This window comes from Marivita geojedonensis (assembly GCF_002115805.1).
In the GTDB taxonomy this organism is placed as follows: domain Bacteria; phylum Pseudomonadota; class Alphaproteobacteria; order Rhodobacterales; family Rhodobacteraceae; genus Marivita; species Marivita geojedonensis.
Genome location: NZ_JFKC01000012.1, coordinates 1 through 106382 on the forward strand (window position 1 = coordinate 1; position 106382 = coordinate 106382).

A 106382-nucleotide genomic window follows, 5' to 3' on the forward strand; every position below is an offset into this window, starting at 1 on the left:
TCCTGACCCTAGTAGGGCCAGATCATTCCACACTGCTGACCGTAGACTGCGAGACCATGCTACGCATGAACGGTTCGGGGAAGCGGCGCTATGGCGATGACTATCCTGGCGAATGTCCGGAGAGGGTCCAATTTGCACAAAGATGGCCACTCACCTGCAACTTATGAAACCCATTGGGCAAAAAACTTAACTATGTTTCTTTAGGGGATATGTCGAAGAAGGTGGTGCCGGTGATAGGACTCGAACCTACGACCCCATCATTACGAATGACGTGCTCTACCAGCTGAGCTACACCGGCCAATCCCAGACGAACGTGCGGGGATTGGCCGGGCTGTTAGCATCGGTTTAATGCCGAGAAAAGTCTTATTTCACCTTTTCCGGCTCCGGAGCGTCGGACGGCTCATCGACCGGAGATGCCGTGTCTTCTACCGTTGCTTCTGTGGGGGCTTCAGGGGTCGATACCGGCTCCGGGTCGATCACCTCAGCTTCTTCGGTTTCATTCGATTTGTCTTCGAGTGAACCGACAATCAGAGGCAGCATCTCCGCACCCGCAGGCAGCACGGTTTCGCTTTGCGGAGGGGTCGTCCAGCTCAGAGTGTCGAAGCTTTCACATGTTGAGCAGACTGGGGTCCACTCACTGTGGATCGTTTTGCAGTTGTCACAAACCCATTGCGGTCCGCGCGGTGCAGTGAGTGCCCGGGCCAGCCAGCCACGTACAACGGCATCGGATGCGCCTTCGCCGCGCTCAATGGCCGCCGCGATGGCCAGAACCCGAGTATCAGGTTCGTTCTCGGCAAGATCTCCAAGCGACCGACGTGCTTCGGGGAAATCCTCAGCAGCGAGATTCAATTCGGCCAGAAGCAGCTTTGTTTCCCGGTGGTCAGGGCACAGGGCTGTCAGCTGTCTGAACCGTTTCAAACGCGCATCTGCGCTTTCGTTCGGTTCAATTTCGGCAAAGGCCGCAGCAAGGTCGGGATGCGGGTGCACCTGCCACGCTTTCTTGAGGATCCGCACCGCATATTTCTGCCTGCCCTGCGCAATGTAGCTGCGCGCGGCCATGGCTGCCGCCGGGATCAGATCAGGTGAGGACTTGTTGGCAGCAATCGCGGCTTCCTGCGCCTCGATCGTCTTGCCTTCATCAAGGATTTCTTTTGCCTCGGACAGAGCCAGGACGGCATCCCGCCGCTTGTGAACATCACGCGGCAACGCGCCATGCTTTAGCTTGGCATTGAGCGTCTTGCGCGCGCCGGTCCAATCCGCCGACTTTGCCTGAAGTCGAAGCAATGTGTCCTGCACTTCTTCGTGCTTCGGCTTGATTGCAAACGCCCGCTCCGCAAGCTTGAGTGCCGTGTCGGTATCACCGGCGTCAAGCTTTTGCTTCATCAGACCGCGCACACCAACAAAACGTGTCGTGTCGTTCTGGACGAGCCGCTTGTAGACCTCTTCCGCTTTTTTCCGATCACCCGTCATCTCTGCGGCTTGTGCCGTGATCAGATCGGTCAATTCCGGTTTGTGAAGGTATTTCTCGGCTTTCGAAGCTTTGGCCATCGCCAAACGGCCTTCGCCCGAAGCCAGAGCCATAAGACCCTCACTCAAAGCTTGGTATCCTTTGCGTTCGCGGTTTCGATCAAAGTAGCGCGAAATCGCCGTTTCATCACCGTTGATGAATTTCAGCGTCGCAATGAGGAGTGAAAACAGTTTCAGGAAGATCCACACCGCCAGAATTGCCACAAGGGCCGCAATCACCGATTGAAGCGGGCCGAGGGTAAATTCAGTTCCTCCTGCCGTAATCTGGATACCGCCGTTGCTCTCCATGAGATACCCGGCACCAAGGGTCAGGGCTGCGACGATGACGACAAAAAGAACGATCTTGAAAAGAGACCAAAGCATCAGACGCCCCCCTTATTCCTGAAGAAGCTGCTGGACGAGACCGTCCGCTGCCGTTTTCGCCTCGAGGCGAGTTTGAGCCTGCATCTGCCAGGCAGCAATCGCGCTCTGCGCGACATCCGGAAGTGCCGACAACTCGGACAGGGCGGTGCCCAGATCACCCGACTTCACCGAAGCCTCGACTCGCGACAGCACCGCGTCCGGATCATCTCCGTCCCGCGGTGCGACGGACCGCGCACCGAGCTGATTGGCGAAGAACGTGGCGATCCGATTTGTGCCTTCCGCACTGTCAGTTTCCACGCTGCGCGCTTCACGCAAAGCTGCGCGGGCTGCATCGGGAAAGCCTTCGATCAATCCACTCAATGTCGGAATCCCGCTTTCAGCATGTGCCGACAGAGCCTCGGGCAGTGTCACACCATTATTGGAAAGCACCGACACTGCGTTCGTGAATCCAGCCCCGGTTTCAAGTGCCGTCGTAATTTCCGCGAGCGCAGCACGCGACGCGGCAAGTTGGGCCTGCTCTTCTGCGTTACCCTCGGCCTGAATGGCTTCCTGAGCCATTTGTGCAACTTCGGCACGTTGCGCTTCAACTTCAGCCTGCAGATCGGCCAAGGCCCGCTCATAGGCAGCGATCGCTTCCTCCGACACTGCCTGCTCCATCGGCTGGCGCTCAAGCGTATCGATCCGCGCCGCAAGCTCATCGAGCCGCGTGGCAAGATCGGAACTGACCGCCTGCACGGATGCGACCTGTTCTTCGATCGGCCCGAGATCAACAGTCGGAGCTTCAACACCCTCCAGCTCTGTAATTCGCGCGCCGAGATCTGACAAAGACCCGTCCTGTGTCGCAAGGGCGTCCCGGACCTCATCTTCGAAACCTGTGTCAGACGACGCTTCGAAAGGCCAAACGGCCTGTGAGGAATAGGCAGCAACACCGTAACCAAGAACGGCCGCCGCAGCGCCACCCAAGAGCATCGGGACAAAGCCACCCTTCCGCTCGATCGTGGTCTCTTTCACGACCTGCGGAGCGACTGGCATCTGATCCGGTTCGGTCACAGCTTGATAATCCGCGGCGTGCCCTTCGACCGTTTCGGCCTCTTCGATCAGCTTTTCGGCCTCTTCCTCGGTCAAATGGTCATCGGCGACGAAAGAGTCCTCTGCTTCCTGATTTTGATCCGACTCGATGTCCGAGGATTCGTCCGCAGAAACCGCGTCTTCGTCGGGCGAAACCCGATCCTCCTCGGTCGGCTCGGCCTGCTCGATCACTCCATCGGCAGCAGAGTCCCCAGTTTCGGTTCCGTCATCAGTTGGAGGAGCCTCGCTGCCCGCTGGCGTTTCGTCGACAGGGGCATAAACCTCAACCGCTTCAATGGCTTCAGCCGCTGTCTCCAGATCCTTGGAGACGTCTTCCGAGTTGTCAGACGCATCGTTTGCCTGATCCGCTTCGGCCATCTTTTCGGTTTCTTCGTTTGAGGTCGTGTCCGTGCTTTTGCGTTTCGCCACCGGTATTTCCTTCGAATCTGTCAAGTCTCCGCGACATGACTGTCAACTTTACCTTACAAGTCTCGCTGCCGCCGCTCAAGCGTCAGGTCATCCGAGATCATTTCACTCACCAACTGCACCATGCCGTCCCTGTTTGGCATCTTTGCAATTCGAACTCTGTCTGCGACCGCATCTGGCAAGGCATCCGCTACAGCCCGACTGATTGCGGCAAACCGGATATGCGTCGCGCCGTCCGATTCGCGACCCAGTTGCTGAGCCGTCCTCGGTGAGAATACCGGTGCGAGGATGTGTCTGTCTTGCGACAAAGCTTCCCGCGTCCTCTCCGAAAAAGGCTCAAGTTTCTGCTGATATAGGATGGCTTCCGCGGTCGGCACTCCGTTTTCCGACAGTCGCCGGGCGACATCTCCAATTGCCACCTCCCCCCTCACATGCAGCAGGCCGCCGGGATAGCCCCGATCCAGAATGTGCTGAACCAACTGATCAGCAGTCCCACCGGCTACATCCGTATCAAAACCAAACGACCGAACAGCCTTCGCAGTTCCTTCTCCAACCGCAATTGCAGGCAGATCAAGATTAGCACCGCCCAGCGCCTTGTAGGCATGTAGACCGTTCGCCGACGTGAAGATCAAGCCAGTGACCCCATCAAGTGAGGGCAGCGGGCCAGTGACATGTATGCTCATCAACGGATTGATTAAACATTCGGCATTTTCACGGGTCTCACGCGGCAGAGCGGCCCAAAACGCCTCGGAGGCGGCTTGGGGGCGGGTCAGCAGCAGAAGCGGGCGTCGGTCAGCCATACCGTCCGTCTTGTTGTGAGCAGCAGACAAGGGTGGTAACTGCTCGACCTCAAGGGTGCAACGGAAAGTCTGATGAACCACGACATCACTGTTCTCGGGCTGGAAAGCAGCTGCGACGATACCGCCGCAGCGGTACTCCGCGGACGCACGATACTGTCTTCGGTGGTCGCGGACCAAACCGCGCTGCATGCCGCTTTCGGCGGGGTTGTGCCTGAAATCGCTGCGCGCGCGCATGCCGAGAAGCTCGACATCTGCATCGAAACGGCACTTAACAAGGCTGGAACCCCATTATCGGAAATCGACGCCATTGCGGTGACCGCAGGCCCCGGCCTGATCGGTGGTGTCCTTTCAGGAGTGATGATGGCCAAAGGCCTGAGTGCCGCCACAGGCAAGCCTCTGATTGGAGTCAATCACCTTGCCGGGCATGCGCTGACTCCGCGTCTGACGGATGGTTTGGAATACCCGTATCTCATTCTGCTGGTGTCCGGCGGGCATTGCCAGTTTCTGCGTGTGGATGGACCTAACCGGTTTTCACGCCTTGGCAGCACAATTGACGATGCCCCCGGTGAAGCCTTTGACAAGACCGCCCGCCTTCTGGGTCTGCCACAACCGGGCGGACCCTCGGTTGAACAGCATGCCAAGGATGGGGACGAAACGCGCTTCAAGTTTCCCCGGCCTCTCCTTGATCGCGCCGGGTGTGATCTGTCGTTTTCGGGGCTCAAGACCGCTCTGCTCAGGCAGCGCGACCAGCTCGTTTCCGATCAGGGGGGTCTTCATCCGAAAGATGTCAACGATCTTTGCGCGGGGTTTCAAGCCGCGATCCGGGATGTCCTTGTCGAGAAATCGCGCCGCGCGTTAGAGGTATCCAATGACATCACGGGCTTCGCCGTCGCCGGCGGTGTCGCCGCCAACAAGTCACTTCGTGCTTCACTAGAGACACTTTCCGACGCACGGGATATCCCCTTTGTCGCGCCACCGTTGGCCCTCTGCACAGACAATGCGGCAATGATCGCCTTCGCCGGAGCCGAAAAGTTCGCATCGGAGGGCGCCGACGATCTGAGTCTTTCCGCACGCCCAAGATGGCCGCTCGACAAACAGGCGCCCGCAGCTTTGGGCAGCGGAAAGAAAGGGGCCAAGGCATGATCGGGGTCATGGGAGCAGGAGCGTTTGGGACCGCCCTTGCAATCGCCTTGGGCAAAGCCGGTCACACGGTCAATCTTTGGTGCCGCAATGCGGATCAAGCGCGCGATATGGCCGAGTTGCGCTGCAACAGAGCCTACCTTCCGAACGCGCCTTTCCCCGAGAGCCTGCACGTGACGCAGGACTTGGCACTCGCTGCCAAAGGCACCGCTCTTCTGATTGCGGTTCCGTTGCAGTCAATGCGCGCTGCCATTGCAGACCTTGGGGCACCCTCCGCAGCACTCGTTGCGTGTTGCAAGGGGATCGAATTGCACAGCGGGCTGGGTCCGACCCGCGTTCTCGAAGACACCCTGCCGGGTATCACATCGGCTGTTCTGACAGGACCGAGCTTTGCAGCAGATATCGCTATCGGACGGCCCACAGCACTGACGCTGGCCTGCGCCGACAACGTTACCGGCGCGGTTCTGCAACAGGCTCTGACCACACCGACGCTCAGGCTCTACCGCACGTCCGACACGGTTGGTGCGGAACTGGGCGGCGCATTGAAAAATGTGATGGCAATTGCCTGCGGTGCGGTCATCGGCGCCGGTCTGGGCGATAGCGCACGTGCCGCGACAATGACCCGAGGCTTTGCAGAGATGCAGCGGATTGGTGCTGCTTTGGGCGCACGCCCTGAAACCCTCTCCGGCCTGTCCGGCCTTGGAGATCTTGCGCTTACCTGTACGTCGGATCTGTCGAGAAACTATCGGCTTGGTCTATCGCTCGGAACAGGCGAAAAATTCGATCCCTCCATCACCGTCGAAGGCGCCGCAACAGCGCATGCAATGCTTCGGATTGCGAACGAAAAAGGATTGGATGTTCCAATCACACGAACGGTGACCGAGCTTCTTGACGGATCGACGACGATCACAGATGCCATAGACGCCCTGATGACCCGCCCATTGAAGGAAGAATGAATGCTGATTGCCCTGATCGCCCGAGACAAACCCGGTGCCCTGGAAACCCGCAAAGCCAACCGTGACGCCCATCTTGGCTACATTGAGGCAACAGGCGTTGTCGAACAGGCTGGACCGCTGCTGGATGCAAAGGACCAGATGATCGGATCGCTGGTCATTCTCGATGTACCCGACATGGCGGCGGCTCAAGCCTGGGCAGACAATGACCCGTATGCGCAAGCCGGATTGTTTCAGAGCGTCGATCTGATCCCTTGGAAGCGCGTGATTCAACGATGAGGTACTGGCTCTTCAAATCGGAACCCTCGACCTGGTCGTGGGAGGATCAGGTCGCCAAAGGCGACGCTGGCGAAGAATGGGACGGCGTTCGAAACTACCAGGCACGCAACTTCATGCGTGAAATGGCGGTCGGCGACAGGGGATTCTTCTATCATTCCCAAAAGGAAAAGGCCGTTGTCGGCACCGTTGAGGTCATTGCCGAAGCACATCCAGACAGCACTACCGATGATGAACGATGGGAGTGCGTGGACATAAAAGCGCTGGAACCGGCGAAAACGCCGGCCACTCTTGAGCAGATCAAATCGGATGAGCGGCTGTCCAAGATGGTCCTCGTGAACAATTCCCGTCTGTCCGTTCAGCCTGTCACTCCGGATGAATGGCAGATTATCTGTGAATGGGCCGGGTTGAACCGTTAAGACGCTTTTTCATTAAGAGGAACACGGCTTTGGCGATATGCTGCCAGCATATCAAAGGAGGGTTCCATGGGACTTGTGTCAGTTATTGCCGCCGCAGCGGCATCTTGGGTGTTTGGGGCAGTTTGGTACATGATTCTGTCCAAGCCTTGGATCACGGCGTCCGGCGTGGAATGCGATTCCAGCGGCAAACCTGCAAACACCAGCCCGCTTCCTTTCATTCTCTCAGCGATTTGCATGCTGTTGGTCGCCGGCATGATGCGCCACATCTTTGCAATGAGCGGGATCGAGACTGTGAGCAAAGGCGCATTGACGGGTTTGGGAATTGGTTTGTTCTTTATTGCGCCGTGGACGATGATCAATAACGCCTACGCAGGAAGGCCCTTTGCACTGACTATGATCGACGGTGGCTATGCTGTCTTTGGATGCACGATCATTGGCGCGGTTTTGACCCTTCTTTAATTCACGGAGGGTCCGGCCTGCGCCGAAACCCTCCGTTCCCGCGCTCCCAAGTCACCACGCGCGTCAACTGAATATGGTTTCGGTCGTCCTGACCGTCCCTCCGGTTATACCCGTGTGGCGCGCAGATACCAAACGCCAAGTCCACGGCATTTTCTTCAATTGAAATAGAAAAAGGCGCCCCGTTGGGGACGCCCTTCGATAAACGAAAGAGCTTTGCCCTCAGCCGTAAACCGACTCTTTGCCGAAATGCTTGGTGAGCATGTAGTAAACCACAGCGCGGTATTTGTTGCGCTCCGACTTGCCGTAGGTTTCGATCACCGAGTTGATGCCATCCATCAGCTCCGGACCATCGCTCAAACCAAGTTTCTTGATGAGGAAATTGTTTTTGACCGTTTCCAGTTCGGACTCTTGCGAACCAGCGACGGTCGAGGCGTCATCATTGTAGATGGCAGGTCCACAGCCAATCGTCACTTTGGTCAGCAAGTCCATATCCGGAGTCATGCCGCACTTGTTTTTCAGGTCATCCGCATACTTTGCGATCAAGTCGTCTCGTTTACCCATCACTGTCTCCCTGTGAAGTCTTGGTTCCCCGGAGGACCGGCCCCCAACTTGCGCAAAGGTGGCAAAATCCCATGGCTCGGGCAACGAAAAATGCACTTTTGCGGAACAGGAGTGAGTTTTCCCTCTGGTACTGGCGGGAAAGTCACTCAATGCTAGGGCTGTATCATTGTCAGGAGGAACTAATGGGTCTTTGGAATTTCATGAAATCGGCCGGTCGTAAACTTGTCGGCGCGGATGATGTGCCGACAGCGGCGGTCTTGCAGAAAGAGGTCGCTGACCTCGGGCTCGACACCAAGGGCGCCGAGATCAAGGTAGAGGGCGACAAGGTGGTCGTGTCCGGCGGGGACATGACACAGGAAGAGCGTGAAAAAGTGATCCTAGCGGTCGGCAACGTCGAAGGTGTCTCCTCGGTTGAAGCTGACACTTCGGACGAGCCGATGTTCCACGAGGTCAAGAAAGGTGACACGCTCTGGGCGATCGCCGAAAAGACCTTGGGCAACGGCGCTCGGTACAAAGAGATATTCGAGGCCAATCGTCCGATGCTGAGCGATCCGGACAAGATCTACCCAGGTCAGACGCTTCGGATACCGAAAGACGCCTGATTGCGAATGTGAAGGCCCGCCAGTCATTGGCGGGCCTTTGAATTGATCAGTACCGGTAGTGCTCGGGTTTGAACGGACCTTCCGGAGTGACACCGATATAGGCGGCCTGTTCCGGAGAGAGCTGCGTCAGTTTCACGCCGATCCGGCCCAGATGCAGGCGGGCGACCTTTTCGTCCAGATGCTTGGGCAGGATGTAGACCTTGTTCTCATACTGGTCGCCGTTTTTCCAAAGTTCGATCTGCGCCAGCACCTGATTGGTGAAGGACGCGGACATCACGAAGGACGGGTGGCCCGTGGCGTTGCCAAGGTTCAGCAGACGGCCCTCCGACAACAGGATGATGCGGTTGCCCGAGGGCATCTCGATCATGTCCACCTGTTCCTTGATGTTGGTCCACTTGTGATTGCGCAGGGACGCCACCTGAATTTCATTGTCGAAGTGGCCGATGTTGCCGACTATGGCCATGTCCTTCATCTCGCGCATATGCTCGATGCGGATGACGTCCTTGTTGCCGGTGGTTGTGATGAAGATGTCGGCCGTGCCCACCACGTCCTCAAGCAGCACAACTTCGAACCCGTCCATCGCTGCCTGAAGCGCGCAGATCGGGTCGGCTTCGGTCACTTTCACACGGGCACCAGCACCGGCGAGAGACGCGGCAGAGCCTTTGCCCACGTCGCCGTAGCCGCACACGACAGCAACCTTACCGGCCATCATCGTGTCGGTGGCGCGGCGGATGCCATCAACCAGCGATTCCTTGCAGCCGTACTTGTTGTCGAACTTCGACTTGGTGACGCTGTCGTTCACGTTGATCGCCGGGAAAGGCAGACGGCCTTCGCGCATCAGTTGGTAAAGGCGGTTGACACCGGTGGTGGTTTCTTCGGACACACCCTTGATCGCGTCACGGGTCTTGGTGAACCAGCCCGGGCTTTCTGCCATGCGCTTGGCGATCTGCTTTTTGATCACTTCCTCTTCTTCGGAATGCGGAACAGGGATGATCTCTTCACCCGCTTCCGCCCGTGCGCCGAGCAGCACATACAGCGTCGCGTCGCCGCCATCGTCGAGGATCATGTTCGCGCCTTCGGGGAACATGAACGACTTGTCGAGGTAATCCCAATGCTCTTCCAGCGTCTGGCCCTTGATCGCAAAAACCGGAACGCCTGCTTCGGCAATCGCCGCCGCCGCGTGATCCTGCGTCGAGAAGATGTTGCACGACGCCCAGCGCACATCTGCGCCCAGCGCGACAAGCGTCTCGATCAGAACCGCGGTCTGAATCGTCATGTGCAGAGACCCGACAATCCGCGCGCCGGCCAGCGGTTTCTCCGCGCCATATTCTTCGCGCAGCGCCATAAGCCCCGGCATTTCGGTTTCGGCAATGTCCAGTTCCTTGCGGCCAAATCCGGCCAGTGCGATGTCCTTGACGATATAATCCTTGGCCATTCCCGGCACTCCACATGTCATACTTGGTTGAAAGGGCAGTTAGCACGGGGTCACCACGCGGGCAATGCGCGGCAGTTTACAACCTGCGATTGGCGCACTACCGAAGTTGAAAACGAGGAAAACAATGGCGAAACCCCCGCGCGCATGGCAACGGATGTTATCCGGTCGGCGGTTGGATCTGCTGGATCCGACACCCGTGGATATCGAGATCGAAGATATCGCTCATGGCCTGGCCTTTGTCGCCCGTTGGAACGGTCAGACATTTGGGGACTATGCCTATTCGGTGGCTGAACACTCACTTTTGGTCGAGACGCTTTTTTCGCGGCTCTGTCCCAAGGCCACGGCCGCCGAAAGACTGACTGCTCTTCTGCATGATGCACCGGAATACGTAATCGGCGACATGATCTCTCCGGTTAAGGCGGCTGTCGGACCGGGCTATGGCGATCTGGACGACAGGTTGTCGGCAGCCATACACATTCGCTTCGGCTTGCCGGCGGTGACGCCCGCAAAACTCAAACGGCAGATCAAAAAGGCAGACCGCATCAGTGCATGGATGGAAGCAACACAGATCGCCGGATTCACACGCGCTGAGGCGGACAGGTTCTTTGGCGCCCCGGATCTCGATCTGATTGCAGACCTGTCTATCGTTCTTCGCCCCCCAGTGGCGGTGCGCTCCGAGTTCACTGAACGTCATGCCAGTTTGCTGCAGGCGATGTTGTGATCACAGTTCGACGCGCGGGCGAGTTTGATGCCCGGGAGATGGCCGGACTGCTTGACGCCATTATCCGCAAAGGTGGCACGACTGCGCATACCAAACCTGTATCACGCGATTCTCTTCTGGAGTGGATGCATCGCGCGCCAACCCGTTCAGCATGGTTCGTAGCAGAAACAGACGCCGGTGAAATCAAAGGCTTCCAGTTTATTGAACCGCATCATGAACTTGGTCCCGATGTTGGCGACATCGCAACATTCGTAGCGATAGGAGAGACCGGTTTCGGGATTGGATCAAAGCTGTTCGAAAAGACCAAATCTGCGGCGCAGGCGTTGGGGTATCGCTGGATCAACGCTACAATCCGAGCCGACAACGCCGGTGGTTTGGCATATTATCAAAGCCGCGGGTTCGAAGATTACGCCTTTCATCCAGACGTTCCGCTTGCAAACGGACAAATCGTCGACCGGATCAGCAAACGCTTCGACCTAACCTGACCCGATTGTGTAATCAGCCCTATCTGGGGCTTCGTTTCGCAAGAATTCGCTGCAAGGTGCGGCGGTGCATGTTCAACCGGCGGGCAGTCTCTGACACGTTGCGATCACAAAGCTCGTAAACGCGCTGGATATGCTCCCAACGGACACGATCTGCGCTCATCGGGTTCTCTGGCGGCGGCGGAAGGTCGTCTCCTTTGGCCAGCAGAGCGTTGGTAATGTCTGTCGCATCCGCAGGTTTCGAGAGGTAGTCCGTTGCGCCGATTTTGACCGCCGCAACAGCAGTCGCGATGGCTCCGTATCCCGTAAGAACCACGACCCGGCTGTCGGGGCGCTTCTCGCGGATCACTTCCACAACGTCGAGCCCATTGCCATCTTCAAGTCGTAGATCGACAACCGCATAAGCAGGGGGACGGGCGGTTGCGATGGCAGATCCGGATGTCACTGACGGAGCGGTTTCAACTTCGAACCCGCGCTTCTCCATGGCTTTGGCTAGCCTGCGCAGAAACGGCTCGTCGTCGTCCACAAGCAAGAGGCTTTTGTCCTCGCCCAGATCGTCCAGTGTCCGCTCGCTCACAGTGGTTCCCTCCCGTCGCGTTTGCGTTATCCGCCAGTATTACCGGCGAATTTTTCAACATCAACGGGCAAATGGCCCTCTATTGCACAACTTCAAGAAAGCAGGCAGCGCGCTCGGCAAGTTGATCCGGGCTGAGCTCGCGCCGGAAGAACTCCACAAAACCATCCTCCGGCATCACCAGATAGGTGAAGGTCGAGTGATCCACGAGGTAGTAGTCGTCATCCCCGGGCTGTCGGCGAAAATAGGTCCGATAGGCCTGGCTCGCGGCCTGCACCTGTTCCTCGCTTCCGGTCAGCCCGATCATATCTTCGTGCAGATTGGCGGCAAAATCACCAACCACTTCCGGGGTATCGCGGTTCGGGTCGATTGAGATGAAAACCGGGGTAATATCGTATCCCCGCTCACGCAGAATATCGACCGATTCAGCGTTTCGAACAGTATCGAGCGGGCAGACATCGGGGCAGAACGTATACCCGAAGTAAATCAGCGACGGCTCTGTGATCACATCCTTGTCCGTCACTGTCTCACCGGCAGAATTGACGAGCGTGAACGGCCCGCCAATGGTGTCAGCACCACCGGCAACTTTCGTGTTCCGGCACTGGGCATATTTGTCATCCCCCTCGCCACCGGGCATGGTGGCGTACCAGATGCCACCAAGAAGTGCGACAAGTGCCACTCCTGCCGAGATTGCCGCCAAACGTACCATATCGTCCTCTTGGTTCTCCCGCGAACAAAGCTCTTCTCTTCGGAAGTGCCTTGCTTATGCTTCGTTTCTGCCGACGTAAGGATTTTCCCTGCCGGAGCAAGTGACGAAAGGGCGCAGATGACGCAATCCGAATTCGGACTCTTCCAGGAACGCCAGCGGGGCAGCTTCATTCGCCTCCGGACAATGATCTGGTTGAGATGGTTCGCCATTGTGGGCCAGCTGACCGCAATCACACTTGCGCAGAAATTCTACAACCTGCAGCTCGAACTGGGCCTTTGCTATCTGGCCATCGGGGTCTCCATTGTCGGAAACCTCATCGCCATCTTCGTATTTCCCGAAAACAAGCGCCTGAATGAAGCCGAAAACTTCTTGATGGTGCTGTTCGATCTGCTTCAGCTCTCGTTCCTGCTCTACCTGACGGGTGGACTCCATAATCCATTCACGATCCTCATCCTTGGTCCGGTGATCGTTTCGGCCACGATCATGACCCTGAGATCGACAATCATAATTGGAGCGACGGCCCTTGCTCTTGTCACTCTGATGATGTTTTTCCACCTGCCGCTGCGGACAGAGCAGGGTTTCATCCTGCGGATCGCAGACGTTTTCGTCTTTGGGCAATGGGTCGCGATCACGATCGCAGTCATCTTCCTGTCGCTGTACGCGCGCCAGATCACAGAAGAGATGAATTCAATGAGCGACGCCGTCGTTGCCACGCAAATGGCGCTCAGCCGAACGCAGATGCTCAACAATCTCGGCGGTGTCGTCGCAGCGGCAGCGCATGAGCTTGGCACACCGCTGGCGACGATCAAACTGACCAGTGCTGAATTGATCGAAGACCTGGACGATCATCCGGATCTTCAGGAAGACGCTCGCCTGATCCGGAACCAGGCAGACCGATGCCGCGATATTCTGCAATCCATGGGCCGGGCCGGCAAAGAAGACCTGCAGATCCGCTCAGCGCCATTGCTCGAAGTCATCCGCGAGGCGGCGGAACCCCATGTGAACAGAGGGAAGGATGTTCTGATCGACGGGTTGGGCGACGAAAACGAGATCACCCATGATCAACCTCTTGTTCTGCGCCGGCCCGAAGTCATTCACGGCCTCCGCAATCTGATTCAGAACGCAGTGGATTTTGCCCGTGCAACGGTCTGGGTCGAAGCCAGATGGGACGAAAAGACCGTTTCGATGCGCATTTTGGACGATGGTCCAGGCTATCCGACGAACTTGCTGGGTCGGATCGGTGATCCGTTCGTTCGCAACCGGCGCACCGAACGCGACCGTACAACGCGGCCCGAATATGAGGGAATGGGGCTTGGACTGTTCATCGCCAAAACGCTTCTTGAGCGATCCGGTGCGGAACTCAGTTTTGCCAATGGCAGCGACCGCATGAATGGCACAAGCAAACGTCGCGGAGCGGTTGTCGAGGTGATCTGGCCAAGAGAAGCAATCGTTCCGCCCACGCTCCCGAAAGGTGAGGGTATCGGCGAGAACCCGTCTTTCGATCTTTGACGGTTCCTGCGTCAGACTTAACGATCCATTAACCATCTCCGCGTTGACTCCAGCCTGCGCACAAACGCGGAGGTCCGGGCAGAAATGGTTTTTTGGCCACCCATTATCGTTGGTCTGGTATGTGCCGGTGCGGTCGCTGCATGGATTTTCCAACGAAACCGCCCAGTCCCGTACTCACCTGATACGACATTTGAACAGAGTCTGTCTCTGCTCTTCCAAGATGGCGTTCTTGTCGATGCCGATGATGAAGTCTGGCCATTGCTCGCAGACATCCCCACACCAATCACATGGGAAAGCACACGCAAGGCTTTAATCCACATCGTGCCATCTCTGCCCCTAACCCTGACGGAATTCGAGCCTAACAAAGCCCAATCACCTGTTTCTGTCTCACTCCGTAAGGTTGCAGGAGGATATCGGGTAACCTTTCTTCCAACGCAGAAAAAAACTTCCAAACAGTGGTTTCTTGATCGCCAGAACGAAGTGGCTGTCTCCCAAATCCGACCAGCGCTCTTATATGCGCCCGATCCAATCTGGTGCGTGGATGCCCGAACTGAAGTGATCTGGGGAAACGAAGCCTTTTGCGACCTTTCAGGCCAGCACGGCGGAAAGACCGCTTTTGCAACCCAAATTGCAGAACAGATTTTCGACGGCGAAATCCTGTGTTCGAAGCGTATAAAGCTGGAAGGCTCCGGTTCCGTTGGCCCAAAATGGCTCGAAGTGACACGCAAGGAAACCGAAACCGGAATTCTCTTTTATGCGAATGGCGCTGACGCAGTTGTGCATGCCGAGGAAGCACAGCGAAATTTTGTGCAGACCCTCTCCAAGACCTTTGCAAATCTCACCACCGGACTCGCGATTTTTGACCGCGAACGGCGCTTGGCCCTGTTCAACCCGGCCCTGATCGATCTGAGCGGTATATCGGTCGAATTTCTCAGCAATCGACCACCATTGTTTGAATTCTTCGACAAGCTGCGCGAACGCCGCGTGATGCCTGAGCCGAAAAACTATGACAATTGGCGAGAGAAGATGGCCAAGCTTGTCGCCGCTGCCAGCGATGACAGATACCGTGAGACCTGGAACCTGGCCGGCGGTCAAACCTTCGATGTGACCGGGCGTCCTTATCCTGATGGGGCCATCGCATTTCTGTTCAACGACATTACAGCCGAAGTGTCTCTGACGCGGGGATTTCGCGCTGAACTGGAGACCATGCAGTCGATGATCGACGCGATGGAAGATGCCGTCGCGGCGTTCACGCAGCAGGGTGTCCTGACCGTGTGCAATACAGCCTACAAGCTGATGTGGAAAGTTGATCCGGACACCCGCATCACCGAATTCACCATCATGGAAGCGACGCAGGAATGGAAAACAGCATTTCACCCAAGCCCGGTCTGGCCCGAACTTAGGGACTTCGTGACCACCAGTACCGAAAGGGCGAGTTGGGACAGTGACCTGCGCGCAAAAGATGGGCGTAGGATCGTCTGTCGGGTCGATCCGATCTGCTACGGCGCGACGCTGGTTCGCTTCTGTCACCAGCCCAAGGTGCAAGAAGGCGCAAACGAACAGGACGGGCTTCAGATCGTTTCCGCCTGAGCGAGGGTTTCCAATCTTGCAGCCCACATCAGGGAAGGTAAACATGCCGCATGACCAAAAGCAGAGCGGCCTTCACCTCACACTCTCCCGATGAGACCGCACAGCTGGCAAGGCGCGTGGGGGCGCAGCTTGGTGCCGGAGACACTTTGCTTCTGGAAGGAGGAATTGGAGCCGGAAAAAGCCATTTCGCGCGCGCGCTGATCCTGTCGCGGCTGGCCGAAGCCGAAGATGTTCCATCTCCAACCTTCACGCTTGTTCAGACCTACGATTTGCCGGACTGCGAGTTATGGCACGCCGACCTGTACCGCTTGGGCGATCCGGATCAGATTGTTGAATTGGGCCTCTTGGACGCATTTCAGGCAGCGATTTGTCTGATCGAATGGCCCGACAGGCTTGCCGAACTGACGCCTGAGACCGCCCTCACCGTCCGTTTTGACGACATGCTTCAGAACGACACCCGACAGATCGAGTTCACATGGACCGCGCCGCACTGGACCAGTTGTGTCAAAGAGGCTCTGGCATGAATGTCGATGCGTTCCTGAAAAGCGCAGGCTGGGAAGGCGCAATGCGTGAACCTCTTGCGGGTGATGCGTCCTCTCGACGGTATATCAGGCTCTGTTACGGCGAAAAACGGGCCATCCTCATGGTCGATCCGCAGGACGACACAGCTCGCTTTGAGCGCATCGCAAACCACCTTCGGAGCATCGGTCTCTCTGCTCCGGCAGTCTTGAAGCGGGACAAAGGGCTGATGCTGCTCGAGGATTTTGGTGATGCGCAATTCGCGCGTGTCATTGCGCAAACTCCAGAGACGGAAGTTCCGCTCTATTTGGCCGCGACGGATGTTCTCGTTCACCTCGAAAACCTGCCTGCCCCGGATGGCCTCACGACAGCATCGCCCGAGGTCCTGGGTCAAATGATTGAACCTGCCTTTACGCATTACCTGCCCCTTTTGGGTCGGAGCGCTGGTCGGGAGGCGGATCGCATAACCTCCCTTTTGACCGACCACTTGGACAAGCATCTGCCTAAGACCTCAGTTCTGGTGCTGAGGGATTTTCATGCCGAGAATATGATCTGGCTTCCCGAACGTTCGGGCGTTGAACGGGTTGGGCTTCTTGATTTTCAGGATGCACTTGCGGGTCCGCCGATCTACGATCTGGTTTCCATGCTGCAGGACGCACGCCGGGATGTGTCTGATGCAGCCCACAACGCAGTGCTTGCTCACTATCTCGGCGGAACCGGCCGATCTGAGTCAGAATTCATGCCGGCGTTTCATCTGATTGGCCTGCAGCGCAATCTCCGGATTTTGGGGATATTCGCGCGGTTGGCGACAGAAATGGGCAAACCCGGATACCTGAACCTTATTCCCCGGGTGTGGCGACATATCGAAACGAGCCTCGCCTCTCCGGTCTCGAAAGAAATCGCGCCACTGGTTCACCGCCTTTTTCCCGAACCCACACCAAGCCGTCTGAAGGAAGGTACGAACTGATGCCCGGATCGGTGATGCTGTTTGCCGCTGGGTTTGGCACTCGTATGGGCCACCTGACGAAGGATCGGCCGAAACCGTTGGTGGAAGTCGCTGGCAAACCGCTGATCGAACATGCCATGGATCTGGTCCGGGCTGTTCACCCCGATCGCATTGTCGCGAACGCGCATTACAAGGCAGACCAAATCGTTAAACATTTCGCCGGAACAGAGGTTCGGGTGAATGTCGAGTTGCCCGACATACTCGATACTGGCGGCGGACTCAAAGCTGCGTTGCCAATGCTTGAATCGGATGTGGTATTTACAATGAACACCGACGCGGTTTGGGACGGCCCAAACCCCCTCTCGCTGCTGCAATCCGTCTGGACCGATGACATGCAGGCGCTCTTGCTGTGCGTCCCCAAATCACAGGTGATTGGACACACCGGGTCCGGAGACCTTGATGTGTCAAAAGACGGTTATGGGTCCTGGGGGACGGAGACAATTTACTCAGGGGTACAGCTCATCCACACCGATTGTGTCTCTGATACACCTGAAAATGCCTTTTCACTGAAGTCAGTCTGGGAAAAACTGGAGTCCCAGGACGCCCTTCGAGCGATTACCTATCCCGGACGCTGGTGCGATGTGGGCCATCCCGGTGGCATCGCGCTTGCTGAGAAGATGTTGGGATTTGACCATGTTTGACCCAAGCGACAGGCCGCGTCTCTTTTCGCTTCCGCCCGGGGCGGATTTCGCGACTGAGCTGGTTAGGGGACTTAAGGACCGAACCAAGGACCAACCGCCGGAAGCGATGGCGCGGGTCGAACTGTTTCTGAACACGCGCCGCATGCAGCGCCGTGTAGAAGCGGTTTTCGACCAAATGGGCGCAGGATTTCTTCCGCGTATTCGTTTGATCACCGACCTTGCTGACCCGATTGAACGTATACGCCTGCCGCGTCCAATTCCCGCGCTTCGCAGACAGCTTGAACTGGCCGAACTCGTGGGGCGGCTGATCGATTCCGATCCGAGCCTTGCCCCGCGCTCTGCGATTTATGACCTTGCCCAGAGCCTTGGCGCGCTTCTTGATGAAATGCAGGCTGAAGGTGTAACGCCCAAGGACATTGCCGCGCTCGACGTGACGGACCAGTCAGGACACTGGGAGCGCGCTCAACGGTTTCTGAATATTGTCACCCAGTATTTCGACCCTTCGAACGACTTGCCGGATTCTGCGGCCGTCAACAGAATGGCGTTGGCGAACCGTCTGAACCTATGGCGCGACACACCACCGGATCATCCGGTGATTATCGCAGGATCTACCGGGTCACGCGGGACGGCGTTTCAGTTGATGACCACTGCCGCACAGCTGCCTCAGGGGGCGGTAATTCTCCCGGGATTCGACACTGATCTGCCTGAACAGGTGTGGGACGTGTTGCGCAGCGATGTCCGCAACACAGAGGCAATGCAGGGTGAAGACCATCCACAATTCCGCTTTGCCCGGCTGATGGAGAAATTGAACCTCCAGCCCGATGCGGTACGCGCATGGACAATGACACCTCCACCAAGCCCGTCGCGCAACGCTCTGGTCTCACTGGCGCTGCGTCCGGCGCCTGTCACGGATCAGTGGCTGTCTGACGGACCGAAGCTGCCGTCGCTGGACCAAGCCACTCAGTCTCTAACTCTGCTCGAAGCGCCCTCCCCAAGAGACGAGGCCCGCGCGATTGCGATACGGTTGAGGCAGGCCGCCGAAGATGGAACCACCGCTGCCCTGATCACGCCGGACAGGATGCTCACGCGTCGGGTCTCAGCCATATTGGACCGGTGGGGCATTCTGCCAGATGACAGCGCGGGTACACCGGCGCAACTCTCTGCTCCAGGACGGTTATTGCGCCACATCGCACAATTGCGCGTGAACGGGCCGACTGCAGACGCCCTGCTGACCATCCTCAAGCATCCGCTTTGCCACACCGGAGCAGATCGGGGGCAACACCGGCTTTGGACGTCAGAACTGGAACTTTTTATCCGGGACAAGGGCGTGCCTTACCCTGATCTTGAGCAGTTGATGTCGTGGAAGCGCGCCGACGAGGCCAAAAACTGGCTCGCCTGGATTGACAGATGCCTGTTGCAACCCGGCCTGCAGGGCAAGCAATCACTCAGCGATCATGTTGGCCAGCATGTGGCACAGGCCGAAGAGATCTGTGCGGGGTCAGCGAGCGATGATGCGGCGGAACTGTGGAACAAGAAAGCGGGCGAGACGTGCCGTGCGCAGTTCGAGGACCTTATCGAGAACGCTGGCTTCGGTGGGGCGATGTCCGCGCGCGACTATGCCGGTCTGATAGACGGAATCCTGCGGTCCGCCGAAGTGCGGGATCGCGATGCACCGCACCCCCATATCCTCATCTGGGGTACCATCGAAGCGCGCGTGATGGGCGCGGACCTTGTCATCCTTGGAGGTCTGAACGAACATTCATGGCCGGATGTGCCTCCACCAGACCCCTGGCTGAATCGCAGAATGCGCCAGCAGGTCGGCTTGCTTCTGCCCGAACGGCGTATCGGCCTGTCGGCGCATGATTTTCAGCAGGCCATTGGCGCTCGTGAGGTCTGGCTGACACGGGCTGAGCGCTCGGAAGATGCGGAAACCGTGCCTTCCCGCTGGCTCAACCGGTTGACCAATCTGATGACGGGTCTGCCCCAGACCGGTGGACCTCAGGCTTTGCAAGCCATGCAAGATCGGGGAAGATCATGGTTGGCTTTTGGACAGGCTCTCGAAACACCCATCTATGCGCCTCAGGCACCACGGCCCTCACCCGCACCGCCGGTCACCGCGCGGCCAGATGAGCTTTCGGTTACAAACATCGAAAGGCTGATCCGTGACCCCTACGCGATCTATGGGTCCAAGGTCCTGCGGCTGCGTCAACTGAACCCAATCCAGCATGCACCCAATCCGATGCACCGAGGTACCGTGATCCACCGCGTTTTCGAGAAATTCGTCTCTGATACGGTGCAAAATGCGCTTCCTTTGACTGAGACGCATTTGATCAAGGTGGCTCAGGACATCCTGAGTTCCGACGTTCCATGGCCAACGGATCGCATTCAGTGGCGCGTTCGCATTGAGAAAATCGCGCGTTGGTTCGTCGAGGCGGAGCGTGCAAGGCAATCGGCGGCTCGACCGGTTCTGTTCGAAAAGAAAGGGCAAATGCAGGTCGCCGATCCACCGTTCACCGTATCTGCCAAGGCCGACAGGATCGACTTGAATGACCGTGGCGAAGCGCTGGTGTACGACTACAAAACTGGAACAGCGCCCACAAAAGATCAGCAACTGCAGTTCGACGTACAGCTTCTGGTTACGGTCGCGCTGATCTGTGAGGGTGGCTTTTCCGACTTCCACCCACGCGGCGTGGCCGATGCGCGGTATATTTCATTCTCCGGGGATGGTCGCGAGGTGCCCGCACCGTTGCAGGACTGTCCACCTGAAAAGACTTACGCGATGCTCGTCAAACTGATCGATGCTTACCGTGACCCGAACATGGGCTTCACCGCGCGCAACCGGATGCACAGGGACATTTTCGGCTCTGATTATGATCAGCTGTCTCGCTTTGGAGAGTGGGATGCATCCGATACGGCAGTCAGGATACCTGTGACATGAGCCGCGACGACGCCACCGAAGCGCAGGTCCGCGCGGCCAATCCCACCGCGTCCACGTGGCTGGGTGCCAATGCTGGATCGGGCAAGACACGGGTTCTGACGGACCGCGTGGCGAGACTTCTGCTGGGTGGCTCGCGGCCGGAACACATTCTGTGCCTGACATTCACCAATGCGGCCGCAAGCGAAATGCAGAACCGCCTGTTCAAGCGTCTCGGCGAATGGGCCATGCTGGATGACGACAAGCTTCGGCAAGAACTGACCGAGCTCGGCGAAAGTGACGATCAACTGAGCGACGATTTTCTTGCCCGCGCGCGGACATTGTTCGCCCGCGCGATCGAAACACCGGGCGGTCTTCGTATTCAGACGATCCACGCATTCTGTGCCTCGATCCTCCGCCGATTTCCTCTGGAAGCCGGGGTCAGCCCTCAGTTTCAGGAAATCGACGATCGTGCCGCGCAACTGCTCCGCGAACAGATCCTGGACGAAATGGCGGAAGGCAGAGGGGCTGATCTGATTGCCGAACTTGCCCATATCGCACCAAACGGTCCGCTCCATGAACTTGCGGATCGTATTGTCGGGCAGCGGGAGGCCTTTTCCCCCGCAATGACCAGCGATGACCTCAGAAAGCGTTATGGGCTGACCGATGGAGACACGATGCCAATGGTCCTGGCTCAGGTCTTTCCAGCCGGTGAGACTGCATTTTTAGCTGAGTTAGTGACTGAACTGCGAACCGGCGGAAAGAGCGACAACGACCTTGCAGATGCCATTGATGCGGCGCAAGGAGCGGATCAGGACGGTTTGCTTGCCCTCGAAAACATCGTGTTCACACAGAAAGGCGAAGTGCGGAAAACCTTTCCCCCGACGGCCAAGCTGCGCAAAGGGTCGCTGGCAGCAAGCATCAATCGACTGGAAGATCTGTTCGGGCGCATCGAAGCTGCACGGGAAACCCGATTGGCCTTGGATGCCGTTTCGCGGGATACGGTTCTACACCGGTTCGCTGCCGCATTCCTGAACCGGTACGAGGAAACCAAGCAGGCGCGGGGGTGGCTTGACTTCGACGACCTCATCACGCGGACACGTACTCTGCTGACCGACAGGCTGCAGGCGGAATGGGTGCTGTACCGACTGGATGGCGGGATCGACCATATTCTTGTGGACGAGGCCCAGGACACCAGCCCCGCGCAATGGGATGTCATCAACAGATTGGCCCAGGAATTCACGTCTGGCGAAGGCGCGCGCAGCGCAACACGTCGCACGATCTTTGTGGTCGGGGACAAGAAGCAGTCAATCTATTCCTTTCAAGGCGCCGACCCGAGAGAATTCGATCACATGCGCGCCGCGTTCCGAGATCAGATGCAGATGACCGACGCTCCGCTGCAGGATGGGCAGCTCAGCTATTCGTTCCGGTCTTCCGTTCCCATCCTGCGCTTGGTCGATGAACTGTTCAAAGGGCGGGACAAAGCCGGTTTCCTGCCTGATCAGACTCACATTTCCTTTCATGACCAACTGCCGGGGCGCGTCGATCTGTGGCCACTGATCGAACCGGCCATTGATGATGGTGACGACTTGCCATGGGACACTCCAGTGGACCGGGTCAGTCCAACACATCACAACGTCATGCTGGCCCAGCGCATCGCGCGGTTCATCAACAAGACGCTGACCGACGGAACGACCATTCCGACAGCCATAAAAAACGGGAAGGTCGAATCCAGGTCGGTCCACGCCGGGGACTTCCTGATCCTCGTGCGCAGTCGCGGTCAGTTGTTCAGGGAAATCCTTCGGGCCTGTAAGGCGCTTGGCTTGCCTATTGCCGGTGCGGACAAGCTCAAGGTGATGGACGAACTTGCTGTCAAAGACCTGCGCGCGCTGCTGTCCTTCCTCGCAACACCAGAAGACAGTTTGTCGTTGGCGTCCGCTCTTCGATCACCCCTGTTCGGTCTGGATGAACAGGCGATATTTGACCTCGCGCATCGTCGCAAGTCTCCGCATCTCTGGGAAGAGTTGCGCCGGCGCAGAGACGACTTTCCGGAAGTCCTCGAGGTTCTGGACGACCTCAGGGAACAAGTGGACTTTCTGCGCCCCTACGACTTGCTTGAACGGGTTTTGATCCGGCACCGAGGCCGACAGAAACTGATCGGTCGGCTGGGCACAGAAGCAGAAGACGGGATAGACGCGCTACTCAACCAGGCGTTGGCGTATGAGCGAACGGACATTCCAAGCCTGACCGGTTTCCTCCACTGGATGGAAACCGACGATATTGAGATCAAGCGCACGGTCGACAGCGCAGGCGCGCGGATCCGGGTGATGACGATTCACGGTGCGAAGGGCTTGGAAGCGCCTATCGTCATACTTCCGGACACGCACAAGAAAGCGTCTCAGGCGGGCAGGGACTCCTTCGTCGTCGGTGACGGTGTCGCACACTGGCGCGGCGCCGACAAAACGCGGGCTGCGTATCAAAAGGCGTTGGTTGAACAGGTTCGACTGTCTGAAGAGGAAGAAAAAGACCGGCTTCTCTATGTTGCGCTGACCCGCGCCGAACGCTGGCTGGTCGTCGCCGGAGCGGGCACTCCGGACCCCAATGCGGAAAGCTGGCATGACCGGATTTCAGCCAGCTTAGAGACTGTTGGCGGACATCCACACACATTCGGGTTCTACGATGATGGGCCGTCAAAAGGACTTCGGCTGGAACACATGACCTGGCCGGACATGTGCGCACAACCTGTCCCGCAGGAAACACCGGAACAAACGGCCCTTCCCGACATCTTTCTTTGCGATGCGCCTGCGATCCAGAAGAATGCTGAGGTGCTGAGTCCATCTGACCTTGGCGGCGCAAAGGCACTTGCGGGTGCGGATGGAGACCTTTCGGACATTGCAAAAGACCGCGGAACGCTTATCCACCTGTTGCTGGAAACGTTGCCGTCCATGGCTTCTGCTGACAGGCCAGACGCCGCGCGTCTGCTCTTGGATGATCACCCTTTGGCGGACGAAATGGCTGAAGAAGCGATACGCGTTCTCGACACCCCATCGCTTCAACAGTTCTTCGCACCCACCACTCTGGCAGAGGTTCCGATAACAGCGAAAATCGATGCGTTTCCCGACACGCAACTGCATGGCGTGATCGATCGGCTGATCATCGACGAAGACCGGATCATTGCCGTGGATTTCAAAACCAACCGCACCGTGCCGACGACAGAGTCACAGACACCCGAAGGTCTGCTCAGGCAGATGGGCGCGTATCATCAGATGTTGGCTGCCATTTACCCTGACAGGCAGATCGAAACAGGAATCCTCTGGACGAGGACCGCCACCTACATGCCGTTGTCAAAAGAAACCGTGACACAAGCTCTCGTGAGAGCAAGGCACCTTGACGGCCTTACGGAGGCTACCTAGTCTCCTGCTCCGACTGAAACATGCGCCTGAGCCGCAAGGAGACCTTTCCATGTCCACCGTCGCCGTGACCGATGATACTTTTGACGCCGAAGTGAAGAATTCCAGCGTGCCCGTAGTGGTCGATTTCTGGGCCGAGTGGTGTGGGCCCTGCAAACAGATCGGGCCCGCACTGGAAGAACTGGCCGCCGAATATGGCGATGCCGTAAAGATTGCCAAAGTCGATGTAGACCACAACCCGAACTCTGCCGCCGCAATGGGTGTGCGCGGGATTCCCTCACTGTTCATCTTCAAGGACGGTCAGGTGGTTTCGAACAAGACCGGCGCTGCTCCGAAAGCGGCGCTGAAAAGCTGGATCGACGAAAGCATCTGATCCGATTGAGGATTTTTCCAAACGCCCGGCCGCTGTGCCGGGCGTTTTGCGTTGCAGGGCTTGTGTGGGATCACGGTTCGGCCCATATCGTCACTGATGTTAAAGGGGGTTTTCATGGCTGAGAACGACTTTCCAGGCTGGCACGGCACCACGATCATCGGCGTTCGCAAGGGCGGAAAAGTGGTGATCGCAGGGGACGGTCAGGTCAGTCTTGGCCAGACCGTGATCAAGGGCACAGCCCGCAAAGTGCGCCGGATTTCACCCGGCGGCTATGATGTGGTGGCGGGTTTCGCCGGATCGACGGCAGATGCGTTTACCTTGCTCGAGCGCCTGGAAGCCAAGCTCGAAGCGACTCCCGGACAATTGCAACGCGCCAGTGTCGAACTGGCGAAAGACTGGCGTACGGACAAATACCTGCAAAAACTCGAAGCGATGCTGATCGTGTCCGATGGCAAGGAACTCTATGTAATCACGGGAGCAGGTGACGTGCTTGAACCCGAGCATGACGTGACTGCAATCGGATCTGGCGGGAACTACGCTTTGGCCGCCGGACGCGCGCTGATGGACACCGACAAAGACGCCGAACAGATTGCCCGAGAGGCAATGGCGATTGCGGCGGATATCTGCGTCTATACCAACGGCAACCTGACGGTCGAAACCATCAGCGGCTGAACCGCTGTGGCACGTCTGACGCCGAAGAGGATTTACCATGACTGACCTGACCCCCCGCGAGATCGTCTCCGAGCTTGACCGGTTCATCATCGGCCAAAAGGATGCCAAGCGTGCCGTGGCGGTCGCCTTGCGCAACCGGTGGCGCCGAAAGCAGCTGAGCGACGACCTGCGGGAAGAGGTTTACCCCAAGAACATCCTGATGATCGGGCCAACGGGTGTCGGCAAAACCGAGATCAGCCGACGTCTTGCGAAACTCGCAAAGGCACCGTTCATCAAGGTCGAAGCGACAAAATTCACAGAAGTGGGATATGTCGGCCGGGACGTCGAACAGATTATCCGTGATCTGGTTGATGCCGCCATCGCAATGACCCGCGATCAGATGCGTGAAGACGTCAAAGCCAAGGCCCACGAAGCCGCAGAAAACCGGGTGATCGAAGCTATTGCAGGCGAGGGTGCGCGCGATGCCACGCGTGAGATGTTCCGCAAAAAGCTCAAGGACGGTCTTCTGGATGACACCATGATCGAACTGGAGCTTCAGGACACGTCAAGCCCGTTCCCGATGATGGATATTCCGGGTCAGCCCGGAATGGGCGGCGGCGCTGGCATGATGAACCTTGGCGACCTTTTCGGCAAAGCCTTCGCAGGCCGGACCACGCGCAAGCGGATGACCGTGGCAGAGAGCTATGAGGTTCTGATCGCGGAAGAGGCTGACAAGCTCTTGGATGACGAGCAGGTCAAGGTCCAGGCGCTTGAAGCGGTCGAACAGAACGGAATCGTATTTCTGGACGAGATCGATAAGGTCGCCGCGCGGCAGGAGACCCGAGGCGGGGATGTCAGCCGCGAGGGTGTGCAGCGGGACCTGCTCCCGCTGATTGAAGGCACCACCGTGAGCACAAAACACGGTCCGGTCAAAACCGACCACATCCTTTTCATTGCGTCAGGCGCCTTTCACATCGCAAAACCGTCGGATCTGCTTCCAGAGCTTCAGGGGCGGCTTCCGATCCGGGTGAATCTGCGGGCGCTGACCGAAGAAGACTTTGTACGCATCCTCACCGAGACGGACAACGCTCTGACCCTTCAATACACTGCGCTGATGGCCACCGAAGACGTGACCGTATCCTTCACCGAGGACGGTATCGCGGCGCTGGCCAAGATCGCGGCGGATGTAAATCAGTCGGTCGAAAACATCGGCGCGCGTCGTCTCTATACGGTGATGGAACGGGTGTTCGAAGATCTGAGCTTTGATGCACCGGACAAGTCCGGACAGTCCTTTACAGTGGACGCCGGATTCGTTGACCAGCATCTGGGAGAACTGACCAAATCCGCGGATCTGAGCCGCTACGTTCTGTAAGACATGCGTTTTCTGGACCGGGTTGGCTGAAGCTGAAGACGGGTGCCTGAGCGTGCCCGTCAGGTATCCGAGAACAGTTTCGTTCGGTCAGTTTACCACGAGCGATTAAGCGACAGACTCTGCGGCGGCTTTTCAGCGTCAGTATGCATCGCTATGTTAGCGCCAACACTGGCAGCGAGGCCCAAATGAAACGATCCCGCATCAACGAAATCCTCCGCGAGGGCGATTCCTTTATCCGGTCATTCGGATATACGTTACCGCCTTTCGCCTATCTTTCTCCGGAAGACCTGAGATCCAGCGATCACGCAGAGATCAAGACCCGGCGCATGGGCTGGGACATTACCGATTATGGCAAAGAAAACTTCGACGAAATGGGGCTGTTCCTGTTCACGACCCGTAACGGGCTGAACAGCGACCTCGGCAAGAAGAGCGCCATGCTCTACGCCGAAAAGATCATGATTTCCCGAGATCGACAGTTGAGCCCGATGCACCGCCATGACCTCAAGGTCGAAGACATCATCAACCGGGGTGGAGGCACTTTGGTGATCGAGCTTTTCATGGCCGATGCGCAGGGCGAGATCGATCGCACTTCGGACGTGTCGGTCATGGTTGACGGCACGATCCGAACACTGGCCGCTGGTGGTCATCTGAAGCTTGATCCCGGTGAGTCAGTGACGCTCTTCCCCAATAACTGGCACGCCTTCTGGGGAGAGGGTGGGGATGTCCTGATCGGTGAGGTTTCAACCGTGAACGACGATTTGACGGACAACATCTTCGAACAGCCGATCGGCCGGTTCTCCAACATCGAGGAGGACGAGGCACCGCTTCATCTGCTCGTATCGGATTACGACACTCATCTCTGACAAACGCCGCCCTGAAACAAAAAATGCCCCATCCGAAGATGGGGCATTTTCTTTGGCGTCTTGGTGAAATTACGCGAACCACCAACGCTCGATCATGCGCGAGCTGTCCATCTGGAATACGTTGCCGATGGTGCCCGAGTTGGTGAGCTTGTTGGAATGCGCATCTACGAAGTTCGCGTACATCGGGATGACAGTGCCACCCTCCTTGGAAACGAGCATCTGCATCTCGCGGTACTGCTCCCGGCGCTTGTCGCTGTCGAGCTCGGCACGGGCGGTCAGCAGAAGCTCCTGGAAGCGGGCGTTTTCCCAGCCCGTGTCGTTCCACGGAACACCGGATTCATACGCCGTCGAGAACATCCAGTCCTCAGTCGCGCGGCCGGACCAGTAGCAGGCGCACCATGCCTTTTTCAGCCAGACGTTAGACCAGTAACCATCATCCGGTTCCTGCACGACGTTGATGTTGATTCCCGCCGCCTTGGCGCTCGCCTGGTAGAGCTGAGCAGCATCGACCGCGCCCGGGAAGGCCGCGTTGGCCGCCGAAAGATCGATGGACAGACCGTCGAGACCCGCTTCCTTGAGCAGCGATGCCGCCTTGTCGGGATCGTAGTCGTTCATCTCGATATCGCCGGCAAAATACTGGTTTGCCGGACCAATCGGGTTGTCGTTGGCAACCGCACCGTGACCAAGCAGGATCTTGTCGACCATCTCCTGACGGTTGACCGCATGCTTGAGAGCCTGACGCACCTTCAGGTTGGTGTACGGATCGACATTGGTCAGCATCGGGAAGGTGAAGTGCTGGTTGCCCGTCACTTCGAAGATGTTGATCATCGGGTTCGCGCGCATCAGCGGCTCGGTCTTGAAATCAACGCGGTTCACCGCGTCCACCTGACCGGTCATCAGCGCGTTCATACGGGCCGACGAATCGTTGATCGCGATCATCTCAACGCTGTCGAACCAACCTGCCTTGCCATCCTTGTAGTGGCTGTCGACACGGCTGAGCAGCGTGCGCACGCCCGGATCGAAGCTTTCGACCTTGTAGAGGCCGGTACCGATGCCTTGTGCGATCGCTTCTTCGATCTGACCCGACGGGTAGATACAGATGTGGTAATCCGACAGCAGGAACGGGAAGTCCGCATTGCCGGCCTTGAGCGTGAACTCGACTTCGTGATCGTTGATCTTCTTCATCTCGGCGATGTTTTCGACGATCGGCTTGGCAGCCGATTTCGCACCTTCCGCCGTGTGCATCTGCAGCGAGTCGAGAACGTCGTCAGCTCCGAACGCTTTGCCGTTGTGGAAAGTCACGCCCTGGCGCAGCTTGAATGTCCAGGTTACCGCGTCTGCCGAGGCTTCCCAGCTTTCTGCAAGTTCGCCAACCAGTTCGCCGTTTGCCGCCACTTCGGTGAGGCAGTCGAACACCGCGCCGTGCGCCGCCATGATCATGTAGCTGTCCGAGTGAGTCCGGCTGTCCCAGCTGTCGGAGGTGTTGGCGCCGGCCAGACCAAGGCGCAGCGTGCCGCCGCGCTGCTGCGCGCGCAGCGGAAGGCCACTGGCCGCAAGAACACCGGCGGCTGCACCGGTCTTCAATAGTCCACGTCTTGAAATACGAGTCATCATCGTCTCCCTGTGTTTTTGGGCGGTCTTCAGCCGCCTGTTGGTCCGGTCATGGACCGATTCTCATGACATCTTATCAACAGCTGCATCGCCAATGTTATCAACTCCGCGTTCGTTGAGCAGATTGGTGAGCCAGTCCGGGTCCATTTCGGGAACAGAACTGAGCAAAAGGTCTGTGTAAGGGTGGTGCGGCGGCACGAACATATCGTGCTTCGGACCCTGCTCCACCACTTTACCTTCTTTCATCACCACAACTTCGTCGGCGATCGCTTTGACCGTCGCAAGATCGTGCGTGATGAACATGTAGCTTAGCTTGAGGTCATCCTGCAGCCGGGCCAGCAACTTGAGAATTCCTTCGGCCACCAACTGGTCCAGCGCGCTCGTGACCTCATCGCAGATGATGAACTTCGGCTCGGCAGCCAGCGCACGGGCAATACCGATGCGCTGCTTCTGACCGCCGGACAGTTCTGATGGCAAGCGGTCGAAATACTGGGCTGCGGGGAGTTCGATCTCATCCAGAAGCTCTTCCACGCGGCGCCGCTTCTGCTTGCCCGTAAGGCCCATGTAGAACTGGACCGGACGACCGATGATCTCGCCGATGGACTTGCGCGGGTTCAAAGCGGTGTCCGCCATCTGATAGATCATTTGCGCCTGGCGAAGCTGGTCTTTGTTTCGGCTTTTGTAATTTGCAGGAAGCGGCTGTCCGTCAAATTCGATGACACCCTTGGTCGGCGGCAAAAGCCCGGTGATGCAGCGGGCCGTGGTGGATTTTCCCGACCCCGATTCACCGACGACAGCAACGGTACGCCCCTCGTGAATGTCAAAACTGACATCATGGAGCACAGGAATCTTTCCGTACGCAGCCGACACGTTCTGGACAGAGACAACCGGGGTCGCGCCGGTGTAAACAGCGGGTTTCTGCGGGCGCTCAAATGCGCGCACGGCCCAGAGGCTCTTGGTGTAGTCCTCTTTCGGATGCGCAAGCATCGTTCTTGTGTCAGCCTCTTCGACTTCATCCCCTTTGAGGAGGACTTTGATCTTGTCGGCCATTTGCGCGACGACCGCGAGATCGTGCGTGATGTATATCGCAGCGGTGTTGAACTGTTCGACAATATCACGGATCGACGCCAGAACTTCGATCTGCGTGGTCACATCAAGCGCCGTGGTCGGTTCGTCGAAGATGATCAGGTCGGGACGGCAGGACATTGCCATCGCCGTCATCGCGCGCTGAAGCTGGCCACCGGAAACCTGGTGCGGATAGCGGAAACCGATTTCCTCGGGGTTCGGCAAACGCAGGCGGCGATACAGCTCGATTCCGTCCTTCATGCTTTCGGCACGGGACATGACACCATGCTGCACCGGGCCTTCGGTGTGCTGGTCGATCAGCTTGTGCGCCGGGTTGAAGCTGGCCGCAGCTGACTGCGCGACATAGGCGATGCGCTTGCCCAGAAGCTCGCGCTTTTTCGCGGCCGAGGCGGCAATCAGGTCGATCCCGTCAAAGGTGACGGACCCTTTGGAGATGCGAACACCGTCCCGGGTAAAGCCCATCGCAGCCAGACCAAGGGTCGACTTGCCCGCGCCCGATTCCCCGATGAGGCCCAGCACCTCGCCCTTGTTCAGCGTCAGGCTGGCACCGTTGATGATCGGCGACCACGTCTCGTCGCTGCGCCCTTCGATCCAGAGATCGCGGATTTCAACGAGCGTGCTCATTCCTTCAACCCCGAACTTCTGTGAAGCATCCAGTCCACAACGAAGTTCACCCCGACAGTCAGAAGCGCAATCGCACCGGCTGCAAGCAACGGCAGCGCTGCGGTCAAGGGCGAGAACGCCGCGAAGTTGATGAACTGCGCACTGTCACGCACCATGGTACCCCAGTCGGCCAATGGAGGCTGAATGCCCACGCCAAGGAACGACAACGACGCGATGGTGAGGAACACGAAACAGAACCGCAGACCGAATTCCGCCAGCAGCGGCGCAGTCGCGTTGGGCAGGATTTCCTTGAAGATCAGGTATCCCAGGCCCTCGCCCCGCAGCTTCGCGGCTTCGATGTAATCCATCACGACGATGTTCAGACCCACCGCACGTGCGAGACGGAACACGCGCGTGCTGTCGATCACCGCGATGATGATGATCATGTAAATCGTCAGCAACCACCGCTCTGACCCGGCCCAGGCGCTGGCGATGGTCATCAGAAGTAGTGCAAAGATCAGCGACGGGATCGCCATCAGCACATCGACCGCGCGGCTGAGGATCTGGTCCAGCCAACCTTGAAGGGTAGCCGCAAGAAATCCGAGTGATCCACCGAGGAAGAACGCCAGACAGGTCGTGACAAAGGCAATGCCCACCGTGTTCTGCGCGCCGTAGATCAGGCGGCTGAGCAGGTCACGTCCGATCTGGTCGGTTCCCAACGGATGCAGAGGATCACCTCCTGTTGCAGCGTTTCCGCCCGGCAATACGTTGACCTTGGCAAAAATCTCTTCCTGCCCATGAGGCGCGATCCACGCCGCGAAAATTGCAGTAAATGCGTAGAGGATGACCACCAGAACGCCAAAACTTGCCGTCAGCGGCATCTGACGGAACAGCTTTCGGCTTCCAGCGGTGCCAACCGTCCGCCCAAGCAGACGGAATAGAAATGCGGCGATCGCTGCGATGATGAAGAACTGAACCGCCCATCGGAAAAAGACGACACCGGCATTCGGAACGCCTGCTTCTGTTGTGGTGGGCTGGAAGAAGTACCAGATCGAAAAAAGAAGCAGACACGCGCCAAGCACATATCCGAAGGCGACGGCAAAGGGCATGTCGCGGAATGCAGGTGCATTGCCGGTCACCTTCTGCCCGGCAAAACGAAACACCCAACCGCCTGCCGCGACCATCACAAGGATCAGAACCAATGTCAGAAGCGTATTCATTTCGGATGCCTCAGACGTGGGTTGGACAGGATCGACAGGATGTCGGCCAGAAGGTTCAGCAGGATATAGGCAGCGGCGAAGATGAGGCAGCAGGCCTGCACAACCGGAATGTCCCGGATCTTCACGCTGTCGACGAAAAGCTGGCCGATGCCGGGATAGACGAACACCACCTCGACAACGACCACCCCGGTGATGAGATAGGCAAGGTTGAGAGCGATCACGTTGATGATCGGCGCCAGCGCGTTCGGCAGGGCGTGTTTCACGATGACCCGCATCGGCGACATGCCCTTGAGCCGCGCCATCTCGATATAGGGCGAGGCCAGAAGGTTGATGATTGCCGCACGGGTCATCCGCATCATATGCGCCGTCACGACCAACGTCAGCGTCAGCGCAGGCAGCAGGGTTTTTTCCAGCCGTTCGCCGAATGACATACCCTCAAAGATGTTGGACAGTGACGGCAGAAGCGGGTTCAGCACGGCAAGGAACAGGATCAGCACGTAGGCCAGAAAGAACTCGGGCGACGAAATCGAAGTCAGCGTGGTGACGTTTGTTGCCCGGTCAAAAACCGAATTTCGAAACAGCGCAGCAAGAATACCCAGAACAAGCGATACCGGGACCGCGATACAGGCCGTTACAGCCGCAAGGAACATGGTGTTGGCAAAGCGCGGCGCGATCTGTTGCGCCACAGTGGTGCGCACTCCGCTGTCCGCACCGACAAAGCTGGCGAAATTCGCCTGTGCAAACGAATTGCCGAGATCGCCCTGGATGGCCCCGCCCAGCCATTGGAAGTACCGTGTGATGGGCGGCTGATCGAGCCCAAGATCCTTGCGGATGGCCTCGACGGCTTCGGGTGTCGCTCCTTGCCCGAGAATCGCCTGCGCGAAATCTCCGGGCAACATGTTCACGGCTGTGAAAATGACAACGGAAACGACAAAGAGCGTTAGCAATCCAAGCGCAAGACGCTGAAGAATGATGCGAATGACCGAATGCAACGTCTTTGCTTAACCTTGGTGTCCCTCAGATGCATACGTTAACAACAGGGCGCGATGTGTAAACATCAAATCGCTGACAAAAACTAAGATGTTGAAATTCCGTCCATAATTCGGATCAATTCCGCGCTGATCCCGGGCTCGGACAAGGCGTGACCCGCGTTGCGGACCATACGGAGGTCGCACTCCGGCCAGGCGCGCGCGAGCTCCCAGGCACGGACCGGTGGACAGATCATGTCATACCGGCCCTGAACGATCGCTCCGGGAATACCCGACAGTCGATCCATGTTGTTCAGGATCCAGCCGTCCTCTTCAAGGAACCCATTGTTAATGAAATAGTGGTTCTCAAGGCGGGCAAAGGCTCTTGCATAATCGCCGGGCGACTCTCCTCCCGAACCGCTGGAATGGACTGACGCAAGCGCATTTTCCCAAGAGGACCAAGCCCGCGCAAAGCGCGTTTCGGTTCGCAGGTCGCCGCAGAACAACCGTCGGTTATACGCACCGATCAGATCGTGGCGTTCATCCTCGGGGATCATGTCAACAAAACGCGCCCAGGTTTCCGGCCAGAATTGGCCGGCACCCCCGGCATAGAACCAATCCAGTTCGGCTTTGGTCATCGTGAAGACGCCGCGCAGAACTAGATGGCGAACCCGGTCCGGGTGGCTGATTCCGTAGATCAGGGCCAGTGTTGCCCCCCAGCTGCCACCAAAAACGATAAACCGGTCAATACCCAGCGTTTCACGGATCAATTCGATATCCGCCACCAGATCCCAGGTTGTGTTATTGGTAACGCTGGCATGAGGGCGTGACCGACCGCAGCCGCGTTGATCGAACAGAACCACCCGGAAAACGCGCGGATCGAAATAGCGGCGCATCGACGGGCTGCATCCGCCGCCGGGCCCACCATGCAGCACGATTACGGGAATTCCATTTTCCGCCCCGCATTGCTCGACATAAACACTATGCCCATCCCCAACCGACAGCATCCGCTGGTCGTAGGGATCAATAGGGGGATAAAGGTACTGCACTGCGCGCTTTTGGCTCGGGTATTTATCCATACCCAATCTATATTGGCAGTGAGCACGAAAAGACCATGGTGAAATCTCTCATGACCGCCCAGACGACCGTCGATCCGTCAGAAATCGCCAAGTTCGAGGCGATGGCCGCCGAATGGTGGGATCCGAATGGTAAGTTCAAACCGCTGCACATGCTGAACCCCTGCCGGTTGGATTACATCACGACACAGATCGCGGCAGAGTACGACAGAGACTTGGATCAACCAGAGCCGTTCAAAGGTCTGCGCATCCTCGACATCGGGTGCGGCGGCGGGCTTCTGTGCGAACCCATGGCACGTTTGGGTGCTACGGTGGTTGGAGTGGATGCCGCCGGCGGAAACATCCCCGTTGCACAGGCCCATGCCCGACACTCGGGACTCGAGATCGACTACCGTCATACAACTGCCGAAGCGCTGGCTGATGCTGGCGAGTCGTTCGATGTGGTCCTGAACATGGAGGTGGTCGAGCATGTCGCCGACCCACTGGCCTACCTGACCGCCTGCCAGCGCCTTCTGAGGGCCGGGGGCTTGCACCTCTGTTCGACGATCAACCGCAACGCCAAAAGCTTTGCGGCAGCTATTGTCGGCGCGGAATACATCATGCGCTGGTTGCCCAAAGGCACACATGACTGGGCCAAGTTCATAACTCCTGACGAACTGTACGATCTGCTGCGCAAAGCGGGGCTGGAACCGGTGGACAGAAAAGGCTTTCAGTTCAATCCGGTGTCGTGGCGGTGGAGTCTCTCGGACCGCGACTTGAGCGTGAACTACGTAACAGCGTCCCTTAAGCCTTAAGGGCTTCAACTCTGCGGCCGGAAAAGGGACACCTAACTCCGGCTCTCAGGCTCTTCCAACTTCACCCTCAGTTCCCGAAGCACCGGGATCGCCGCGCGCACCTTTGTGTCGCCCAACTCTTCGACCATCTCGTTGATCAGTGGCGTGATCGCCGCGATCGCTGCGTCCCGCGCCGACAAACCCGCTGGGCTGATTGACACCTGTTTGCGGCGTGCATCATCCCAATCGGGGCGGATATGCACATACCCTGCCGCCTCCAGCTTGCCCAAAGTGTTCGTCATTGCGCCACGGGTGACATGAAACGCCTTGGCGAGTTGCGCCGGCGTTTTCTCGGAACCGCCCCGTGCCAATTGATTCAGAACCGAGAAGTGCGAAATCTCCATCTTGTTCGGCAAGACTCTGGTCAACCGGTTCCGCAGCAGCTGATCCGCTGTCAGCAATTCACTGAAGAGTGAAATGGCAAGGGGGCTGCTGTCGTTCATGCGGGGCCGATGAAATCTCTATCATGCTGTAAAGATGGGATTTTATGACGCGCTTTTGCCACGTTGGACAGGTCCAGGTCAACCAGATGGACCCCGAATTCCGATCCTGCATCAAGGATCACCTCGCCCCAGGGCGAAACGGCAAGCGAATGCCCATACGTTGTGCGACTGCGACCCCGCGAAGCGGGATGCTGTCCACCCTGGGCCGGGGCCAGCACGTAGCATCCGGTTTCGATTGCCCGCGCGCGCAGCAGAGGTTCCCAGTGCATCGGGCCCGTTGCCGGAGAAAACGCTGCAGGCACCGTCAGAATTTCCGCCCCGGCCTGTGCGAGTTTGCGATAAAGATAGGCAAATCGAACGTCATAACAGACCGACATTCCGATCGCACCAAACGGAGAGGGTGCAACCACGGCCCGGCTGCCCGGCGCGAATCCTGCGGATTCCTTGTACGTCTCCGTCTCCGTCACCTGCACATCGAACATGTGCAGTTTGTCATAATACGCCGCGATCGATCCATCTGGCGCGATCAGGAAAGATCGGTTCAAGAACCTCTCTTCCGGCGGATCAGCCTTGAGCGCGAGCGACCCTATCAAAAGCCAGACACCCAGACGCGCAGCATCCTCGCGCAGGCCTTCGAGAGTCGGGTCATCAGACTGATGACGCAGAACGGTCTGCTGGTGTGTTCGGCTGCTGCTGACGCAGTTGGTCACTTCAGGCGTGAGAATCAGTCCTGCACCGTCTGACGCCGCACGACGTATCAGTTCTGATGTGACCCGCAGGTTCGTCTGCGGATCATCCGACGACGTGAGCTGAAGCAACGCCGCCCGCATAACGCTCACGCAGCAAGAAGCGGATCGAGCTTGCCCGCACGATCAAGCGCATAGAGGTCGTCACATCCGCCGATATGGGTATTGCCAATGAAAATCTGCGGCACGGTCCGACCACCGTTTGCACGCTGGATCATCTCGGGTTTGCGGCTGGGATCGGCCCAAACGTCGATCTCGGTGAACGTGACGCCTTTCTGGGTCAGCAGACGCTTGGCAGCATGGCAGAAACCGCAGAGAGGTGAGGTGTAGATTTCAATTGTTTGCATGGCATGTCCCCTGAAGGTGATTGTCGGGGATTTAAGCAGCCTTTGCAACGCGCGCCAGAACGGTGACATAAATCTCTCGGCACTGTGCGGTGTGACACGCCTGCGCTGCCGCAGAAAGCGTCGCGCCCGAGGTCATGACATCATCGATAAGCAGGACAGACCGGCCGTCAAGGACCTCAGACCGTTTCGGGTGAGCGATAATCGCATCCGACAGTTCCGAAAATCGCGCGTCTCGCGACTTGCCTTCAAGGGGGAGTGTTCTCCTTTGCCGGATCAGGGCATCAGGACAGAATTCCATCTCCAGTCGCAACGCGATGGCCTGAGCCAGCAGCGCAGACTGGTTGTACCGACGCTGCAGAAGGCGGGTCACGTGAAGCGGAACCGGCACCACGCAACACTCGGACGGCAGATCTTCGGGCAGCGCCCTTATCATCCAATCCGCCGCCGTACGCACAATGTCATGCCGATCCCCGTGTTTGAGACCCAACACCAGCCTGCGGGCCACGCCCTCATAGCGCAACGGTGCGCGCCCGCGTGACCATGGCCGCCCGATGCGCAGGCAGTCATCGCACTGGACAGGCCCTTCGGAAGAACCGGGTAGAGGCACCCCACAAAGATCGCAGACCAGCCCGGTGATGAAAGGCGTCTGTGCAAAACACTCGGCACAAAGACCGTTGTCCTGCTCGACCAGACCACCGCACGCGAGGCACCGCGGCGGGTACAGCATCCGCATCGCCGTTTGCAATCCTGTCCGCAGCATCCTATCTGCCGCTCATGTCCGATACTCCGATCCTGACCGACCGTTCTGCGCTGACCCGAAATCGGGCGCGCGCGCTTCGGAATCCGGCCCTGTTCCTGCACGACGAAGCCGTTGCGGATGTTCAGGATCGCCTGTCGCTGGTTAACAAAACCTTTCAGTCGCCCGCGATTGTGACACCATTTCCCGATGCGTGGCGAACGGCGTTTCCGGACGCAAATCTGCTGGCAGACGACGAAGTGCTGGACCTTGGCGTATCAGCCCATGATCTGGTCATTCACGCGATGGCGCTTCACTGGGCAAACGACCCGGTCGGCCAGCTTATTCAGTGTCGCAGAGCACTTAGACCTGACGGCTTGCTTCTCGTGGTGACACCAGGAGGGCAAACACTTCAGGAGCTTCGCGCCGCGCTTGGGCAGGCCGAAATCGAGATCACAGGCGGATTGTCTCCACGCGTTGCACCGATGGGAGAGATCCGCGATCTGGGAGCCTTGCTGCAACGCGCAGGGCTGGCGCTTCCTGTTGCGGACAGTGCCGTTCTCACCACAAGTTACCAAAGCCCGCTGCACCTGATGCACGATCTGCGTGCCATGGGCGAAACCAACGCGCTTTCCGCCCGGATGCGAACCACAACGCGCCGGGACGTCTTGATGCGGGCAATGCAGCTGTACGCAGACGCCTATTCCGATGAGAGCGGCAGAGTGGTTGCGACGTTCGAACTGATCACACTGACGGGCTGGGCACCGGATGCCTCCCAACCGCAGCCCCTGCGGCCTGGATCAGCCGCTCAGCGGCTCGCTGATGCACTGAACACGGTGGAAACGCCGCTGAAAGATTGACCTGACCCAGATAGAGGTTAGTTAGCCCGCTAAATGACTTTAAGGATGCAGGCCCGATGTTGGACGCGACCAAAACAGCTCAACGCCCGACCCACGCCCCGACGGATCACCCGAAGATCCCGGCAGAGCGTGTTGGGATTCTTCTGGCCAATCTTGGCACGCCCGATCACTACAGCTACTGGCCAATGCGCCGGTACCTCAACGAGTTTCTGTCCGACCGCCGGGTGATCGACTACAGCCCATGGCTCTGGCAGCCTTTGTTGCAGTTGATCATCCTGACCAAACGCCCATTCAGCTCGGGCGAGGCGTACAAGTCGATCTGGAACGAGGATCAGGGCGAAAGCCCGTTGATGACGATCACCAAGGATCAGACGGCAAAGATCACCAAGACAATGCAGGATCGTTATGGCGATCAGGTCATGGTCGATTTCTGCATGCGCTACGGCAATCCATCGACCAAATCCAAGGTCCGCGAGATGGTCGAGGCCGGATGCCGCAAGATCCTCTTCTTTCCGCTGTATCCGCATTACGCGGGCGCGACATCGGCCACGGCCAATGATCAGTTCTTCCGCGCGCTGATGGATGAAAAGTGGCAACCGACGGTGCGCACGGTCGACCCATACTACCAGCACCCGCTTTACATCGAGGCATTGGCCCAGTCGATCGAACGCGCCTATGCCAAGCTGGAAACCCGGCCCGATATCCTTGTCTGTTCCTATCACGGTGTGCCCAAGCGCTACCTGATGGAGGGCGACCCCTATCACTGCCAGTGTCAGAAGACGACGCGTCTGCTGAAGGAGCGGCTCGGATGGGAAGACACCGAGATCACCACCACCTTCCAGTCGAAATTCGGCCCCGAAGAATGGTTGAAGCCCTACACCGTTGAAGAGGTCGCGCGTCTGGCCGAGGAAGACGGCAAGAAGAACATCGCGGTCTGCGCACCCGCGTTCTCAGCCGACTGCATCGAGACGCTGGAAGAGATCAACGAAGAGATCAAGGAAAGCTTTGAAGAGGCGGGGGGTGAGCACTTCACCTACATCCCCTGCCTCAACGACGACGACGCGCATATCGCGGCTTTGTCGGCGGTGATCGAAGAGAACATGAACGGCTGGCTCGACTGATCGCAGTTGGGCCGTGTACCGAATACAAAAAAGGCGGTGCATCGGCACCGCCTTTTTCGTTTAGATAATCCGCTGTGGATTAGTCCGAAGCAGCAGCAGCCAGCAGGGCGATAACGACCAGCGGGATGATGAGACCAGCGGACGAGGAGCTTGCTGCGGCTTCTTCAACCACAACGACCGGCTCCATGACCACGTCGTCTTTTGCATAGGAACCAGCCATTGCTGTCGAAGCAGCACCTGCAAACGCAGCGGCGAGAACGAGTTTCTTCATGTTAACCTCCAGATAGTTCGCTAGTCGGTGCTCACAGATGTGACACGCGACAAGCACCCAAGACTTACCTCGTATGACTCTCTAAGCAGCTTATCGTGGCAATTGCAAACCTATCTTATCGCACAACTTTCCTGCTTGAGCGCCATGTCGTCAAATTAGCAACACCTGCGTGCCGACTTTCGCCAGCTCGTAAAGTTCTTCAATGTGCTCGTTGTAAAGACCGATGCACCCATTGGAGGAACGACGCCCGATCTTGCGCGTGTCGTGCGTTCCGTGAATGCGGTAGTAGGTCCAGCTGAGGTGCAGCGCACGTGTGCCAAGAGGGTTATCCGGACCCGGCGGAACGTAGTCCGGCCATTCAGGGTTTCTGATCTTCATCGACGGAGTCGGACGCCAGTCCGGCTCAGGGTCCTTGAGCACGACGCTGGTGCGACCGCGGCGGGTAAGATCCTCAGTCAGCGGCACAGAAGAGGGATACAGCCGATAGTTGCCGTTCTCTTCCCAGTAATGCAGAGCCCGCGAATCGATATCGACAAGGATCGCCCCATTGCTCAGGTTGCTGAAATACGGCTGCCAGTCCAACGTCCGGAAGCTCGAAATGTTGCGTCGCACGATCTGAGACAGATCACGTTCGATTTCGACGGTCGAACCATCATTGACGTCCTGCGCAACGGCGGGAGTCGCGATCAGCGCAGCGGATCCTGCAAGAAAACGACGCCGGTTCACGGGAAAACGCGGAGTGTTTGCCATGGCGATGGCCTCTTTATCAGCTTATTCCAGAAATTCTGCGCTTATCTATATTGCCTCAATGCCTCAGTCGCAATTCAAAGGAATGTCATATCGGCAAATCTCGGCTTTGTGTGTTTGAACCTTCGCATGACTGCGGCTAATGCCTATGAGGATGAAACTGGGGTGACCGATCATGAAGCGTTCGACTTTCCTTCTGGGTGCAGCTGCCATGGTGCTCACCGCCTGCGCCAGCGCGCCATCGCAATCTGCGCTTGGCCCGGACGGAAAACCCCTGCCGCGCGTTTATCGTATCCGGGCAGGAGATACCGGTCGTATCCAGTTCCGCATGCTCGACGCGATCAACGCATTGCGTCAGGCCTCAGGCGCTCCGGCTCTTGAACTGAATGCACGGCTGAACGCTGCCGCCGCCACCCATGCGCGCGACATGAGCGTTCAGAACCGGCCCTGGCATTTCGGTTCTGACGGGTCGTCTCCCATCACCCGGATTCAACGGGCGGGCTACAGTGGAAAACTCGTCGGTGAAGCCATTTCCGAGACATATGAAACTGAACTCGAAACGCTTGGCGCCTGGATGGAAGCACCGAACACGCGGACGGTGATCCTTGATCCGTCCGCGCGTGAAATGGGCTTCTCCTGGTATCAGGAATCAAACGGCAAGATCTGGTGGAACCTGATCCTCGGCTCTCCGGGCGAAACAGGGTTCATCCCGGTAAACGCACCGTCCTGATCTCCTCGCCATCACACGTTGCGACGCAACATACACTTTGATCTGCGGACACCTGATCACGGGTTGATCGTGATCGGCGTCCCATTCCGCACCATCGCATAGATTTCGCGCATTTCGCGGTTCGTTACCGCGATACAGCCCCACGTCCAGTCACGCCCACCCTTGCGGTACTTCCATGGCCGTCCGTGAATGAAAATGTCACCACCCGGTGATTTCCCCATCGTACTGGCGATCTCGATATCCCGCGGGCGCGGGTAGTCGATCCCAATGGACAGATAAAAACTGCTGTTGGGGTTGCGACGGTCGATCATGTATTCGCCTTCCGGCGTCCTGCCGTCCCCTTCGACCTGTTTGTGGCCAACCGGGGCGAAACCCAGCCCGATATCATAGCTTTTGAGAACGGCATCGTGATGTAACAGGTACATCTTGCGATCTGATTTCTGGACGACCACCCGTGTAACCTCGGGGCCATCATAGGTGGTAAATTTCCCACAGGCCGTCAGGCCCAGAAGAAGCGCGAGTAAGCAAAGAAGCCTGACCATTGGAAAACACACTGCCCGTTTTGTTTTGCAGGCAGTTTACCAGACTATGCGGCTCACGGGAAAACGAAACCGTGAGTAAGAACCGGCAGATTACCGCTGATCCAGACGCCTCTCGATCGCTTCAAGCCGCGCAAGGACCTGATCCCGGTAAGCGTCGGTTTTTTCGTTCGATTCCTCTGCATGAGCGTCCTGCATGGAATTGACGATCAGACCGACCAGCAGGTTCACCACGGCGAACGTGGTCACCATGATGAACGGCACAAAGAACGCCCACGCCCAGGGGAACACCTCCATAACCGGCCGGACGATACCCATCGACCATGATTCGAGCGTCATGATCTGGAACAGCGAATAGGCAGAGCGCCCGAGATCGCCAAACCATTCGGGAAAGGCATCGCCGAACAGCTTGGTCGCCATGACAGCACCGATGTAAAAGATCAGCGCCATCAGCAGAAATACGCTGCCCATACCCGGCAGCGCCGTGATGAACCCCTCAACCACACGTCGCAGGCGCGGTGTTGCAGAGACCACTCGCAGAACCCGCAGGATGCGCAGCGCCCGGAGTACCGAAAAGCCCTGTGTGGCGGGAACAAGCGCGATACCGACGATGAAAAAGTCGAACAGATTCCAGCCGCTTCGGAAGAATCGCCATCCATGCGCAAAAAGCTTCAGCGCAATTTCGACCACGAAGATGATCAGACACAAACTGTCCAGAGCAAGGATCATCGGACCGGCTGTCTCCATCACCCGGTCCGATGTTTCCATCCCGAGCAGGACAGCGTTGAAGAGGATCACTCCAACAATGAAATTTCCCACCCAGGTCTGATCCAGAAAACTGGCTACTTTGTTGCGCATTGCGCCGCCTCTTCACTTGTCCCGACGCAACAGCGCCACGAGTTCCACATGGGTCGACCAACGGAACTGATCAACCACCTGGACCCATTCAAGGTCATATCCCGCACGGATCAGTGTGGCAGTATCCCGCGCAAACGTCGCAGGGTTGCACGAAACATGCGCAATGCGGGGCACATGGGCCTTTGCCAGTTCGGCCGCCTGCGCCGCCGCGCCGGCACGCGGCGGGTCGATCACCACCGCATCAAAGCGGTCAATCTCTTCCGGCAGAAACGGATTGCGAAACAGGTCACGGACCTCGTATGTAATCCGCTTGAGGCCCTCGGCCCCGCGCCAGGCCTGATCCAATGCGCGGATCATGTCGCGATCTCCCTCGACCGCATGCACAGCGGCTTCCTCGGCCAGCGGAAGCGCAAAAGTGCCACAGCCCGAAAACAGGTCTGCGATCCGTTTTGCCCCACTTAGAGACTGCTTTACGGCCTGAACGAGGGCGTATTCACCGTCTTCGGTCGCCTGCAGAAAGGCACCGGGCGGCGGCGACATTTCGGCCTGGCCCAACTGGAGGATCGGCGCACGGCGCTGAAGGGCGATTTCGCCATCCCACGAGATGCGCGCAACGTCATACTCGCGTGCCAGGTCCGCAAGAGACTGGTGCAGTTCGATGTCCATCTCTTTCCCACCGCTCACCGAAACATCCAAACCTGTCACGGTCCGGGTCAGAAGAACCGACAATTCTCCCTTGCGTGATGCGCCAAGACTGCCCAGCGCTTCGACCATGGGAAGTGCGCCAACCAGGTCGGGGTGCAAAAGCTGGCAATTCGGAACCGCAATGATCGTGTCCGACGCCTTCATGTGAAATCCGGCCAGAGCGCCTTTCTTGGTACGGCGAACCGAAAATGTCGCTCGCCGCCGAGATCGGATCGGCGACGTGATTGGCTCGGGCAGATCAATCGCAATGCCCTGAGCCGCAAGCGCTTGGCGTACGACGTCCCGCTTCCACTCCGACACGAAACTGTCAGACGCATGTTGCAACTGGCAACCGCCACACGATTTCGCGTGAGAGCACGGAGGTTTGACCCGGTCCTCGGACGGGGTGACGATCTTGGGGTCGCGCAGTTGGTCTCCATCCAGCGTCCCGCTGACCACCTCACCCGGCAGAGTTCCCGCAACATAGATGGGCCCATCGGCGATGCCGTCACCCAAATGGCCAAGTCGTTTGATCGCCACATCTGTCATGTCGCGGCTTGTGCCTCAGCCAAACGCTCCGGTCGAGAGCTATTCCGCCGCCTGCGCGCCGATAAAGCCGCCGGACTGCCTGTCCCAGTAGCGGGCGTAGAGCCCACCTTTGGCAAGCAAGGCGTCGTGCGTCCCGACCTCGGCGATATGTCCCTGATCCATGACAACGATCCGGTCCATGCTGGCGATGGTGGACAACCGGTGTGCGATGGCCAGAACCGTTTTGCCATCCATGACCCGTTCCAAGGCAGACTGGATCTGTGCTTCGACCTCTGAGTCGAGAGCACTGGTTGCTTCGTCCAGTACAAGGATCGGCGCGTCCTTGAGAATTGCGCGTGCCAGCGCGATGCGCTGCCGCTGCCCACCAGAGAGCTTTACCCCACGCTCTCCCAAATGCGCGTCATAACCGGTGCGCCCCAGATGATCCTCAAGATCCTTGATGAACTCGTGTGCCTCGGCCTTTCGCGCTGCGGCAATCACCTCGTCCTTGCTTGCATCCGGTCGACCATATCGAATGTTATCGAGCGCCGAACGATTGAACATCGCCGTTTCCTGCGTGACCATGCCAATCTGCCGACGCAAGCTTTCCTGCGTCACGTCGGACACGTTCTGACCATCGATGCGAATAGTGCCTTTTTCGGCGTCATAGAGCCGCAAAAGAAGCGAAACGAGCGTGGATTTGCCCGCGCCCGACGCCCCAACTATGGCAAGTTTTTCGCCAGGATGGATGGTCAAAGAAATGTCTTCGACCCCCCCTTTCTTTTTCCCGTAGGCAAAGCTGACGCAATCAAGCCTGACCTCTCCCCGACTGACTTTCAGGTCGGTCGCTCCGGTCCTGTCGACCAATGTGTGATCCGGCGTCAGCGTGCGCATCCCGTCTTCGACTTCACCAACATTCGAATAGAGGCTCATGAGCGTAAAGCTGACCCATCCTGTCATCTGGGCCAGCCTAAGGCTGATGGCCCCTGTCGCCGCAATGTCGCCTGCGGAAATCAGACCAAGAGACCAGTACCACAACGCACCGCCCACAAGCAGAACAGGAAGGATCCCGGCCAGAGCCATAAGCCAAAACCGAAAAGCAACCGAAACCGCGCTGAAATCGAGGAACCGCTTGCGGTACTCGCTCATTGCGCCCAGCGCAGCGCGGTCTTCGAAACCCTGATGTGCAAAAAGCTTGACCGTCTTGATGTTGGTCACGGTATCGACGACCTGACCTGTCACCATCGCCCGCGCCCCGGCCCGGGCTTTGGACCGCTTGCGTATGCGCGGCATGAAAAACCGGATCAGGAACCCGTAGGCGATCATCCAGACACCCAGGCCGGCCGCAATCCGCCAGTCCACAGTGCCCAGCAACAGGATCGCCCCCACAACGGAAGCAACAGCAAACAAAACGGTATGGACCACTTCGGTCACAACGTCGTTCAGCGCACGCGCGGTCTGCATTTCCTTCTGCGCGATGCGGCCCGCGAAATCATTGTCGAAAAACGTAACCGACTGACCCAGCGTGTAGCGATGGATGCGCGACAGAACGAGGTTCATGATGTTCGGTTGCATCATGATGTTCTGCGAATAGGCGGACAGGCCCATCACGATGGGTCGGAACAAAAGAAAGAAGATCAGACACAGGATCAGCAGCCCCGAGCTGTCGCTGAACACGGTCGCCGAATCCGCATCCAGCGCGGAATCGATCACCCGCCCCAGCAGGATCGCAGCCACAACCTCTGCTACACCCCCAAGGACTGACAGGATGCCCGCCAGCCACAGAACCGGACCGCTGTCCTTCAACGCCCACCGGAAAAACGCGCCCAGCGTCTTTGGCGGCGGGCCATCAGCTTCGGCAAAGGGATCGATCCGGAACAGTTTCACTCGGCAGCCTCGGTCTCTGTTGCGATAAACCCACCAGACTGGCGAGCCCAGAACCCTGCATATAGCCCGCCCTGCGCCAAAAGCGCGTCGTGCGCGCCTTCTTCGACGATCCGGCCCTGATCCATCACCAGGATCCGGTCCATATGCGCAATGGTCGACAGGCGGTGCGCAATGGCGATCACGGTCTTGCCCTCCATCATCCCGTAAAGCGTGTCCTGAATCGCCGCCTCGACCTCGGAATCCAGCGCGCTTGTTGCTTCATCCAAAAGCAGGATCGGCGCATCCTTGAGGATAACGCGTGCCAGCGTCACCCGTTGCCTCTGACCGCCAGAAAGCTTTACGCCCCGTTCCCCGACCTGTGCATCATAACCGGTTCGACCCTGCGGATCCTGTAGGTTCAGTATGAACTCATGGGCCTGTGCCTGACGCGTCGCCGCGATCATTTCCGCCTCACTGGCATCCGGCCGCCCGTAAAGAATATTCTCGCGTACGGATCGGTGCAGCAGCGAACTGTCCTGCTGCACCATTCCAATGGCCATGCGCAGACTGTCCTGTGTCACCCTGGTGATATCCTGACCATCGATCAGGATGCGCCCGCTTTCCGGATCATAAAACCGCAACAGAAGCTTCACGAGAGTCGATTTTCCAGCCCCGGAGCGTCCAATAAGGCCAACTTTTTCTCCCGGTTGTATGGTCAGGCTGATTGCGTCCAGCCCGCCCGTTTCGCGGCCATAATGGTGTGATAGAGACTGAATCTCGATCTTCCCCTGTGTAAGCGCCAAAGGTTTTGCCATCGGCTCGTCCACAAGAGTTATCGGTTGCGCGATGGTTTCCATTCCTTCGGCGACAACACCGAGCTGGCGGAAAAACGACGTGAGCGCCCACATGATCCAACCGGTCATTGCATTGAGCCGGAGCGTCAGCGCAGTCGCCGCCGCCACCACACCCACGCTTGCCTGACCCTGCATCCAAAGCCAAAGCGCCCAACCCACAACGGACACGATCAGCAACCCGTTCAGCGTGACAAGCACCACGTCCATGATCGTGAACAGCCGCATTTCGTATTGGAACGTACGGCGGGTGTTCTCGATGGCGTCCCGCGCATAGTCCAACTCCGCATCATTGTGCGCGAACATCTTGACCGAATGGATATTGGTGTAACTGTCTACAACCCGGCCAGTCACCTCGGACCGCGCGTCCGATGCCGCCTGAGAAGCAGGCCCGACCCGCTTTACCGTCCAGACGACCAGCATCCCGTACAGGATGAGCCATCCAATCAGCGGGATCGCAAGTCGCGCATCCGCCTGTCCAAGCAGCACCAGCGCTCCGACGACGTAAGCCAGCGAAAAGGTAATTGCGTCGAAGACCTGAAACACGGCCTCGCCCGCTGCGGGAGGCGTCTGCATGATGCGGTTCGCTATGCGGCCCGCAAAATCGTTCTCGAACCATCCCACCGACTGCCGCAACACATGCTTGTACGCACGCCAACGGATCAGCGTCCCGAAATTTGGTAGAATCGTGTTGTTGAGCAGCAGAACATCCAGAGCCTGCAGGGCAGGCCTGATCAGCAGGATGAACACCGCCAAACCAACGAGCCATCCTCCGTAGGCGTCCCATACTGCTTCCGGGTCTCCGGCAAGGATATCGACAACCCAGCCCATCGCCCAGATCAGACCGATCTCGATTGTCGCAACAATGACTGACATGATCGTCGCGTAGACGAAGATCCGTTTGAACGGCTGCGCATAGTCGAGCAGGAACGGCAGCAGCCGAGAAGGCGGCGTGTCCTTCTCGTCATAAGGACCATAGGGATCGACCAGATTTTCAAAGAAGCGGAACACCGAACGGTCTCCTGGCAAATTCAACGGCCGGACAGCAACGGGCACAGATGCCCCCAGCCCGGAACGAAAGGTAAAGCAATGTTCGGTATTGTCCGTATGACACCGCAACCCTAGCGCGGGTTTCTGTCAGAGGAAACCCGTCACTCAAGAAGGTCGGATTTCCCGAGTTGGAACTCCGACGCAATCCAGCGATCTTCGAGAGCGCGCAGCTTTTTTCCAAGCGCAACCCCTGAATAGGCTGGCATGAGGTCTCCGGGCTTAACGGGAAAGCTCGCCAGCGCCCCGGTCTTGGCCGCATCCAGAGAGCCCGGATCAAGCGGGCTCTCGAACATCGCGGCCCGCAAGAGAAGCACATCGCACGCAATGTCAGCGTTGTATCGGTAGCCAAGCTCTTTTGGACCTTCGTTCGATGAAATCAGTCTCTGATACTGCTCGATCCGGCGTTGCGCCTTCTTCGACAGTCGCAGCGCTGTGCCATCAAACACGCCCAGCGCAGCCAGACGCCGCAGTGGATCGGCAGCCATGGATGCGCATTTCTCGAGGTGCACCAACGGGGCCAACGCCGTGTGAGAGGCACCAGACAGGACAAGCTGAAGAACGCCGGTCTGTGCCATAGACGCGATCGCTGGCGCCGGATCCGGTGCCGACAACAACTTCATGAGCTCCGCCCCCACACGTTCGCGGGACAGGCCGGAGAGTCCATCCAGCTTGTCGGCTATGGCGGCCAAGGCCTCGGCGTCAAAGCCGTATTCCGGGTCTCCATACCAAGCGGCAAAACGAAAAAACCGAAGGATTCGCAAATAATCCTCGGTGATCCGGTCATGCGCGTCGCCGATAAAACGGACACGCCGTGCCTCGAGGTCGGGCAATCCTCCCAGCGGGTCAATTACCGTGCCGTCCGCAGTGGCATAAAGCGCGTTCATCGTGAAGTCGCGACGTGCTGCATCTTCGGCAAGGTCGGTCGAAAAACGGACGATGGCGTACCGCCCATCTGTCTCCGTATCCGCCCGAAAAGTCGTGACCTCATAACCCGTGCCGTCGCAGACAATCGTAATGGTTCCATGGTCGATGCCGGTGGGGACGGATTTCAATCCTGCGGCTTTTGCCAGCTCCTGAACAGTCTCCGGGGTGGCATCCGTTGAAATGTCCACATCCGTAACCGGAACCCCCATAAGCGCATTCCGAACGCATCCGCCGACAGCATAGGCAACATGGCCCTCGACTGTCAGCGCAGCGAACACTGCCTGAGTGCCGTCGGAGTCCAGCCAGTCACCCGAAACCTTCATACGCTCTCCATCCTCTGAGCCAGACCACGCAGGATACGCGCGGTGGCACCCCAGATGTAATACGGGCCAAAGGGAACGGTGTAGTAATGCCGCCGTGTGCCACGCCATCGCCGGGACTGCACAGTAAACAGTGTTGAATCGGTAACATGTGCCAAGGGAACACGGAACGCTTCGGCCACTTCACCGGGCTCCGGAACAATGTCGAATGCGCGGTCAATCCAACCGATCACCGGCGTCACCAAAAAGCCCGTCACCGTTTCATGCGAAGGCAGCGTTCCAAGAACATCTACGGTCTCACGCGGCAGTCCGACCTCTTCCTCCGCTTCACGCAACGCCGCGGCGATCACATCCGCATCGCCCTCATCCTGTTTTCCACCAGGAAAAGCAATCTGGCCGGGATGGTGTTTGAGTCGCGATGACCGCTTGGTCAACAAAACGTCCGTCCTGCCACCTGTTGCGATGACAGGCACAAGAACACCCGCCGGACGAAGTTTGCGTCCGGCGGGCAGAACCACATCAGGGTTCAGGTCAAAGTCGGACGAAGCGCCGCTGTTCTGCAATAACGCGGCCTCGATCCGTTTCCGGTCATTCACCCGACACCTCTTTTGCCTCGAACCCGACCGTCGCGGGATCAAGATCATAGTGCGCTCCGCAGAACTGGCAGTCCGCTGTTACGCGACCCTCGTCGGTGGTCATCTTTTCGATATCCCGCGCGGAATAGATCGAGAGGCTTTGCCGCACCCGATCTTCTGAGCACGTACAGCCAAAACGCACCGGCAGAGCATCAAATACACGCGGGCCTTCTTCGTGGAACAGGCGGAATAACAGGTCTGTCGATGGCAGCGACGGACCAATCAGTTCCATGTCCTCAACCGTCGCGAGATGGAAATTCGCACGGGCCCAGTTCTCGCCTTCATCGTCGTTCAGAAGATCTTCGGCCGCGAGCAATCCGCCTTCACCCGAACCGCCACCCTGAACATGCGGGGACGCCTTGGGCATGTGTTGAATCATGATGCCTCCGGCGCGCCAATGCTGGGCCACACCAGGTTCAGTCGACTGGCCAAAGCTCAGCGAGAATTTGGTGGGCAATTGTTCAGACTGCGCGAAATACGCTTCGGCACAGCTCGACAATGTGTTCCCAGTCAGCGGCGTGATCCCCTGATAGGGCTGCATGCCTTTGCCCTGATCCATCAGGATCGCGAAATACCCTTCTCCGATCTGATCCATCGGAGCACCATCCGTGATCTTCTCACGATCAAAACTGGCATATGCCCGGATGCGCGCGGGTTCACCCTCAGCTTGAGGAGCATAGAAGTCCGTCGCGATCATCCGTACAGCGCCCTTCGACTGAACTTGAAGCGACAGCTTCCAGCGCAGCTTGATCGTCTGTCCGATCAACGCGGTCAGCAGGGCCATTTCAGCCACCAGAGCCTCAACCGACGTCGGGTAGTTGTGCTGCTTGAGGATGCCGCTCAACACACCATCCAAACGGGCCACCCGGCCACGGATGTCCGAACGGTCAAGTTGAAATGGCAGGACGGTGTCGTCCCAGGCGAGTTTCGATCCGAGTGTCATGGAATTTCCTTGCTTGCCGCCCTCCGGCATGTTCGGGACTATATAAGCGAGGAACAGGCAGGTCCAAGGGGCAGAAAGGGTTTGGTATGATGCGCAGGTTTGGCGAACCGCCTGAATCAGGTCGGACGTACACGCTTCGGACAGGGGCATACGCAATTCTGCCTGTCGGTGACGGCCTCCTGCTCACCCATCAGGAGGCGCCGGAGCCGGAAGTGCAATTGCCCGGCGGTGGCGTCGATCCAGGCGAATCGCCGGTACAGGCCCTGATCCGCGAGGTATTCGAGGAAACCGGATGGCGGATCGCCCGCCCCACGCGTCTCGGTGCCTACCGCCGGTTCACTTATATGCCCGAATACGATCTCTGGGCCGAAAAACTTTGCCTGATCTACATGGCCCTTCCGGTCGTTCAGTATGGCGATCCGATTGAACCCGATCACACGGCCCTTTGGATGAGCATCCCAGAGGCTGCCGAAACACTGGCCAATACAGGTGACCGGGACTTCGTCCTGCGTTTTGCGTCACGCAATTCCGTATTCCAGAAGCGCGGCTGATATATCGTCGTCATATTCCTGCCCGGCGCGCGTCTTGCGTTTCAGCCCGCTGTAGAGCGCATCGAGAAAATCCGGGCCCTTGGCCCCTGCCGGAATGGTCTGAATCAGCGCCAGCAGCCCAGCCTCGTCCAGCATGGTCCCGTCAGCAAGCACCGACTCGGTGAATCCGTCGGTGTAAAGCAGAACGCGATCACCTGGATGAAGCCGGATCTCATGGTCCGCATAGGATGCTTCGTCGATCAGACCGATCGGCAACCCCCCCGCACCAAGGAAGTGCGCTTCACCGTTCCGCCTAAGAAGCAGAGGAGGAGGATGACCCGCCTGAACGAAACGTGCGATCCCGGTCCATTCACAGACATGCAGGTAGACCAGCGTCAGGTATTCCGTAACACCTTGCTGCCGAACAACCCGCCTATTCAACCTACCGGCCAACTCGCTTGGCGGAAGAAATGCGTAGCCGCTACCCTTGCGGGCAAGCGCGAGGTTTTCGTCGGGATATTCGGAACTCAGATACCCCGCCACACGCGCCGTCATCATCGCCGACGTAATTCCGTGCCCGGACACATCGAGACTGAACAGGCCGAAATCACCGGACTCCACCCCGAACATCCCGGCGAGATCACCGCCCACATGGCCACAGGACTGCAATAGCAGGCTCACCCGGCTAGAGCCGAAAATCGCGCTGCGGACAGGCATGAGAGATTGCTGCAGGATGCGCGCCTGCTGCAGATCCTTGTCGATCGAGGCGTGAATGCTTTGCAGTTCGGACAGAGTATCGGCAATCATCGCGTTCTTGGAACGCAACTCCTGCTCCATCGACAGGATCCGCGCGCCCGCATTGATCCGCGCGCGAAGCTCATCACCATTAACGGGCTTTGTCAGAAAATCGTCTGCGCCCGATTCAAGCCCCGAAGCCACTGCCGCCTTGTCCGACTTGGATGTCAGCAGAATGAAATACCCGTAAGTCTGACGGGCCGCGGCTCGGAAGGCCGCACAGAAATCCAGACCGCTCATTCCCGGCATCATCCAGTCGGAAATAATGAAATCGGGCTGGAAGCTGGCAGATATCTCCAGACCCTTTTCGCCGCTGTCTGCCTCAGCCACAACAAAGCCCCAACGCCTGAGCATCAGGATGAGGATCCGACGCTGTGCACGGCTGTCATCAACCACGAGAACGCGGCGGAATTGCACCTGCTGCACATCGGGGAACGCAAAACGCGCGTCCTGTAACATAACCGCTTTACCAACCCATGCGTCGGCCCCCAAAGCGGTTTAGAGCCGGACCATTAACAGCCGGTAAATCTGAGAATTCGAATGAAGCAGCGGCAGAGCGTTGCAGATTCTTAATCTTTTGCTGCTACCGATTCCCTCAAATGGAGGATTGCATGATTGACTGGGCGCGCGCGGCCGAATTGCGCAATGAAATCGGCACTGAGGATTTCGATGAAGTGGCAGAACTGTTCCTGATGGAGGTTGAAGATGCGCTTTCGCGTCTCGACGCCGCAAAGCATGAGCCGGAACAGATGCAGGAACTCATGCATTTCCTCAAAGGATCGGCACTCAACCTTGGTTTCTCCGACCTGTCCGACATCTGTTCAGCTGCCGAATCTGACGCGGCTCAGGGATACATCACTGTCGATGTCGCGGCTCTGAAGGAGCTCTACAAACGTTCGCGCGCGTTTTTCGAAACGGAATACACCCTGCGGTTCGCAGCCTAGATGAACCGGTGCAGCGTTGCTGGGTCCGATCCGTCTGTCTGTTCACGTACCCGTGCGCGCAGCCGTTGCATTCCCGAAATCCAACGGTCCGTGTCCGCGGCACGCTGCGCGAAATAGGTATGCGCTTCGGGATGCGGCAGGATCAGGAACCGCCCCTCCTCAACCCCGGTCAACGTCGCTTCGGCCACATCCTGAGGCGAAATCACTCCGTCCGGACGCGGCGTTTCTGGATCGTCATACCCCAGCAAAGGCGTAGCCACGTATAACGGGCAAACGACCGATACCTGAATCCCATCAGCGCCGTGTTCGATGGCCAGAGACTGTGCAAGGCTGACCGCCGCATGTTTGCTGGCGGAATACGCCGCGTCGCCAATCTGCGACAGCACCCCGGCAGCTGAAGCCACATTCACCAGAACACCCGACCCGTGCTCAATCATCCGCGGCAACAGCAGACGGGATGCACGCAGATGCGCCATGACATGCAGATCCCAGCTTGACTGCCAATGCGCATCCGGGCGCGACGTCGGTCCGTCCGCTTCGCCCAGCGCGAATCCTGCATTTGAGAACAGCATATCGACGCGCCCTAGCCTGTCCAGCGCCGTCGACACCATGTCGGCAATCACGCCGGGGTCACGCAGATCACCGTGATGCGCAATGCCTCCGATCTCTTCGGCAATACTCCGGGCAGCAGCATCTGAAAGATCGCTGACCAGGACCCGAGCGCCACGCGCAGCGAGTCCTCGCGCCAAAGCGGCACCGATGCCCTGTCCGGCACCGGTAACAATCGCCGCCGCGCCCGCAAATCGCATCAGATCACGAACTGCGACAGCAGATCGTCGTCGGTAATGTCCTGAAACGTGAAACCCGCTGCGTCCAACTGTGAAAACAGCCGATCGAAATTCGTGGCATGTCCGGTCTCTATCCCGATCAGCACAGACCCATAGTTTCGCGCAGACTTCTTGAGGTATTCAAACCGGGCAATGTCATCCTCAGGACCCAGAAAATTCAGGAAATCCTTGAGTGCGCCGGGGCGCTGCGGCAGTCGAAGAATAAAGTATTTCTTCAAGCCAAGGTATTTCTGTGCCCGCTCCTTGACCTCCGGAAGACGCTCGAAATCGAAATTGCCTCCTGTGGTCACACAGACCACCGTGCGCCCCTTGATGGACTGCCCGAGATCCTGCAACGCATCCACCGAAAGGGCACCGGCGGGTTCAAGGACGATTCCCTCGACATTCAGCATTTCGAGAATCGTCGTACAAAGGCGATCTTCCCTGATCGTCAGGGTGTTGGCCAGGCCGACCCCGTTCAGTCGCGCAAATGTCTTCTGCCCGATCTGACCCACCGCCGCGCCATCGGCGAATGTGTTGACATGTTCAAGTCGCACAGGCTTGCCGGCCTCCAGTGCCGCACGCAGGCACGCGCCACCTGCGGGTTCGACAAATGTGTATTGGCACTCTGTTCCAAGGTAACTCAGCATCCCCGCAGAAAGACCGCCGCCACCAACCGGAATAACAAAGTGATCCGGCATCCGGCCCAATTGTTCGATCACTTCGACCGCCACGCTCGCCTGCCCTTCGATGACGTCTTCATCATCAAAGGGTGACAGGAAGTGCCCGCCGGCCTCAGCGCAGAACGCCTGAGCCGAAGCGAGCGTGTCGTCGAAGTAGTCCCCGGTCAGACGGATCTCGATGCTGTCCCCCCCGAACATTGAGGTTTTCTGGATCTTCTGCTGCGGCGTCGTCACCGGCATGAAGATCACGCCCTGCTTTCCGAAATGCTTGCACATATACGCCACGCCCTGCGCGTGATTGCCCGCGCTGGCGCAAACGAAAAGATCGGCGTCGGGCCTTTTACGCATCGCGTTGAAGGCACCGCGCAGCTTGTAGCTGCGCACGGGCGAAAGGTCTTCCCGCTTCAGATAGATATCGGCGTCATAACGTTCGGACAGATGCGCATTGCGCAAAAGCGGCGTAGGCGGAAACACCTCGCGCATCGCCTTGGTCGCATCGCGCGCGGATTGGGCAAAATCAGTCATACATCCCCCTCGGGGCAATAGCGCATGGGCGCACGCGGTCAGTCAATGGGACGGTTCTCGACGAAATGCCCGTAAAGCGTGGTGAGCACCGAGATACCGATGATCGTAGCGAACCAGTTCACCACCAGCGAATAAACGATGTTGATCACCGAACCGGGGTCATCGTTGAACCAGGAAGGCAACTGAACAACGATGCTTGCGCCAACAACGATCAGGGCAAGCGTCAGAATTGTTCCGCTCTGCCCCTTGGTCGCATCCCAGGCGTCTCCAAGCGTCAGCTTCTCGCCCAATGCCGCTGCGGGCAGCATGATACCCAGGCGAAAGAACAGATACGCGGCCAGACCGATCAGGATCAGCGACATGATTCCGGCAAGAGGCGGCAGACCGATAGAGATAATTCCAACGGGAATGGACACCACGATCACACCCAGAACGACCAGCAAACCGATCATGATGGACCGGCCAAGATATCCCATGATGGCAGAACCGTGAAACCGCGGCACCCAGCCGACCGCACTCTCTCCGGTCAGGGCAAAGCGATGCCACGCAACAGCGATCCAAAGACTCGCTATAACCGCAAGAAGTCCGAGAAGAATCGTGGGAACGATAACCTCAGGCGACATCACCGGCACCTGCGTGCCTTCGAAATCCATCATCTCGGGCGGATTGAGAAACGAATACACCGTGTACGCGCTTTGCACGAGATACAGCACCAGTGACAGGCGCAGCGCCTGATCCAGATTGGCCATCACCAGATTGAACGAATGTCGGAAAATCTGCCAACCCTTCATCTCACCCACGCTCCTGTCTTGCCTACCCTGTTCCAAGGCCACTTCTTGCCCCTGCTCTGAAAAACAAGTAATCGCCCGGGCAAACCCGTTAAAGGAAAACCCATGTCTGCGCCCAAAAAAGTTGTGCTGGCCTATTCTGGTGGCCTTGATACCTCGATCATTCTGAAATGGCTGCAAACGGAGTATGGTTGCGAAGTCGTGACCTTCACCGCCGATCTGGGCCAGGGCGAAGAGCTGGAACCGGCACGCGAAAAAGCAGTCATGCTCGGCATCAAGCCGGAAAACATCTACATCGAAGACATCCGTGAAGAATTCGTACGCGATTTCGTCTTCCCGATGTTCCGCGCCAATGCTCTTTACGAAGGTCTGTATCTGCTCGGTACGTCCATCGCGCGTCCTCTGATCTCCAAGCGCCTCGTCGAAATCGCTGCCGAAACCGGTGCCGATGCTGTGTCCCACGGCGCGACGGGCAAGGGCAACGATCAGGTGCGCTTCGAACTCGCGGCCTATGCGCTCAACCCCGATATCAAGGTGATCGCACCGTGGCGCGAATGGGATCTCAGCTCGCGCACCAAACTGCTCGACTTTGCAGAAAAGAACCAAATCCCGATCGCCAAGGACAAGCGCGGTGAAGCGCCGTTTTCGGTCGATGCGAACCTGCTGCACACCTCCTCAGAGGGCAAAGTGCTGGAAGACCCGGCGCAGGAAGCACCCGATTACGTCTACCAGCGCACCGTCCACCCCGAGGATGCGCCGGACACCCCCGAAATGGTCGAGATCACCTTTGAAAAGGGCGATGCCGTAGCCATCAACGGCGAGGCGATGTCACCCGCCACGATCCTCACCAAGCTGAATGAACTTGGCGGCAAACACGGCGTTGGCCGTCTGGACCTCGTGGAAAACCGTTTCGTCGGAATGAAGTCGCGCGGTATCTACGAAACGCCCGGCGGCACTGTTCTGCTTGAGGCGCATCGCGGGATCGAACAGATCACGTTGGATTCAGGTGCGGGTCACCTGAAAGATTCGATCATGCCGCGCTATGCGGAACTGATCTACAACGGCTTCTGGTATTCACCCGAGCGGGAGATGCTTCAGGCCCTTATCGACAAAAGCCAGGAACACGTCACCGGCACAGTTCGTGTGAAGCTCTACAAAGGGTCGGTCAATACGGTTGCCCGCTGGTCCGATCACTCGCTGTATTCAGAAGCGCATGTCACCTTTGAGGAAGACGCAGGCGCGTACGATCAGAAAGACGCGCAGGGCTTCATCCAGCTCAATGCGCTGCGTCTCAAACTGCTCGCCGCACGGAACCGTCGCCTGAAATAATACAATCTCTAAACAGGCAGAAAGGCCCGCCAATCGGCGGGCCTTTTTCTTTTTAATTCGCGGAAATCACGGTCATAACCAGCGCGTCGTCCACGCGGATTGGGCCGTCTTCCTTGGCGCCCAGCGTGTATTCAAAAACACCGGTCGACATTCCGCCGTCCTCCCCATGCACCATAAGCATGAGCATCTCCCCGGAACCCACATTCTCCTGAAGGATAGCTGTCACATTCGCATTCTCACCTTCCTTGATTGGCGCATACCCAATCACCGGGCCGGGCTTCATCTCGGAATCGGTGCGATGCACAACCAGCCAACCATTTGCCGGCGCCACTACGGTTGCGGCGGTGACGGTGCCTCCGGACATATCCTGATCCATCGCATCGACAGCCGGGGGCATTGCATGCCCTGCAGCCATTGCCGCAGATGCGGACAGTGCAAAAACCAAGGTTGAAAGAGCATTTTTCATTTTCGGTCTCCTGTTTGAAAGCAGGGCTTCCCCCTGCTGGCCCAAACAGACACGGACGCGCATCGACTTTGGTTTCACGACGTCGGAAAAAAACCTACGGGAGGAGTTTTTCAGCCTGCAACTTTCTGTACGCAGGCATCGTCCGTTCGACCAGATCCGCAAGTTCGCCAGCCAACTCAGGAAGCGGTCCTTCAGGGCCGGCAAATCCGGTACTCGTGTGGACCGATCCATACCAATGCGGCGCCCACGCCCCGTCATAGGGTTTTGGACCTGCCGGCCATCGAAGCATCGCCGGATCAAAATCCAACCGAATGGCGTCACACAATTTCTGTAACATTCCCTGCGGATTCTCCCGGATATCCGCACTGTCGACAACGACCGGCTTCTGACCCAAAGACACCACATGATCGAACAGATCGGCCTGCGCATCAAAGCCGATATCCTCTGCGGTCAACTCGGGATACCCTTTGGCAAAACTCGCAACCACCCGCGCCGGATGCCGGATCAAGAACACGTTCACGCACTCCGCCATGAAGTCCCGCGGTATGCCTTCGATCATGTGCTGGCACATATGCTTGTGATAGACGTTCGGCTTGCCATCCTTGATTGATCCAATCAGAGACTGTTCCACCTCAAAAGCGTCTTCCGGCCGGCTTGCAAGGATCTGCTCGCGCATCGGGTGATCAAGCCCTGTCAGACGCAGATAGGGTCCGTAAAACGGCTCATCGACAACTTCGAAATCGGCGCGTTGCGCGAATGCGTACATCATCGCCGTCGACAGGTTGCGCGGTCCCGACCACATGGCAACTCTCATGTCCGGCTCTCCTTGATGTATGCCGGCACGGTAGCGTCTGCCGTTTTGCAGGCAAGCGGTAACTCGATCTCACCTTCTGGTGAGACGGACGTTTCGAATTTGCGCCACTCGACTGTTTCGGAACAGGATGATCCCAAAGCCGAGGAGACCACCATGAAACTGCTTCGCCGCGCGCGCCCTGCCCTGCTTTTCCTCTCGATCCTCGCGGGGACGTTTATCAACGCCGCCCGGGCTGAGGCAGGCGAAACCCGCGAGATCATTGTCGCGGGAGGGTGCTTCTGGTGTGTCGAAGCGGATTTTGAGCGTGTGCGCGGCGTCAAGGATGCTGTTTCCGGTTACACTGGCGGTACCGTGGCAAATCCGACTTACAAGCAAGTAACACGTGGCGGCACTGGTCATTATGAGGCGGTAAAGATCAGCTATGACAGCGCGGTGATCGACCGATCCCAGCTTTATAATCTGTTCTTCCGCTCCATTGATCCAACCGATGCAGGCGGACAGTTCTGTGACCGCGGTCAGAGCTATGCAACCGCGATATTCGTCACCAATGCTGCGGAACGTGCCGATGCAGAAGCCGCGAAGGCCGCCGCACAAGCCGAACTCGGGCAAAGAATCGTGACCCCGATCCTGGACGCCAAACCTTTCTATACTGCGGAGGGGTACCATCAGGATTACTTCAAAGGCACAAATCGCGTACTGACCCGCTTTGGCGCGATTTCGCAGAAAGACGCCTACAAGCGCTACCGCAAAGGCTGTGGTCGCGATGCTCGTATCAAAGAGCTTTGGGGCGCCGATGCGCCATTTGTCGCGAATTAACCCAGCCGGGCGTCCTGCACATCCTTGAGGTCAGGGATGACATCTGCTGTGCCATGACGGGTCACCATGATCGCCCCGGCCTGCTGACCAAGCGAAATGGCCTGTTCCATCGGCAGTCCACGGTCCAGACCGGCCACCAGATATCCCGTGAAAGTATCGCCAGCACCCGTTGTATCGACAGGCGTAACTGGGATCGCGGGAAAGGTCCGATCCGTTCCGTCGTCCGTATTGATCCAGCGGCACCCGTCACCGCCGAGTGTCACAATCACATCCCTGACCGGGAGATCCGTCAACGCGATCCCCGTCGCCTTGGTCAATTGCTCGGCCTCAACCGCGTTCATGACCAGCATATCCAGCATGGGCAGTACGGCCTCAACAGCGGATGCGTCAAAGGGCGCGGCCGCATACACAACGCGCAGTCCGCGCGCCGAAGCCAGTCGGGCACTTTCTACCTGACATGACGTCTCGTTCTGGAAAAGAAACGTGTCCGCGTCGGTTGCTTCACCGAGGGCCGCCGAAATATGTGTCTCTGTTAAGGCCCGATTTGCCCCTGGGTACAGAACAATCGCGTTCTCGCCATGATCGTCGACCATAATGATGGCGTGTCCCGTGGGTACGTCGATTTCGAGGATGTGACGCGTATCGACGCCGTATTCCAGAAGCCGATCCACCGCCCAGCGCCCATCTGGCCCAACCGCCCCGATATGAACAACCCGCACGGCAGCACGGGCAACAGCGACCGACATGTTCGCGCCCTTGCCGCCAAGCCCGCGGCTGTGTTCGGTCGAGGCCAGTGTCTCTCCCGGCGCCAATAGATGGGGAACCTGATAAAACAGGTCCGCATTGATTGAGCCGAGATTGAAAACCGTCATGTCTTACCGCCCTTTGCAGGCCGCCAAAACCGCCATGTTGAGGATGTCCTGCGCTGTCATCGAGGTCGAACAGATCTGAATCGACTTGTCCACACCGGCAAGGATCGGCCCGATCACCGTCGCCCCGGCCATTTCCTGCATCAATTTGACCGAAATCGACGCAGAGTGGCGCGCCGGCACAACCAGAATATTCGCGGGTCCGGTCAACCGCTGGAACGGGTAGAACTTCTGCGCATTGCGGTTCAGCGCCACATCGACGGTCATTTCGCCTTCGTACTCGAAATTGACTCCGCGCCGATCGAGAACACGCGGCGCGATATGCATCTTTTCCGCCCGCTCCGAAACGGGGTAGCCAAAGGTCGAGAACGACACAAACGCCACGCGTGGCTCAAGCCCCATCAGCCGAGCAACCTCAGCGGCCCGCTCCGCGATGTTCGCCAGGTCCTCCTCATCCGGCCATTCATGAACCAGCGTATCCGCGATCAGGACAATACGTCCCTTGACCAAAAGCGCCGTCACACCTGCCGCCCCATGTGACGCATCCGCATCGAACACATGGTTGATCAGTTCCATCACATGCGCCGATTTGCGTGTCGCGCCTGTGACAAGTGCGTCGCCATGCCCCTGTTGGAGCATCAGCGCGCTGAAAACGTGACGGTCCCGCGCCGCAAGGCGGTGGATATCCTGGTGGTCGTAACCTTTGCGCTGCAAACGGCCGTAAAGCACGTCCTTGTAACGCTGAAGGTGTTGGGTATTGGCCGCGTTGACGACTTCGATCTCGCGCACCGCATCACCCAGACCAGCCTCTTCCAGCTTGGTCTTCACATCGGCCTCGCGCCCGACAATCAGTGCTTTGCCGAAACCCGACCGCTGATACATCACTGCTGCGCGCAACACGCGAGGGTCGTCCCCCTCGGCAAAAATCATCCGCGCCTGTGCTGACCGCGCCCGCGCGTTGATCCCGCGCAGGATACTGGCCGTCGGGTCCATTCTTGATTTCAGCGACTCTTCGTAGGCATCCAGATCAATGATCGGCCGCCGTGCAGCGCCTGTGTCCATGCCCGCCTTCGCCACAGCAGGCGGAATGCGGTGAATCAGTCTCGGATCGAAGGGCGTCGGGATAATGTAATCCCGCCCGAAACTCAGGCTTTTTCCGTATGCCAGAGCCACCTCGTCCGGCACATCCTCGCGCGCCAGTTCAGCCAGCGCCTCGGCACAAGCTATCTTCATTTCGTCATTGATTGCCCGCGCGTGAATGTCGAGCGCCCCCCGGAACAGGTATGGGAAGCCCAGAACGTTGTTCACCTGGTTCGGATAATCGCTGCGTCCGGTTGCGACAATGGCATCCATCCGCACTTCATGCGCCTCTTCCGGTGTGATCTCGGGGTCCGGGTTCGCCATCGCGAAAATCACCGGGTTGTCCGCCATCGACCGCACCATGTCCTGCGTCACGGCTCCTTTGACACTCACCCCAAGGAAAACGTCCGCACCGACCATCGCCTCTTCCAGCGTGCGCGCGTCGGTCTTGACCGCATGCGCAGATTTCCACTGGTTCATGCCCTCGGTCCGACCCTGATAGATCACACCCTTGGTGTCCGCGACGATGCAGTTCTCGTGACGCGCACCCATCCGCTTGAGCAGTTCGATGCAGGCAATACCGGCGGCACCAGCACCGTTGAGAACGATCTTCACATCCTCGATCTTCTTGCCCGAGATATGCAGCGCGTTCAGCAAACCCGCCGCACAGATCACCGCCGTGCCGTGCTGGTCATCGTGAAAGACCGGGATAGCCATCTCTTCCTTGAGACGCTGCTCGATGATGAAACACTCCGGCGCCTTGATGTCCTCAAGGTTGATCCCGCCAAAGGTCGGCCCCATCAGACGCACCGCCTTACAGAACTCATCGGGGTCTTCGGTATCCAACTCGATGTCGATGGAATTCACATCCGCAAACCGTTTGAAGAGGACGGACTTCCCTTCCATCACCGGCTTCGATCCCAGCGCACCCAGATTGCCCAGACCCAGAACCGCCGTCCCGTTCGAAATAACCGCAACGAGGTTGCCCTTGTTGGTGTAGTCGTAGGCCAGACCGGGGTCTTTCGCGATGTCTTCGCACGGAACGGCGACGCCCGGGGAATAGGCCAACGACAGATCACGCTGCGTGGTCATCGGGACGGTGGCCTGCACCTCCCATTTGCCAGGGGTCGGTTCAAGATGGAAGGCAAGCGCTTCTTCGCGGGTGTATTTCGGGTTGGACATGCGTCAGAGGCCTCATACGTCAAAATCGGGTTTTCCACCCGGGTCGGTCGCCTTAATGTCACGCCAAAGCACCAAGGGGAAGCTTGTGAACGCGAATAAATCACCCGTCACACCCATGATGGCGCAATATCTGGAAATAAAATCCCAGTATGCGGATGCTTTATTGTTCTATCGCATGGGCGATTTTTACGAATTGTTCTTCGACGACGCTGCTGCTGCAGCCGAAGCGTTGGACATCGCGCTCACCAAACGCGGCAAACACGACGGGGACGACATCCCGATGTGCGGCGTTCCGGTACATGCCGCCGAAGGCTATCTGCTGACGCTCATCCGCAAGGGGTTTCGCGTCGCAGTCTGCGAACAGATGGAAAGCCCGGCAGAGGCGAAAAAGCGCGGGTCCAAGTCTGTCGTTAAACGCGACGTGGTGCGTCTGGTCACGCCCGGTACGCTGACCGAGGAAACGCTGCTGGAAGCGCGGCGGCACAACTTTTTGGCCGCTTTGGCCTGTGTCAGAGACGATTGGGCACTTGCGTGGACCGACATTTCAACCGGCGCGCTGCACGTGCTGCCCCTGTCGCTGGCCCGCGTCGGTCCGGAATTGGCACAGCTCTTGCCGTCAGAGATCCTTATGGCCGAAGGTACGGACGACGCTCTGTCCGGTGTCCTTGATGATCTGGGGCTCGAGCCGACAATCCTTGGCAAATCCACCTTCGACTCGACCGGTGCCACCGCCCGTCTGACCCAACAGTTCGGCGTGTCGTCCCTGGATGCCTTTGGTCACTTCTCGCGTCCCGAGCTGTCGGCATTGGGCGCGCTGATCGAATATCTCGATCTCACGCAGAAAGGACGCCTGCCCCTGTTGCGGCCGCCGCAGCAGGAAAAGCTGGGCAATTCGATGCAGATCGACGCGGCAACACGGCGCAACCTCGAGCTGACCCATTCGCTGCAAGGTGGGCGTGCCGGTTCCTTGCTGTCCGTGATCGACCGAACCGCAACGGCCGGTGGTGCCCGGCTCTTGGAGCGGCGTGTCTCCACGCCCTCGCGCGACCTGACCGTGATCCGTAATCGTCAGGATGCGATCACCTGGGCCATTTCCGATCCGATGACCGCCCGTCAGGTCCGCGACGTCCTCAAACGCGTGCCCGATGTGGACCGCGCCTTGTCCCGGCTTGGCCTTGATCGCGGCGGGCCGCGTGATATGGCGGCAATCCGCAACGCATTGGCGCAAGCCGAGGCGATTTCGGCTGTGTTAGAGACACATGATCTCCCCGAAATCCTGCGCAGCGCCGTATCCTCCTGCACCGGCCACGCCGAGCTTGCCGCCCTTCTGGACGACGCGCTTGTTGCAGAACCGCCGCTGCTTGCACGTGACGGTGGGTTCATCGCACCCGGCTATGACGACGGCCTGGACGAAGCGCGAAAACTGCGTGACGAAGGGCGCGGCGTGATCGCGGGGCTTCAGGCGCAGTATTCCGAGATGACCGGCGTGTCCTCACTCAAGATCAAGCACAACAATGTGCTGGGCTACTTCATCGAGACCACGTCGACCCATGCTCAAAAGATGATGGCCCCGCCACTGAATGAGACCTTCATCCATCGCCAGACAACGGCGAACCAAATCAGGTTCACCACTGTCGAACTGTCCGAACTCGAGAGGCGGATTCTGAACGCGGGCGGTGAGGCGATTGAGATCGAAAAGCGGCTCTATGCCACCTTAAGTCGCGCAATTCTTGACCATCAGGCAGCACTCAACGCATTGGCCAGCGGATTGGCCGAACTCGATCTCGCAACCGCGCTGGCCGACCTTGCGACCGATCTGGATTGGTGCCGGCCAATCGTTGACGACAGCCGTGCCTTTGACATCGAAGGCGGGCGTCACCCCGTTGTCGAACGCTCACTCAAGGCGCAAGGCGGTACCGGATTTGTGGCCAACGACTGTAGCCTCTCAGCAGAGGACGACAAAGCCGCGATCACGCTTCTGACCGGCCCGAACATGGCCGGTAAATCGACATTCCTTCGGCAGAACGCCCTGATCGCCCTGCTGGCGCAGATTGGGTCTTACGTTCCCGCAAAGTCCGCACATATCGGAGTGGTCAGCCAGATCTTCAGCCGCGTCGGTGCATCAGACGATCTTGCGCGTGGACGGTCAACCTTCATGGTGGAAATGGTCGAAACCGCCGCGATCCTGAACCAGGCAGACGACCGCGCGCTGGTGATCCTTGACGAAATCGGACGCGGCACCGCCACCTATGACGGCCTCTCTATCGCCTGGGCGACGTTGGAACACCTGCAATCCGTCAACAAGGTTCGCGCGCTCTTTGCGACGCATTATCACGAGATGACCACACTCGCGAACACGCTCGACGGTGTGAAAAACGCCACGGTGGCTGTGCGGGAGTGGGATGGAGAGGTGATTTTTCTGCACGAAGTCCGCGATGGCGCGGCGGATCGATCCTACGGTGTTCAAGTGGCTCAGCTCGCCGGTCTTCCACCCGCAGTCATCACGCGGGCACGATCTGTTCTGGACGCATTGGAGAAAGGCGAACGCGAGAACACGTCACCGAAAGCCCTGATTGACGACCTCCCGCTCTTCTCAGCGGTCGCCAATGCGCCGCAACCAGTCAAACCAGCCGCTGAAAGCAAAATCGAGGCGCAGATCAAAGATCTGCACCCCGATGAAATGACTCCGATAGAGGCACTTCAGGCTCTGTATAACCTGAAAGCGCTTCTTCAGGACGACTAGTTCACGATTTCGGCATTGAGCTGACGCCGACCTGCGCCGGGCGCAGCAGACGATCGAACAGCATGAATCCTTCCGCCGAAACCTGAATGATCTCACCTGCTGTGGTGCCAGGCACCGGAGCTTCGAACATCGCTTCATGTTTCTGGGGGTCGAACTTGTCTCCGACTTCGGGCTTGATCGCCTGAACACCGTGTTTCGAAAACACGTTCAGCAGTTCGCGCATGGTGAGCTCAACACCTTCAATCAGCGCCTTTGAGGATTCGCGCTGTTCTTCCGGGATCGCAGCCAATGCGCGCTGCAGGTTGTCGTAGACCGGCAGCAGATCCCGCGCCAAACGCGATCCACCATATTGCTGTGCCTCACGACGATCCTTATCGGACCGCTTGCGTGCGTTTTCGGCATCGGCCAGCGCACGCATGAATTTGTCTTTCAGATCATCCCGCTCTGCGCGCAGAGCGTCGATTTCAGCTTCCTCGTTGCTGATCTCTTCCTCCAACGCTTCGTTTTCCTCTGCCTCAGCCTCGGCCAGGCTGTCGAGAAAATCCTTTGTGTGATCCGTTTCCGCCATCTCGTTACCCTTGGTTGCGGTCGCCGAGGAGTTTCCCGACGAGCTGCGCGGTGTAGTCTACAATCGGCACGATCCGTCCATAGTTGAGCCGTGTCGGGCCAATGACCCCCACCGCACCGATAATTTTACGATCAGCGTTCATATATGGAGACACCACCAAAGAGGAACCCGAAAGTGAGAAAAGTTTGTTCTCAGAGCCGATAAAAATGCGCACACCGTCGCCCTGCTCGGTCAGTTCGAGAAATTCGGCAATGTCACGCTTCCGCTCAAGGTCGTCGAACAGCTCTCTGATCCGGTCAAGTTCGCCTGCGTGGGCATCCTCAGCAAGAAGGTTCGACCGCCCACGGACAATCAACCGACCAGAGGTGTCGGCCTGATCATCCCAGATGGCCAATCCCTGCTCGACCAGTGTCGCGGCCAGAGCATCAAGCTCCTGTCGCTTTCGGGCGATGTCGTCCTTGATCGTGCGGCGCAGGTCGGCAAGGGTTTTGCCTTCTACCAACGCGTTGAGGAAGTTTGCGGCTTCCCGCATGGAGCTTGGCGTCTGGCCGGGTGGTGGCGTGAACAGACGGTTCTCGACATGTCCATCTGCAAACACCAGTACGACCAGAGCCTGATCTCCGGCAACCGGAACGAATTCGATATGTTTGATCGCCGCTTCGTGCTTTGGAGTAAGAACAAGCGATGCACCTTGAGTGACCCCGGACAGGGCTGAACCGACCCGGTCGAGAATCGTTGCAACGTCCTGACTGTTGCTTGTCACCGTTGCATCGATTTTCTGACGATCGTCCTGATCGAGGTCGCGGACCTCAAGCAAACCATCGACAAACATCCGCAACCCGAGCTGTGTCGGCACACGCCCGGCGCTGATGTGTGGACTGTCGAGCAATCCGAGGAACTCCAGATCCTGCATCACGTTCCGGATGGTCGCAGCAGATACCTTTTCATCAAGCGTCCGGGTCAGTGTTCGTGAGCCTACTGGTTCACCGCTCAGGAGGTACCCTTCGACCACCTTGCGGAACACCTCCCGCGAGCGGTCGTTCAGTTCATCCAGAAGTTTCGATCCGTTATCCAATCGCACACCTCGTTTCGCTGGTGACGGCCCCCTGCCGGACAGACTATTTGGTTGCGGAACCAGAAAGCCTGCCTGTATCCGTACACGGCAATCAAAGGGAATGACCATGCGACCGTCAGGACGGAAATTAAGCGAAATGCGCGCGGTTTCAATCGAAACCGGGATCAGCAAGCACGCAGAGGGATCTTGTATGATCCGCATGGGCGACACCCATGTTCTCTGCACGGCAACCATCGAAGACCGTGTACCGCCCTTCATCAAGGGGTCAGGCCTGGGCTGGGTAACAGCCGAATACGGAATGCTCCCGCGGTCTACGACAAGCCGCATGCGCCGCGAAAGCTCGGCTGGCAAACAGCAGGGCCGCACCGTCGAAATCCAGCGGCTTATCGGCCGCAGCCTGCGCGCTGGTGTTGATCGTGTTGCCTTGGGCGAACGCCAGATCACCGTTGACTGCGATGTGATTCAAGCTGACGGCGGAACACGCTGCGCATCAATCACCGGTGGCTGGGTCGCACTTCGCCTTGCGGTCAACAAGCTGATGAAGGCCGGGAATGTGATCAGCGATCCGTTGATTTCGCCGGTCGCAGCGGTCAGCTGCGGGATTTACGCCGGGCAACCCGTGCTCGACCTCGATTACCCCGAGGATTCCGAAGCCGGTGTTGATGGAAACTTCATCATGCGGGGTGACGGCCAGTTGATCGAAATTCAGATGTCTGCCGAGGGCGCAACGTTCTCGCGCGATCAGATGGCTCATCTGCTTGATCTGGCCGATTCCGGCGTTCAGGAACTCGTCGAACTTCAACTGAAGGCCGCCGAATGACACGCAGGTTCGAGGGTGACAGGCTGTTGGTCGCCACTCACAACACCGGGAAACTCGAAGAAATTGCCGATCTCCTAAGGGATTTCGGCGTTTCGGTCGTGGGCGCCGCCGAGATGAACCTTCCCGAGCCAGTCGAGGACGGTACGACATTCGTTGAAAATGCGCGGATCAAGGCGCATGCGGCGGCCAAAGCCACTGGCCTTCCCGCATTGTCTGACGACAGTGGTCTTGAGATCGATGCGTTGGGGGGCGCGCCCGGTGTCTATACAGCGGATTGGGCGGAAACAGAGACTGGTCGTGACTTCATCATGGCAATGGAAAAAGCACACAAGGCGCTTCTGGACTCCGGTGTTCAGCCACCATGGACCGGCCGTTTCTGCTGTACCTTGGTGCTCGCATGGCCGGATGGACATGACGAGGTTTTCCCCGGAACCATGAGCGGTCAGATCGTCTGGCCCATGCGCGGTGATCAGGGCCATGGATACGATCCGGTGTTCCAACCCGACGGGTATGACATCACATTCGGTGAGATGGACCGCTGGGAAAAGAACCGGATCAGCCATCGCGCTGCCGCCTTCCGCAAGTTTGTGGCGGGGTGTTTTGACTGAGCTCTGGCAGGATCGCGGCTTTGGTCTTTATGTCCACTGGCCGTTTTGCGCCGCAAAGTGCCCTTACTGCGATTTCAACAGCCATGTGCGCGCTTCGATCGATCAGTCGGCGTGGGCGCAGGCGCTGACGAAGGAAATCCGGCGAACCGGGGCTCAAACGGGTCCGCGTGTTCTAACCTCGGTCTTTTTTGGGGGCGGTACACCCAGCCTGATGGAGCCCGAGACTGTCGGTGCCGTTCTAGCCGCCGCACGAGACGTGTGGTCGTTTTCGAACGACATCGAAATTACGCTTGAGGCCAACCCGACCTCCGTTGAGGCGTATCGCTTCGAGGGTTACGCAAAGCTGGGGGTAAACCGGGTTTCCCTGGGGGTTCAGGCTCTGAATAACCCCGATTTACAGAAACTTGGCCGCCTGCACAGTGTGTCCGAAGCGCAGTCCGCCTTTTCCACCGCGCGGCAATTCTTTGAACGCGTGAGCTTTGATCTCATCTACGCCCGACAGAATCAAACTCTTGATAGCTGGCGATCCGAGCTGAATACGGCACTGGAGTTGGCCGTGGACCATCTATCCCTCTATCAATTAACCATCGAAGAAGGCACCGCGTTCTGGGATCGCGCGCAGCGTGGGCTGTTGCGGGGATTGCCGACCGATGATCTTGGTGCGGATCTCTACGAGCTGACCCAGGAATTGTGCAGTCAGGCGGGGTTTACCGCGTACGAAGTATCCAACCACGCAAGGCCAGGCGCGGAATCCAAACACAATCTGCTGTATTGGCGCGGGGGCGACTATGCAGGCGTTGGACCCGGCGCCCACGGCAGATTGACGCTCAACGGACAGCGGCTGGCGACAGAGTGCTGGAAAAACCCCGAAGCGTGGTTGGCTGGTGTTGAGTCCGGCACAGGTGTAAGATCAACAGAGCCTTTATCACCACAAGATGTGGCGGACGAACGCCTTATCATGGGTTTGCGCCTTAGCGAAGGTCTATATCTGGATGACGTTTCCGAGATTCTTGACTGGGCAAAGCTGGAACAGCTGCACAGTGAAAGTTTGATTTGGCGTGATGAAAAACGTTTCGGGGCAACCCAGCAAGGCCGCCCCGTTCTCAATTATCTGATTTCTCAGCTCGCTAAAGGCTGATCAACGTCCAGCGCTCAGGACCATGCACAGGGCGTCGAGATCTTCCAGCGTATCGTAGTTGATTGACACGGATCCGGATTCCTTGCCCGCATTGTGGTTTATCGACACCTTCATACCCAAAGCAGCAGAGAGATCGGCCTCGAGCGCCTTCGTGTCCGCATCTTTTGACGATGAAGACACCTCGCCAGACGTTTTCGGCTTGGATGCTTTTTCGGGGTTAAGCGCCTCGCGGACCAAACGTTCAGCCTCTCGGACGGAGAGCCCGCGCCGAACAATGTCTCCGGCCAAAAGAACAGGATCTGGTGCGGTAACAAGTGCGCGGGCGTGCCCGGCCGACAGTTTACCATCCGTTACTGCCTGTTTCACAACTTCCGGCAAAGTCAGCAAACGCAGAAGGTTTGCGATATGGCTGCGGCTTTTTCCGAGCGCCTGCGCGAGCTTCTCTTGGGTATGACCGAAACGGGTCATCAACTGTTCATAACCAGCCGCTTCTTCGATCGGATTCAGGTCGGCCCGTTGAATATTCTCGATAATCGCGATTTCGAGAACGTCTTCATCTGAAAATTCGCGAACAACAACCGGAACCTCGTGAACGCCAGCCGCCTGGGCCGCACGCCAACGACGTTCTCCTGCGACGATCTCGTAGCTGTCTTCAGACCCCGCATGTTTCCGAACGATCAGCGGCTGGATGATGCCTTTACTCTTGATCGAGCGCTTCAGTTCTTCCAGTGCATCCTGATCGAAACTTCTACGGGGCTGATCCGGGTTTGGAATCAGTTTTTCTATCGGCAATGTGCGCGCTGCCCGCGCCGGCGTTGCGTCTGTGGTTGCTTCCGGTTCGATATCGGCCATCAAAGCCGACAGACCCCGCCCCAATCCCCGGCGCTGCTCTTTTTTTTCGGCCATACCGCCCTCTTACGCTGCTGTCATCGTTTCATGTTTGCCCAGAAATTCGCGCGCCAACGCGCGATAGGCAGCCGCCCCTTTGGACGTGGTGTCATACTCGAGAACCGGCATTGCATAAGACGGTGCTTCACTGACGCGTACATTTCTGGGAATGACCGTTTTGAAGACCAGATCGCCAAGATTATCCCGCGCATCTGCTTCGACCTGTTGGGACAAGTTGTTGCGCGAGTCGTACATCGTGAGCACAACGCCTTCGATCCGGAGGTTTGGATTTGCCGATTGCCGGACTTCACGGATTGTCAGCATCAGTTGGCTCAGCCCTTCAAGTGCGAAGAATTCGCTCTGTAAGGGTACAAGAACCGAATGAGCCGCAACCATCGCGTTGACCGTCAAAAGGTTCAGAGACGGCGGGCAATCGATCAGGATGTAGTCGAAATCATACTGATCCATATCCGTCTGTCGCAGCGCATCATGAAGCAAGAAGCTGCGTTTTTCGTTTGCGATCAACTCAATGTCCGCAGAACTCAGATCGGTTGTGGACGGAACGAGGCTCAGCCCATCAAGGTGTGTCTTGCAGATGATGTCGCTCAAGGGAAAGTCATCAAGAAGAAGATCGTAAGTCGTAGCACGTCGATCTTCCGGCATAATTCCAAGACCGGTCGAGGCGTTTCCTTGCGGATCCAAGTCAACGACCAATACATTCTGTCCGAGTTCGGCCAGGGCAGATGCGAAATTGATTGCCGTTGTCGTCTTGCCAACACCGCCCTTCTGGTTTGCGATTGCGATGATTTTCGGTCCGGCCGGGCGCGTCGGATCATACACGGGCAAGATCTCCGATCTTCAGGATGGATGCGTCTGGGCTGGTTTTACTTTTATGCGCTTCGCAGGTGAATCGCCACTTCTTTTGCGCATCGTTCACCTCGTTTTGCCAGTTTGCGCCCTTCAGAAAAAGACAAACGCCCCCTGGTTTCATATGCAGGTCAGCGAACTCGAGAAGATCGGTCAAAGGTGCGAGAGCACGCGCGCTGACAACATCCGCGTTCAACGGCTCAACATCTTCGATGCGCTTTGAAATAACATTGAACGGCGTTTTTGTTTCACGTGAAACAGTTCGTAGGAACGCGGATTTGCGTTGATCACTTTCCACAAGGGTTACGTTCAATTCGCCCCCAACCTTGGCTATTGCGATGACGGCTCCCGGAAAACCACCGCCAGATCCTAAGTCAACCCAATCCTTTGCGCCCTCCGGGCACAGTTCAGCCAATTGCAACGAATCGTCAAAATGCCTTTTGCCTGCGTCCTCTAAAGACGCAGGCGACACAAGATTGATTTTGGGCGACCACTTACGAAGAAGATCGAGATAAATGTTCAGCCGGTCTTGTGTTTCACGTGAAACATTCATCCGGTAGCGCGCTCCTGACGGGAGGTCGTACGAAGTCTGGACAAGATCAACAACAACGCCGACGGCGTCATACCATCAACCCGGGACGCCTGCGAGATATTCCCCGGCTTTGCCGCGGACAGTTTGGTTTTCAATTCGTTGGACAGACCCTCGATTGAAGAAAAATCGAACTCTGCCGGGATTTTCTGCGCTTCGTCGCGGCGCAAGGCTTCGATATCTTTCTGCTGTCGCTCAATATAATTGGCGTACAACGCGTCTTTCTCCAGCTGACTGCGCGTGACAGGATCGATTTCTTCAAGCTCAGCGCACAGAGAGTCCAAAGCATCCCAAGTGACAGCTTCGATAGCCAGAGCTTCGAAGCCGGTACGCTTTGCACCATCCTGAGAAATCGAAACACCCGCCTCGACCAACTGCTTGGATGTGACACTCATCTCGTCCAGCAGCGCACGGCCCCGCGACAAGCGCCGCATCTTTTCCTCAAACGCAGCGATCCTCTCCTGACTGGCGCAGCCCAGTTCAATGGCTTTAGGCGTCAAACGCTGATCAGCATTATCCGCACGAAGCGACAGCCGATATTCCGCTCGGGAAGTGAACATTCGGTAGGGTTCCGACACACCGCGGGATGTGAGGTCATCGATCATTACCCCGATGTAACTGTCAGAACGGCTGAAAGTGATTGGATCCAACCCTTTCGCGCGGCGCGCCGCATTCAATCCAGCAACCAAACCTTGCGCTGCCGCTTCTTCATAGCCGGTCGTTCCATTGATCTGGCCTGCAAGGTATAGCCCGGATGCTGCTTTCAACGAAAAGTCGAGGTTCAACGCGCGCGGATCGACATAATCATATTCGATCGCGTATCCGGGCTGAAGGATTTCGGCATTCTCCAATCCTTTGATGGATCGCACGTAATCCAATTGAACGTCTTCAGGAAGAGACGTCGAAATGCCGTTCGGGTAGATCGTGTGATCATCAAGTCCCTCTGGCTCAAGGAAAATCTGATGGGATTCCTTGTCGGCAAATCGGACAATCTTATCCTCGATAGACGGACAGTAGCGGGGGCCGACCCCTTCGATATGTCCGCCATACATCGCGGAACGGCTTAGGTTATCGCGAATGATCTGGTGCGTCCGACTGTTTGTGTGAGTTATGGCGCATGACACCTGTCGCGCAATTGGTGCATCAGACAGGAACGAAAACATGACCGGCTCAGCATCGCCCGGTTGTTCGTCCAACCCGCCCCAATCAATTGTACGCCCGTCCAAGCGCGGCGGTGTGCCTGTTTTCAGACGCCCCAATGGAAGATCGAAGGACTCCAGCGTTTTTGCGAGGTCGTTGGACGGCTTTTCACCCATCCGACCGCCGGAAACCTGTTTATCTCCAATATGAATGACGCCGCGAAGGAAGGTTCCTGTCGTCAGGATGACCGAGGGTGCCAATACCTCCCGATCTTCGTTGATAACAACGCCGTTGATTGATGTTCCTTCGCGGACCAAATCGGTAACCTCACCAATCACAATCTCAAGATTCGGTTGTGACCTGGTCGCGGCAAGCATCTCGGTGCGGTAAATCTTTCGATCTGCCTGCGTGCGTGGGCCCTGCACAGCAGGTCCCTTGCGGCGGTTCAGCAGCCGAAACTGGATACCGGCTTTATCTGCGACGCGACCCATGATGCCGTCCATCGCATCAATTTCACGAACAAGGTGCCCTTTCCCAAGCCCACCGATTGCCGGATTGCAGGACATCACGCCGATACCTTCTTCGGTCAGTGTGACGAGGGCGGTTCTTGCACCAAGCCGCGCAGAGGCATGCGCCGCTTCGCAGCCAGCGTGGCCTCCACCAACAACGATGACATCGAAATCAAATTGTTTCACGTGAAACACTCCTTACTTTCCGATGCAGAAGCTCGAAAAAACCTTATCAAGCACATCTTCAACGTCGACACGGCCCACAAGCCTTTCAAGCGTAAAGATCGCCGACCGCAACTCTTCCGAGGCGAGATCATAGTGCTCCGGGCCCGATCCGACAAACCCCATGGCTGCTTCAAGATACGTCTTCGCTTCCACCAAGACATCGTTCTGCCGTTGGTGAGATACAAGTCCTGCTGATGCGACCCGAGACAGCAACACCGACTTCACCCGGTCCACCAAGTTTTGGATACCTGCTCCAGTCAGACCGGAAATCCCATCTCCATCGGCACGCAGATCGGCCTTACCCTGAACCACGATATCCATTTCCGTTGGTTCCAGATCACCAAAATCTCCGTCTCCCTTCAGGAAAACCCGAAGATCGGCCGCCTTTGCGCGATCCATAGCGCGCTGGATACCGATGGATTCGACCGTGTCATCCGTCATTCGCAACCCTGCCGTGTCAAGAAAGGTCACAGGAAGGGATTCCAAATCCATGCGAACTTCGATCACGTCACGCGTCGTTCCTGCAATTTCGGATGTGATCGCAGCGTCACGGCCGGCGAGGGCATTGAGGAGAGTGGATTTCCCGGCATTCGGAGGTCCGACAATCGCAACTTCAAATCCGGTCCGAACCCGTTCCGCGACGCCGAAGCCTTCTACTTCGGCATCAATTGTTTTCAGGACTCCAGACAGAAGGCGGTTCACATCCTCGGACACGTCCACCGGAACCTCCTCATCGGCAAAATCAATCGTCGCCTCAAGGAGAGAAACCGCATGAATAAGATCCGCGCGCCAGGTTTCAGCCTTTTCTCTAAGGCGTCCGGTAAAACCTTTGAGCGCCTGTTTCCGCTGCATTTCCGTTTCGGCATCGATAAGATCGGACAGGGCTTCAACCTGCGTCAGATCTAGCCGGCCATTCGCCAAAGCACGGCGCGTGAACTCTCCCGGTTCCGCAGATCGAAAATTCGGGATTTCCTTGAGCGCTTCAAGCACGGCATTGACGATCGCCAGACTGCCATGCGTTTGAAATTCGACGACCGGCTCCCCGGTAAAACTAGCACCGTCCTCGAACACAAGAACCAGGGCTTCATCCAGAAATCCCCGATCTTTGTGATTCAGTCGACGCAGAGCAGCTTGTCGTGCAGCTGGCGGTTCAAATCCGAAAGTCACACACGAACTCAGCGCGTCCGGTCCTGACACGCGGATGACTGCAACGCCGGATTTTCCCGGCACTGTCGCCAAGGCAAAAATAGTATCCATGACGTTGCACGCCCGTCAGGTTTACGAATTCATGGAGTCGAAGAATTCCGAATTCGTCTTGGTTTGCTTCAGCTTGGAGATCAGGAACTCAATCGCATCCGTGGTGCCCATCGGGTTCAGGATGCGGCGCAGAACAAAGGTCTTCTGAAGATCAACCTTGTCGACCAGCAGGTCTTCCTTACGGGTACCGGACTTAAGGATATCCATCGCCGGGAAGACGCGCTTGTCTGCAACCTTGCGGTCGAGCACGATTTCAGAGTTACCGGTGCCTTTGAATTCTTCGAAGATCACTTCGTCCATCCGGCTGCCAGTGTCGATCAGCGCGGTTGCGATGATGGTAAGCGATCCACCCTCTTCGATATTCCGCGCCGCACCAAAGAACCGCTTGGGCCTCTGGAGCGCGTTTGCATCCACACCACCGGTCAGAACCTTACCAGAGGACGGAACAACAGTGTTAAACGCCCTACCAAGTCTTGTGATCGAGTCGAGAAGAATAACAACATCTCGTTTATGTTCGACCAGACGCTTGGCCTTTTCGATGACCATCTCGGACACGGCAACGTGGCGGGTGGCCGGTTCGTCAAAGGTCGAGGAGACGACTTCGCCCTTCACGGAACGCTGCATGTCGGTCACTTCTTCCGGGCGTTCGTCGATCAGGAGAACGATCAGGTAACATTCCGGGTGATTGCGTTCGATCGAATGCGCGATGTTCTGAAGCAGAACAGTCTTACCAGTGCGCGGCGGGGCAACAATCAGCGACCGCTGGCCTTTACCAATGGGCGCTACGAGGTCGATGATGCGGGCAGAGCGATCCTTGATGGTGGGATCTTCGATCTCCATCTTCAGGCGCTCGTCAGGATAGAGCGGCGTCAGGTTGTCGAACGCGATCTTGTGGCGGGCGCGCTCGGGATCCTGGAAGTTGATCTGACGGCAGTCCATGAGCGCGAAGTAACGTTCATTGTCCTCAGGCGCTTTGATTTCACCATCGATCGTGTCCCCAGTCCGCAGAGAGAATTTGCGGATCATCTCGGGCGATACATAGATATCATCGGGACCCGGGAGATAGTTGGCTTCCGGAGAACGGAGAAAGCCGAACCCATCCTGAAGCACCTCGAGCACGCCATCACCGAAAATGATCCAGCCTTCATCCGCGCGTTCGCGCAGGATCTGGAACATGATCTCGCCCTTGCGCATGGTAGATGCGTTTTCGATCTCCAGATCTTCGGCCATCGCCAAAAGGTCTTTGGGGCTTTTTGCCTTCAGATCGGCAAGGTTCAGCTTTTCGGTCATGAAAAATCCCGGACTGCGGGTGTTTGCAGTCTTATCTTGGTTGTCTCAGGAAAGTCGCGTCCAGAACAGGACTGTGCTGCTCTTAGCTGAGGGGATCGAGCCTGTCAAACACCCGTCTTTTCAATAATAAATTAAGAAAAAAGAAAGGTTTTGGATGATAGTAGCAGCACCCCCAATCTGTGGATTAAAGGCTTACCCCCAAGTTATCCCGATAACTCTGATCTGTGGACGGATGTGGGTAATCTATGTGTAAAATCCATGCTATTGTCCTAAGTAACTGTAAAATATTACATTTCTTTGTTACTGTGCGTGGATAAATCAGGGAATACTCATGACAACCTGTTCCTGGACATGGTTTTGAACGCCCTCGAGTTATCCTTTCCACAGCGCGGAAAACCCGAAGACAGATCATTTGAAACAGACCAGAATTTCAAATGGGTTGCTGATACGGTCGGATTTCCCCAAAACACTCCTGTAAACAAACCTGAGTTGTTCGTGGAGTTGTCCACATGAATCTAGATCTTGTCCTGGCCTCCGGATCACAAATCCGCGCGGATCTGCTTCGGAATGCAGGGCTTCGATTCGACGTTCAGGTGCCACGAATCGACGAGGATGCCATCCGGAGTGCGCTTGAGGCGGAAGAGGCAACACCCCGAGACATTGCCGATACTCTCGCGGAAATGAAAGCGCGCAAGGTATCGGACAAGCGGCCGGGCGACCTGGTGCTTGGGTGTGATCAGGTTTTGTCCTTCGACAGGACCGTGTTTACAAAACCCCAAAGTCCGGATGACGCTCGGGACCAGCTCAAGGCACTGCGCAACCGGTCTCATACACTGATGTCTGCCGCGGTTCTTTATCAGGACGGTGAACCGAAATGGCGGCATGTCGGAGTCGTGCGTCTGCGCATGCGTGACTTTTCGGACGCCTATCTGGACAGTTATGTGACCCGAAACTGGGACAGCATTCGCCATTCTGTCGGGGCTTACAAGCTCGAGGAAGAAGGCGCGCGGCTGTTTACGCAGGTGCAGGGTGACTATTTTACGGTGCTTGGACTTCCGTTACTGGAACTGCTCAACCACCTTACTTTGATCGGACGGATCGACGGATGAGTGACAACAAAATCCCCCTCGCGGGAGTGATCGGCCACCCGGTGGCACACTCCAAAAGCCCGAATGTCCATGGTTACTGGCTGAGGAAGTACGGTCTGAAGGGGCATTACGTGCCCATCGACATCGCTCCGGAAAAACTGGCCGACCTCCTGCCGCGACTGGCCGATCTTGGGTTTGTCGGGGCGAATGTTACGATCCCCCATAAGGAAAAAGTGATGGAGATCGCCGATCTCATCACGGATCGGGCGACGCTCATCGGGGCCGCGAATACGTTGATTTTCCGCAAGGATGGAAGGATTCACGCGGATAATACGGATGGGTATGGCTTTATCGAAAATATCCGCCAGACCATCCCCGATTGGAATCCGAAATCGGGACCTGCGGTCGTGTTTGGAGCGGGCGGTGCTTCCAGAGCCGTATTGGCATCTTTGATCGATGTGGGCGTGCCCAAGATTATGCTGACCAACCGTACCCGGATCAGGGCAGAAAAGCTGCGCGAGGATTTCGGACACAGGGTGCAGGTGATCGAATGGGTGCAGGCCGGGAACGTGCTTGAGGAGGCTGATCTGGTTGTAAACACCACATCGCTTGGCATGACCGGCAAACCCGAAATGCGCGTTCCTTTGGATGGGTTGAAACCTGGCGCCATCGTCAATGACCTTGTTTATGCTCCGCTGCGCACACGTCTTTTGGCAACGGCGGAAGACCGTGGCTGTCGCGTTGTCGACGGGCTCGGGATGCTGCTTCACCAAGCTGTTCCGGGGTTCGAGCGGTGGTTCGGCAAACGTCCGGTTGTCGATGAAAACGTGCGCGCGGCGGTTCTGAGGTGAGTTTCAAGCTCGGACTGACCGGATCCATCGGGATGGGCAAATCCACCACCGCCGGATTTTTCGCCGAGGCGGGTTGCGCAGTCTGGGATGCAGATGCGGCGGTGCATCGCCTGTATTCCGAAAACGGTGCGGCAGTCGCTCCGATGGCGGCATTGTTTCCAGATGCGATCCTGGGCGGTGTCGTTGATCGCGTCGCTCTGCGCAAGATCATCGGTCGGGATCCGGACGCGCTGAAAAGGATCGAGGGCGTGGTACATCCACTGGTGCGCGAGGACCGCGCGCAGTTTGCTGAAGCAACAAAGGCGGAGATTGTCGTTTTCGACATTCCGCTGCTTTTCGAGACGGGAGCAGACACGGAGATGGATGCCGTTGCATGTGTCACTGTTTCACCTGAAGTGCAGGAAAAACGGGTGCTTGAGCGCGGTACCATGACCCGAGACCAATTCCTGGCAATCCGACAAAAACAGATGCCGAACTCGGAAAAATGCGCGCGGTCGGATTTCGTGATCGAGACGGACACACTTGAACATGCACGGTCGCAGGTCCACGATGTGCTTGAGCAGATCAGGAAACAGATGACCGATGCGTGAGATTGTTCTCGATACGGAAACAACGGGTTTCGAACCGGACCAAGGGGACCGCATTGTTGAGATCGGTGCGGTGGAACTGTTCAACCATGTACCGACCGGGCGGACTTATCACCAATACATCAACCCGGAACGCGCGATGCCGCAGGAGGCGTTCGAAGTTCACGGGCTGGGGGATGATTTCCTTCGGGACAAACCGGTATTTGCAGATGTCGCGCAGGCGTTTGTTGACTTCATTGGGGACGCCAAACTGGTGATCCACAATGCGGCTTTTGACATGAAGTTCATCAATGCAGAGCTGTCATGGGTCAAGATGACGGCGATCCCGTATGATCGCGCCGTCGACACGCTGGCAATCGCGCGTCGGAAGTTTCCCGGTTCACCTGCATCGCTTGATGCATTGTGTCGTCGGTTCGGGATCGACAATTCGTCCCGTACATTGCACGGGGCATTGCTCGACTCCGAGATTCTGGCCGAAGTTTATCTTGAACTGATCGGTGGGAAGCAGCCGGATTTCGGGCTTAACGTGTCACAGGCAAAGTCAGGTGCGGAGGAAACCACATCTGAGTGGCGGCCTCAGCCCCGTCCGACCCCGCTCGCGTCCCGTCTGTCGGACAGCGAAAAGGCGGCTCACGCCGCCTTTGTCGAAAAACTTGGTGATGCCGCTTTGTGGAAGCGGCTCTAGATCAGGCGTTCGCTGTTTCCGCCGGCTGCGCGCTTGTGCGGCGTGCCAGTTCTGAACGGTACAGCTGAAGGAAATCGATCGTTTCGAGGTTGAGCGGAGGGAAACCACCGTCGCGGGTCACATCGCTTACGATGCGGCGAACGAACGGGAAGAGCATCCGCGGACATTCAATCAGAAGGAACGGATGCAGCTGCTCGTCTGGCACATTTTCAATGTGGAAGACGCCGGCGTACTCAAGTTCGAGCACGAAAAGCATGTCACCGCATTCCTTGGCCTTCGAATTTACCTGAAGCTTCATGATCACTTCGTACTGATGATCGGTGGTGCGCTTCTTGGCGTCGAGATTCACCTGAAGCTGCACATCAGGCTGCACGTCGCCCTGTGCGCCCTTCTGGGCAAGGATGTTTTCGAACGACAAGTCCCGCACGAATTGTGCAAGGACATTCATCTTGACCGGTGCGGTCTGCTGAGCGGCGCCGTTCTCGGCGGTTTCTGGCGTATCAGCCATAGTTCTCTCCCTCGGATCGAGCGGTTGTCAAAATTGGACGTTGCTTAGCAGCAGAGGCCCCAAGCCTCAATGCTTCGTCCAACCAGAACCCTGATGCGTCGGCTTTTTGGTTTCGGTGACATCATGGAAATCACCGTCGATCACAGTATCTCGGGGGCGTGGGCGCGGATTGGGATCGAATGGGTCGGGCTGCGGACCCATTTCGAACCGCTGAACCTTGATGTGCTTCCGCATGTAGGAGATGAGCGCGAGGCGCACAGGCGGCATCAACAGGGCAAAACCGACGGCGTCGGTGAAGAAACCAGGTGTAAGAAGCAGAGCGCCGGCCAGCAGGATCATCGCGCCATGGGCCAATGGTTCCGACGGATCTTCGAGACGCGAGAACGACCCGCGCAGGTTGTTCAACGCCATGATGCCCTGAGAGCGGACAAGGAACGTACCCAGAATGGCGGTCAGAACGACGATGCCAAGCGTCGGCCAAAGACCGATCAATCCGCCGATTTGGATGAACAGACCGATTTCGATCAGCGGAACCAGCAAAAAAGCCACAAATAGCCACATATCAGGGCACTCCTTTCGCCGGGCGTGCGGTGGACTATGCATCGCCCAACACCTACATAAGGACGCAACAACGACGTTTCCACTTTGCTCTGGGCGAGGTCCTGATGAATTCTCCGCTGATACAGCTTCTGGTGCTTGCCGGCATCGCCGTGTTTTTGATCCTGCGTTTGAAAAGCGTTCTGGGTACACGGGAAGGTTTTGAAAAGCCACCGATCCCCCGGCAGGATGCACCCTCCTCTTCGCGACGCGATTTTGAAGTCATCGAAGGTGGCCCGGATCACGACATCATCGATCACGTGGATGCCGGAAGCGATGCCGCCGACGCGCTCGCGCGGATGAAGCGGGTTGAGCCGTCATTCGGGGTGAGCGATTTTCTTGGCGGTGCGCGTGGGGCCTACGAAATGATCCTCATGGGCTTTGAGCGTGGGGAGCTGTCAGAGATCAAACCGTTCCTCGCGGATGATGTTTACGAGACCTTTGCAGAGGTCGTCGAGTCAAGAGAAGAACAGGGTCTGACCATCGAGGCGGAATTTGTTGGTGTCCGGGAGATGTCATTGGTCGATGCAACCTTTGACGAAACGACAAGTACGGCTGAAATAACTGTAAAGTATATCGGTGAGCTCACATCCGCTGTGCGCGACAGCTCGGGTGAGATTATCGAAGGGTCGCCGACCCAGGTGAAGCGGCAAAAAGACGTTTGGACGTATGCACGGCGTATGGGTGCGGATGATCCGAACTGGCAGCTTGTCGCCACGGGCGAATGATCCGAAGGCTGGGCACAGCCTTAGCCCTGACTGTTTTTATGGCGGGACCTACTGTGCCGAACGAGCCTGAAACCCAATATGCGATCCTTGGATTTGAGGATCTGGACGGCTGGGCGGAAGATGATCACGCGGCAGCGCTTGAGGTCTTCCGCAACACCTGCGCGGACCTTGATGAACCGGACTGGGCGTCGCTCTGCGCGCTTGCCCATGATGCTACCGATGCCCGGCAGTTCTTTGAGCTGTTCTTTCGTCCGATGATGATCACCGATGGACAGGAGCCCCTGTTCACCGGCTATTTCGAGCCGGAACTGTCGGGATCGCCGGTGAGGACCGGGCGGTATCGATACCCTATCTACAGTATGCCACCCGAAGCGCATGCGCAGCGCCCCTGGCTGACCCGTCGGGACATTCTGACCAGCGGAGTCATGGAGGGGCGCGGGCTGGAGATCGCGTGGGTCGATGATCCGGTCGAATTGTTCTTTCTGCAGGTTCAGGGATCGGGCCGGGTTCGTTTTCCTGATGGCAGAGTGATCCGAGTCGGGTACGGGGGTGCCAACGGACAAAATTACCGGTCGATCGGCCAAGAACTGGTCAGACGGGGCGTGTATCAGCCGCATCAGGTGTCTGCCGACGTGATCAAGAACTGGGTGCGCCGCAATCCGACAGACGGGCAGGAGCTCCTGTTTCACAACGACTCGTATGTCTTTTTCCGGGAAGTGAGTCAGGTTCCCGCCGATCAGGGGCCGCTGGGTGCGATGAACCGATCCATCACACCGATGCGTTCGATTGCGGTTGACCCCGCCTTTACCCCGCTGGGCGCGCCGGTCTGGGTCGAGAAAGATGGTCGCGATCCGCTGCGCCGATTGATGATCGCGCAGGATACCGGATCTGCAATCAAGGGCGCACAGCGTGCGGATGTGTTCATCGGAACCGGAGATCAGGCGGGCCGCAAAGCCGGGCGTATCAAGGATCCGGGTCGGATGGTTGTTCTGATGCCGATCCAGCGCGCCTATGCGTTCCTGCCTGAGGCGTTGCAATGAGCCGCCGTAAACTGCGGCCAGAGGAGCGCGAACTTTGGCAGAAGGTGGCACACTCAACAACGCCCCTGCCCCAGTCTTTGCGCCGGAAGGTGGAAACGCCGAAGCCGGTTGTTCGCAGCAAGCCGGATCCGGAACCGATGGATTTGCCCAAGGCTTTTGGCATTGGCACCAAAGCCACTCTTCCGCACGGGCAAATCACCACGCCGCAGCCTGCGCCCAGATCAAAGCCCGTGATGGACAAAAAGACCTTTGGCAAGATGCGACGGGGCAAGCTGATTCCCGAAGCCAAGATGGATCTGCACGGAATGACCCTTGATCAGGCGCATACGGCGCTGACGCGGTTTATCCTCACGTCGCATACGCGCGGCTTTCGTCTCGTGCTGGTCATCACCGGGAAAGGGCAGCGCGACGATCCGCACGACCCGATGCCGCGCCAGCGTGGGGTTCTCAAACGGCAGGTTCCCATGTGGTTGCGCATGGCGCCGTTGAATTCCGCTGTTCTGGAAGTATCCGAGGCGCATCTGCGTCATGGTGGCGGTGGAGCGTATTACGTCTATCTGCGCAGAACCGCGCGCAGTTGATCCGCGACCAAGGCGGGCGCTTCTTCGTGTAGAAGATGGCCGTAACCGGGAAATCCGATCACTTCTGCCTTGGGCATTTTTTCCGTGCTTTGCCGCACGGACGATGGCGGCACAGCTTTGTCGTTTTCACCGACGAGAAAGGTGCAGGGCACGTTAATCACCGGGAGGTCTGCGACAAGACCATCCAGCTTCCATTGCGCCATCATCAGAAGCGTCCCATCGAGATGCGCATCGCTGCGAAACAGCTTGGCGTACAGGTTCAGCCCTTCTGGTGAGATCTGCGATCCCGTTGTTTCCATAAGTGAGATCACCTGACCCGGACCAGACATGCGCCGCTTGATCAGCTTTGCCATCATGGGGCTGAGCGAAACAACGCGCGCGGCAATGGGAAACAGCACACCCGCCAGCCCTTTGAAAGGAGTCAGGGCAGGATTGACGGCGATCAGTGGTATCTTCGAATTGGACCCCTGCAATAACCGCAAGCCAAGCGCAGCGCCCGCCGAATGTGCAAGGATTGCCCGGGGCTGCCAACCTTCGTGATCGATCAGGGACTGCACGTCCTGCGCCATCAATGGCAAAGAAGACCGATGGCGGGAGCCGAGCTTTGTCAGTCCATGTCCGGGAAGATCAATCGCAACGACATGATGATCGCGCGCGAGATTGGTCATCACGTCACGCCATGAATGGGTCGATCCACTGGCGCCGTGGAGCAGTAGAACGGTATCGCCCTGCCCCATTTCTTGGATGTGCCAGCGGTGAGGACGCACTTCGACAAACCGTGAGTGTTCGGCGTGGGGCCAAGCCGTCAGGGTTTCTGCAGCGCCCATGAGGTCACCCGCCAAGCGCCGTATCTATGGCCCGGCTCAGTCCTTTTGCGTCGGCCCGAGGCAGAGGAATATATTGGGCGTTCATTACGTGGCAGAGCGAACGCAATTCCCTATGTGGTCGCACGGATGTATCTATCATCGCGCTGGGCACATTCAGAGACCGGACATGCCGGGCCATCGCCTGCGCGTCGTCATTTGCTGCGCTGCGACCGGTTTTGCCGGGTAGCGGAACATTCGCGCGTCCATCGGTCAGAACCGCGATGGAGGGTGACAGACCTTGCGCCCGGACGCGCTGTGCGAGTTCGGCCGCAGCCTTTAGGCCGGATGCCAATGGCGTACCTCCGCCTCCGGGCAGACCGGCCAAACGGCGCTTAGTCTGAACGAGCGACCGCGTTGGTGGCAGGATCAGATCCGCGCTTTCGCCACGGAAAGCAATCAGGGCAACATGGTCGCGTCGGGCATAGGCATCGGCCAGCATCAGTTCGACCGCGCCCTTGGCTTCGGACAGGCGGGCGACGGCGGAAGAGCCGGACGCATCGACTGCGAAGATCACCAGGCGGTCGGAAACTTCCTGGAACACTTTGACATGGATATCAGAGGGGTGGATGAGAACACCCGTACGTTCGGGGTTTTGCCTGCGGCGTATGGTTTGCCACGGCACGGCGGCGCGCAATGTGGCGACCAGATCAATCCGGTTGCCACCGTCGAGCCGCCCTGCCCGCGAAGGCAGCGGCCTGCCCCGCCGGTTGCCACGCTTCTTCTGCCCAGCCCCGCCGCTGCCGGATGCGGTTTTGACGCGACCGGACCCTTCCAGCATGGCAAGCACGTCAAACGGCAGAACCGCCTTAACCGCGTCGATCAGCAATTCGTCGGGCAGGTTGAGTTCGGACTCGTCCTGATCCGGGCTTTGCGAATCCGGCGCGTCGTCAGGTTGGGTATCGTCTTCAGGATTTTCATCCTCTTCCTCGACGGGCATCTGCGTTGCACGATGGGCGTAGACGAGTTGAACAGCGATCTGGAGATCGTCCTCGTTGATGCAATTGCGGTTGTTCAGAGCCGCATTTGCCCGCGCGGCGGCCAAGGCGATCAGCGGTGCCCGCAAGCTGTCAATACCGAAGCGCACGGCTGTTACGGAAAGGGCCGCGGGGACATCCTCGGGGATTTCGATCAGAGGCAGACGCCCGCGGGCGGCGTCGATGTCGGTGTCCTGGATCACCATCTGGACGAGTTCTACATGACGCAGGCCCTCCAGATCGACATGGAAGGCAAGCCGCTCGGTCAGGGTTCTTGGGGCGATCTCGTCATGCTCTGCCCCTTCGTCGAGAAGGATCAAGGCATGCCCGATGCCGGTGTCGAGCGATTGCGCCAAACGGGCGGCAAGGCCCGGTTCACAGCGCTCGGCCATCGTGAAGACCAAAGGCGTTGGAGTTTCGAGGATGCCCTTCGCGCGGATGATTTCACCACGCGTCAGGGTTTCGCCGATATCGACGCCCCCGAAGAGCTGCAGGTCAGAAATCGACGGTGAGATCCGGCGCGCCTTTGGGAAGAGCGATTTGACCGGAGCGCAGAACATGTCCCGCACCGGGCCTGCGCGGGACCGCAGGTGTAGACCCCCCAACCCAACCGGGTCGACCGCCAGAAGTGTCAGGGCCAATTGGCCCTGCACCTGAACGGCAGAGGGGTCTTCTCTCATGCAAAGACTTCCTCGACGGTGCGATCCACGCGGGTGGACGACCCGGCATCGTCAAGCGGATCGCGACGCAAGCGGTGACTGAGCGCCATCGAGGCGACAGACCGCAGGTGATCGCGGGTGACAATCGGGCTGCCTTGGTATGCAGCAAGCGCACGGGCGGCGCGGAGCAAAGTGAGTTCGCCGCGCAAACCGTCAGAGCCGATTGCGACGCACAGCCCGGCGCAATCGCGCAGCGTGTCGTCCGGGGCGTCTGTGGATTTCAGGGCATCACGTGCGGCCAGGATGGCGTCGCGGATTTTGGCGTCCTCGACCGACCATTTCTCGACAAAGGCGTCCGGGTTGGTGTCGAACGCGGCGCGGCGGCGGATGACCTCGACACGTTCTTCGATGTCGTTGGGAGATCGGACTTCGACGGACAGGCCGAAGCGGTCGAGCAATTGTGGGCGAAGCTCACCCTCTTCCGGATTGCCGGACCCGACCAGCACGAAACGTGCATCGTGACGGATCGAAAGGCCCTCGCGCTCGATGACGTTTTCGCCTGACTGAGCCACGTCGAGCAGCAGATCGACCAAGTGATCCTCCAGCAGGTTCACCTCGTCGATATAGAGGTATCCGCGATTGGCTTTGGCCAGCAGTCCCGGCTCAAACGCCTTTTCCCCTCGGCTGAGTGCGCGTTCGATGTCGAGCGCGCCGACCAGACGGTCCTCGGTTGTGCCAAGGGGAAGATCGACCACGGGCGTCGGGACATTGACCATATTGCCAGAGACGGGATCGGCCCAATCGGGCATCTCCGCCTCGGTCGCTGCGTTGGTCGGGCTGCCTTCGAGTTTGCTGATTTCCGGCAGTAGCGCCGCCAGTGCGCGGACTGCCGTGGACTTGCCGGTGCCTCGGTCGCCGAACACCAGAACCCCGCCGATGCCGGGGTCGATTGCGGTGAGGATCATGGCCAGTTTCATCTGGTCCTGACCCACGATTGCGGAAAAGGGAAACGGATGTCTCATGCGGCGATATCCTTGAGAATGCGGGGGGATTGCCCCTCCCAGCTGCCGACCTCATCAGCAACGCGGAAACGGGCGTAAAGCTCTTCGCGGAACCACTTGCCGTCGCGCACGGCGCGGATGGCCTGCGCGTGGGGTCCGTTGTTGCGCGCGAATTCAGCCATGGAGCGGGAGTCGGGCCAGATGGAAAAGGTGATCTGCTGGAGAAGCGGAACCTCTCCGATGCCGATCTTGAAGAGGACGTTTTTGTCTTCGCCGATCACACCGCTGATATCTGGCACACGCTTCCAGAACTGAGCAGCCACGACCGGGCGCACAGTGGCGCGGGTGAGCGCGGCGATGGGACCGATCTGCGCGGGAGATTCTTCGACAAAGGGCGATTGTCCGGACCACGCGCCTCGGGCGGAATACGGATTCAGAAACACGGTCCACTGTTCTGAAGCGTGGGCCCGGTAGCGTTTGAATACAGCCTCTTTTGCCAGGGCAGACCGTGCATGATCCAGATCAGGCCAGACGGCGAGAATTGCGTAAACCGAGGTGTTCGGGATTGGAGTAAACCCTTCTCCGGTTCCGGAACCGCAGAGTTTCCAGAACTGAAGGCCATCGATTCGCGGAAGCGAAAACCGAGCCGCACCCATCATTCCCAGCGCCCACAGGCGCGAAAGCGGCGTGGCAAAGCGGAAAAAGCTCAGGCTGACGGTCTGCATTTCGGTTCCCATAGTGTCAACTTAGTCTGACATGTTTCCGCGAAACATAAAAGATATTTAATTTATTGACGCACCCGATCGGCAAAATATTGTAAAGTAAAGTTGACAGTATATCATAGAGTCATGATGACCAAACTTGATACGGCCCTCGCGGCACATTCGGACAAGCTGACATCGGCGCATTCCGTCGTGATCGGGGCGGGTCTGGGTGGACTGGCCTCGGCCATGCGACTGGGCGCGCTGGGCTACCGCGTGACCGTGATCGATAAGCTGGATGTTCCGGGTGGGCGCGGGTCGTGCATCTGGAAAGACGGACACCGCTTCGATCTTGGACCGACGATCGTGACGGTGCCGCAGGTTTTCAAAGAGTTATGGGCCGTATGCGGAAAAGATTTCCACCAAGAGGTGGATCTGCGTCCGCTTGACCCGTTCTATGAAATCCGCTGGCCGGACGGGTCGACTTTCATGGCACGGCAGGACACGCAAGCGATGCGCGAAGAGGTGCGCCGATTGTCTCCGGGTGACGTGGCGGGGTACGACAGGTTCCTACAGGACAGCGAGGAGCGCTACTGGTTTGGATTCGAGGATCTGGGCCGCCGGTCCATGCACAAGCTGGGCGACCTGATTCGCGTTTTGCCGCGCTTTGCGATGCTGCGTGCGGACCGGTCGGTTTATGCGCACGCGGCCAAGCGCGTAAAAGATGAGCGGTTGCGCATGGCGCTGTCGTTCCATCCGCTGTTCATCGGGGGCGACCCGTTCAACGTGACGTCGATGTATATCCTCGTGTCCCATCTCGAAAAGGAATTCGGGGTGCATTACGCGATGGGCGGCGTTGCCGCGATTGCCAAGAACATGGCCAAGATCATCGGTGAGCAGGGCGGGACGCTGCGCATGCAGACCGAGGTTGACGAGATCCTCGTCAAAAACGGACGGGCGCGGGGAGTCAAACTGCGTTCCGGTGATGTGCTGACCGCCGACATCGTGGTGTCGAACGCGGATGCCGGATTCACCTATGATCATCTTCTGCGCAACCAACCGCGCAAGCGTTGGACTCCGACCAAGCTGAAATCACGCCGTTGGTCGATGGGTTTGTATGTCTGGTATTTCGGCACCAAAGGCACCCGTGGCATGTGGAAAGATGTGGGCCACCACACCATCCTGAACGGTCCGCGCTACAAGGGTCTGGTTCGCGACATCTTCATGAAAGGCAAGGTTGCCGAGGATTTCTCGCTTTATGTGCATCGCCCGACGGTCACAGACCCGAGCGCGGCACCTGAGGGTGACGACACGTTCTATGTGCTCAGTCCCGTGCCCCATCTCGGGCATGCGGATGCTGCGGACTGGAACGATCTGGAGCGCCAGTATCGCGTGCGGTTGACCAAGGTACTGGAAGAGCAGCTTCTGCCGGGCTTTTCGAGCCGGGTCACCGCAAGCGAGGTGTTTACGCCGGAGACCTTCAAGGACAGATACCTTTCGCCCTATGGCTCCGGCTTCTCGATTGAGCCGCGTATTCTGCAGAGCGCGTGGTTCCGTCCGCATAATGTGAGCGAGGAACTGAAGGGCTTGTTCCTGACGGGCGCGGGAACACATCCCGGCGCTGGTTTGCCGGGCGTGATCTCGTCTGCAGAAGTTTTGGCGCAACTGGTGCCTGACCCGGTCTTGGTGCGCGGATGAGTTGCCGTGAGAGCGATATGGAAGCCTGCCGCGAAGCGATCCGGCATGGCTCACTGTCATTTCACGCGGCATCCAGACTTTTGCCTGCGTCTGTGAGAGACCCGTCGCTGGCTTTGTATGCGTTTTGCCGGCTGGCCGATGACGCGGTTGATTTGCAGCAGGAAAAGGCAGCGGCCGTTTTGCGGCTTCAGGAGCGGCTTGAGCGGATCTACGACGGACGCCCGGACGATGCGTCGCCGGATCGGGCCTTTGCCCGGGTCGTCGAAGAGTTCGACATGCCGCGCGCTTTGCCTGATGCCTTGCTGGAGGGTCTGGCGTGGGACGCAATGGGGCGGCGATACCAAACCCTGTCAGAGCTCTTCGACTATTCTGCACGGGTTGCGTCAGCTGTCGGCGTCATGATGTGTGTCCTCATGCGTGTGCGCGACCCGGATGCTTTGGCGCGCGCCTGCGATCTGGGTGTTGCGATGCAACTGACCAATATCTCGCGCGACGTGGGGGAAGACGCGTTGGAAGGCCGGTTGTACCTGCCGCTCGACTGGTTGGATGAAGCCGGGTTGAGCGCGGAGAGGTTCCTCGAGACGCCGAAACCGAGCAAGGCGATCCGGCAGATGACCCGGCGGCTCGTCATGGAGGCGAACCGGCTGTACATGCGATCCGAGGCGGGCGTGGCGGCTTTGCCAGTGTCATCTCGCCCCGGAATTTACGCGGCGCGCTTCATCTATGCCGGTATCGGCGGGCAGGTGCAGCGCAGCGGATACGATTCCATCTCGTCGCGGGCCCGCACGTCAAAGTCGCAAAAGCTGGGGTGGCTGGCTGTGTCCGCCGCGCGCGCGGCGATGACGACCGTCATGCCGAAATCGGCCGTGCTATACGCTCGGTGCCTTCCCGAGACCGAGTTTCTGGTGCAGGCCGCAGAGCACCCCGACACGCGCCGCTCTCGCTCAGACGTTCTCTTCGAGGCCCTGTCTCAGGTCGCGCAGCGCGACAGAGAACGGCGGGACGCCTTGATTGCAGCGCAGGCTCGGCCTAACTGACATCCATGTTCTGGTTGCTCTTCGGCATTTTCCTCTTGGCCTGCTTCGCTGCGGGCGCGACCGGCGGTCTGTTCCCGCCGGGGCCGTGGTATCGCAACCTGAACAAGCCGTCCTGGACACCGCCGGATTGGGTGTTTCCCGTCACGTGGACAACGCTCTATCTGTGCATGTCCGCTGCTGGTGCCCGCGCCGCGGTCAGTCCGGACAACGCAGTGGCGATGGCGCTTTGGTCGCTTCAGATTGCGCTGAACGGGCTTTGGACGCCGGTGTTCTTCGGATTGAAGCGGATCAAGCTTGGCATGTTCGTTCTGGCTGCGCTTTGGCTGTCGGTGGCGGCGACGATCTATGCGCTGTTGCAGGTCGATCTGATCGCCGGGCTGTTGTTCTTGCCGTATCTCGTCTGGGTGACGATTGCGGGCGCGTTGAACCTGAGCGTCTGGCGGCTGAACCCGGACGAGGCGAACAAGCGCGCGCCGGCCAATTCCTAATCGAACGACCAGTTTCTGCGGCGGGGCACCCGGACTGCGAGCATCGGTTTGATCAGTGTTGACCTGAACCGGGTCAGGTCGAGCGCTTCGTGCACGCCAACAGTTTTTTCGCCGTTCAACCGTGTTTCGACCATGGATCGTGAGTAGAACGGCGCGTCGAGCATGTTCATCACCTGACGCGGACGGAACCCGTAATCGCCGCGTGTTTCGCGGCGCACGGCCCACAGGGACCGGCGGAATTCGAGCTGCGGTGGAAGGTCGATTTCGGTTGCTGTGCCGTCCCGATCAAAGTGGAAGCCAGAGCCGAGTTCCGACCCGTCGAGGCGCGTTGCATCGTAGAAGCACGTGCTTCCCCCGGCAGCCGGATACCGGCCCCAGGTCCAGTAGGCGAAATCCTGTTCCAGAGCGCGGGTTCCGAAATTTGCGTCGAAGTATCCGTGTCCGTCCCATTGCCAACCGGGCGCTTCGAGGTCGACCGAAATGTCGGACACCGGGCCAAACGGGCGCCAGATATGAGTGCCGTCCTCGGTCAAAGGGAGTTCGACCGACGTGATCGCGCTGGGCGTAACAGTGATCGTCCCGCGGACGCGGCTGACCAGTGGTGGAGAGGATATTTCGTTGATGTCGATGACCAGTTTCCCGTTCACCCACCGCATTGACGATGGCCCGACGGTAAAGCTGTTCGCGCTTTGGCGCAGGGCAGGGGTGCCCCGGTCGGTCATGGTGAAGCGTCCGCCGGGGCCATAGGTGGCCACGTTGATGCAGACATGGTTTTCGGGGTTTTTTCGTCCGGACCAGCGATACCAGGGCGAAAAGACCGAGCCTATGAATCCAATGACCGATACGGCACGTTTTCCGTCACCACTGATTCCGTCGATATACCACCATGCGTAGCCGTTTGGCGGAACCTTGAGGTTGAAGTTCGGTCCGTCACAATCGCCTCGGCCGCGTGCCCGCCGGAGAGCGCTGCCATCGGGACGCCCGCTCCCGGATGTGCTCCGCCGCCCGCCAGATACAGACCCTTGATCTGGGTGCGCGCTGTCGGTCGCTCCAGCCCGGCGGTCATCCCGTGCGGGGTCTGCCCGTAAAGCGAACCGGCGCTGCCGGGGAAGAGAGCGTCGAAGCTCTTCGCCGTCGTCAGGGCGTCCCGCCCCGGTTCCGGTGAGAAGCTCAGCCCAAAGCGGCGAAGAGTTGGGAACGTCCGTGTGTGACATATCTCGTAGTCCTCGGGCTGTGCCGCGCGCTGGGTCAGCGGCGGCGTGTTCATGATGATTTCAAAGCGCTCTGTTTCAGGGACGTCGGCGTTCTGGCCCCGATCCTCGGCGCAGACGTAGAGCGTGGGGTCGGACGGGATGAAGCCGCGTTCGATCTCGGCAAATTCGTTTTTGCCGGGGTCGCAGAAAAAGACGTTGTGATGCACCAGGTCGATTTTTGAGGGCGTTGCGCAAAAGCTCCAGACATTGGCGGAGTGACTGCGCGCGCGTTTGGTTGTGATGGACGCGATATTCGCGGTGGCCGGCCCGAGAAGGCCGAGCGCAAGCGCGCGGGGGTCGCCATTGAAGACGACATGATCGGCATAGAGCCGTTCACCCGAGGTCAGCGTGACGCCGGACACTTCTTCCTGCTCGACGTTGATCTTTTGAACCTCGGCGCCAAGGCGGAGTGTTCCGCCCTTCGCTGTGATCAACGTGGCAATGGACTTGGCCAGCGCGCTCATCCCGCCTTTCACGCACCAGACCCCACGCGCTTCTGCGTCCCAGATCAGGGAAAGGAGGGCGGGGGATCGGTCGGGTGAACCACCGACATACGTTGCGTACCGTCCGAAAAGCTGTCGCAGTCGCGGGTCGGTGAAGCTGTTCTCAAGCAATCGTTTGAATGTTTGTCCCACACCCATGTCACGGATCAACGACGGGTGTTTCATCACATGGGCCGTCAACGCGCTCAACTTTGGTTCGGGTTGAAGCATCATCGGATCACGGAAGCCGTCGAACAGCCGCGCAGCGCGATCAGCGAAAGACAGGAACTCTGCCTTTGCCGTGCCACCGGCAAATGCACCGATGGCCTCGGCGCTGGCCATTCTGTCTGGATAGAGGTCCAGAGGACCACTGTCCGGCCACCAGTGCCGAGCGAGAATGTCCTGCGGGATCAGCGTCACATGATCCGAAAGGGCTTCGTCTACATCGCCGAACAGGGTTTCGAAGACATCAAGCATGGTGAGGACCGTTGGTCCGGCGTCCACCCCATTGACCTGTCGCATCTTGCCGCCCGGCACAGACTGACGGTCAAGCACAGTTACGTCATAGCCGCGATGCGCCAACCGAAGGGCGGCCGCGAGGCCGCCAATCCCAGCGCCAACCACTATGACGCGGCCTGAACTGTGCCGAGGCTTTTTCATAATCGAATTGTTGACTCACATTTGCCAAGTGTCCAGTATGGTTTACACTAGTGTGTCAAATTAAAATGACAACACGATGTTTTAGGAGCGCTCAATGGGACTTCACACCCGCATCAATACTGCTGTTGAGACTGCAATTCGCGTCGGACAGGGCGGGACAGCGCCCGCAAAGCTCTCTGATGCGCTGCACTATGCATGCACACCCGGCGGTGCGCGAATCCGGCCCACCATTCTTGTGTCTGTCGCGATGGCCTGCGGGGACGATTCGCCCGAAATGACCAACGCTGCGGCGGCGGCGCTTGAACTTATCCATTGTGCCAGCCTCGTGCATGATGATCTGCCCTGTTTCGATGATGCGGATTACCGGCGCGGGAAACCCTCGGTGCATCGGGCCTATTCCGAACCGCTCGCGGTTCTGACCGGCGACTCGCTTATCATTCTGGCATTTGAAATTCTGGCGCGTGCTGCGCAGCATTCACCCGATCGTGCTGTACGCCTGATCCGGACGCTCAGCCGCCAATCGGGCATGCCACATGGGATCTGTGCCGGGCAAGGATGGGAAAGCGAAGCCAAGATCGACCTGTCGGCCTATCACAGGTCCAAGACCGGCGCATTGTTCATCGCCGCCACGCAAATGGGCGCGATCGCGGCTGGTCAGGATGAGGAGCCCTGGTTTGAACTGGGGGCGCGCATTGGCGAGGCGTTTCAGGTTGCAGATGATCTGCGCGATGCGCTGTACGACAGCGAAACACTGGGTAAGCCGGTTGGTCAGGACGACCTTCATGGGCGACCCAATGCAGTCACCGTTCTGGGCGTTGACGGTGCGAAGTCCCGCCTGCGCGATATTCTGTCAGGGGCAATAGCTTCAATCCCGTCCTGTCCCGGAGAGGCGCAGCTGGCCGAAATGGTCCGGCTTCAGGCCGAACGTTTGACGCCTGTGCCAACGACACGTGCCAAAGCTGGATAGATGGCGCTTGCGTCCGATACCCCACCGGCAGGCGTCCGGCAAAGGATAGGCCTGCACACCCGGTTGATGCGTTTGGTGGCCCGTCCGGGGTTTCAGCGCTGGGCGGCGGCATTCCCGTTCACGCGAAGCACGGCGGCAAAGGACGGCGCGGAACTGTTCGATCTTGTTCAGGGCTTCGTTAAATCGCAGGCGCTGTTCGCTCTGGTTGACCTGCGCATACTGCACCGCCTGATGGACGGTCCTCTCACCTCAGGCGAGCTGGCGGGGCCATGTCGGATGAGTGCGGACCGAATGGACAGGTTGCTCCGAGCCGGAACCGCAATGCGCGTTCTGAGGCGAGACCGCAAAGGGCGCTATGGCTTGGCACGAAAAGGCGCCGCAATGGTGGGCGTTCCCGGGCTGGAAGACATGATCCGGCACCACGCTGCTTTCTACCGTGATCTGAACGACCCAGTCGCTTTGTTGCGCGGCGAGGTGGACACGGAACTCTCGGCGTTCTGGCCTTATGTATTTGGTGCCGACAACGCGACAGATGCCGAGACCTCGAGCCGCTACTCTGATTTGATGGCGCGATCTCAGGAGATCGTTGCGGCTGATACGTTGGCGGCCGTTTCTCTGGCGGGAATCGATCGGCTGTTGGACATCGGCGGCGGCTATGGCGTTTTTGCCGAGGCCGCCGCGCTCAAGCATCCGGATCTGAATGCCGTGGTTTTTGATCTGCCCGCCGTTCGGCGCAATGCAGAGGCGAGGCTTCAGTCTTCAACCGCTCGTGACAGGCTCCGGTTTGTCGCGGGCTCGTTCAGAGATGATGCGCTGCCTGACGGCGCTGACGCGATTTCCCTTATCCGGGTTCTGTATGACCATCAGGATTCGACGGTTGCCGCGTTGCTGGGCAAAGTGTTTGACGCGCTTCCCGACGGGGGCCGACTGATCGTGTCGGAGCCTATGTCTGGCGGAGATCGCCCCGAGATCGCGGGCGATGTGTATTTCAGCTTTTACTGCCTGGCCATGCAAACAGGGACCGTGCGCAGCGCGGCCCGGATCGGTGCGATGTGTGAGAACGCCGGGTTCACGGATATCCGCAGTTACAAGTCGCGTAGGCCGTACGTGACGACGGTCCTGACCGCAGTGAAGCCGCAGACCAAACCCGGCTGAACCGTTTACACGAAAAGTGTCTATTATAGTTGACACGTTAGTGTGTAAGGATAAACTGACAGTGTAACGAGACTGGTGCGACACTTTGGATTCGATTCTTCGATCCCGCGTGTTGCGAAGCCGCAGGAGGTAAGGATGCAAACCGATGCTGTTGTGCTGAATGCACCAAAAACCCTTGCGATTGAGACTGTTCAGCTCACCGATCCCGGCCCGGATGACCTTGTCGTGGACATTGCACATTCCGGCATTTCGACAGGGACGGAAAAGCTGTTCTGGTCTGGTGAAATGCCGCCTTTTCCGGGCATGGGTTATCCCTTGATCCCCGGATATGAAGCGTCTGGCGAAGTCGTCGAGGCGGGCTCGAACACCGGTTACAAGCCTGGCGATCATGTCTTTGTGCCCGGCGCCAACTGCTATGACGGCGTGTTCGGCCTGTTCGGTGGCGCTACCCGAAGACTGGTTACGTCGCAGGACCGTGTCACCCGCATCGACGCTGGGCTGGGGCCTCAGGGGGCTCTGCTGGCGCTCGCGGCGACCGCACGGCACGCGATGGCGGGCCTCGACAAAGCCGTCCCCGATCTGATCGTCGGCCACGGTGTTCTGGGTCGCCTTCTGGCCCGTCTGACGCTTGCAGCGGGTGCACCTGCTCCGACCGTTTGGGAAATCGACCCGGATCGCGCAACAGGTGCAGATGGGTACGAGGTCATTCATCCGGATAATGACGACCGCCGCGATTACCGCTCTATCTATGATGCCAGCGGAAATGGTGGTCTGCTTAACGATCTGGTTGGTCGCATCGCCAAAGGTGGTGAGATCGTTCTGGCCGGGTTTTACACCCAACCGCTGCAATTCGCCTTCCCGCCCGCCTTTATGAAAGAGGCGCGGTTCCGTGTCGCTGCGGAATGGGCGCGCGATGATCTCGCAGCGACCCGTACGCTTGTCGAAAACGGGGCACTGAGCCTCGACGGACTCATCACCCATCAAGTGGCAGCATCGGATGCGCCCGGTGCCTATCGCACCGCGTTCGAAGATCCGGCTTGCCTGAAAATGATCCTCAACTGGGAGACGCCTTCGTGAAAGACGACGTTCCGAACCTGAAAGACTTCGACCAGCGCCTGCGCGACGAAGCCAATGAAGACCTGGCGGATGTCATCCCGGCAGAGGCCACCAAGAAAACCCAGATCATCGCGATCTACGGCAAGGGCGGGATTGGCAAATCCTTTACCCTTGCAAACCTCAGCCACATGATGGCCGAGCAGGGCAAGCGCGTGCTGCTGATCGGCTGCGACCCGAAATCCGACACCACGTCGCTGCTGTTTGGCGGCAAGGCGTGCCCGACGATCATCGAAACCTCGACCAAGAAGAAACTGGCGGGGGAAGAGGTGAGGATCGGCGATGTCTGCTTCAAGCGCGGCGGTGTGTTCGCGATGGAGTTGGGCGGACCGGAAGTGGGTCGCGGATGCGGTGGTCGTGGGATCATCCATGGGTTCGAACTTCTGGAAAAGCTCGGTTTCCACGATTGGGATTTCGACTACGTCCTGCTCGATTTCCTGGGCGACGTGGTCTGCGGCGGCTTCGGCCTGCCGATTGCCCGCGACATGGCGCAGAAGGTGATCCTTGTCGGATCGAATGACCTCCAGTCGCTCTATGTGGCGAACAACGTTTGCTCGGCGGTGGAGTATTTCCGCAAGCTGGGCGGCAACGTCGGTGTCGCCGGTTTGGTCATCAACAAAGATGACGGTTCGGGCGAAGCGCAGGCCTTTGCCGAAGCGGTGAACATCCCCGTTCTGGCATCGATCCCGCAGGACGACGACCTGCGAAAGAAATCCGCAAACTACCAGATCGTCGGAACGGCTTCTGGACCGTGGGGACCGCTGTTCGCGGAACTCGGGTTGAACGTGGCAGAAGCCCCGCCCGTCCGTCCTGCGCCGCTGAGCCAGGACGGTCTGCTTGAACTGTTTGACGGCTCTGAAACCGGGGCAGGCGTGGTGCTTGAGCCCGCCACCGATACCGACATGCGCGGCAAGAACGCCGCGCCGAAGCAATCCCTGGAAGTGATCTACGACGAAGCGTGAGGGCCAGCCACCCGCGCGCATTGGGAACGAAAGAAGACAGAACGTGAGCAACGAAGAAACATACGACGAAACGGCAGAGGTGGAGGTCATCCGCGGGGAACCGCGGGCGGAAGCTCCGGACGCACCCGTTATGACGGATGGTCTTGGCTGCCACTCGGGATCGGAGATGGAAAAGGCTGCGCGACTGGCAGGCAATTCCGAGATGCTCGATCAGTTTGCCAAGGACTATCCGAAAGGACCGCACGACCAGCCACAAAGCATGTGCCCGGCCTTCGGGTCTTTGCGTGTCGGGCTGAGGATGAAGCGGACCGCGACCGTTCTGTCGGGGTCGGCCTGCTGTGTCTATGGCCTGACCTTCGTGTCGCATTTCTACGGCGCGCGCCGGTCTGTTGGCTACGTCCCTTTCAACTCGGAAACGCTGGTTACGGGCAAGCTTTACGAAGACATCCGAGAAAGCGTGCACGAAATGGCGGACCCGGATCGGTTCGACGCGATCGTGGTGACGAACCTTTGCGTTCCGACCGCATCCGGCGTTCCGCTGCGGTTGCTTCCGAAAGAGATCAACGGCGTCCGTATTGTCGGTATCGACGTTCCGGGTTTCGGCATTCCGACTCATGCCGAAGCAAAAGACGTGCTTGCTGGCGCAATGCTCAATTACGCCCGCGAAGAGATCAAAGCCGGTCCGGTTCAGGCACCGGCAGGCGGCAAGTCGGACCGCCCGACGGTTGCCCTTTTGGGTGAGATGTTCCCGGCGGACCCGATGATGATCGGCGCGATGCTTGCGCCGCTGGGTCTGGCTGCAGGTCCGGTGGTTCCGTGCCGAGAATGGCGAGAGCTTTATGCGGCGCTGGATTGCGGTGTCGTGGCGGCGATCCATCCCTTCTACACGGCAGCAATTCGTGAATTCGAGGCGGCTGGTCGGCCCATCGTGGGATCCGCACCTGTCGGACATGATGGCACGGCCGCCTGGCTTGCCGGGATCGGAGACGCGTTCAACATTCCTGCCGCTCAGGTCGCCGCAGCGCAAAACGCGTTTCTGCCGGCGATCAAGGGTGCGCTGGCCGGATCCCCGATCAAGGGCACGATCACGCTGTCCGGTTACGAAGGGTCCGAACTTCTGGTCGCGCGGTTGCTGGTCGAGAGCGGTGCGGATCTGCGCTATGTCGGCACCGCCTGTCCAAGAACGCTCTGGTCAGAGCCTGACCGCGAGTGGTTGGAAAGCAAAGGCATCAAGGTCACATACCGCGCGTCGCTCGAAGACGATTGCGCGGCGATGGAGGCGGTGAAGCCTGACCTTGCCATCGGCACGACCCCGGTTGTGCAGAAGGCCAAGGAAATGGGCATCCCCGGTCTTTACTATACCAACCTGATTTCCGCACGTCCCCTGATGGGTCCTGCCGGTGCCGGATCGTTGGCCGAAGTGATCAACGCCGCCATCGCGGGCAAGTCCCGCATGGACGACATGAAGGCGTTTTTTGAAGGCGTCGGAACGGGAGATACCGCTGGCGTCTGGGAAAAATCCCCGAACCTGCGTCCGGATTTCCGCGCCCAGCACCAGAAGAAGCTGGACAAACAGGCGCGCGCCGCCAAAGCGCAGGAGATGATCTGATGCTTATTCAGGATCACGACCGCGCGGGTGGCTACTGGGGGGCGGTGTACGCCTTTACCGCCGTCAAAGGTCTGCAGGTTGTCATCGACGGGCCGGTCGGTTGCGAGAACCTGCCTGTCACGTCCGTTCTGCACTACACAGATGCACTTCCGCCGCATGAGCTCCCTATCGTGGTGACTGGCCTCGGTGAGGAGGAGCTGGGTCGAGAGGGGACCGAGGGGGCGATGAAACGCGCCTGGGGTGTGCTCGATCCAGCTCTACCTGCGGTCGTGGTGACGGGCTCCATTGCCGAGATGATCGGCGGGGGCGTCACACCGCAAGGCACCAACATCCAACGGTTCCTGCCGCGCACCATCGACGAGGATCAGTGGGAAAGCGCGGATCGTGCGATGACGTGGATCTTCACGGAATTCGGAATGACCAAGGGCCGGATGCCGCCCGAGAAGAAGCGCGAAGAGGGCGCAAAGCCGCGCGTGAATATCCTTGGGCCAATGTACGGCACGTTCAACATGCCGTCCGATCTGGCCGAGATCCGCCGTCTGGTCGAAGGGATCGGCGCCGAGGTCAACATGGTGATGCCGCTGGGCAGTCATCTGGCCGAGATGCGGAACCTCGTGAACGCGGATGTGAACATCTGCATGTATCGCGAGTTCGGACGCGGTTTGGCGGAATGCCTGGGCAAACCATACCTGCAAGCGCCGATCGGCATGGATTCGACCACCAGGTTCCTCCGCAAGCTGGGCGAATTGCTGGGTCTCGATCCGGAACCTTTCATCGAACAGGAAAAACATTCGACGTTGAAGCCAGTGTGGGATCTCTGGCGCTCGGTTACTCAGGATTTCTTTGCGACAGCGCAGTTCGGCATCGTCGCCAACGAAACCTATGCGCGTGGTATCCGCAACTATCTTGAGGGCGATCTGGGTCTGCCCTGTGCCTTTGCCGTGGCGCGTGTTGCTGGAAGCAAGACCAACAACGAAGAAGTGCGTTCCCTGATCCACGGAAAGCGGCCCCTGGTCGTGATGGGGTCGATCAACGAAAAGATGTACCTCGCGGAAATGAAGGCCGGGCATGGGCCGCAGCCGACATTCATCCCTGCGTCGTTTCCCGGTGCCGCAATCCGGCGCCATACCGGAACGCCGATGATGGGCTACGCGGGTGCGACCTACCTGCTTCAGGAAGTGTGCAACGGGCTGTTCGATGCGCTGTTCCACATTCTTCCGCTTGGCACCGAGATGGATCGGACCGACGCCACGCTCACCCCGCTGCGGCGCGACTTCCCATGGGATGCTGACGCCCAGGCCGAGTTGGACCGCATCGTTGCCCAGCATCCGGTGCTGACACGAATTTCTGCCGCCAAGAACCTGCGCGACGCAGCCGAGGCCGCAGCATTGAAACAGGGGGCTGAACGGGTCGTCTTCGAGACCGTTCAGGCCCTTTCGAAAACCCAAGGAGGACCGACGACATGACGGATTTCACCTCTTCTGACACGCGCTCTCACAAGCACGGTCATACAAAACGCGGGACCGAGTTCCTGGTTTACTTCAGCATCATCTTCGTCGTGGCGATCCCGTTCGCGACGGTGATCTGGATGCTCGAGGTGTTCCAGAAACAGACGCTGAACATGCGGGGGCCTCTGGCGCGCGCGTGGTGTGAAGCGGATCGGATCACCCCGCTGATATTCTCGGCCTGAAAAGGTTGGGGAGCGAGACTGGCCGCCCGGCGGGGTGGTCAGGACCTGCGGAGCTTTGGCTCCAAGGGACCCGGCCGCAGGGAATGCGGCGTCAGCATAACGTTCCGGAGGAAAGTTCATGGCTGATAATACCGACCTGTCCTTCACAGGTCTTACTGACGAGCAGGCCCAGGAACTGCATTCCGTCTACATGAGCGGCCTTTGGCTGTTCTCGGCGGTTGCAGTGGTTGCACACCTTGCAACCTTCATCTGGCGCCCGTGGTTCTGAGGAAGGATTGAGACATGGCAAAGTTCTACAAGATCTGGCTCATCTTTGATCCGCGTCGCGTGTTCGTCGCGCAGGGCGTTTTCCTCTTCCTGTTGGCTGCAATGATTCACCTGGTGGTGCTGTCGAACGGCATCAACTGGTTCGAAACCGCAGCATCCGCAGGGATGTAATCGTCAGCCGGCCCGCAAGGGCCGACACGATCGCTGCGGGCGGTCCGGACAGCTGGTCCGCCCGTGGCAAACACCGGAAACAACACGGCTGTGTCCGACAACGACCTGCCGACAAACGCGGAGACATAGAAGATGGCGCTGCTCAGCTTCGAGAAAAAGTATCGCGTCCGCGGAGGGACGTTGATCGGCGGCGATCTGTTCGACTTCTGGGTAGGCCCGTTTTACGTGGGCTTCTTCGGAGTCACGACCGCCTTTTTTGCTCTGCTCGGCACAATCCTCATTCTTTGGGGTGCGGCAGATCAGGGCACATTCAATCCTTGGCTCATCAATATCGCGCCGCCTGACCTGAAATACGGTCTGGGTATGGCTCCGCTCATGGAGGGTGGTCTCTGGCAGATTATCACGATCTGCGCGGTCGGGGCCTTCTGCAGCTGGGCGCTGCGCGAGGTCGAGATCTGCCGCAAACTGGGCATCGGGTATCACGTGCCCTTCGCCTTCAGCTTTGCGATCTTCGCCTATATGACGCTGGTCATCTTCCGCCCACTTCTGATGGGTGCCTGGGGCCACGGTTTTCCTTACGGGATCTTCAGCCACCTCGATTGGGTGTCGAACACCGGCTACGCCTATCTGCACTTCCACTACAATCCGGCGCACATGATCGCGGTGACGTTCTTCTTCACCACGACACTGGCTCTGGCGTTGCATGGCGGTCTGATCCTGTCGGCGGCGAACCCTGAAAAGGGTGAGGAAATGCGCACGCCGGATCACGAAGACACGTTCTTCCGCGACTTCATCGGCTACTCGGTCGGCACCCTCGGGATCCACCGCGTCGGTCTGCTCCTCGCGCTGAACGCCGGGTTCTGGTCTGCGGTCTGTATCATCATCTCTGGCCCCGTCTGGACGAAGGGCTGGCCCGAGTGGTGGAACTGGTGGCTCGAACTGCCCATCTGGGGCGCCAATGTGGGGATGTAATCATGGCTGAGTATCAGAACATTTTCACACAGGTCCAGGTTCAGGGAAAACCTGAATGGGGCATGGCGACCGAAAACGCCGAGCAGGAGCGGACGCGAAAAGCGGGTTTCTCCACCCTGATCGGTTGGATCGGCAATGCGCAGCTTGGCCCCGTTTGGCTGGGTTGGACCGGGATGGTGTCAATCGCCGCGGGTATTCTCGCGTTGAACATCATCGGTCTCAACATGCTGGCGCAGGTTGGCTGGTCGATCCCGGAGTTCATCCGGCAGCTGTTCTGGCTCGCGCTTGAACCGCCAAGCCCGGAATATGGCTTGCGTATGCCTCCGCTCAACGAAGGCGGTTGGTACATCATCGCCAGCTTCTTCCTGCTGATTTCGGTGATGAGCTGGTGGGCGCGAACCTACTTGCTCGCGATGGAACACAAGATGGGCAAACATGTCTTCTGGGCCTTCGGCTCGGCTATCTGGCTGTTCCTGGTCCTCGGCTTGTTCCGTCCGATCCTGATGGGGTCATGGTCAGAGGCGGTGCCTTACGGGATCTTCCCGCACCTTGACTGGACGACCGCCTTCTCGATCCGCTACGGCAACCTCTACTACAACCCGTTCCACGCGCTTTCGATCGTGTTCCTCTATGGTTCCGTCCTGCTCTTCGCGATGCATGGCGCGACCATTCTGGCGGTGACCCGGTACGGCGGCGACCGCGAGTTGGAACAGATCATCGACCGTGGAACGGCAACCGAACGGGCCGCCCTCTTCTGGCGCTGGACCATGGGCTTCAACGCAACGATGGAAGGTATCCACCGTTGGGCGTGGTGGTTCGCGGTCCTGACCCCGATCACGGGCGGCATCGGCATTCTTCTGACCGGCACCGTTGTGGACAACTGGTTCATCTGGGCACAGGAGCATCACTTCGCTCCGATGTATGACGGCTCTTACGGGTACGAAGCCTACGGTTCCTATGAAACCTTTATTGGACAGGAGAACTGATCATGTTTCCCAAATGGTTCGATAAATGGAACCGGGAGAACCCGACCAATATCTATGGTCCGGCAATCCTGGTGGGGGCCGCAGGGGTCGCTGTTACCGTCGCCGCGTTCTTGGTGGTGGTCGGTCAACCCTTCAAGACCGAAAGCCTGCAGTCGGGTCCACGCGGAACGGGGATGTCCAGAGCGGAGTTTGTCTCTGATCTGGCCAAACCCGACCCTACCATCGAGGTCATGTATTCCGAAGCACCCTATGTGCCGGAAGGTGGTGAAGCGAAGGCGTCCGAGATTTACCAGAACGTTCAGGTTCTGGGAGATCTGACCGAAGATAATTTCAACCGCCTCATGCTGGCCATGACCGACTGGGTCGCTCCGGATCAGGGCTGCGCCTACTGTCACGGTGATGTCGATGTTGAAGAATACGGAAACGATGACCTCTATACCAAGGTTGTCGCACGCCGGATGCTTCAGATGACTCAGAACATCAACGAGAACTGGGATGGCCACGTGAACGCCAACAAGCAGGTTGGTGTCACATGCTACACCTGTCACCGTGGGCAGAACGTCCCGTCCGACATCTGGTTCAGGATGGGTGCGGTCAACGAAGCAGCCGGCGGTTGGGCGGCGGTTCAGAACAGGGTGACGGTCCAAAGCCAATACACGTCTCTTCCATCGGACGCGCTGGAGACCTTCCTCCTCGACTACGGCCGCATCGGTGTTCACAACCTCGAAGCGCACGTTGCCGAGTATCCTGACGAAGAGGGTGTCACCACCTGGCAGGACACAGAGCGCACGTTCAGCCTGATGAACTACGTGGCAAATTCGCTGGGTGTGAACTGTGTGTTCTGCCACAACACCCGCGCCTTCTATGACCCCGAGCAGGTGACCCCGCAATGGTCCACCGAACAGCTTGGCATCGGCATGGTTCAGGAAATGAACAACGACTATCTGGTGCCGCTGGAAGAGGTCTATCCGCCGGAACGCCTTGGACCGGTCTTTGCCGACGCGCCGAAAGCCGCCTGCAAAACCTGCCACAAGGGTTACCAGCAACCGCTGCAAGGGACGAATGTCATCGCTGACTGGCCCGAGCTCGCGACGACAGGTGCGCCTGTCTACGAATGATCGGTTCGGGGCGGTCCGCCGCCCCGGCCATCGCCAGATCCGGTTTTGACAGGTTCCCAAAACGCAAAACCGGATGCGGGGCTCAACACCCCGGTTCCCTTCCTGTTGGCTACAGGAACTGGCGTCACGTTTCTAGGCACCCCCTGGCAAACGTGACGCCTTTCTTCCCTCTGTCCCCGAGGAGACTGCCAGATGACACATTCTCTCACACCCAATCTTGACCGGGTCGCCGGTCCATCCGACCTTCGCAACATGGATGACGCAACGCTGACGGCGGTTGCACACGAAGTCCGATCCGAGGTTATTTCAGCGGTGTCGCAGACCGGGGGGCACCTTGGGTCCAGCCTTGGGGTCGTCGAGCTGGCAGTTGCGATCCATGCTGTGTTCAACACGCCGATGGACAAGCTGATCTGGGACGTGGGTCACCAATGCTATCCGCACAAGATCCTGACCGGGCGCCGCGACCGCATGACCACGCTGCGCCAGAAGGACGGATTGTCCGGGTTCACCAAGCGGAGCGAGTCCGAGTTCGATCCGTTCGGTGCAGCACATTCGTCAACATCGATCTCGGCCGCGCTGGGCTTTGCTGTCGGTCGGGACATGGGGCGGCCCACCGGTGACGCCATCGCGGTTATCGGCGATGGGTCGATCAGCGCCGGCATGGCGTATGAAGCCATGAACAATGCAGGGCACGAAGGCCGACGGCTGTTCGTGATCCTGAACGACAACGAAATGAGCATCGCCCCGCCCGTTGGCGCCATGTCTTCCTACCTCAGCCGCATGTATGCGAATGAACCGCTGGCCAAGATGAAATCTCTGGCTGAAGGGTTCGAGGCGGCTCTTCCGCCTCCGATGCGGGAAGGCGCAAAGCGCGCCCGCCAATTGGTGACGGGCAATCTGCAAGGGTCTGGAACGCTGTTCGAAGAGCTCGGGTTCGAGTATATCGGCCCGATAAACGGACACGACATGGGTCAGCTTCTGCCGGTTCTGCGTGCCGCCCGGGCCCGCGCCACCGGACCGGTTCTGATCCATTGCTGTACCGTCAAGGGCAAAGGCTACGCCCCGGCCGAAAACAGTGCCGACAAGTACCACGGCGTTTCAAAGTTCGACGTTGAGTCGGGAACGCAGGCAAAATCCAAGCCCAACGCGCCAAGCTACACCAAGGTGTTCGGCGACACGCTGACGGACGAAGCGGCGCGAGATCCGAATATCGTCGGCATTACAGCGGCGATGCCCGGTGGGACAGGGATAGACATTCTGGCAAAACGCTTTCCATCCCGGGTTTTCGACGTCGGGATCGCAGAGCAGCACGCGGTGACCTTTGCTGCCGGGATGGCGGCATCAGGTCTGAAACCGTTCTGCGCAATCTATTCGACCTTCCTCCAGCGTGGATATGATCAGGTCGTCCATGACGTTGCATTGCAGAACCTTCCTGTCCGCTTTGCCATTGACCGCGCCGGTCTTGTCGGTGCCGACGGGGCCACGCATGCCGGGGCGTTCGACGTAGGTTATCTGGCTGCGCTTCCGAACATGACCGTGATGGCGGCCGCTGATGAGGCCGAGCTGATGCACATGGTCGCGACAGCGGTCGCCCATGACAGTGGCCCCATCGCCTTCCGCTATCCTCGGGGGTCGGGCAACGGTGTCCAGATGCCCGAGCGGGGCGAGGTTCTTGAAATCGGTAAGGGTCGCGTCATTCAGGAAGGAAGCGATGTTGCGTTCCTGAGTTTCGGAGCACATCTGGCCGAGGTCGAAGCGGCGGCGAGGCTGCTTGAAAAGGATGGTGTGAGTGTCACCATCGCGGACGCCCGATTTGCCAAGCCGCTGGACATCGAACTGATCCTCCGACTGGCCCGTACCCATGACGCCCTGATCACCATTGAACAGGGCGCACGTGGTGGGTTTGGCGCAATGGTCCTCCACGAACTTGCAGATCGTGGTGCGTTGGACCAAGGGCTGAAGATCAGGACGGTAACGCTGCCTGACCGGTTCATAGATCAAGCGTCGCCGGACGAGATGTACGCCGACGCCTGTATGACCCGCTTCGATCTTTACAAGATGGCGGTGGCCTTGACCTCAAGCGACGGAAAGGTTGTGCCCCTCACGAAAGGCGCGTGAGGGTCAGATCCAATCCAGAGCGTCATCGACAAGGCCTGTCACGCTGATCGTGAACTCCGAACCTTGTGCGGTGTCCACATGCGCGGCGTGATCGTCGATGATGTCTTTTGCACTCACAACCGAAGCGATTGTGCCATCGAAAGTCTGCATCGCGGTATTGGCAACAGAGACATTGTTCAGCCCGTTGACGACGGCATAGTACGCACCGATCTCGGCCTTGGTCTCGAGGTACTGTGCATCGCTTGCGCTGCCAGTCGCTGCTTTTGCTCCGTCGATCATGGCGAGAATGAACTCGGCTCGATCCACCGCGCCGCTGTCCAATACGCCCGTCCAGTAATCGAAACCGGCGGCATCAGGACTGCGCCCGAGAATGTTTGAATAGACAGCAGTCACAAAATCGCCGGTTCCGCTTGAACCACCGTAAAGAGCCTGTGTCTCCGGCTGATCAAAGAACTGACGCGCAATCTGGTTCATGCTCATGCCATCGGCCAGCGCAGACCCCCAGAACAGAAGGCCCGTCGCATCCGGGGCGCGGTTGAAATAGGCGACGTACAGCTCGCAGAAAGCCAGCATGTCGGCATCGGTCAGGGTGCTGACATTGGTGAACTTGCTCAGGGCAAAGCTCGTACCGTCGAAGTCGAGGTTTTCGATGCTGTTGAGCGTGTCGGTCCCATCGCCACCGCTTCGGTCTTCGATGATGATCGTGCCGTTGCTGATCGTCAGCCCATAGTTGGACATGTCGCTCATATAGACAGCGGTATCATTGCCGGCACCGCCTGACAGAATGTCATTGCCACCGGATCCGGTGATCGTGTCGTCCTGCGCCGTCCCAACGATGTTTTCCGCATTGGATGTGCCGACGAGAACACCTGTCGTGTCCTGACGGGCATTCGAATTGCCTGGCGCAGAATTACTTTCCTCGACGATGTCCGGCGTTGTCTGACCGCCCGTCATCGCAAAGTTCTGCGTCACCATGACAGAGAAATACGTTCCGCTGTCATAGGAGTACGTTCCGGTCTGGATGCCGATTCCGACGACTTCCAGATCAGGCATGAGAATATTCGCACGGTGGCCAGGGCTGTTCATCAGAGCAATGTGCAGGTCGTACACATCGTCGAACAGGCCTTCGTCCCCACGTTCGCTTTGCGCAGCGATGTTTTCGGCCGTACGTCAAGAGCCAGAGAGGTCGAACCCCTCTGCGGTCATGCGTTCGGTCGGCGTCGACCCACCGACGCCGGTATGGCTGAAGACGTTGTTCTCCAACATCCACAGCGAATGCGCATCCGCAGACGCGTTCAAGACTTTGTCGAGAACAAGCGCGTTCAAGCCGCGGCTGATACGCTCCTCGTTCACGAGGTCTAACATGTACCTTTCCAGATCACTGGCGGTGGCAGCAGACATCTCAAACTCCCCAGTTCGAGCCCCTCATAAATCCTTAAGTTAGGG

106 protein-coding genes and 1 tRNA gene are annotated in these 106382 nt (G+C 58.4%); 54 read left to right on the forward strand and 53 right to left on the reverse strand.

Annotated elements, in window-relative coordinates:
• Window positions 1-222: 222 nt before the first annotated feature.
• From MGEO_RS12485 to MGEO_RS12500, 4 genes are all read right to left on the reverse strand, one after another.
• Window positions 223-298 (reverse strand) — tRNA-Thr (locus MGEO_RS12485).
• 65 nt (window positions 299-363) lie between these two features.
• On the reverse strand, window positions 364-1890 hold the full coding sequence (locus MGEO_RS12490; protein ID WP_085638102.1) for a heme biosynthesis protein HemY: 1527 nt from the start codon (window positions 1888-1890) through the stop codon (window positions 364-366).
• 12 nt (window positions 1891-1902) lie between these two features.
• Window positions 1903-3387: a hypothetical protein gene (locus tag MGEO_RS12495; RefSeq protein WP_085638105.1), complete on the reverse strand. Its 1485-nt coding sequence runs from the start codon at window positions 3385-3387 to the stop codon at window positions 1903-1905.
• Window positions 3388-3440: 53 nt separating this feature from the next.
• Window positions 3441-4184, reverse strand: a complete 744-nt coding sequence (locus MGEO_RS12500; RefSeq protein ID WP_085638108.1) for a uroporphyrinogen-III synthase — start codon at window positions 4182-4184, stop codon at window positions 3441-3443.
• Window positions 4185-4256: 72 nt separating this feature from the next.
• Between MGEO_RS12500 and tsaD the strand changes: the two genes are divergently transcribed.
• The 5 genes from tsaD to MGEO_RS12525 all read left to right on the forward strand — a co-directional run bounded on the left by tsaD (window position 4257) and on the right by MGEO_RS12525 (window position 7431).
• Window positions 4257-5327: a tRNA (adenosine(37)-N6)-threonylcarbamoyltransferase complex transferase subunit TsaD gene (tsaD, locus tag MGEO_RS12505; protein ID WP_085638112.1), complete on the forward strand. Its 1071-nt coding sequence runs from the start codon at window positions 4257-4259 to the stop codon at window positions 5325-5327.
• On the forward strand, window positions 5324-6280 hold the full coding sequence (locus MGEO_RS12510) for an NAD(P)H-dependent glycerol-3-phosphate dehydrogenase (RefSeq protein ID WP_085638115.1): 957 nt from the start codon (window positions 5324-5326) through the stop codon (window positions 6278-6280). The genes tsaD and MGEO_RS12510 overlap by 4 nt, the downstream gene beginning before the upstream one ends.
• The gene (locus tag MGEO_RS12515) at window positions 6281-6556 is read left to right on the forward strand and encodes a YciI family protein (RefSeq protein WP_085638118.1); all 276 of its coding nucleotides are present in this window, start codon (window positions 6281-6283) and stop codon (window positions 6554-6556) included.
• Window positions 6553-6972 (forward strand): EVE domain-containing protein, encoded by a 420-nt coding sequence (locus MGEO_RS12520; protein WP_085638121.1) that lies wholly within the window; start codon window positions 6553-6555, stop codon window positions 6970-6972. The genes MGEO_RS12515 and MGEO_RS12520 overlap by 4 nt, the downstream gene beginning before the upstream one ends.
• Window positions 6973-7038: 66 nt before the next feature.
• Window positions 7039-7431, forward strand: a complete 393-nt coding sequence (locus tag MGEO_RS12525) for a DUF1761 domain-containing protein (protein ID WP_085638124.1) — start codon at window positions 7039-7041, stop codon at window positions 7429-7431.
• 219 nt (window positions 7432-7650) lie between these two features.
• On the opposite strand, the gene MGEO_RS12530 is transcribed toward MGEO_RS12525, so the two are convergent.
• On the reverse strand, window positions 7651-7992 hold the full coding sequence (locus MGEO_RS12530) for a DUF2853 family protein (protein WP_085638126.1): 342 nt from the start codon (window positions 7990-7992) through the stop codon (window positions 7651-7653).
• Between the two features lie 182 nt (window positions 7993-8174).
• On the opposite strand from MGEO_RS12530, the gene lysM reads away from it, so the two are divergent.
• Window positions 8175-8594, forward strand: a complete 420-nt coding sequence (gene lysM, locus MGEO_RS12535) for a peptidoglycan-binding protein LysM (RefSeq protein ID WP_085638129.1) — start codon at window positions 8175-8177, stop codon at window positions 8592-8594.
• Between the two features lie 46 nt (window positions 8595-8640).
• Here lysM and ahcY read toward each other — a convergent pair whose 3' ends face one another.
• A complete protein-coding gene (gene ahcY, locus MGEO_RS12540) occupies window positions 8641-10029 on the reverse strand; it encodes an adenosylhomocysteinase (RefSeq protein WP_085638132.1) in 1389 nt (462 codons plus the stop codon).
• Window positions 10030-10153: 124 nt separating this feature from the next.
• Between ahcY and MGEO_RS12545 the strand changes: the two genes are divergently transcribed.
• Window positions 10154-10750 (forward strand): HD domain-containing protein, encoded by a 597-nt coding sequence (locus MGEO_RS12545; protein ID WP_085638135.1) that lies wholly within the window; start codon window positions 10154-10156, stop codon window positions 10748-10750.
• Window positions 10747-11235, forward strand: coding sequence for a GNAT family N-acetyltransferase (locus MGEO_RS12550; RefSeq protein WP_085638138.1), 489 nt, complete (start codon window positions 10747-10749; stop codon window positions 11233-11235). The genes MGEO_RS12545 and MGEO_RS12550 overlap by 4 nt, the downstream gene beginning before the upstream one ends.
• Window positions 11236-11254: 19 nt before the next feature.
• Here the strand turns inward: MGEO_RS12550 and MGEO_RS12555 are convergent, their stop codons facing one another.
• Both MGEO_RS12555 and MGEO_RS12560 read right to left on the reverse strand, forming a co-directional pair.
• On the reverse strand, window positions 11255-11809 hold the full coding sequence (locus MGEO_RS12555; RefSeq protein WP_085638141.1) for an ActR/PrrA/RegA family redox response regulator transcription factor: 555 nt from the start codon (window positions 11807-11809) through the stop codon (window positions 11255-11257).
• A gap of 79 nt (window positions 11810-11888) precedes the next feature.
• Window positions 11889-12515 carry an SCO family protein gene (locus MGEO_RS12560; RefSeq protein ID WP_085638144.1) on the reverse strand — a complete coding sequence of 209 codons (627 nt, stop codon included), beginning with the start codon at window positions 12513-12515 and terminating at the stop codon, window positions 11889-11891.
• Window positions 12516-12632: 117 nt separating this feature from the next.
• Between MGEO_RS12560 and regB the strand changes: the two genes are divergently transcribed.
• The 11 genes from regB to MGEO_RS12615 all read left to right on the forward strand — a co-directional run bounded on the left by regB (window position 12633) and on the right by MGEO_RS12615 (window position 27363).
• Window positions 12633-14024, forward strand: a complete 1392-nt coding sequence (regB, locus tag MGEO_RS12565) for a sensor histidine kinase RegB (protein WP_085638147.1) — start codon at window positions 12633-12635, stop codon at window positions 14022-14024.
• 480 nt (window positions 14025-14504) lie between these two features.
• Entirely contained in the window at window positions 14505-15614 is a 1110-nt protein-coding gene (locus tag MGEO_RS12570) for a PAS-domain containing protein (RefSeq protein ID WP_158091018.1), read from the forward strand.
• A 50-nt stretch (window positions 15615-15664) separates the two neighbouring features.
• Window positions 15665-16138 carry a tRNA (adenosine(37)-N6)-threonylcarbamoyltransferase complex ATPase subunit type 1 TsaE gene (tsaE, locus tag MGEO_RS12575; protein WP_085638153.1) on the forward strand — a complete coding sequence of 158 codons (474 nt, stop codon included), beginning with the start codon at window positions 15665-15667 and terminating at the stop codon, window positions 16136-16138.
• Window positions 16135-17100 (forward strand): aminoglycoside phosphotransferase family protein, encoded by a 966-nt coding sequence (locus tag MGEO_RS12580; protein ID WP_085638157.1) that lies wholly within the window; start codon window positions 16135-16137, stop codon window positions 17098-17100. The genes tsaE and MGEO_RS12580 overlap by 4 nt, the downstream gene beginning before the upstream one ends.
• Before the next feature lie 14 nt (window positions 17101-17114).
• Window positions 17115-17780 carry a nucleotidyltransferase family protein gene (locus MGEO_RS12585; protein WP_233139909.1) on the forward strand — a complete coding sequence of 222 codons (666 nt, stop codon included), beginning with the start codon at window positions 17115-17117 and terminating at the stop codon, window positions 17778-17780.
• Entirely contained in the window at window positions 17773-20718 is a 2946-nt protein-coding gene (addB, locus tag MGEO_RS12590) for a double-strand break repair protein AddB (protein WP_085638163.1), read from the forward strand. Before MGEO_RS12585 ends, addB begins: the two co-directional genes overlap by 8 nt.
• Complete coding sequence (gene addA / locus MGEO_RS12595; RefSeq protein ID WP_085638166.1) at window positions 20715-24107, forward strand: double-strand break repair helicase AddA; 3393 nt, start codon at window positions 20715-20717, stop codon at window positions 24105-24107. The genes addB and addA overlap by 4 nt, the downstream gene beginning before the upstream one ends.
• Before the next feature lie 49 nt (window positions 24108-24156).
• Window positions 24157-24477: a thioredoxin gene (gene trxA, locus MGEO_RS12600; RefSeq protein ID WP_085638169.1), complete on the forward strand. Its 321-nt coding sequence runs from the start codon at window positions 24157-24159 to the stop codon at window positions 24475-24477.
• Between the two features lie 114 nt (window positions 24478-24591).
• A complete protein-coding gene (gene hslV, locus MGEO_RS12605) occupies window positions 24592-25149 on the forward strand; it encodes an ATP-dependent protease subunit HslV (RefSeq protein WP_085638172.1) in 558 nt (185 codons plus the stop codon).
• A gap of 37 nt (window positions 25150-25186) precedes the next feature.
• The gene (gene hslU / locus MGEO_RS12610; RefSeq protein ID WP_085638175.1) at window positions 25187-26500 is read left to right on the forward strand and encodes an ATP-dependent protease ATPase subunit HslU; all 1314 of its coding nucleotides are present in this window, start codon (window positions 25187-25189) and stop codon (window positions 26498-26500) included.
• 185 nt (window positions 26501-26685) lie between these two features.
• Window positions 26686-27363, forward strand: coding sequence for a D-lyxose/D-mannose family sugar isomerase (locus MGEO_RS12615; protein ID WP_085638179.1), 678 nt, complete (start codon window positions 26686-26688; stop codon window positions 27361-27363).
• 69 nt (window positions 27364-27432) lie between these two features.
• On the opposite strand, the gene MGEO_RS12620 is transcribed toward MGEO_RS12615, so the two are convergent.
• The 5 genes from MGEO_RS12620 to pip form a co-directional block, all read right to left on the reverse strand.
• On the reverse strand, window positions 27433-28974 hold the full coding sequence (locus MGEO_RS12620) for an ABC transporter substrate-binding protein (RefSeq protein WP_085638394.1): 1542 nt from the start codon (window positions 28972-28974) through the stop codon (window positions 27433-27435).
• Between the two features lie 63 nt (window positions 28975-29037).
• The gene (locus MGEO_RS12625; RefSeq protein WP_085638182.1) at window positions 29038-30684 is read right to left on the reverse strand and encodes an ABC transporter ATP-binding protein; all 1647 of its coding nucleotides are present in this window, start codon (window positions 30682-30684) and stop codon (window positions 29038-29040) included.
• Window positions 30681-31883, reverse strand: coding sequence for an ABC transporter permease (locus tag MGEO_RS12630; RefSeq protein ID WP_085638185.1), 1203 nt, complete (start codon window positions 31881-31883; stop codon window positions 30681-30683). The genes MGEO_RS12625 and MGEO_RS12630 overlap by 4 nt, the downstream gene beginning before the upstream one ends.
• Entirely contained in the window at window positions 31880-32875 is a 996-nt protein-coding gene (locus MGEO_RS12635) for an ABC transporter permease (protein ID WP_085638187.1), read from the reverse strand. Before MGEO_RS12635 ends, MGEO_RS12630 begins: the two co-directional genes overlap by 4 nt.
• A gap of 83 nt (window positions 32876-32958) precedes the next feature.
• Window positions 32959-33930 carry a prolyl aminopeptidase gene (pip, locus tag MGEO_RS12640; protein ID WP_085638190.1) on the reverse strand — a complete coding sequence of 324 codons (972 nt, stop codon included), beginning with the start codon at window positions 33928-33930 and terminating at the stop codon, window positions 32959-32961.
• Between the two features lie 50 nt (window positions 33931-33980).
• On the opposite strand from pip, the gene ubiG reads away from it, so the two are divergent.
• Window positions 33981-34721, forward strand: a complete 741-nt coding sequence (gene ubiG / locus MGEO_RS12645; protein ID WP_233139886.1) for a bifunctional 2-polyprenyl-6-hydroxyphenol methylase/3-demethylubiquinol 3-O-methyltransferase UbiG — start codon at window positions 33981-33983, stop codon at window positions 34719-34721.
• A gap of 32 nt (window positions 34722-34753) precedes the next feature.
• Here ubiG and MGEO_RS12650 read toward each other — a convergent pair whose 3' ends face one another.
• The 4 genes from MGEO_RS12650 to MGEO_RS12665 are packed head-to-tail and all read right to left on the reverse strand — an operon-like array spanning window position 34754 to window position 37023.
• Window positions 34754-35203: a MarR family winged helix-turn-helix transcriptional regulator gene (locus tag MGEO_RS12650; RefSeq protein WP_085638196.1), complete on the reverse strand. Its 450-nt coding sequence runs from the start codon at window positions 35201-35203 to the stop codon at window positions 34754-34756.
• Complete coding sequence (locus tag MGEO_RS12655; RefSeq protein ID WP_085638199.1) at window positions 35200-36033, reverse strand: carbon-nitrogen hydrolase family protein; 834 nt, start codon at window positions 36031-36033, stop codon at window positions 35200-35202. The genes MGEO_RS12650 and MGEO_RS12655 overlap by 4 nt, the downstream gene beginning before the upstream one ends.
• Before the next feature lie 5 nt (window positions 36034-36038).
• Window positions 36039-36296, reverse strand: coding sequence for a glutaredoxin 3 (gene grxC, locus MGEO_RS12660; protein ID WP_085638202.1), 258 nt, complete (start codon window positions 36294-36296; stop codon window positions 36039-36041).
• 31 nt (window positions 36297-36327) lie between these two features.
• Complete coding sequence (locus tag MGEO_RS12665; protein WP_233139888.1) at window positions 36328-37023, reverse strand: ComF family protein; 696 nt, start codon at window positions 37021-37023, stop codon at window positions 36328-36330.
• Window positions 37024-37070: 47 nt separating this feature from the next.
• On the opposite strand from MGEO_RS12665, the gene MGEO_RS12670 reads away from it, so the two are divergent.
• Both MGEO_RS12670 and hemH read left to right on the forward strand, forming a co-directional pair.
• Window positions 37071-37892: a methyltransferase domain-containing protein gene (locus MGEO_RS12670; protein ID WP_085638208.1), complete on the forward strand. Its 822-nt coding sequence runs from the start codon at window positions 37071-37073 to the stop codon at window positions 37890-37892.
• Window positions 37893-37948: 56 nt separating this feature from the next.
• Window positions 37949-39013, forward strand: coding sequence for a ferrochelatase (gene hemH / locus MGEO_RS12675; RefSeq protein ID WP_085638211.1), 1065 nt, complete (start codon window positions 37949-37951; stop codon window positions 39011-39013).
• A 79-nt stretch (window positions 39014-39092) separates the two neighbouring features.
• Here the strand turns inward: hemH and MGEO_RS12680 are convergent, their stop codons facing one another.
• Together MGEO_RS12680 and MGEO_RS12685 are read right to left on the reverse strand one after the other, a co-directional pair.
• Window positions 39093-39284 carry a ferrochelatase gene (locus tag MGEO_RS12680; protein WP_085638214.1) on the reverse strand — a complete coding sequence of 64 codons (192 nt, stop codon included), beginning with the start codon at window positions 39282-39284 and terminating at the stop codon, window positions 39093-39095.
• 150 nt (window positions 39285-39434) lie between these two features.
• Window positions 39435-40034, reverse strand: coding sequence for a L,D-transpeptidase (locus tag MGEO_RS12685; protein ID WP_085638217.1), 600 nt, complete (start codon window positions 40032-40034; stop codon window positions 39435-39437).
• Window positions 40035-40206: 172 nt separating this feature from the next.
• Here MGEO_RS12685 and dalA point away from each other — a divergent pair, with 172 nt between their 5' ends.
• Entirely contained in the window at window positions 40207-40761 is a 555-nt protein-coding gene (dalA, locus tag MGEO_RS12690) for a divisome-associated lipoprotein DalA (RefSeq protein ID WP_085638220.1), read from the forward strand.
• 56 nt (window positions 40762-40817) lie between these two features.
• Here dalA and MGEO_RS12695 read toward each other — a convergent pair whose 3' ends face one another.
• The 8 genes from MGEO_RS12695 to hslO form a co-directional block, all read right to left on the reverse strand.
• Complete coding sequence (locus MGEO_RS12695) at window positions 40818-41303, reverse strand: L,D-transpeptidase family protein (protein WP_085638223.1); 486 nt, start codon at window positions 41301-41303, stop codon at window positions 40818-40820.
• A gap of 90 nt (window positions 41304-41393) precedes the next feature.
• Window positions 41394-42158, reverse strand: coding sequence for an ion transporter (locus tag MGEO_RS12700; protein WP_085638226.1), 765 nt, complete (start codon window positions 42156-42158; stop codon window positions 41394-41396).
• 12 nt (window positions 42159-42170) lie between these two features.
• Entirely contained in the window at window positions 42171-43391 is a 1221-nt protein-coding gene (locus tag MGEO_RS12705) for a class I SAM-dependent RNA methyltransferase (RefSeq protein ID WP_085638229.1), read from the reverse strand.
• 39 nt (window positions 43392-43430) lie between these two features.
• On the reverse strand, window positions 43431-45257 hold the full coding sequence (locus MGEO_RS12710) for an ABC transporter ATP-binding protein (protein ID WP_085638232.1): 1827 nt from the start codon (window positions 45255-45257) through the stop codon (window positions 43431-43433).
• Entirely contained in the window at window positions 45254-47098 is a 1845-nt protein-coding gene (locus MGEO_RS12715) for an ABC transporter ATP-binding protein (RefSeq protein WP_085638235.1), read from the reverse strand. The genes MGEO_RS12710 and MGEO_RS12715 overlap by 4 nt, the downstream gene beginning before the upstream one ends.
• Window positions 47099-47238: 140 nt before the next feature.
• Complete coding sequence (locus MGEO_RS12720; RefSeq protein ID WP_085638238.1) at window positions 47239-48384, reverse strand: CCA tRNA nucleotidyltransferase; 1146 nt, start codon at window positions 48382-48384, stop codon at window positions 47239-47241.
• Complete coding sequence (locus tag MGEO_RS12725) at window positions 48381-48977, reverse strand: CoA pyrophosphatase (RefSeq protein ID WP_233139890.1); 597 nt, start codon at window positions 48975-48977, stop codon at window positions 48381-48383. Before MGEO_RS12725 ends, MGEO_RS12720 begins: the two co-directional genes overlap by 4 nt.
• Window positions 48970-49959: an Hsp33 family molecular chaperone HslO gene (hslO, locus tag MGEO_RS12730; RefSeq protein ID WP_085638245.1), complete on the reverse strand. Its 990-nt coding sequence runs from the start codon at window positions 49957-49959 to the stop codon at window positions 48970-48972. Before hslO ends, MGEO_RS12725 begins: the two co-directional genes overlap by 8 nt.
• Before the next feature lie 86 nt (window positions 49960-50045).
• Here hslO and MGEO_RS12735 point away from each other — a divergent pair, with 86 nt between their 5' ends.
• Window positions 50046-50510 carry an NUDIX domain-containing protein gene (locus MGEO_RS12735; protein WP_085638248.1) on the forward strand — a complete coding sequence of 155 codons (465 nt, stop codon included), beginning with the start codon at window positions 50046-50048 and terminating at the stop codon, window positions 50508-50510.
• Here MGEO_RS12735 and MGEO_RS12740 read toward each other — a convergent pair.
• Window positions 50478-51743: a PP2C family protein-serine/threonine phosphatase gene (locus MGEO_RS12740; RefSeq protein ID WP_085638251.1), complete on the reverse strand. Its 1266-nt coding sequence runs from the start codon at window positions 51741-51743 to the stop codon at window positions 50478-50480. The genes MGEO_RS12735 and MGEO_RS12740 overlap by 33 nt on opposite strands.
• Window positions 51744-51895: 152 nt before the next feature.
• On the opposite strand from MGEO_RS12740, the gene MGEO_RS12745 reads away from it, so the two are divergent.
• Window positions 51896-52228 (forward strand): Hpt domain-containing protein, encoded by a 333-nt coding sequence (locus tag MGEO_RS12745; protein ID WP_085638254.1) that lies wholly within the window; start codon window positions 51896-51898, stop codon window positions 52226-52228.
• Here MGEO_RS12745 and MGEO_RS12750 read toward each other — a convergent pair.
• Genes MGEO_RS12750 through MGEO_RS12760 form a run of 3 tightly spaced genes read right to left on the reverse strand, consistent with a single transcriptional unit; the run spans window position 52225 to window position 55054 of the window.
• A complete protein-coding gene (locus MGEO_RS12750) occupies window positions 52225-53037 on the reverse strand; it encodes an SDR family NAD(P)-dependent oxidoreductase (protein WP_085638257.1) in 813 nt (270 codons plus the stop codon). The two genes, MGEO_RS12745 and MGEO_RS12750, sit on opposite strands and share 4 nt — an antisense overlap.
• Window positions 53037-54263: a threonine ammonia-lyase IlvA gene (gene ilvA / locus MGEO_RS12755; protein WP_085638260.1), complete on the reverse strand. Its 1227-nt coding sequence runs from the start codon at window positions 54261-54263 to the stop codon at window positions 53037-53039. Before ilvA ends, MGEO_RS12750 begins: the two co-directional genes overlap by 1 nt.
• Window positions 54264-54301: 38 nt before the next feature.
• Complete coding sequence (locus MGEO_RS12760; protein ID WP_085638397.1) at window positions 54302-55054, reverse strand: hypothetical protein; 753 nt, start codon at window positions 55052-55054, stop codon at window positions 54302-54304.
• 102 nt (window positions 55055-55156) lie between these two features.
• On the opposite strand from MGEO_RS12760, the gene MGEO_RS12765 reads away from it, so the two are divergent.
• Window positions 55157-56380, forward strand: a complete 1224-nt coding sequence (locus MGEO_RS12765) for an argininosuccinate synthase (protein ID WP_085638263.1) — start codon at window positions 55157-55159, stop codon at window positions 56378-56380.
• Window positions 56381-56432: 52 nt separating this feature from the next.
• Here MGEO_RS12765 and MGEO_RS12770 read toward each other — a convergent pair whose 3' ends face one another.
• On the reverse strand, window positions 56433-56846 hold the full coding sequence (locus tag MGEO_RS12770; RefSeq protein ID WP_085638266.1) for a DUF7282 domain-containing protein: 414 nt from the start codon (window positions 56844-56846) through the stop codon (window positions 56433-56435).
• A 94-nt stretch (window positions 56847-56940) separates the two neighbouring features.
• Window positions 56941-57660, reverse strand: a complete 720-nt coding sequence (locus MGEO_RS12775) for a sulfotransferase-like domain-containing protein (protein WP_085638268.1) — start codon at window positions 57658-57660, stop codon at window positions 56941-56943.
• A 153-nt stretch (window positions 57661-57813) separates the two neighbouring features.
• Here MGEO_RS12775 and msrA point away from each other — a divergent pair, with 153 nt between their 5' ends.
• Complete coding sequence (gene msrA / locus MGEO_RS12780) at window positions 57814-58476, forward strand: peptide-methionine (S)-S-oxide reductase MsrA (RefSeq protein WP_085638400.1); 663 nt, start codon at window positions 57814-57816, stop codon at window positions 58474-58476.
• Here msrA and MGEO_RS12785 read toward each other — a convergent pair.
• The gene (locus MGEO_RS12785) at window positions 58473-59348 is read right to left on the reverse strand and encodes a ribokinase (RefSeq protein WP_085638271.1); all 876 of its coding nucleotides are present in this window, start codon (window positions 59346-59348) and stop codon (window positions 58473-58475) included. The genes msrA and MGEO_RS12785 overlap by 4 nt on opposite strands.
• A gap of 3 nt (window positions 59349-59351) precedes the next feature.
• A complete protein-coding gene (locus MGEO_RS12790) occupies window positions 59352-61607 on the reverse strand; it encodes an NADP-dependent malic enzyme (protein WP_085638274.1) in 2256 nt (751 codons plus the stop codon).
• A 115-nt stretch (window positions 61608-61722) separates the two neighbouring features.
• Here MGEO_RS12790 and mutS point away from each other — a divergent pair, with 115 nt between their 5' ends.
• Complete coding sequence (gene mutS, locus MGEO_RS12795; protein WP_085638277.1) at window positions 61723-64350, forward strand: DNA mismatch repair protein MutS; 2628 nt, start codon at window positions 61723-61725, stop codon at window positions 64348-64350.
• A gap of 1 nt (window position 64351) precedes the next feature.
• Here mutS and MGEO_RS12800 read toward each other — a convergent pair whose 3' ends face one another.
• A complete protein-coding gene (locus MGEO_RS12800) occupies window positions 64352-64918 on the reverse strand; it encodes a nucleotide exchange factor GrpE (protein WP_085638280.1) in 567 nt (188 codons plus the stop codon).
• 4 nt (window positions 64919-64922) lie between these two features.
• The gene (gene hrcA / locus MGEO_RS12805; protein WP_106299195.1) at window positions 64923-65993 is read right to left on the reverse strand and encodes a heat-inducible transcriptional repressor HrcA; all 1071 of its coding nucleotides are present in this window, start codon (window positions 65991-65993) and stop codon (window positions 64923-64925) included.
• A 106-nt stretch (window positions 65994-66099) separates the two neighbouring features.
• Here hrcA and rph point away from each other — a divergent pair, with 106 nt between their 5' ends.
• The 3 genes from rph to hemW are packed head-to-tail and all read left to right on the forward strand — an operon-like array spanning window position 66100 to window position 68559.
• Window positions 66100-66813, forward strand: a complete 714-nt coding sequence (rph, locus tag MGEO_RS12810) for a ribonuclease PH (RefSeq protein ID WP_085638285.1) — start codon at window positions 66100-66102, stop codon at window positions 66811-66813.
• Window positions 66810-67421 carry an RdgB/HAM1 family non-canonical purine NTP pyrophosphatase gene (gene rdgB, locus MGEO_RS12815; RefSeq protein WP_085638288.1) on the forward strand — a complete coding sequence of 204 codons (612 nt, stop codon included), beginning with the start codon at window positions 66810-66812 and terminating at the stop codon, window positions 67419-67421. The genes rph and rdgB overlap by 4 nt, the downstream gene beginning before the upstream one ends.
• The gene (gene hemW / locus MGEO_RS12820) at window positions 67414-68559 is read left to right on the forward strand and encodes a radical SAM family heme chaperone HemW (protein WP_233139899.1); all 1146 of its coding nucleotides are present in this window, start codon (window positions 67414-67416) and stop codon (window positions 68557-68559) included. Before rdgB ends, hemW begins: the two co-directional genes overlap by 8 nt.
• On the opposite strand, the gene MGEO_RS12825 is transcribed toward hemW, so the two are convergent.
• The 6 genes from MGEO_RS12825 to rho are packed head-to-tail and all read right to left on the reverse strand — an operon-like array spanning window position 68560 to window position 75324.
• Complete coding sequence (locus tag MGEO_RS12825; protein WP_085638293.1) at window positions 68560-69465, reverse strand: ParB/RepB/Spo0J family partition protein; 906 nt, start codon at window positions 69463-69465, stop codon at window positions 68560-68562.
• A gap of 9 nt (window positions 69466-69474) precedes the next feature.
• The gene (locus MGEO_RS12830) at window positions 69475-70287 is read right to left on the reverse strand and encodes a ParA family protein (protein WP_085638296.1); all 813 of its coding nucleotides are present in this window, start codon (window positions 70285-70287) and stop codon (window positions 69475-69477) included.
• Window positions 70280-70867: a 16S rRNA (guanine(527)-N(7))-methyltransferase RsmG gene (rsmG, locus tag MGEO_RS12835; RefSeq protein ID WP_085638300.1), complete on the reverse strand. Its 588-nt coding sequence runs from the start codon at window positions 70865-70867 to the stop codon at window positions 70280-70282. Before rsmG ends, MGEO_RS12830 begins: the two co-directional genes overlap by 8 nt.
• Entirely contained in the window at window positions 70864-72747 is a 1884-nt protein-coding gene (mnmG, locus tag MGEO_RS12840; RefSeq protein ID WP_085638303.1) for a tRNA uridine-5-carboxymethylaminomethyl(34) synthesis enzyme MnmG, read from the reverse strand. The genes rsmG and mnmG overlap by 4 nt, the downstream gene beginning before the upstream one ends.
• Before the next feature lie 3 nt (window positions 72748-72750).
• Entirely contained in the window at window positions 72751-74034 is a 1284-nt protein-coding gene (gene mnmE / locus MGEO_RS12845) for a tRNA uridine-5-carboxymethylaminomethyl(34) synthesis GTPase MnmE (protein ID WP_085638306.1), read from the reverse strand.
• 21 nt (window positions 74035-74055) lie between these two features.
• Entirely contained in the window at window positions 74056-75324 is a 1269-nt protein-coding gene (gene rho, locus MGEO_RS12850) for a transcription termination factor Rho (RefSeq protein WP_085638309.1), read from the reverse strand.
• 509 nt (window positions 75325-75833) lie between these two features.
• Here rho and MGEO_RS12855 point away from each other — a divergent pair.
• The 4 genes from MGEO_RS12855 to dnaQ are packed head-to-tail and all read left to right on the forward strand — an operon-like array spanning window position 75834 to window position 78535.
• Window positions 75834-76433 carry a Maf family protein gene (locus tag MGEO_RS12855; RefSeq protein ID WP_085638312.1) on the forward strand — a complete coding sequence of 200 codons (600 nt, stop codon included), beginning with the start codon at window positions 75834-75836 and terminating at the stop codon, window positions 76431-76433.
• A complete protein-coding gene (locus MGEO_RS12860) occupies window positions 76430-77263 on the forward strand; it encodes a shikimate dehydrogenase (protein WP_085638315.1) in 834 nt (277 codons plus the stop codon). Before MGEO_RS12855 ends, MGEO_RS12860 begins: the two co-directional genes overlap by 4 nt.
• The gene (gene coaE, locus MGEO_RS12865; RefSeq protein WP_085638318.1) at window positions 77260-77853 is read left to right on the forward strand and encodes a dephospho-CoA kinase; all 594 of its coding nucleotides are present in this window, start codon (window positions 77260-77262) and stop codon (window positions 77851-77853) included. Before MGEO_RS12860 ends, coaE begins: the two co-directional genes overlap by 4 nt.
• A complete protein-coding gene (gene dnaQ, locus MGEO_RS12870) occupies window positions 77846-78535 on the forward strand; it encodes a DNA polymerase III subunit epsilon (RefSeq protein ID WP_085638321.1) in 690 nt (229 codons plus the stop codon). Before coaE ends, dnaQ begins: the two co-directional genes overlap by 8 nt.
• A 1-nt stretch (window position 78536) precedes the next feature.
• Here dnaQ and secB read toward each other — a convergent pair whose 3' ends face one another.
• Both secB and MGEO_RS12880 read right to left on the reverse strand, forming a co-directional pair.
• Window positions 78537-79043, reverse strand: coding sequence for a protein-export chaperone SecB (gene secB, locus MGEO_RS12875; protein WP_085638324.1), 507 nt, complete (start codon window positions 79041-79043; stop codon window positions 78537-78539).
• Window positions 79044-79109: 66 nt separating this feature from the next.
• Window positions 79110-79604, reverse strand: a complete 495-nt coding sequence (locus tag MGEO_RS12880) for an FxsA family protein (RefSeq protein WP_085638327.1) — start codon at window positions 79602-79604, stop codon at window positions 79110-79112.
• Between the two features lie 104 nt (window positions 79605-79708).
• On the opposite strand from MGEO_RS12880, the gene MGEO_RS12885 reads away from it, so the two are divergent.
• From MGEO_RS12885 to MGEO_RS12895, 3 genes are read left to right on the forward strand one after another with little or no spacing between them, the layout of a single operon-like run.
• Window positions 79709-80368, forward strand: a complete 660-nt coding sequence (locus MGEO_RS12885) for a Tim44/TimA family putative adaptor protein (protein ID WP_085638330.1) — start codon at window positions 79709-79711, stop codon at window positions 80366-80368.
• A gap of 38 nt (window positions 80369-80406) precedes the next feature.
• Window positions 80407-81408, forward strand: coding sequence for a murein transglycosylase A (mltA, locus tag MGEO_RS12890; RefSeq protein WP_233139901.1), 1002 nt, complete (start codon window positions 80407-80409; stop codon window positions 81406-81408).
• Complete coding sequence (locus MGEO_RS12895) at window positions 81405-81989, forward strand: Smr/MutS family protein (RefSeq protein WP_085638336.1); 585 nt, start codon at window positions 81405-81407, stop codon at window positions 81987-81989. Before mltA ends, MGEO_RS12895 begins: the two co-directional genes overlap by 4 nt.
• Here MGEO_RS12895 and bchO read toward each other — a convergent pair.
• Genes bchO through crtA form a run of 4 tightly spaced genes read right to left on the reverse strand, consistent with a single transcriptional unit; the run spans window position 81962 to window position 86226 of the window.
• Window positions 81962-82816: an alpha/beta fold hydrolase BchO gene (bchO, locus tag MGEO_RS12900; RefSeq protein WP_085638403.1), complete on the reverse strand. Its 855-nt coding sequence runs from the start codon at window positions 82814-82816 to the stop codon at window positions 81962-81964. The two genes, MGEO_RS12895 and bchO, sit on opposite strands and share 28 nt — an antisense overlap.
• 4 nt (window positions 82817-82820) lie before the next feature.
• Window positions 82821-84509, reverse strand: a complete 1689-nt coding sequence (locus MGEO_RS12905; RefSeq protein ID WP_085638339.1) for a magnesium chelatase subunit D — start codon at window positions 84507-84509, stop codon at window positions 82821-82823.
• Entirely contained in the window at window positions 84506-85510 is a 1005-nt protein-coding gene (gene bchI / locus MGEO_RS12910; protein ID WP_085638342.1) for a magnesium chelatase ATPase subunit I, read from the reverse strand. The genes MGEO_RS12905 and bchI overlap by 4 nt, the downstream gene beginning before the upstream one ends.
• Window positions 85507-86226: a spheroidene monooxygenase gene (gene crtA / locus MGEO_RS12915; RefSeq protein WP_085638345.1), complete on the reverse strand. Its 720-nt coding sequence runs from the start codon at window positions 86224-86226 to the stop codon at window positions 85507-85509. The genes bchI and crtA overlap by 4 nt, the downstream gene beginning before the upstream one ends.
• Before the next feature lie 111 nt (window positions 86227-86337).
• Here crtA and MGEO_RS12920 point away from each other — a divergent pair, with 111 nt between their 5' ends.
• From MGEO_RS12920 to tspO, 3 genes are read left to right on the forward strand one after another with little or no spacing between them, the layout of a single operon-like run.
• On the forward strand, window positions 86338-87888 hold the full coding sequence (locus MGEO_RS12920) for a phytoene desaturase (protein WP_085638348.1): 1551 nt from the start codon (window positions 86338-86340) through the stop codon (window positions 87886-87888).
• Entirely contained in the window at window positions 87885-88925 is a 1041-nt protein-coding gene (gene crtB, locus MGEO_RS12925; RefSeq protein ID WP_085638351.1) for a 15-cis-phytoene synthase, read from the forward strand. Before MGEO_RS12920 ends, crtB begins: the two co-directional genes overlap by 4 nt.
• A 5-nt stretch (window positions 88926-88930) precedes the next feature.
• Entirely contained in the window at window positions 88931-89413 is a 483-nt protein-coding gene (gene tspO / locus MGEO_RS12930) for a tryptophan-rich sensory protein TspO (RefSeq protein WP_085638354.1), read from the forward strand.
• Here the strand turns inward: tspO and crtC are convergent.
• Complete coding sequence (crtC, locus tag MGEO_RS12935; RefSeq protein WP_085638406.1) at window positions 89410-90282, reverse strand: carotenoid 1,2-hydratase; 873 nt, start codon at window positions 90280-90282, stop codon at window positions 89410-89412. The genes tspO and crtC overlap by 4 nt on opposite strands.
• Entirely contained in the window at window positions 90237-91808 is a 1572-nt protein-coding gene (gene crtD, locus MGEO_RS12940) for a 1-hydroxycarotenoid 3,4-desaturase CrtD (protein ID WP_106299196.1), read from the reverse strand. Before crtD ends, crtC begins: the two co-directional genes overlap by 46 nt.
• Before the next feature lie 94 nt (window positions 91809-91902).
• Here crtD and MGEO_RS12945 point away from each other — a divergent pair, with 94 nt between their 5' ends.
• From MGEO_RS12945 to dxs, 13 genes are all read left to right on the forward strand, one after another.
• On the forward strand, window positions 91903-92775 hold the full coding sequence (locus MGEO_RS12945) for a polyprenyl synthetase family protein (protein WP_085638357.1): 873 nt from the start codon (window positions 91903-91905) through the stop codon (window positions 92773-92775).
• Complete coding sequence (locus tag MGEO_RS12950; RefSeq protein ID WP_085638360.1) at window positions 92776-93930, forward strand: methyltransferase; 1155 nt, start codon at window positions 92776-92778, stop codon at window positions 93928-93930.
• A gap of 135 nt (window positions 93931-94065) precedes the next feature.
• Complete coding sequence (gene bchC / locus MGEO_RS12955) at window positions 94066-95007, forward strand: chlorophyll synthesis pathway protein BchC (RefSeq protein ID WP_085638364.1); 942 nt, start codon at window positions 94066-94068, stop codon at window positions 95005-95007.
• Window positions 95004-96005: a chlorophyllide a reductase iron protein subunit X gene (locus tag MGEO_RS12960; RefSeq protein WP_085638367.1), complete on the forward strand. Its 1002-nt coding sequence runs from the start codon at window positions 95004-95006 to the stop codon at window positions 96003-96005. The genes bchC and MGEO_RS12960 overlap by 4 nt, the downstream gene beginning before the upstream one ends.
• A 43-nt stretch (window positions 96006-96048) precedes the next feature.
• A complete protein-coding gene (gene bchY, locus MGEO_RS12965) occupies window positions 96049-97614 on the forward strand; it encodes a chlorophyllide a reductase subunit Y (RefSeq protein ID WP_085638369.1) in 1566 nt (521 codons plus the stop codon).
• Window positions 97614-99080 carry a chlorophyllide a reductase subunit Z gene (bchZ, locus tag MGEO_RS12970; RefSeq protein WP_085638372.1) on the forward strand — a complete coding sequence of 489 codons (1467 nt, stop codon included), beginning with the start codon at window positions 97614-97616 and terminating at the stop codon, window positions 99078-99080. The genes bchY and bchZ overlap by 1 nt, the downstream gene beginning before the upstream one ends.
• A complete protein-coding gene (pufQ, locus tag MGEO_RS12975; protein ID WP_085638376.1) occupies window positions 99077-99304 on the forward strand; it encodes a cytochrome PufQ in 228 nt (75 codons plus the stop codon). The genes bchZ and pufQ overlap by 4 nt, the downstream gene beginning before the upstream one ends.
• Before the next feature lie 118 nt (window positions 99305-99422).
• Entirely contained in the window at window positions 99423-99572 is a 150-nt protein-coding gene (gene pufB, locus MGEO_RS12980) for a light-harvesting antenna LH1, beta subunit (RefSeq protein WP_072778079.1), read from the forward strand.
• A 14-nt stretch (window positions 99573-99586) separates the two neighbouring features.
• Window positions 99587-99742: a light-harvesting antenna LH1, alpha subunit gene (pufA, locus tag MGEO_RS12985; RefSeq protein ID WP_085638379.1), complete on the forward strand. Its 156-nt coding sequence runs from the start codon at window positions 99587-99589 to the stop codon at window positions 99740-99742.
• A 132-nt stretch (window positions 99743-99874) separates the two neighbouring features.
• Window positions 99875-100714, forward strand: coding sequence for a photosynthetic reaction center subunit L (gene pufL, locus MGEO_RS12990; protein WP_085638382.1), 840 nt, complete (start codon window positions 99875-99877; stop codon window positions 100712-100714).
• A 2-nt stretch (window positions 100715-100716) separates the two neighbouring features.
• Window positions 100717-101700, forward strand: a complete 984-nt coding sequence (pufM, locus tag MGEO_RS12995) for a photosynthetic reaction center subunit M (RefSeq protein ID WP_085638385.1) — start codon at window positions 100717-100719, stop codon at window positions 101698-101700.
• A gap of 2 nt (window positions 101701-101702) precedes the next feature.
• A complete protein-coding gene (gene pufC, locus MGEO_RS13000) occupies window positions 101703-102818 on the forward strand; it encodes a photosynthetic reaction center cytochrome PufC (RefSeq protein ID WP_085638388.1) in 1116 nt (371 codons plus the stop codon).
• Between the two features lie 192 nt (window positions 102819-103010).
• Window positions 103011-104936 carry a 1-deoxy-D-xylulose-5-phosphate synthase gene (dxs, locus tag MGEO_RS13005; RefSeq protein ID WP_085638391.1) on the forward strand — a complete coding sequence of 642 codons (1926 nt, stop codon included), beginning with the start codon at window positions 103011-103013 and terminating at the stop codon, window positions 104934-104936.
• 3 nt (window positions 104937-104939) lie between these two features.
• Here dxs and MGEO_RS21730 read toward each other — a convergent pair whose 3' ends face one another.
• Both MGEO_RS21730 and MGEO_RS21735 read right to left on the reverse strand, forming a co-directional pair.
• Entirely contained in the window at window positions 104940-105989 is a 1050-nt protein-coding gene (locus MGEO_RS21730) for a DUF4214 domain-containing protein (RefSeq protein ID WP_233139904.1), read from the reverse strand.
• Between the two features lie 117 nt (window positions 105990-106106).
• Window positions 106107-106337: a CAP domain-containing protein gene (locus tag MGEO_RS21735; protein WP_233139907.1), complete on the reverse strand. Its 231-nt coding sequence runs from the start codon at window positions 106335-106337 to the stop codon at window positions 106107-106109.
• Window positions 106338-106382 lie beyond the last annotated feature (45 nt).

Excerpts from the sequence above, each read along its gene's own strand:
- crtD (WP_106299196.1), bottom strand. The coding sequence starts at position 91,808 with ATGAAAAAGCCTCGGCACAGTTCAGGCCGCGTCATAGTGGTTGGCGCT.
- pufC (WP_085638388.1), top strand. The coding sequence starts at position 101,703 with ATGTTTCCCAAATGGTTCGATAAATGGAACCGGGAGAACCCGACCAAT.
- MGEO_RS12680 (WP_085638214.1), bottom strand. The coding sequence starts at position 39,284 with ATGAAGAAACTCGTTCTCGCCGCTGCGTTTGCAGGTGCTGCTTCGACA.
- MGEO_RS12885 (WP_085638330.1), top strand. The coding sequence starts at position 79,709 with ATGAATTCTCCGCTGATACAGCTTCTGGTGCTTGCCGGCATCGCCGTG.
- MGEO_RS12750 (WP_085638257.1), bottom strand. The coding sequence starts at position 53,037 with ATGCGATTTGCGGGCGCGGCGGCGATTGTTACCGGTGCCGGACAGGGC.
- MGEO_RS12510 (WP_085638115.1), top strand. The coding sequence starts at position 5,324 with ATGATCGGGGTCATGGGAGCAGGAGCGTTTGGGACCGCCCTTGCAATC.
- dxs (WP_085638391.1), top strand. The coding sequence starts at position 103,011 with ATGACACATTCTCTCACACCCAATCTTGACCGGGTCGCCGGTCCATCC.
- MGEO_RS12585 (WP_233139909.1), top strand. The coding sequence starts at position 17,115 with ATGCTGTTTGCCGCTGGGTTTGGCACTCGTATGGGCCACCTGACGAAG.
- MGEO_RS21735 (WP_233139907.1), bottom strand. The coding sequence starts at position 106,337 with ATGTCTGCTGCCACCGCCAGTGATCTGGAAAGGTACATGTTAGACCTC.
- MGEO_RS12490 (WP_085638102.1), bottom strand. The coding sequence starts at position 1,890 with ATGCTTTGGTCTCTTTTCAAGATCGTTCTTTTTGTCGTCATCGTCGCA.
- bchC (WP_085638364.1), top strand. The coding sequence starts at position 94,066 with ATGCAAACCGATGCTGTTGTGCTGAATGCACCAAAAACCCTTGCGATT.
- rsmG (WP_085638300.1), bottom strand. The coding sequence starts at position 70,867 with ATGAATGTTTCACGTGAAACACAAGACCGGCTGAACATTTATCTCGAT.
- MGEO_RS12695 (WP_085638223.1), bottom strand. The coding sequence starts at position 41,303 with ATGGTCAGGCTTCTTTGCTTACTCGCGCTTCTTCTGGGCCTGACGGCC.
- pip (WP_085638190.1), bottom strand. The coding sequence starts at position 33,930 with ATGGATAAATACCCGAGCCAAAAGCGCGCAGTGCAGTACCTTTATCCC.
- MGEO_RS12825 (WP_085638293.1), bottom strand. The coding sequence starts at position 69,465 with ATGGCCGAAAAAAAAGAGCAGCGCCGGGGATTGGGGCGGGGTCTGTCG.
- MGEO_RS12945 (WP_085638357.1), top strand. The coding sequence starts at position 91,903 with ATGGGACTTCACACCCGCATCAATACTGCTGTTGAGACTGCAATTCGC.
- MGEO_RS12560 (WP_085638144.1), bottom strand. The coding sequence starts at position 12,515 with ATGGTACGTTTGGCGGCAATCTCGGCAGGAGTGGCACTTGTCGCACTT.
- MGEO_RS12760 (WP_085638397.1), bottom strand. The coding sequence starts at position 55,054 with ATGAAGGGTTGGCAGATTTTCCGACATTCGTTCAATCTGGTGATGGCC.
- bchO (WP_085638403.1), bottom strand. The coding sequence starts at position 82,816 with ATGGGCGCTGCAGAAACCCTGACGGCTTGGCCCCACGCCGAACACTCA.
- bchI (WP_085638342.1), bottom strand. The coding sequence starts at position 85,510 with ATGAGACATCCGTTTCCCTTTTCCGCAATCGTGGGTCAGGACCAGATG.
- MGEO_RS12800 (WP_085638280.1), bottom strand. The coding sequence starts at position 64,918 with ATGGCGGAAACGGATCACACAAAGGATTTTCTCGACAGCCTGGCCGAG.
- MGEO_RS12855 (WP_085638312.1), top strand. The coding sequence starts at position 75,834 with ATGAATCTAGATCTTGTCCTGGCCTCCGGATCACAAATCCGCGCGGAT.
- MGEO_RS12740 (WP_085638251.1), bottom strand. The coding sequence starts at position 51,743 with ATGTTACAGGACGCGCGTTTTGCGTTCCCCGATGTGCAGCAGGTGCAA.
- hemH (WP_085638211.1), top strand. The coding sequence starts at position 37,949 with ATGTTGGACGCGACCAAAACAGCTCAACGCCCGACCCACGCCCCGACG.
- mutS (WP_085638277.1), top strand. The coding sequence starts at position 61,723 with ATGATGGCGCAATATCTGGAAATAAAATCCCAGTATGCGGATGCTTTA.
- MGEO_RS12775 (WP_085638268.1), bottom strand. The coding sequence starts at position 57,660 with ATGAGAGTTGCCATGTGGTCGGGACCGCGCAACCTGTCGACGGCGATG.
- rdgB (WP_085638288.1), top strand. The coding sequence starts at position 66,810 with ATGACACGCAGGTTCGAGGGTGACAGGCTGTTGGTCGCCACTCACAAC.
- ilvA (WP_085638260.1), bottom strand. The coding sequence starts at position 54,263 with ATGACTGATTTTGCCCAATCCGCGCGCGATGCGACCAAGGCGATGCGC.
- hslO (WP_085638245.1), bottom strand. The coding sequence starts at position 49,959 with ATGACACTCGGATCGAAACTCGCCTGGGACGACACCGTCCTGCCATTT.
- crtA (WP_085638345.1), bottom strand. The coding sequence starts at position 86,226 with ATGGGAACCGAAATGCAGACCGTCAGCCTGAGCTTTTTCCGCTTTGCC.
- MGEO_RS12530 (WP_085638126.1), bottom strand. The coding sequence starts at position 7,992 with ATGGGTAAACGAGACGACTTGATCGCAAAGTATGCGGATGACCTGAAA.
- MGEO_RS12770 (WP_085638266.1), bottom strand. The coding sequence starts at position 56,846 with ATGAAAAATGCTCTTTCAACCTTGGTTTTTGCACTGTCCGCATCTGCG.
- pufQ (WP_085638376.1), top strand. The coding sequence starts at position 99,077 with ATGACGGATTTCACCTCTTCTGACACGCGCTCTCACAAGCACGGTCAT.
- dalA (WP_085638220.1), top strand. The coding sequence starts at position 40,207 with ATGAAGCGTTCGACTTTCCTTCTGGGTGCAGCTGCCATGGTGCTCACC.
- MGEO_RS12765 (WP_085638263.1), top strand. The coding sequence starts at position 55,157 with ATGTCTGCGCCCAAAAAAGTTGTGCTGGCCTATTCTGGTGGCCTTGAT.
- addA (WP_085638166.1), top strand. The coding sequence starts at position 20,715 with ATGAGCCGCGACGACGCCACCGAAGCGCAGGTCCGCGCGGCCAATCCC.
- MGEO_RS12615 (WP_085638179.1), top strand. The coding sequence starts at position 26,686 with ATGAAACGATCCCGCATCAACGAAATCCTCCGCGAGGGCGATTCCTTT.
- MGEO_RS21730 (WP_233139904.1), bottom strand. The coding sequence starts at position 105,989 with ATGCCTGATCTGGAAGTCGTCGGAATCGGCATCCAGACCGGAACGTAC.
- pufM (WP_085638385.1), top strand. The coding sequence starts at position 100,717 with ATGGCTGAGTATCAGAACATTTTCACACAGGTCCAGGTTCAGGGAAAA.
- MGEO_RS12920 (WP_085638348.1), top strand. The coding sequence starts at position 86,338 with ATGATGACCAAACTTGATACGGCCCTCGCGGCACATTCGGACAAGCTG.
- MGEO_RS12700 (WP_085638226.1), bottom strand. The coding sequence starts at position 42,158 with ATGCGCAACAAAGTAGCCAGTTTTCTGGATCAGACCTGGGTGGGAAAT.
- msrA (WP_085638400.1), top strand. The coding sequence starts at position 57,814 with ATGAAACTGCTTCGCCGCGCGCGCCCTGCCCTGCTTTTCCTCTCGATC.
- lysM (WP_085638129.1), top strand. The coding sequence starts at position 8,175 with ATGGGTCTTTGGAATTTCATGAAATCGGCCGGTCGTAAACTTGTCGGC.
- mnmE (WP_085638306.1), bottom strand. The coding sequence starts at position 74,034 with ATGGATACTATTTTTGCCTTGGCGACAGTGCCGGGAAAATCCGGCGTT.
- MGEO_RS12500 (WP_085638108.1), bottom strand. The coding sequence starts at position 4,184 with ATGGCTGACCGACGCCCGCTTCTGCTGCTGACCCGCCCCCAAGCCGCC.
- MGEO_RS12685 (WP_085638217.1), bottom strand. The coding sequence starts at position 40,034 with ATGGCAAACACTCCGCGTTTTCCCGTGAACCGGCGTCGTTTTCTTGCA.
- dnaQ (WP_085638321.1), top strand. The coding sequence starts at position 77,846 with ATGCGTGAGATTGTTCTCGATACGGAAACAACGGGTTTCGAACCGGAC.
- grxC (WP_085638202.1), bottom strand. The coding sequence starts at position 36,296 with ATGCAAACAATTGAAATCTACACCTCACCTCTCTGCGGTTTCTGCCAT.
- MGEO_RS12665 (WP_233139888.1), bottom strand. The coding sequence starts at position 37,023 with ATGCTGTACCCGCCGCGGTGCCTCGCGTGCGGTGGTCTGGTCGAGCAG.
- tspO (WP_085638354.1), top strand. The coding sequence starts at position 88,931 with ATGTTCTGGTTGCTCTTCGGCATTTTCCTCTTGGCCTGCTTCGCTGCG.
- MGEO_RS12620 (WP_085638394.1), bottom strand. The coding sequence starts at position 28,974 with ATGACTCGTATTTCAAGACGTGGACTATTGAAGACCGGTGCAGCCGCC.
- rph (WP_085638285.1), top strand. The coding sequence starts at position 66,100 with ATGCGACCGTCAGGACGGAAATTAAGCGAAATGCGCGCGGTTTCAATC.
- rho (WP_085638309.1), bottom strand. The coding sequence starts at position 75,324 with ATGACCGAAAAGCTGAACCTTGCCGATCTGAAGGCAAAAAGCCCCAAA.
- MGEO_RS12950 (WP_085638360.1), top strand. The coding sequence starts at position 92,776 with ATGGCGCTTGCGTCCGATACCCCACCGGCAGGCGTCCGGCAAAGGATA.
- pufA (WP_085638379.1), top strand. The coding sequence starts at position 99,587 with ATGGCAAAGTTCTACAAGATCTGGCTCATCTTTGATCCGCGTCGCGTG.
- MGEO_RS12630 (WP_085638185.1), bottom strand. The coding sequence starts at position 31,883 with ATGAATACGCTTCTGACATTGGTTCTGATCCTTGTGATGGTCGCGGCA.
- regB (WP_085638147.1), top strand. The coding sequence starts at position 12,633 with ATGACGCAATCCGAATTCGGACTCTTCCAGGAACGCCAGCGGGGCAGC.
- MGEO_RS12880 (WP_085638327.1), bottom strand. The coding sequence starts at position 79,604 with ATGTGGCTATTTGTGGCTTTTTTGCTGGTTCCGCTGATCGAAATCGGT.
- MGEO_RS12625 (WP_085638182.1), bottom strand. The coding sequence starts at position 30,684 with ATGAGCACGCTCGTTGAAATCCGCGATCTCTGGATCGAAGGGCGCAGC.
- MGEO_RS12655 (WP_085638199.1), bottom strand. The coding sequence starts at position 36,033 with ATGCGGGCGGCGTTGCTTCAGCTCACGTCGTCGGATGATCCGCAGACG.
- MGEO_RS12580 (WP_085638157.1), top strand. The coding sequence starts at position 16,135 with ATGAATGTCGATGCGTTCCTGAAAAGCGCAGGCTGGGAAGGCGCAATG.
- tsaD (WP_085638112.1), top strand. The coding sequence starts at position 4,257 with ATGAACCACGACATCACTGTTCTCGGGCTGGAAAGCAGCTGCGACGAT.
- hslU (WP_085638175.1), top strand. The coding sequence starts at position 25,187 with ATGACTGACCTGACCCCCCGCGAGATCGTCTCCGAGCTTGACCGGTTC.
- trxA (WP_085638169.1), top strand. The coding sequence starts at position 24,157 with ATGTCCACCGTCGCCGTGACCGATGATACTTTTGACGCCGAAGTGAAG.
- MGEO_RS12720 (WP_085638238.1), bottom strand. The coding sequence starts at position 48,384 with ATGAAGGTTTCGGGTGACTGGCTGGACTCCGACGGCACTCAGGCAGTG.
- MGEO_RS12905 (WP_085638339.1), bottom strand. The coding sequence starts at position 84,509 with ATGAGAGAAGACCCCTCTGCCGTTCAGGTGCAGGGCCAATTGGCCCTG.
- MGEO_RS12785 (WP_085638271.1), bottom strand. The coding sequence starts at position 59,348 with ATGACGGTTTTCAATCTCGGCTCAATCAATGCGGACCTGTTTTATCAG.
- ubiG (WP_233139886.1), top strand. The coding sequence starts at position 33,981 with ATGACCGCCCAGACGACCGTCGATCCGTCAGAAATCGCCAAGTTCGAG.
- MGEO_RS12705 (WP_085638229.1), bottom strand. The coding sequence starts at position 43,391 with ATGACAGATGTGGCGATCAAACGACTTGGCCATTTGGGTGACGGCATC.
- secB (WP_085638324.1), bottom strand. The coding sequence starts at position 79,043 with ATGGCTGATACGCCAGAAACCGCCGAGAACGGCGCCGCTCAGCAGACC.
- MGEO_RS12735 (WP_085638248.1), top strand. The coding sequence starts at position 50,046 with ATGATGCGCAGGTTTGGCGAACCGCCTGAATCAGGTCGGACGTACACG.
- MGEO_RS12525 (WP_085638124.1), top strand. The coding sequence starts at position 7,039 with ATGGGACTTGTGTCAGTTATTGCCGCCGCAGCGGCATCTTGGGTGTTT.
- bchZ (WP_085638372.1), top strand. The coding sequence starts at position 97,614 with ATGCTTATTCAGGATCACGACCGCGCGGGTGGCTACTGGGGGGCGGTG.
- MGEO_RS12520 (WP_085638121.1), top strand. The coding sequence starts at position 6,553 with ATGAGGTACTGGCTCTTCAAATCGGAACCCTCGACCTGGTCGTGGGAG.
- MGEO_RS12790 (WP_085638274.1), bottom strand. The coding sequence starts at position 61,607 with ATGTCCAACCCGAAATACACCCGCGAAGAAGCGCTTGCCTTCCATCTT.
- mltA (WP_233139901.1), top strand. The coding sequence starts at position 80,407 with ATGGCGGGACCTACTGTGCCGAACGAGCCTGAAACCCAATATGCGATC.
- pufB (WP_072778079.1), top strand. The coding sequence starts at position 99,423 with ATGGCTGATAATACCGACCTGTCCTTCACAGGTCTTACTGACGAGCAG.
- pufL (WP_085638382.1), top strand. The coding sequence starts at position 99,875 with ATGGCGCTGCTCAGCTTCGAGAAAAAGTATCGCGTCCGCGGAGGGACG.
- crtB (WP_085638351.1), top strand. The coding sequence starts at position 87,885 with ATGAGTTGCCGTGAGAGCGATATGGAAGCCTGCCGCGAAGCGATCCGG.
- MGEO_RS12650 (WP_085638196.1), bottom strand. The coding sequence starts at position 35,203 with ATGAACGACAGCAGCCCCCTTGCCATTTCACTCTTCAGTGAATTGCTG.
- MGEO_RS12860 (WP_085638315.1), top strand. The coding sequence starts at position 76,430 with ATGAGTGACAACAAAATCCCCCTCGCGGGAGTGATCGGCCACCCGGTG.
- addB (WP_085638163.1), top strand. The coding sequence starts at position 17,773 with ATGTTTGACCCAAGCGACAGGCCGCGTCTCTTTTCGCTTCCGCCCGGG.
- MGEO_RS12745 (WP_085638254.1), top strand. The coding sequence starts at position 51,896 with ATGATTGACTGGGCGCGCGCGGCCGAATTGCGCAATGAAATCGGCACT.
- MGEO_RS12515 (WP_085638118.1), top strand. The coding sequence starts at position 6,281 with ATGCTGATTGCCCTGATCGCCCGAGACAAACCCGGTGCCCTGGAAACC.
- ahcY (WP_085638132.1), bottom strand. The coding sequence starts at position 10,029 with ATGGCCAAGGATTATATCGTCAAGGACATCGCACTGGCCGGATTTGGC.
- tsaE (WP_085638153.1), top strand. The coding sequence starts at position 15,665 with ATGACCAAAAGCAGAGCGGCCTTCACCTCACACTCTCCCGATGAGACC.
- MGEO_RS12895 (WP_085638336.1), top strand. The coding sequence starts at position 81,405 with ATGAGCCGCCGTAAACTGCGGCCAGAGGAGCGCGAACTTTGGCAGAAG.
- hslV (WP_085638172.1), top strand. The coding sequence starts at position 24,592 with ATGGCTGAGAACGACTTTCCAGGCTGGCACGGCACCACGATCATCGGC.
- MGEO_RS12670 (WP_085638208.1), top strand. The coding sequence starts at position 37,071 with ATGTCCGATACTCCGATCCTGACCGACCGTTCTGCGCTGACCCGAAAT.
- MGEO_RS12545 (WP_085638135.1), top strand. The coding sequence starts at position 10,154 with ATGGCGAAACCCCCGCGCGCATGGCAACGGATGTTATCCGGTCGGCGG.